The sequence below is a fragment of the Rhodopseudomonas sp. WA056 genome, from assembly GCF_010906995.1.
Taxonomy (GTDB): Bacteria; Pseudomonadota; Alphaproteobacteria; order Rhizobiales; family Xanthobacteraceae; genus Rhodopseudomonas; species Rhodopseudomonas palustris_G.
On the sequence record NZ_QPFS01000005.1, the window covers coordinates 1 to 84,178 of the forward strand.

Below are 84,178 nucleotides of genomic sequence, written 5' to 3' on the forward strand. Positions count from 1 at the left end.
TGACGGTGACGAGATCGCGGATCTTCTGCCCGGCGACGAGATCGCCGTTCGCCTGTGCGGCTTCGAAATGCTTCACGACCTCGTCGATCACCCGATACTTCACCTCGTCGGCGCAATGCGGCGACATAGTCGGCGACGACCAGGTCTTCGGCAGCGCGTCCTTGAGCTGCGACATCGATTTGCCCGGCGCGCGGTCCAGCATCTCGCAGATCGCGATCGCCGAGACGAGGCCGTCGTCATAGCCGCGGCCGAGCGGCGCGTTGAAGAAGAAGTGGCCGGACTTCTCGAAGCCGGCGAGCGCGTTGCTCTCGTTGGTGCGGCGCTTCATGTAGGAGTGGCCGGTCTTCCAATATTCGGTCCTGGCGCCCTGCCGTTGCAGCACCGGATCGGTCGCGAACAGGCCGGTGGATTTGACGTCGACCACGAAGCGCGCGTTGGGGTGGATCGCCGACATGTCGCGCGCCAGCATCACCCCGACCTTGTCGGCGAAGATCTCCTCGCCGGTGTCGTCGACCACGCCGCAGCGGTCGCCGTCGCCGTCGAAGCCGAGGCCGAGATCGGCGTTGTGCTGCAGCACCGCGTCGCGGATCGCGTGCAGCATCTCCATGTCTTCGGGGTTCGGATTGTATTTCGGGAAGGTGTGGTCGAGCTCGGTGTCGAGCGGGATCACCTCGCAGCCGATCGCTTCCATCACCTGCGGGGCGAACGCGCCGGCGGTGCCGTTGCCGCAGGCGACCACCACCTTCAGCTTGCGCTTCAGCCTGGCGTGTTTGGTCAGGTCGGCGATGTAGCGCGCCGGATAGTTCGGGTGAAAGACGTAGGAGCCGCTGCCGGCCTTGAACTCGGCGCCGAGTACGATCTGCTTCAGCCGGTTCATCTCGTCGGGGCCGAAGGTCAGCGGCCGGTTGGCGCCCATCTTGACGCCGGTCCAGCCGTTGTCGTTGTGCGAGGCGGTGACCATCGCGACGCACGGCACGTCGAGATCGAACTGCGCGTAATACGCCATCGGCGTCACCGCCAGCCCGATGTCGTGCACCTTGCAGCCCGACGCCATCAGACCGGCGATCAGCGCGTATTTGATCGACGCCGAATAGCTGCGGAAATCGTGCCCGGTGACGATCTCCTGCGGCCGGCCGAGCTCGGCGATCAGCGTGCCGAGCCCCATGCCGAGCGCCTGAACGCCCATCAGGTTGATCTCCTGGCCGAACAGCCAGCGCGCGTCGTATTCGCGGAAGCCGGTGGGCTTGACCATCGGCTCGGATTCGTAGGCGTAGGTATTGGCCGTCAGAAGCGGCTGCGGCGTCGGAAACATCGGCGGACAACTCACACAACGATAGAACAGGGATGCGGGTTTGCGGAAAGCCCGCGCGACGCCGGCCGTCAGGCCCTCCGGTAGTCGTCCTCGATGCGAATGATGTCGTCTTCTCCGAGATAGCTGCCGGTCTGGACCTCGATCAGCTCCAGCGGGATCTTGCCCGGGTTCTCGAGCCGATGGGTCGCCCCGATCGGGATGTAGATCGACTCGTTCTCGTGAACGTGCTTGACCAGATCGTTGACCGTGACCAGCGCCGTGCCGCGCACCACGATCCAGTGCTCGGAACGGTGGTGATGCTTCTGCAGCGACAGCCGGCCGCCGGCCTTCACCACGATGCGCTTGACCTGATGCCGGTCGCCGGTGTCGAGCGACTGGTAGCTGCCCCAGGGACGATGCACCCGCAGATGCTGCTGGGTCACTTCCGGCGCCACCGTCTTGAGTTTGGCGACCAGGCGCTTCAGGCCGTTGGCATCCTTCTGGCGCGACACCAGGATCGCGTCCGTGGTCGCCACCACCACCAGATCGTCGACGCCCTCCAGCGCCACCAGCGCCTTGTCCGAGGTCACGTTGCAATTGCGGCTGTCCTCGAACACCGCCATGCCCTGCGCGGCATTGCCGTGGTCGTCCTTGTCGGACAGCTCCCACACCGCGTGCCACGAGCCGACATCGGACCAGCCGCAATCGACCGGCACCACCGCGGCGCGCGCGGTCTTTTCCATCACCGCGTAGTCGATCGAAATCGCCCTGGCCCGGCCGAACGCCTCCGGCGCGAGCGTCACAAAGCCGAGATCGCGGCCGGCGCCCGTCACCGCCTCGGTGATGCTGGCGATGCTGTCGGGATCATGCTGCCGGTACTCGTCCAGCAGCGAGGCCGCGCGGAACATGAAGTTGCCGCTGTTCCACAGATAGCCTTGCTCGACATAGGTCGCGGCCGTCGCCGCGTCGGGCTTCTCGACGAATGTCCCGACCTTGAACACGCCGTCGGTGATCCGGTCACCCGGGCGAATATAGCCGTAGTCGCTCGCGGGCCGTTCCGGCTTCACCCCGAAGGTGACGATGAAGCCCTCGTCGGCGGCGACCTTGCCGGCGCGGCAGGCCTCGACAAAGCTGCGCGTATCGCGGACCACATGATCCGCCGCCAGCGCCAGAACCACGGCATTCGCATCGCGCTGATCGGCCAGGACCGCACCGGCGGCGATCGCCGGGCCCGAATCCCGGCGCGCCGGCTCCAGCAGGATATCGGCCTCGATGCCCAGCTCGCTGAGCTGCTCCAGCACGATGAAGCGATAGCCCGTATTGGTCATCACGATCGGCCGACCGAACAGCGCAGGATCGGATACCCGCAGCAGCGTCTCCTGAAACGTCGAGCGCTTCCCGAACAGCGGAAGGAACTGCTTCGGACGCACCTCCCGCGACGCAGGCCAAAGCCGCGTCCCCGCGCCGCCGCACATGATCAGGGGCACGCACCTACGATCGTTCGCAGACTTCCAGACACCGTTCATCGAAAACACCCAACTGTGATAACGATCTGCTCGTGGTTGACGTCCACGATCTGGTCGAAAAGCCCACTGCGGTCATCCATCCGCCATCGTCGCTCGTCCGACATATCGTCTCAACGCCACAGCAGTCAGGAACGCCACAGACCTCATCCCGCACCCGTCCGACAGGTCGCACGACGCTCGACTCTGAGATGCGGCCTCTCGACCATCAAGATGAGGTCCGTGGCGTAACGATGAATATCTCTGTCAGGCACGGCGCGGCGTCGCGATCTCGTTCTCTGTGGCGGCAAGCGAGCTGGGACCGACGTCCCGCACGCCTCCTCCGTTGTAGACGACCACCAGACGTTCCCCGTCCTCGGACTGGCTGACGGGGACGGCTTGCTCGACCTGCGGCTCCTCGTCCGCCGGCGCCGCAGGCGCAATCGCAACTTCATCGACGAGTCGAGCCTCGGCTTTGTCGCCGATCTCGGCAGGCACCGGAATCGCCGCGATCATCGTCTGGTCATTGGTGGGCGCCGGATACTCCTCCTTCGCCCTCCGCAGCGGCAGTCCCCATCGTCGTCTTGCCACGGGATTCGACGGAACTCGGGCCGTTTCAGGCGGCGCTGACCTCTCGGGCGTTTCTGACCTCGGGAATATCGGGGTCACCCGATGGTCCGCCTGACTGGGCTCGATCGGCGGCGCCACAGGCTCCGGGCTGTGCCGGTCGCGTTCCGGCTCCGCATCCGCCAGCTTCCACGTCATCGATCTCGCAGCGACCCGCGCGGATTTGAGCTGGGACTGGACGTTGATCGCGTACATGCTCGGCGGAGAAAAGAAGATCTTGGTGACGACCGGGACGATTTCGAGGAACACGACGAAAAGCCGTATCATCCACGAGAACAAAGTGATCGCCGGCCCTTCCTGCGGATCACTCTTCAAGGCCTGATAGGCCGTCAGTCTCACCAAGGGATCATTGCTGTCCTTCCTTTGCTGGACGAAGGAGCCTTCCAGCGTGCGTTCGCGATAGCGCTGCACCTTGGCCTCGCGCTGGCTTTCCAGCATCTGGAAGTTCGCGCGTGCCGTGTCCACCTGGTTCTGGATGGCCGCCCGCTTGGCCGCGAACTCCTGCCTCTGTTCTTCCCGTTGCGCCAGGTCCGCCGCCACGCGCGCCGCCGCGTCATTCTTGATGCGTTCGCGCCTCGCGACGATGTCCGACAATTCCGCCTGGCGCGACTGCAGAAGGATTTCCGCCGCCTCCTTCTGCTTCTTGGCGAGTTCGTAGCGTCGCCCGGCCCCGGCTCGCCCGCTATTGGTCGGCCGCAGCTTTTCACCGAACTGCTCCGCGCTCATATCGAGGGACTGCTCCCTGATCGTCTCCTCGAGCTCTCTGACCTCGCCACGAACGCCGACTTCGCGCTCGGCGAGCGCCTTCAACTCGCGCTCGACATCCGGATCCGCCGCGGCAGGATTCTCGGAGGGGACCGGCGCCTGCGCCAGCAGCTCACGCTGGTGCTGTTCGATCGCGGTCAGTTGGGAGCGGCTTTCCGCGATCTCCCGGTCGAGCCCCGATGCGTATTTGTCGATCTGCTCGAAGATCGGGCGATTGCCGGCGACCCGATCACGATCGATCTTCTGCGAGATCGCATCGGAAAACAGCGCGAGCTCGAGAAACAGAGCAATTACCCAGGCGAGCCCCAGCGAGATCGCCAGACGCGCAGCGATCCTCACGAACTGCCAAACCGAGCGCCTCAGCCCCTCCCCGGCCGTCCCGGATTGATCGTCGTCCAACCAGAACGCGCCCTGCACGAACCAGTCGGACTGAAACAACGCACGATCGAACATCATCACGGTGAGCGCGATCACCACCGCAATGGATGATCGCAGCGCCGTCGAACCGACGATATAGCCGAGGGCGTAGTACGAGACCCCGAACACCACCAGGAACGAAAGGCAGAGCGAGAAACCGATCTGCATGGCCCAGATTCGGTCGGTCGGCGGGCAGCGGGCGATCAGCTCCCGGTCGACCCCGGCAATGAAATAAAGCAATCGTTGGAGCATGTTTCACCCCTCTATGAACCGGATTCAGGCCGTTCACGGCCGACGCCCGCAATGAAGATCGAACACCTTTTGGAGGCGCCGGGCAATGAACTGATTAGTCAAAGGTTAACTGAACTGGGAAAAAGCCGGTGAAAGAGCGCTTCGCTCTCCGACTGCGCGGCACAACCAGTTATCTCGACGCGGCCGGTTGACATATATGTCAACGCGTCTGCTTGCCGATCAACTAATCGGAGCAGGTCACACCGCCGACCGGACTCGTTCGAGGCCTGTCGAGCCTTTATACCAATAGCGATCGACCAGCTTGAAATCACCGACGCTCCGGACGGCCCGGCCGCGGATGCAAAGGTCGTCGTTCACAGCGAAGCGTCCCGCCGTCGGCGATCGGCCTCGAGCACGAAGAAAAGTCCCCAGTATGTGTCGTTCAGGTCCGGACGAAGCGGCACCCGGCTTGCCCGCTCGTGGACAGGCCATCGCGCAACCAGCCGGTACCCAACGGCTTCCATGCCCGCAATCGTCGCCGCCAGACTGTGGAGTTTGCAGGCGTGCACATAGCCGTCGCCGACCTGCGTCGTCACGATCGGATCCGCCCGCGAGAACGGCGTTCGGTTGACGACCACCAGGCGCGGCAGTTCGGCGAGCCTGGCGAGGATCACCGCCAGTTCGTCTTCAAAATAGTGCAGCGCCCCGGAGACGATGAACAGATCGACCCCGGAGGCGTCTTCCATCCGCCGGGAAAACCCGATCCGGTTTTCGTGTCGCGATTGTGCGAACTGCAGCACGATCTCTTCCTTGTCCGGCAGATCATGCACCATCCAGCGCAGCGTCGCAGGCAGTCGCAGTTCGCGGTCGTAGGGGTAGAACAAGTTGCCGATCCCGCCGCCGAGATCGAAGATGCGCGACAGGCCCGGCGCGTAACCAGACAAATAGAACAGCACCGGGTAGTCGCTCTCGCGCGTCACATCGGCAAACTGCTTGAGCTGGCTCACGACGTCGGAGTGCTCGTGACCGGCCGGTATGAACCTGCGGATATACTTGGTCGCCGTCTCGATGTCCGGGAAGGGCTGATAGACACACAGAAGCGCCCTCAACCAACGCTCGATCACCGGGTAGCTCGCCGCCAGACCGATCAGCCGCGCGCCATGGGGCAATCGCGCGAGCGCCCGGAGACCGATTGCGGTGGTGGAGCCGATCATGACGCGCAATTTCTGAAATCCCATCACCACCCTGCCCTTCCAATCTGCCGCCGTCCGCATCGGTCATTTGAATGATGCGCGATTTCCGGCGTGATCGCGACCTCTACTGTTGCTCACCATGCCGAGGTGCCGCGGCCGATCGCCCTCACCCGCTCGACATCTGCAACCACAATTGGCGTTGATACGCAGACCTCCATTTCGGACGCTTGCCGCCCTGTCGGGCAGAACCGTTTGCAGGCCGCCCGACCAGCGAAAACTGCTGCGCCAAACGGAAACAAGATCCCGAGACTCTTAGTCAATCCTGAAGGTGTTTGTTAACCCAATGCCCCTTCCAATGTGGATCGCAGCGGGCGTGCCCTGCCCTCGCCCGAGTTAACCTCGCACAATGATCCCGACGCACAGCGAGCGTTCCCGGCGTTGGAAATGGAAGGGCAACGACCGGCGAACGTCCGTTGTGAATGACGCGCAGAAAGCGTTCACACAACCACCGGCTGCATTCTATCTTGAACGAACGCGGGTGCTGGTGGACGATACGCGTCGAGCGACGGGGCGCTGAACGAAAGCGGGAAATGCAACATTCGGCCACGACGCGACCGAATTTGCACGGGAATCTGGTCGGGCTGCCGGTGGGGATTCCGGCAGCTTTGTAGAAGCCTGCGGCAATCGAGCGGGCCCTGCAGAGCTAAGTCTGATCGTAAGGGGAGCGCGCGGGGACACGTGACGATCGAGGATCTGCTGCGGCAAGGGGTGATACGACGGATCGAGGTGGATCTCGGAGCGGGCGAGCAGCCCGCCCGGCTGCTGTACGGCACCCCCAGTTTCATCGGATGGCTGGAGAACCTGCTGGGGGGCGCGGAGCCCGAGCAACGGCTCGGCGAGGCGACACCTGCCGAACAGGTCGACGCGCTGTTCTACGCCTATATGGCCGGACGACCATTGGTTTATGTCCGACAATTCAGAATGATACGCGTCGAGCAAAGTGCCGTATGGGAGCTGAAGACCCCCGACGTGCGCATCTTCGGCTGGTTCTTGCGCAAGGATTGTTTCGTGGCGGTTTTCGGCGATTGGACCGACCACGTGAAAGATCACAATTTATATAAAGGTTACCGCACATCAGTCCGCCGAATTCGACGAGAATTGGGTATAGATTCTACCCTGTGTGTCACAGGGAGTTCGCCCGATGACGTCATTTCGATGTGAACTTGGCGGCCATTCAACAACTACGACGCGTACTTCGACCTCGTTTCAAGCTGCCGGCTCCGGCGCTTCAGCGGCACGCGAACAGACGGTGGCGATGCCGGCCGGTCAATTAGCTGGCCGGCTCGGCGACTCGGGCCGCTCGCTTGCCGATGACGAAAGCTGCGCCGCACGGATACTGAATTTGATTAGGTCGGCTCCGTCCCGAGCCGAGGTGCAGGATTGTCGCCGGGCGCTTTCCGGCGCTGCACCCATGCGATCTGTCGATCGGAACGTTCAGACGACACGCGTTGAAATGCCCGGTCAGGCCCTGCGCGCTCACTGAGACATCCGGCTCAGTCGGCCTTTTGGCCCGAATGCTTTTCCGACACCCTATTATTCAAGCGAGTTAAAATGGAACGGTATGGATATTGTATCTTCTGCGACGACATTCGCACCGAAGCCGGCGGAAAACTCAGCTTTATCGGCTGCTACAACTCGGCGATGTTCGTGAAGAACGAGTTTCCTCTGTCGCTGCCCAAACTGTGTGTGCACTTCAACGTCTTCTCGCCCGCCGACCAGCCTTACAGATCGCTGCGGGTCCGATGCTATCTGCCGGGCGAAGACAAACCGATCGCCGAGGAGACGATCGAAGTCCCTGCGCTGCAGGACCAGATCAATCTTCTCACCAGCCTGCCGAAAGATCAGCCGATGATGCCATTCATCGTGGTTGCGGCGAGCCTGATCTTTTCGCCTTGCGAAATCAAATCGGCCGGCATGATCCACGTGCGCGCCGTCATCAACGACAGCCCGACCGAACTGCATCTCGGATCACTCGCGGTCTCGTCGCAGGCAACGATTCCGGTCGCCCTGGAGCAAGGACAAGCCGCCATCAACTGAGGGCCGCCGATCGCCGGACGCCCTTCCACGACATTACTCGTCGCCGGCGCGCCGGCATCGAACACGCCGGCCCCGCCCTTGATCGCAGCCGGCTATCCCGCCCGCCATCCTGTGCGGGGCAGTGACCGACCTTCGGTGATCGAGATCCGGACGAGGACCGCAAGCGTCTCGGGCCCGGACGGCAACCCGGGCTACCAAACTTGCCCCGACCTTCAGATTGTCTGAGCTGTCCGACGTGAACGAGCCCGCACGGCGCCGGCTGCCGGCGATATGTCATTTCCGTGACGGGCGATGCACTGATCGAGCGACTGCAGCACTGAAACTGATCGGCTGAACTGTCGCGCGGGGCCACAGATCCGGGCCGTCGACGCCGCGCGCCCGCGGGACGAGAGCCCTACTCCGCGGCTCCCGAGAAGCTCTGAAAATTGGAATTGCGAGCGCGCTGGTCGGGAAGATGGTCATTCTTCACCGAGCAGATGTTCACGACCTTGATCTGTCCGTAACTCAGCGTGGAAGTCGTCACCGGCTCATTCTGCCCGGCATGGCGTTCTGGCTGTCGGAGCTCGAACGACAGCTCCATGTCCATCGCCCAGGCCAGATCGGCCAGACTCCGTAAGGTGAGATTGCTTTCGCCGGAGAGCTGGCGATTGATGACGGAACGATTGACGCCGAGACGCTTGGCGAGTGCCTGTTGGGTCAGGCCGTCCCTCTTCTTTTCTGAAAGCACCTTGAGCAATTCGTCTCGTACGCGGGCAATAAACCGTCCTGCCTTCTGCGCACGACCGCCGATATCGAAATGATAAGACGTCACTGCGGAACCTCCTACCCAGCCGCGATCCTCAATACAAAGTGGCGCCGTCCAATCAGTTGCAAGTAGTGTTCATTGTGCACCAAAGCAGCCGGGTTGACAGCCCTTTTGTCGGATTGCCGATTGAATACACGCGGAGTGTTGCTGAATATCCATCCCCGGACGACGCCCGGCCCCAAGTCTTGAGATTTAGTAGGTTCTTGCCGGGCTACGGTTCAACCGAACTGGATATCGGACCAATTCTTCCGAGGACTTTCGCGCCCCCCAGGACGCTTCCTGAGCGAACGCTTCAGAATCTTGCCTAAGGCAAGGGCCGCAGCGGCGTCAGCCGTTAGAAGGAAGCGGCGTCAGCCGTCAAAAGGAGATGGCGGGACTGACGTCCCGCCATCCGAAGGCACCTTAGTGCTGAGAGGTGAACGCGACGTTGTGCGAGCCGAACTGCGCCGTCACGGAGGTGTTGGTGACGGTGGCGGAGTTCTGGGCGGTCACGGCGTAGTTGCCGGTACCGACCTGGACGGTCGCCTGGGTGTTCAGCGCGCCGATCATCGGCTGCAGGCCGGTGCTCTGGGCGGCGACCGCGGTATTGCTGTTGCCGAACTGGGCGATCAGCGATCCGTTGGCGCCGACATTGAGCGGATTGGCGATCTGGTTGGTAAAGGCGCGGTTCTTCGAGCCGGCCTGGATGGTCGCCGCGGCGTTGGTGGTGAGCGACGCCGGCGCGTTCTTCTGCAGGGTGACGGCGCTGTTGCGGTCACCGAGCTGGATGGTGGCCTGACCGTTCAGGCCGTTCTGCTGGCTGACCAGCGCGGCGTTCTTCTCGCCGAACTGCGCGACCAGCGAGTCGTTCGACACCGGCAGAGCGCTGACGCCGTTCTGCATGGTGATCGCGGCGTTCTTCTTGCCGACCTGGATGGTCGCGGCGTTGTTGTTGACGCCGTTCAGCGCGATCGCCTGGGGAAGGTTAGCGGTCGCGGACACCGTGCCGTAAGCCGGCTTTGTCGTCGGGCTATTCCACGGGCCGAACTGCTTGTTCTCAACACCGACCAACACCGTATCCGAGACGGAAACCGACAGCGGTGCACGAGCGCCTTCCGAGTTCTGCACCGTCAGAGCAGAGTTGCCCTTACCCACCTGCAGGGTCGTCGCTGCGTTGGTGCCGCCCGAGACCGCCGGCGCAGTGTACGGCCAAGAGTACGGGCCGTAGCTGGTGGTGCCCGGCTGATGCAGACCGCCGAAATCCCAATACGCCTTGGTGGTCGTGATCGAGCCCGAGAGCGAGCCATCGTTCGCCGCGAAGCTCGGCGAGCCCTTGGTGCTCTGCAGGGTCATCGCCTTGTTGCCGACGCCGATCTGGGTGGTGAGCGCCGAGTTGGTGGCGCCCTGGGCGTTGGCCAACTGGCCGGTCGCCGACAGGTTGCCGTAGCCGAACTGCATCGTGCCCTGATCGTTGCCGCCGCCGGCCTGACCGGCGAACGACCGGTTGAAGCTGCCGAACTGCAGGGTCGCCGACTCGTTGTTGCCACCGGCGGCACCGATCTGGCTGGTGGCGGCGAAGTTGCCGACGCCGACGCTCAGAGTGGTCTGGTTGTTGTTGCCGCCGGTCTGGCCGACCAGCGCGCTGTTGAAGGCGCCGAGCTGGGTGGTCGAGGAGGTGTTCTTGTTAGCGCCGGCGTTGTCCTGCGAGGTCGCCGCGAAGTTGTTACCGCCGACCTGCAGCGTGGTCTGCTTGTTGTTGCCGTCCTTCTGATTGACGATCGAGCCGTTGAACGCGCCGAACTGGGCGGTCGTCGAGTCGTTCGGCGTGGCGGCGCTCTGCCGGCCCTTCTGCGAGGTGACGGCGAAGTTGCGCACACCGCCCTGCACGGTGCCCTGCTTGTTGTTGCCGCCGGTTTGCAGCGCGACGGCGCCGTTCTGCACGCCCATCTGCAGGACGCCCGACTCGTTGGTCTTCGACGAAGCGGCGCTCTGCGCGGTCAGCGCCGAGTTACCGCGACCGAGCTGAACGGTGCCCTGCTTGTTGTTACCACCGGTCTGGCCGGCGATCGCCTGGTTGGTCGACCCGGCCTGCACGATGAACGACTCGTTGCTGGCGGCGGAAGCCAGCGACGTCGTGGCCAACAGAACGGCCAGCGTTGTCAGCATTCTCATGACTTATTCCCTGTTATCCGAAGCGGGGTCGACGACCATCGCCGCCCTCGAAATCGATTTAACTCCAACTTAACTATTCGGACAACCGTAAACCGGTTATTTACTTTAACCGTCAACCTAACCGGGCAGCGCAGCCCAACTAACAGTCAGCTAACAGGTCGGTTTTTGAGGAATCGGGGCGCTGACGACCGGCCGCCGTCCGGCGCGTTGACATGCAAGTCAACGCGCCGCGCCTCCGCAGCTCGCCGGTGTTGACTCATATGTCAACACCGCCGGAACTCCGCGAAAAGCAGTGCACTTCAAGGCGAAAAATCGTGACTTTTGCGATTCTTTGGCCGACACAGCGAGCCGGCCGATGACAAATTAATTCAACTCGCAGTCCACTCTTGTAGAGGTTGTTAAACCGCGTTTAACTACCCGCGCCTTGGGAGGCGAGCGAAGCCGATCAAACGGTTTTGTCCGCCTTAGCCAACGAAGACGACGTCACTTTCGAATTCCGAACTACGCAAGTCGATTAGTTCATACCAGTTCACGCGTTTCCAGAGCCGCTGTTTCGATGTTTGCCGCGTCACGACATATCAGCCGCCTCACCCGATGCAGTACGGGCCTGCTGCTGATTCTGATCTGGTCGTCCGACGCCGGAGCGAGCAACACGATGGGACTCGACTGCGAGATCAGAAATACGCCGGACGGCGATCTGCTGCGGCTCGACGCGATCGTCCACGCGCGAAACGCTGCGGCCGGCGAATATCGACTGACCGTCTTCAAACAATCGCCAGGCGGCGTGAGCCAGAACGCCCAGAGCGGGACTTTCGAATTCGCCGGCCCGGCGGACGAGGTGGTGACAAGCGTCATCGTCGATCGGTCGCCAGACGCACAGCTTCGGGCTGAACTAACGATAAGATCCAATCAAGGGAGCGCATCATGTGTTTCGCCATGACATCGCGATTCTACTCGATGGCCGCCGTGCTGGCCGTCGCAGCCGCGGGCCTTGGACACGCGACGATCGCACGCGGAGAAACCGCTTATATTTCGCAGGCCACCGGCAATGGCGGCAGCCCTGTGATCGGATTAGCGCCCTCGTTGCTCGGTAACAGTACCGCGGCGAGCTTTGCAGGCGGTAATAAGCAGAAGCAGTCTCTTCCGGAGATGGCTGCGCCCAGAGTGAGCGGTGGAAATTACGCAAGCACGCTGCAAATCGGCTCCTACAACTCCGTTTTCCAGGCTCAGCACGGCTTCGGAAACGTCTCCAACGTGGGCATTATCGGCGGTCATCACAATGCGGTGGGCGTGTTGCAGAGTGGCAACAACCTTCGCTCCAATCTTGTGCTACTTGGTACGTCTGGAACGTCGGTCGGCGTCCTACAGGGAAATGGTGCAGCGCCGCTGAACCTACTTGTCGGACGATTACCGAACGGCGCACTGCTGATCGGAGGCTTGCCGATCAGGCGCTGAAGACGAATTGTTTGTAGCTTTTAGGAGGATGGGATGAAGTCGAAATTTCTGCTAGCCGCTGCTGCGTTGGTGATTCTCACGGCGCCCAGCCTTGCGACCGAACAGATTTATCGCCCGGTCAGCCCGACCTTCAATGGTAATCCGCTCAACGGCAACTTCCTTCTGAGCACCGCCCAGGCCCAGGGGATGGGGGCCAAATCCGGCAGCAACAACACGCCCGACCTGTCCGGATTGAGCTCGGCGCTGAGCAATATCGGAAGCGGTTCGTCCGTGATCGTGATCGGCGGTACGCCGACAACTGCTTCGACCAGCCCGTAACCGAGCGTCAACATTGCTCGGTCAGTATTAAGTTAGTTGAACGGGGGGCGGCGGCGATGGATAGCAGAGCCGGATCATTGGCGTGTGTCTTGCTGGCTGTTTCCTTGGGTGGATGCGCTATCACCGGAACTGACAAGGATCCGGTGACGCCGCCCGCAACCATGGTTGCGTCGACCAAGACCGGCGTCGTGCTCGAACAGCTTCCGCCTCCGACCAAGAAGCTCGATGTCGCCGTTTACAATTTTCCCGACCTCACCGGTCAGAACAAGTCGAACGACAACTTCGCGGAATTCTCGCGCGCCGTCACTCAGGGCGGCAGCTCGATTCTCACCGACGTGCTGCTGACGGCCGGCGGCGGCCACTGGTTCGACGTCGCAGAACGCGCCGACCTGCAGCCGCTTCTTCAGGAACGCCAGATCATTCAGAATACGCGGTCGGCCCTGCAGGGCGACAAGGCACAGAGCCTGCCACCGCTGCGATTCGCCGGCGTGCTGCTCGAAGGCGGCATCATCGGATACGACACCAACGAAACCACGGGCGGAATCGGGGCGAACTACCTCGGCCTGGGCGGCAGCGCGCAATATCGGCAGGACATCGTCACCGTGTCGTTGCGGGCGGTGAGCGTTCAAACCGGCCGCGTGCTCGCCGCCGTGACGACGACAAAGATCATCTACTCCGTGAACATCAGCGGCACCGGCTTCAAATATGTGGCGATCGACAGCCTGCTGCAGGCCGATGCGGGCTTTACCAAGAACTCGCCGACCACCCTTGCGGTGCGCGAAGGCATCCAGCTCGCCGTGTACTCGCTGATCTTCGAGGGCGTGAAGAAGGATCTCTGGAACTTCAAGGATCCGGCCGCCGGCTCAGCCTTCATGCGTGAACTCGAGCTGCAAAGGAAGGCGGCTCTTCCCACCGCCCCGGCCGGTATGTGATCCGGGACTGACCTTTCGCAGATTCCGGCGCAGGTCGAAGCTCGAACGAACCGCCCAGGCGCGACGAAGGCAGCTATCCGCAGGGCGAAAATGTCGACCGGTCGGATGCGACGCGCGCTTGGTCCCGTCGCGCAAATTGGTCGGGCGAGCGCCCCTCACGTCAACGGTTGCTTCTGCCGTTACGATAGCGCCCCCGACGTCAGCCGAGACTACCGTCGCAACGATCTCAGCGTGTCGGCGGCCTGGCTTGTTGGGTGGCGCTGTAGCAGGCTTGCGACGACGAGTTGCTCGGATCGCAAGACACCTGGCCGCTGCTTCCGGCCGGAGCCGGGGATCCGCCCAATTCGGGCGAGCCCTTCTTCGCCGCGGCCGGCTTCAGGCCGCCGGGCGCTGTCTTCGGAGCAACCAATCCGCTCTCCGGTGACAGCTTGGGGATTTCACCCGCACGGGTCGCAAGCGGCGGAAGCATGCCGTGCGGCTGCTGAACATAGACCTCGTTGGCGAGCCTGAAGGCTCCCGTCTGATCGGCCGAGGGCGGCTTTGCGACGTCGCTATCCGAAACGAGACCACCGACGCTCATCACCGCCAACAGCATTGCCGGATACGACATCTGCTTCTCCCTCGCGATGGGAGATCGTCCGCCTTCGGACGACTCTCTCGATCATCGTCCTTAGCACCGCTGATCGCAAAGGCGAAGCCTTCGGCCGGAGAGCGCACGCCTCGCCGGAAACCGCTCGGCCTGCGGGCTGCTACCGGCGCTGACTGACGATGGCGCTGTTCTGAGATCCTTGCTGGATGATGTAGGACGAATTCGCGCCGCCAATCTGCGCCAATACGGCGGAGTTCAGACTACCGGACTGAGCGACCATCGATACGTTCGCCTTACCGGGATCAGGCATCGCCGCGGCAGCCCGCATCAACCGCGCCGCACTTTCGATCGTCACCGGGACAGCGGTGGTTCGAGCCGATCCAGTGGGCGCCTGCTGCGCTTTGCCGCCGGCGGGCTGACTCACATAGGCTTCGCTGGCCCACACCGGGTGATGTGCTGCAAACAGGACAGTGGCAACTGACAGTATCCGGATGGTCCGCATCGGTGCTCCCCCTCGAATCCGCTCAGTATCGGACGCGGTTCCTTTCGAAATCGTAAGAGCACTGACCGTCCCCCCCTGAACTGGCAGGGGCGACTCATCGTTCCAATGTCGAATGACGGCACGCAGCTACGCGCACCTCAAGGCTCGCAAAACTCGATGGCGTCGGCAATCTAAAGGGCGAAAATCAACCAGCCGATACCGGCCCACAGTCCGGAGCTGATGAAGACCGCGGCCGCCCACGGCCAAGGAGACGAGTACCGGAGCCCTGCTGGCTGGCCCAACGGTCGGCCCGCCTCGTCTTCCGCTTTTCCGAAGGCCGATTCGGGAACTTCGGAGAATGAAATTCCAGAGCTCTTCATGACCCCCTCCGCCCAACAACGTGACATTGAGCATCAAAGGTTAAAGCGAGCTTGCGAACTGATCACGAATGCCGGCCGCTCGGCGGCAGAAACGGAAAGGTAAGCTGCGATCAGCGGCATTCGGTGCTGACAGACGTCGCATAGGCATCCGGCGGTTACGAGCGGTCCCGACCTGTCTGTCCCCGGTGAAGCCACCCGAGACTCAGCGCAGGGAGCCTGCGCGCGCGGAGGTCCGCCCGAAGCGGAATTTGCGAACCCGGGGGCGGTTCTGCAGTCCGGCGCCCGCGACAGCGGCCGCCCTTGCATCAGAACTCAGGTCGATCAAAGCGAGCTGGCGGGTCACCGGGCTGTGCACCGACACGCTCCAACTGCCGCGGTCATCGAGCGGCACACGGAACAGCTTTGGATCGAGCAGGAAGCCGGTTCCGACAGCCTTCGCCACGGCCTCCTTCCGGGTCCATCCGCGCAGGAACAGATCATTGCGGACCGATTTTTCCAGGCGATGCAGGCAGGCGGCCTCGTGCTGCTCGAAGATGGTGTCGACCATTTCGGAGTAGTCCGCCGCGGCGTCGCGATCCTCGACGTCGACTCCGACGGTCCCAGCCCTCGAGATGGCGATCAGTCCGGTCCGCCGGCTATGCGAGATGTTGAAATCGATTTCTGCCGCACGCCCCGCGACGAACGGCCGGCCGTGGGCTCCGACGAGGATGGGGACCGCCTCGGCAGCCGTGTCCAGTAGTTCGGACAGACGCAGCCGCAAGGCCGTGTGCATCACGCCGTAGCGATAGCGATCGTCAGCATGGATGAATGCGTCTGCCGCGACCGTCTCGCGCGGATCCAGGATTTGCCAATCCACCGCCCCGGCCTCTTCGAAGCAGATCTCCCAGATCTCAACCGGTTCGCTCATTGAGCAATGCCTGGTCTAGTTGGCCGAACCGACGCCCAACCGCGGGCCGGTCGGAATCAGGCTCTCGATTTCCGTCACCGATCTGACCTCGGCGAAATCTGCGCTGGGCTCTGTCCCGGGCTGGATCAGATGCTCGACGAGGAACTGGAGCACAAGCGTATCAACGATCAGGTGCATGCGCTCCGGCGCGATGCGCTTGGGAGCCAGCGGCCGCCAATGGCGCCATCGATCTTCGGTGTAGAGCTGATCGGAGAAGTCCGAGTGCCTCGCACCGTCGACCATGAACACTCTCGAGCCGGACGAGCGGGCAAGCGCCAGCAGGCAGCCGAAATCTTCCCATCCGATCTTGGTCTCGTAGTTCGGACGATGCGACCATTGACGTTCGGATGGCTGCAGCGACGCGTACATCGCCAGGAGCGGCCGCCGAAGCCCTGCCGCAGCGGGCGTGTGGATCACCCAGCCATCGAGATTGACGCCGGCCGCCAAGCGCGCGTCGAGCGCAATGGCTCTCGCCGCGACCGCGCCGCCGAACGAATAGCCGACCACCGCAATCCGGGAGACGTCGGCGCCTTCAAGCATCGCCGACGCTGGTCGGGCGCTGAGCCGATCCAGAACCCGCTGGAGCTTGTCGAATCCCAGCCGGGTTCGGCGCTCACTCGTGGACGGGAAGCTCGCGTAGTCCTGCGCGGTCTGCATGCTGAACGGCGCCAACCGGACCGCCTCGTCCGCAGCGTCCGTCGCAGGATCCGGCCGGTCATGGCTGATGTCGTCCATGGCGACGACGATGAAACCCGCGCCGGCGATGGCGGAGAGCAACACATCATTTTCGGAGCGGCGACCTCCCCACGAGGGAATGTAGATCACCAGAGGGAGCCCCCGATCGGGACGGTCTGCCTTCATCGCCGGGTGCGGCATCGGCAGGCTCGGCCGCCAGATCCGAACCTCGATTCCGGTCTGCCGTCCGGAGTCCGCCAAGACGACCTCCCCGACACGCGCCTGATCGGTCGGGCCGACGAGCTTCGAGGCGCGGCGTTCGGCCCAGATCGAGCCTCCTACCACAGCAGCCACCGCAAGCCCTGCAACGACGAGGAGAAGCAAGACGGCACCTCGGCGCATCGTTCAGCCGAGCCCCTGCCGGAGACTTCCAGCGGGCACGTCGAAATCCCTGCTCGACGACAACATCGCGCCTGTCCTCAGCCGGCGGAGCGCTCCGCCGACCAGCGGCCCTCCCGCCGATCGATCATCCAGCTCATGTATTCGGCGATGGTGGCGACGGCGGGTTCGCGGGTCATGTCGTCGTGCACACCGGGCACGTCGAAGATCCGGAGCTGTCCGTTGACGACCTTGTCCCATCCCAGGCCGCGCTCGAACAACCGTCCGACGCGCGATTTCGAACTCCGGAACAGAACGACTTCGCCGTCATACGGCTGCCAGGGATACAACGCCCTGGCGTCCAGCAGATAGTCCATCAGGCCGTGATTGAGGAAATCCTCGTTGGTTGCTCTCGGACGCGGCGCATCACCGCCCCGGCCGATCAATCGCGCCAGGGGATTGTTCCTGACGATCGAGTACTGCGACATCGCTGCCGCCATGCTCATGTCCCCGGACCTGACCTTTCGAACCCGCGCGATCAGATCGGGGATGATCCTGTCCGTCAGTTGGATTCGCCTCAGGAAACGATCGAACCGGCTCATCGACTCCACGTAGCCGGGCGCGACCGTATCGAGCAGAAAGATCACCGACACTTCGCCGTCGAGACTCTTCAATTGTTGCGCGACCTCGAGCGCGACGTTGCCCATCAGGCAGAGGCTGATCAGATAGTACGGGCCGATCGGATCGTGCGCCCGGATCTGCCGAACCGCATCGGCCGCGATCCTGCGAATGCTGTCCTGATCGAGCGGCGGCAACTCGGCGGCGTCGGCCCACTGCAAGTCGATGAACGGACGTCCCGCCGCCACCCGCTGAACCAGCGGATAGTACAGGGATCTGTTGCTCAACGCGAAGATCGGCGGCAGCTTGCCTTCGGATTGCAGCACGCAAGGCTGGAAATAGGGCCGCGTGGGACGTCGGCTCGGCAGTCTGCGCTCGAGCGAGAGCGCAACAGGGGTAGCGACGTCGCCGCTCGGCTGATCGCCCTTCGAGGCCGGAGCCCAGCCCTCCCGGTCGCTCTCGACCAGATCGGCCTGGGCCTCCATCTCCTCGGACCACGCCTTCAGCAGCGTATCGGCGGCGGCGGCGACGTGATGATCGGTGTTGTACTCGCAGGAGATCCGCCACCCCTCCTGTCGCTCCACCAGGAAGAAACTGAATTCGTAGAGGCAACCCGTCGTCACCGACGGCAGCGACACCAGTTCGAGAGCGCCGCGCCGGATCACGCCGACCTGGCTGGTCTCGACATTGGCGGCCTGCGCCGCAAAATTGATGGCGTAGCCGAGCGGCAGGTCTTTCCGATCAGACAGTTCGATGCCGGCGACGATCTCGGCGAATGGCAGCGCCTTGTTGGCCAGCGCTTGCGAGACCTCGTCCCTGATGCGGCGCGCGTGCGTGAGCGGATCGCTGCCCGCCTCGATCCCGAGCCTCAGGACCACGGTGTTGACCACGGGGCCGACCAGATCGAACAGCAACGGATCGTCGCGGTTGGCGACCTGCGTTCCGATGACGATCTCGTCCGTCTCCAGCTTGCGGCCCAGGGCACGCGTCAAGGCCGCACACGCCAGCCCGTACATCGTGAAGCCTTCACGCCGCGCCAGCGCCTGCAGCGCATCCGTCAGCGGCCTCGGAAGAACACGGCTCCTGATCTCGCCGTCGCGGCCGGCATCGAGCACGCGCTGCCTGGTGGGTTTGATGTCGAGGGGACACAGCCCCGACAATTTGCCTCGCCAGTACTGTCGCTCCTCGGTCAGGCCGTCGCTCGCCAGCAACGCCGACTGCCACTGCGCATAGTCCACATATTGCAGGTCCAGTTCGCGCAAATCCGGCCGTTGACCGCGCTCCAGCGCTTCGACCGCGGCGGCGAATTCGCGCGCGATCAGTCCGACCGACCAGCCATCCGCGATGGCGTGATGGAACGTGAGCAGCAGGATCGCCTCGTTCGGCGAGCGCCGAAGCACGGTCGTTCGCCAGGGCGGTGCGACCACCGGATCGAACGCCGCCCTCGCCTCGAGCGACGCCAGCCGCTCCGCCTCCGCCTGGTAGCGGTCGCTCGATAGCTGCGACAGATCAATCAGGGACAGCCTCGGCGAGGCTTCGACGACAATCTGTGAGTAGCCGTCGGCCGAGCGTTCAAACCTCGTCCGGAGCGCCTCGTGCCGGCCGGCGAGAAAGTCCAACGCCTTCTGGATCGTCTGGTCGCGCACCGCTCCCTTCATCAGCCAGCGCATCGCGACATTGGCCAGCGACGAGCCTGGACTGTGACTCTGAAGGTCGAGATAGCGCTCCTGAACGCTGGTGCAGCGGACCGGTTCGATCCCCGGCACTTGCTCGACGACGGAGGGGAGCTGCGTCTTCATGTCGTCCTCACACGGCTCGAGGGACGCCGGAACTCGGCGAGCGATGGAGTCTTCCTGTCCGACGTCTGCGTTCTTGCCGCGACGGAGCCACGTCTCGCCAGATCGCTCATGCTCGGATTGGTCATCAGATCCTGTGCCCTGATCGGCAGTTTGGCTTCCGAAAACCGCGCGGCCATCCGGAAGACATGCAGGCTGGTCGCGCCGAGAGCGAACACCCGGTCATCCGGCTTGATCCCGGTGCGATTTAGCGCCGCTTCGACGATCGCAATGACCTTGGCCAGCACGTCTCGCGCCGGCTCGTCGCGCTCTTCCAGCTTCTCGCTGAAACTGACGACAGTCGACGGAGTGACGATCGCCGCGGACAGAGCTTTCCGGTCCAGTTTGCCATTCGCGGTCTTCGGCAATTCGGCGACTTCAACGAACCGATTGGGAACCATGTAGTGAGGCAGGCTGAGCTGCGCCGTCTGCTGCAGACTGTCGACACTCACCGTCATCCCGGGCTTCGCCACGAAGGCAGCCACCAGCGCGGCGTCGGCAGTGTCGGCATTCTCGACCATGAGGGCGGCGTCCACGATCTCTGGACAGGTTCGCAGGACGGCTTCGATCTCTTCCAACTCGATGCGGAAGCCGCGAATCTTCACCTGCTGGTCGCGCCTGCCCAGCAGTTGAATACTGCCGTCGGCGAGGCGCATCGCCAGATCGCCGGTTCGATACAGCCGCACCGTTTCGCCATCCTGCAGCGTCATCACCGGAAACGCTGCAGCCGTCAGATCGGGCCGATTGACGTAGCCTTTGGCGAGCCCCGTTCCGCCGATGCACAGCTCTCCCGGCGTGCCCGCTGGCGCCGGCGTCCCGTCGTCGGTCAGAATGTGGAGATCCGTATTGGCGACCGGTTCGCCGATGACGATCGGCCGAGATGCATCGACGATCCGTCCGCAGGCCGACCAGATCGTAGTCTCGGTCGGCCCGTACATGTTCCACAGCTCGAAGCCTGCGGCGATCAGCTTGTCGGCAACGTCGCGCGGCAGCGCCTCGCCGCCGCTCAGCGCACGAAGCGGCCGCGACGGCTGCAAGCCGGCTTCGAGAAGCACGCGCCAGAGCGTCGGAGTGGCCTGAACGATCGTTGCAGCGCTGGTTTCGATCAGCCGCACGACGCTCTCGGGCTCGAGCAGCCTGTCCTTGCCGCAGATCACCGTCCGTCCGCCGCAATACAGCGGCAGCAGCAGCTCGAGAACCGCGATGTCGAACGACACCGTGGTGACCGCGACGATCCGATCATCCGCGCTGAAGCCCGGCCGGATCGCCATCGAGCCGAGGAAATTGGCGAGCGCGCGGTGACCGATCTCCACGCCCTTCGGCGTTCCGGTCGACCCCGATGTGAAGATCACATAGGCGGTCGAGTCGAGCACCTCCTGTGACGGTGCGGGTTCAGGACGAGCGGCCGATGCGGCATCGATCTGTGCGGCATCCCGCACGAGATCGATGATCGGCATCCCCATCTCGGCCGCAGCCGGGCAGTCCGCTCCGGCAGTGATGAAGATCGCAACCTCGGCAGATCGAGCCATCTGCCGTATCCGAGCCACCGGAAGCGAGGGATCGACCGGAACGTAGGCGAGCCCCGCCTTCGCAACGGCGACCAATGCGACCGGCAGATCAAGGCCGCGCGGAACCACCACCGCGACCCGGGCTCCCTTGGCGGGAGCCAACGCTCGCAACCGATCCGCAATCCGGTTGCTTCTCGATTCCAGCTCGCGGTAGCGCAGAACGTCCGTCTCGGACTCCACCGCGATCGCATCGGGCGTGCGGTCGCAGTTCCGCTCGATCATCTCCACCAGGGGGACGTCGAAACGCGACGGCTGAACAGTGGCGGTTTGACCGCTTTCACGCCCGCTGACGGTCAGCTCCTGCAGCTTCAGTTCGTGCAGATTGATCTGAGGCTGCTCGATCGCTTGCGCCAGGATCCAGCGCAATTGCTCGAGCCATCGCGACACCGTCGCACGATCGAGCAGATCCGTCGCGTAGTCGACCTCGATCGTGATGTCGTCGTCCGTTTCGATCATGTTGATGAAGATGTCGAAATTGACGAACGCTTTTGGATTCGTGTCGACACGCGTTTCGACGTCACGGAACGTCAGCCGAGAACCGACCCGCTCGAGATTGAACTGGACGTCCGACAGCGGAGTCCGGTTGATGCCGCGGGGAATGTCCAGGTCACGAACCAGAGACCCCAACGTGTAGTCCTGGTGATCGAAGATGTCGTTCAGCTTCTCGTCCACGTGCTTCAGATGTTCGTAGAACGAGACATCCGGCTGGGCAGACATCGGAACCGGCAGGAAGTTGACGCAATGCCCGACCAGGTCCTGCCGATCCAGCAACGCCTGCCCCCCCATCGGCACCGTCAAGACAACGCGCTCGTTGTCGCAAAGCCGGGCGAACAGAGTCTGCACCGAGGCAAACAGCACCGTGAACAGGGTCACGCCACGGCGTTTCGCCAGCTCCCTGGCCTTGCCGCAGAGTTCCTGTCCCAGCCGCTCGCGCAAGGATGCACCCAGGAAGCTCTTGATCTCCGGGCGCGGACGGTCGAGCGGAAGCTCCGAGGACGCCGGCACCTGTGCGAACAGTTTCCGCCAGAATTCGACCGTGGAAGCAGACGGCGGAGATCGCTGCGCGGCGTGTTCGGCAAAGCTCGCGGCCGGCACCAGCGACGGCACTCTTCCGTCGCGATAAGCGTTGTAAATCTCGGCCAAGTCGCCGAGCAGGACGTTCATCGACCAGCCGTCGCAGATGATGTGATGCGCGGTGAAGACCAGCACATGGACGTCAGAGTCCAGACGCAGAAGGCTCGCGCGAACCAACGGTCCATTGAAGAGGTCGAACGGCGTTCTTGCATCCTTGGCCAGCCACCGCGTCAGTTCCGCATCGCGGTCCTCCCCGTCCAGAACGATGATCGGGATCTTCGGCACGAAATCGGGGATGATCTCGAGCATCCCGGTGAAATCGACGACACGGCCGCGAAGCGCCTCGTGACGCCGGATGACGTCTTCGACCGCCTTGATCAAAGCACTCTCGACGAGCGGGCCCTTGAAACCAACGCTGACCGACTCGTTGAACGCCATCGAGGCTGCTTCACCCATCTGCGCCGCAAGCAGCACCTCCATCTGAGGTTCGGTCAGCGGCACGGTCTTGCGTGTTTGCGGCTGCGGCCCGGCCTGGTCGTCGCCGTCACGGGCTAGCGGCTTGGCGATGCCCTTCGCCTCGCCCGCGACCAGCCCGGCGTCTGCAAAGGCGCCGATCGCCCTTTCGAACGCGGTGTCGATCGCCTGGCACTGGGCGGCCTCATGTGCGGTGGTGAGGAAACACGGGAAGCCCTCGTGAACATGAATCCCTTGCAAGCGAAGCTCGGCGAACAGCAGGCCGGCGAACCGCCCCAAGGCTGAACCATCGACAAAGAACCAGCTCGCACAGGTCTCGGCCCGCGTCGGCAATCCGTGGCCGTCGAGGTGCGAATTGATCCGATCGACGAGCTGCCGCGTGCGCTGCGCCAATGGCGCGTAGATTTCCGTCTGGTTCTGCTCGATGTGCTCGAGCACTGCGCGTGCGGCGGCGAGCACCATCGGATGCCGGACGAACGTTCCGGCAAAGAATGTCGGTGCGACTTCGGGCTCACTATCGTCGCCATACTGCCAGAAGCCGCCATCCAGCGCGTCCATGAAATCAGCGCGGCCTGCGACCACGCCGATCGGCATTCCTCCGCCGAGAACCTTGCCGTAGGTCGCCAGATCGGCCTTGATGCCGAAGACTTTCTGCATTCCACCGGGATCGACCCTGAAGCCGGTCACCACCTCGTCGAACACCAGCGCGGTCCCGCTGTTCGCTGTCAGCTCACGCAGGGAGGCGACGAAGTCTCGCGGCTGCAGAGCAGGATGCCGGCTTTGAATCGGCTCGACGATCACGGCCGCAAGATCGTCGGCCATTCGGCTGACGATCTCGAGGCTGGCTGGATGGCCGTACGGCAGGACGATCATCTGTCCGACGTTTTCGACCGGGATGCCCGACGCGATCGGAAGTGCACCGGGCACGCTGCCCGCACGGCACGACTTGATCAGAACCTCATCGAACTGACCATGATAGGCGCCGCTGAACACCACGACCTTCTGTCGTCCTGTCACTGCCCGCGCGATCCGAATGGCGGCCATGACGGCTTCCGAGCCGGTATTGCAGAAAGCGACCCGCTCATTGCCGGTCATGGCGCTGATGCGCGCAGCGACCTCGCCGGCCAGTTCGGTCTGCGGTCCGATCGCGAATCCGTCTTCCAATTGCGCCTGCAATGCAGCGACGACGAATGGCGGCACATGACCGAACATCGTCTGGCCGTAGCCGTTCACCAGATCGATGTACTCGTTGCCATCGACGTCCCAGATCGAAGCTCCCTTCGACCGCTTGCACACGATCGGGTAGACCATCTCCTTCCACTGGGCATTGAAGCCGCTCGCGGTCCGGGGATCGGCGAGAACTCTGCGGGATGCCTGGGCGCGTGACTTCGATCCTGGAGTGCGGTCGTTGTAGCGCCGGACGAGGTTCGCGATGTAGGCTCGCTGCTCTGGCGCGAGTTCGAGCTCGTCAGCCCCGGCGCCGGGGCGATACATTTTGAACCGACCGCCGCCCTCCTCGCCCGTTTCCGGCATCACAAGGTCACTCTCAGGGGGGCTTCCTGCGCGGCTATTGGCCGGCACCGCCGCAACGGGCAACTCGGCCGCGACGCGCTCGTCCTTGCCGACCGCCGCGAGCTGAGCGGCAAAGATCCGTTCCATCGATTGCAGTTGCTCGCGTAGCAACGCCTCGACGCCTCCGGTTGGCGTCGTCGTCGGAGCCGGGGGATGTTTCGACAGCGAGGTCTCTGCCGGTCGCTCGACGATCGACCGCTCGACCATCGTCACCTGAGCTCTCTCGGGCACTCGCTCGACCTGGGGCAATCTGTCGGCCGGTGCCGACGTCTTCACCATCGCAGCCAGGGCATCGAGCGAGTTGAGATCTCGCATCAACTGCCTGAACGTGATCTTCACACCGAACGACTTGTTGACACGCTGCGCCACCTGACCGAGCAGCAAAGAGTCGAATCCGAGCGAGATGAAGGACGTCGCCGCGTCCTGATCCGAAAGAGGTCGCCCCGAGACATCTGACAGGATAGCCGCAAGCGTCTTGATCAACGCCTTCGAGACTTCGTCACCGGACATCTTGCTCTCCATCGAAACGCTACACAGACCATCCCGATCGCGACGAAGCTCTTGCAGGGGAGCCGGCCGAGCGAACGCGTCTCCTCGGTCCGCTGGGACAGGCATGGTGACAACAGGACGGGCCGGAGCTGGGGGCGCGATCCAGTGGCGCGTGCGCTCGAACGGATAGCTTGGTAATCTCAGCCGTGGGGCCCCGGCCGCCGGGCGACCATCGGATTTCAGCCTCGCGCCGCGTACCCACAGATCGCCGAGCGCTTGCGCGAAAGTCAGCTCTTCGTCGTTTCGTTCCGCGTAGTCCGGAGCGGTCGTGATAATCGCCCGGACCTTGGAAGCGGACGATGACGCCCCCGCGAATGTCGACAGCGTTCTGCCCGGCCCGACCTCGACCAGAAGACAATCAGCCCGTTCGGATATCGTATCGATCAGCGCGGTGAGCGCGGCGCGGAAGCTGACAGGCTCGCGGCATTGACGTGCCCAATAGGCGGGCGACGTCGCTTCTGCCGCGGTCATCCATGTTCCCGTCACGGTCGAGATCAACCGGCGCTTCGGCGGTCGGAGCTGAATCCCAGCGGCGATTTTCTCGAGCTCGACAGCCACCGGATCCATCATGGCTGAATGGAAGGCGTGCGAGGTGTGGAGACGCCGATGAGGGATCTCCTCCCTTTGCAGCCGCCGCTCGAGTTCTTCCACGGCTTCGAAAGGACCGCTGGCGACGCTGAGGCGAGGCGAATTGTCGGACGCTATCTCGACGCCGACCGGCAGATGCGCCGAAAGCTCGGCGGCCGACAACCGGACGCTGAGCATGGCACCCGGAGCCTGGGCCTGCATGATGCGTCCGCGATGCACCACCAGCTCGAGCGCATCCTGATACGACATCACGCCCGCCAGCGTCGCCGCCACCAACTCGCCGAGGCTGTGGCCGATCATCGCCCTCGGCTCGATCCCGGACCGGAGCAGCCGCTGCGCCAGCGCATGTTCGACGAGAAAGAGCGCCGGCTGCGCCAAGGTCGTCGATCGGATCGCATGATCGTCGACGTCGCGATCGTCGAACAGCACGGCGGGGATGTCGACGCCGAGGTGATCCTTGACGATCGCTGCACCGAGCTCGATCTCGGCGCGGCATTCCCGATCGGACTCGAAGAGCCAGCGCCCCATTCCCGGGTACTGAGCTCCCTGGCCGGGGAACATGAACACCGCACCGGGGCGGAGTGATACCGGGCGGGCGTCGGAACGAACCTCGCGCAACGACCGGACCGCTCCTTCCACAGAGTTGACGGCAACAGCCCAACGCCGATCGAACGTCCGCCGTCCCGCGGCAAGGGTGTGGGCCAATTCGTTCAAGCCGATGTGCTCGCCACGCCGAACGGCGTCGTCAAGGTGATCGGCGAGCCGCAGCCGCATCGTCTCCAGCGCAGCGGACGACTTGGCGGACAGCCGGAGAACCACCACGTTCTCGACCTGCGACGAACTCTCCGCAGCAGTCGGCGGCGACTCCTCCAGGCACAAATGAACATTGGTGCCTCCGACCCCGAAGGCACTGACGCCGGCGCGACGCGGGCGATCTCCGCGCGGCCATTCCTGCAACTCCGTCGCCACCCGGAATCCCCGCTTCGCAAGGTCGAGGCGTGGGTTGGGCTCCGCAAAATTCGCCTGAGGCGGCAGAATGCCGTGGTGAAGCATCAAGGCGGTTTTGATCAGCCCTGTCACGCCCGCCGCGGCATCCAGGTGACCGACATTCGCCTTTACCGATCCCAAAGCACAGTTGCGATCGCTGATCGAACCAGTGGAGGCTTCAGCGAACGCTTGCGACAGTCCCTCGATCTCGATCGGATCGCCGAGCGGCGTGCCGGTGCCGTGGCACTCGACGTAGCCGATGGTCTCGGCCTCAAATCCGGCCATCGCCAGCGCCGCCGCGATACACTCCGCCTGCCCGCCGACGCTGGGGGCTGCGAATCCCACCTTGCCGGCGCCATCGTTGTTGATGCCGTAGCCCCTGATCACCGCGTAGATCTCGTCGCGATCCGCGATCGCGTCCGCGAGCCGTTTGATCGCAACCACGCCCGCACCGGAACCGAACACGGTCCCCGCCGCATCGACATCAAACGGCCGGCACGTGCCGTCGGGCGAGGCTATTCCGCCCTCCTGATAGATGTAGCCGCGCTTCTGGGGAAACGTAATCGAGACCCCTCCGGCCAATGCCATGTCGCATTGCAGAGCGGCGAGGCTTTCGCATGCCTGCGCGACGGCCAGAAGCGACGTCGAACAGGCACTCTGGACCGAAACCGCCGGCCCCTTGAGATTCAGCTTGTAGGCGACCCGCGTCGCAGTGAAATCATTGAGTGTGCCCAACAGCTCGGAATAGCACCCCACCTGAAAGTTCGACGTGAACCGCTCGACGGCCTCACGATCGGGGCAGACGTGTCGAAGAAAATAGGTATTCAGCGAGCTGCCGGCGAATACGCCAACCGCCCCCTGATAGCGCTCCGGGTCGTATCCCGCATCATCCAACGCTTCGGCGCAGATCTCGAGGAATATCCGCTGCTGCGGATCGGTCAAATCCGCTTCGCGCGGCGACATTCCGAAGTAGTCGCAGTCGAACAGATCGACGTCGTCCAGAATCGGCTTCGCTGCAACAAAGTCGGAATCGGCACGCTCCTGATCGCCGAAAGAATCTTCCAGTTCGTCAGGAGAGAAACGCGAGACGCTCGTACGCGCCGCGACGATGTTCTGCCAGAGCTTCTGGACATCCGGTGCGCCAGGAAAGCGACCGGACAGCCCCACGATCGCGAAGCCGATCTCATTGTTGTCCGACATCTAGCCTCAGCTCCATCTAGCTCTATGCGTGATGGCTCCGAACGTCGATCGCTCCATAGGCGGCGTTCATCGCGCGTCTCTGCCGTCGGCCACGCGCCGCTCCGGCAATAGCGAGCGACCGATGCGAGGCTCCGTCCAGACAAGCCTGGAACTCGGCAATGCTGGGATGTGCAAACAGATCCGTTACCGGAAATCGCAGGCCGGTCGCAGCCTGAATCCGCTCGTGCGCTGCAATCATCTGAAGCGAGGTGGCGCCTAGATCAAAGAGGTTCGACCTGGCGTCGACCGCCCGGCCGAGCAACGCGGCCCAGATTTCCCCGACAATCGATCCGACACCGACGTCCGAGAATTCCTCGTAGCCGGCATCTCCGTGCAGTTGCTCGGCCTCGATCAGGTCTTTCAGCAGCTTCGTTCTGTCGATCTTTCCGTTCTTGTTCAGCGGCAACTCATCCACGATCCTGATCGTCGACGGAATCGCCTGGACGGGCAACTGGTCCTTGAGCCTGCGGATGACGCCGGCCTCCAGATCACCGCCGGCGTCGCCCGACCGCGGCTTCAGGAAAGCGACAATTCGCTTCACGTCGCCTCGATCGGAGGAGAGCACGACAGCCGCGTCAGCCAGCACCGGATCCTGCCGTAACGCCTGCTCCACGCCGTCGAGTTCGATGCGAACGCCGTTGACCTTCACCTGCCGATCCCGCCGCCCGCGGAATTCGATGGCACCGTCGCTCCGACGACGCACGTAGTCACCGGTCAGATAGAGCCGCGCCGCGGGATCGTCCGACCACGGATCGACGACAAACTTCTCCGCCGTCAGCTCCGGGCGATTGAGGTAGCCCAGCGCCAGCCCGCTGCCACCGGCGCAAAGCTGGCCATCCTCACCGTCCGGAACGGGCTCCAACGTGTCGGACAGGATGCGCACATCCGTCCCGGAAATTGGGAAGCCGATCGGGACCGGTCCGTCACCCCAACCGGCACGCGGGACCGAATAGCAGCACGTAAACGTGGTGTTCTCGGTGGGGCCATAGCCGTTGACGATCGCGCAATCCGGCAGCAATGCCATCGCACGACGAACATGCGCCGGCGAAAGAACGTCGCCACCAGCCAGCAGGGTCGTCAGGCCCGACAACGCATCGGGCCGCTCGTCGACCATCACATGAAACAGACCGGCCGTGAACCAGGCCGCATTCACCGAGAAGCGCTTCAGCGTCTCAGCAATCCGATCGACCGACAGCACCGCATCTTCGACAATGACGACCTGTCCGCCGTTCAGGAGCGGCCCCCAAATCTCCAACGTCGATGCATCGAACGCCAATGGCGCCGCGTGCAGCATCACGGTCGCCGGCGACAGCGTCATGAAATCCGCATCGACGACCAGCCTGACAATGGCGCGATGTGGCACCACAACGCCTTTAGGCCGTCCGGTGGACCCCGAGGTGAACATCACATAGGCCGGCAACGACGGCATCAGTCCAAGGGACAACGGCTCGACGGACTCCTGTCGGGCGGCATTCAATTCGTCACCAAGGCGGCGCTGTTCGATCCCGTCGATCGGAAGCGCTTGCTGCTCCGTCAATATCAGCGCCGGCCGAGCGTCCAGAATGGCGCTGTTGATCGCTTCCAGTCCCTGCCCGAGGTCGAGGGGCATATAGACTCCGCCCGCCTTCAAGATCGCAGTCATGCCAATCAGCGTATCGATCGAACGGCCGGTCAGCAGCACCACGATCGCGCCGACCTCCACGCCTCTTTTGACAAGCAATCGTGCCAATTGGTTCGACCGGAAATCGAGTTCGGCGAACGTGATTTGTCCACGCTCGGAATTTGCCGCAACGGCCTCTGGAAAACGCCTGGCAATTCGCTGAAGGATCTCGGGAACGGTGCCGTGCGGCGCCGCGCCGCTGCCAGACCCCTCTTTGATAACTACGGTCCTCGCCATGACTACCCCTACCCTTGCCAGCGACTAACCGCAATCTACGTTGCAGATTAAGCTTACTCTTAACCCGTGAGTAAGTGAAAGCACTAACGTACACGGATTGCGCAAGTCCGCTCGTTATCGGCATCATCCTCCGCTGACGGGCCGCGGCGTTGACCTATATGTCAACGCGCCGCCGCCTTTCGTCATGCCGCACCATGATGAGGCCGCAGCCGTCACCCCAAACATCACTTCTTGAAACACTGCCATTGTGGATAGAAGTCATTGCGGGATCTGAGCTTCACACGCGCCGCCATTCAACCATCGACGAGATCGCCCGACCCGAACTTTTGAAAGCGAGTAACTCTTACTTGAAAGGTTCTGAAAAACCTACAATGATGATCCGCAGTGCGACGGCTCGCCGTCGCGGATTTCGATGGACTTCACTGCGCCGCGATCACGACACTTTAAGAAACACGTTGAACGCCGAAACTTTCAACCTCGAACGCATCATCGTCAACGATCACTGGGTATCGAGCAATGTCATTGCAATCGCTCGGAGACCGCCTTGATGCAAGTGCCGGACGCCCTTCCGGCTTCGACTATATGAAGGTCTCGCTCGCCGTGATGGTGATCGCGACGCACAGCGTTCTGACGAGCTATGGACAGGCCGCGGACGCGGCGATGTGGGATACGCCGGCGCGTCCATTTCTCCGCTCGGTACTTCCGATGTTCTTCGGAGTCAGCGGGTTCCTGGTCGCCGCCAGCCTCGACCGCTGCAAGACCCTCATCAAATTCTTCGGCCTTCGGGCAATCAGGATATTTCCGGCCCTCGCCGTCGAAGTCCTGCTATCCGCCTTCCTCATCGGACCGATGCTGACGACGCTGGCATTGAGCGACTATTTCACGGACAAATTGTTCTTTCTCTACCTCCTCAACGCAATTGGCGAGATCCACTACCTCCTTCCGGGCGTCTTTCACGACAACCCCAAGCCGGATATCGTGAATGCTCAGCTTTGGACTGTCCCTTACGAATTGTACACCTACGGGGCGATCGGGCTCTTGGCGCTGGCCGGCGTACAGCGATATCGCATCTTGGCGCCGGTCGCGGTCGTTGGCCTGATCCTGTTTCACTTCGTGGCCCGGCTGTGGTGGCACGACTGGCAATACCTGCCGTTCAACGGCAACCTGCCCGGCTTCACCTTGATGATCTCTGGGATCGTCGGGCTATCGCTCTACTACTACCGCTACGAGATCCCGTGGCGATGGTCCGTGTTTTGGTGCGCCACGGTCGTCGCTCTCCTCGGGATGTATTCCCGTTACGGCGGTGAGTATTTCGGCGCGCTGGTCGTTCCCTACGTCGCGATCTTCCTCGGCCTTACGACGCCGCGGCGCCTCGCGATCGTTCGCGATCGCGATTACTCGTACGGGATGTACCTATATGGATTTGTGATCCAACAGACCTTTGCGGCCACGATTCCGGCCGGCCGTATCTGGTGGGTCAATATCCTGGTGTGCGTTCCGGCCGCGGCGATCCTCGCTGCAATGTCATGGCACTTTGTCGAACGCCCTGCTCAAAACTTGAAATCCTTGGTCAGTTCTCTCGAGGCACAGTATCTCAGGATCATGCGCCGCCCGGCGGTGGCTTCCGGCAGTGTTTCCGTACGAGCGGATGCCTGACAAATCGGCCCGGCGGGCCCTTGGCGTCCACTGCCGGCGCGTCCATGAACCGGCGCGCCATCGAGCTGATGGGGTGAGACAAGACAGAATGGCGTCCGACGACCCCCGTCCTGGTCTGACCTTATCGATTTTTCACCGGGTCCGCCGCCAGGCCCGCCGGTCGGCTCCCATCGTGCTGACGGCAGTCGTGCTCGCCGGGAGCGCTGCCCTCCATCATCCAAGAGCCGTCGCCGCGGATGCCCTCGGTGATCGCACGACGCGAACGACCAGTCCTTGGGGCGTCGCCACCGGCGCCGAATGGCTTGATGACCACCCGCGTTTCAATCCGATCCTTGCAAAGGCCGGCGTGACATGGCTCCGCGCTTTTCACGAATGGCAGTCGATTCAGCCGAACCGAGGTACATGGAACTGGGCTCCGTCGGATCGGCTGGTCAACGATGCCACCGCCAACGGCCTCGGCCTTCTGTATCCGCTCGCCTACCTGGCGCCCTGGGCTTCGGCCGATGGAGGCACGCGCGCTTTTCCGATCAAGGATATCCAGTACTGGCGAGACTACGTCGGCGCTGTGGTCGAGCGCTATCATCGATCGGTGAAACATTGGGAGGTCTGGAACGAGTTCAATGGCAGTTTTGCCATTAACGGAAATCCGTCCTCATACGCGGATTTGGTCAGGGAGGCATCGATTGCAGCAAAGCGGATCGATCCCTCGGCACGGGTCGGCCTCAGCGTCGCGAATTTCGACGTCAGCTTCCTGGAACGTACCATCGAAGCTGGTGCAGCCGGTCATTTCGACTTCATCTGTATCCATCCCTATGAGAAGCTCGATCTGCTCGAGAGCGGAAGCGAAGTCGAGTTCATGGCGATGGCGTCGACGCTGCGTCGGATGCTCGCCTCTCACAATCTCGACAGCTCACTCCCGCTGTGGATATCGGAAATCGGCGCAGTCGCGAACACCGAGGCCAAGTCCGAAGCGAGCCAAGCGCGGCTGCTGACCAAAGCCTACATTCTGGGACTCGCATCGGGTTTCGAGAAGATATTCTGGTTCGAGGCGCGCGGCCCAGCCTATCGCGATCAGGCCGATCATGGATTGCTCAGGTCGGACTATTCTCCCCGCCCGGCATTGGACGCCCTTGCGACGCTGATCGGTCTATTGGGCGACCACCCCACCTACGTCGGATGGGTGCGAGCGGGGCAACAAGGTCTCGGCTTCGTCTTCGAAGGCCGATCAGGTTTCGTGATGGTAGCCTGGAATAGCTCGGAGAAGACTGCCGAAATGACCTTCCAGTCGCCGGTTCTGGTCACGCGTACCGACGGCTCGGAGGCCTCCCTGGATGCCGGCCAGCCCCTTCGCTTGTCGCCCACCCCCGTGCTGGTTTCGAAGCTTCCCGACGCCATCGTACAGCAGGCAAAGCGAAGCCGCGATCTGCCGATGCTGCAAGATCGCGACTATTCGATTGTCGACGCCGTCACGATCTCTCTTCGGGAAACCAATCGCGGTGACGGAATCCAGCAGATCAATCCGCAAACCACCAAGGTCTTTCAGGACGAGAGTTCGACGTCGCGGCGGCTGGATTTTACAGTCGCGAACAACGAAGGTCGCTACGCCTATTTCTCGGTTTCTCCGCAATTTGTTCCGTGGGGTACCCGGCGGCTGCAAATCACCGCAACCGTCAAACGGCTGCCGGGAAGCCCGAAGGCTGGATTCAGTTTGGACTACGAATCCCAGGGCGGCTACGTCAACGCCCAGTATCGCGAGATACCCAACCAGGCGGATTGGCAGGAAATGACATGGACCATCGACGACGCGAACTTTGTCGGTCAGTGGGGGTGGCACTTTCGACTGAACGCAATTGCCTCTCCCAGCGAATTCTTGATCAAGGACATTCGCGTTGCCAGACGGCCATGACATGAGCCTCCGATCGGACCATTGTCGCGCACCGATCGGCCCAGGACTGAACTGAGCTGCGCATGTTTGGTCACGCGGAGCTCGTCGATTGCAGCTTCATGCGACCACTCGGCAGTCCTATCGGTATTTTCTCCATCTGCGGCGATCCCGTTGCCGGCGCCGAGGATCTCATCCGCGAAATCTACTATTGGTGGGTTGGATTTGACACGCTGGGGCTCTATGGCGACGACCTTGCTATTTTGGACGTCGTCGCCCCGCCGAACGGATTCGCTTCGGAGTCCGCAGACCCGCAACAGATGCCCGGCATCGGCCCGGACCGATAGGCTGATGATATGCACGTCGAGAACCTTGCGCATTTCGGCTCCGAAACTCGTTTTGAGGCCGACCTGGTCATTATCGGAGGCGGACCGGCCGGTCTCACGGTCGCGCGCGAATTGCGGGGCGCACCGCTACGCATCCTGATCGTCGAGAGCGGCCTGCTCGAGGAGGCCCCTGAGGCAAGCGAACTTTCGACGCTGGAAAGCGTCGGCGAGCCGAGCGGCCCGCACCAGATCCGAAAGAGGATTGCGTTTCACGGCGCCAATTGCCGATCCTGGAGCCAGGAGCAGCAACCCTATGGCGTCCGCTGTCGCGCGCTCGGTGGCTCGACACATGCATGGGCCGGGAAATCGGCTGCTTTCGATGGCATCGATTTTCGGGAGCGGGCGTGGGTCCCGCATTCCGGCTGGCCGATCGATAGAGCGAGCCTCGATCCGTTTCTCGAACGCGCAGCCGACATTCTGAACCTCGGACCGAACCGCTACGACGATACTCTTTGGACTCTTCTCGGCATTTCTCCTCCCGAGCCCCAGTTCGTCGCCCACGGACTTCGGTCGTTCTTTTGGCAGTTCTCGCGATCCCGGATCGACCCGCTCGATATCATGCGGTTCGGCGCCGACTTTCTAAAGCTCGACGCAGACAACATTCGCGTTCTCCTCAACGCGACCGTGACGCGCCTGGATCTGAGCCAGGAGGGAGACGCGTTTCGCGGACTGGAGATCGCCACGACCGATGGGCAGCGTCATACGGTGCACGCAAGGGCAGCCGTGGTGGCCGGCGGTGGTATCGAAAATGCGCGCCTTCTGCTCGCATCCAATACGATCCACCCCAACGGGGTTGGAAATCGGCACGATCTGGTCGGACGCTTCTTGATGGATCATGCCGGGGCGCGGATAGCCAGGTTCGGGGAATCGAACGCGACCCAGGTGATGCGGCGTTTTGGATTTTACGGCCTCCGCAATCGCGGCCGGACCTCCATGTACATGCATGGCCTCGCGATCACCCCCGAGATTCAGGAGCGCGAGCAGCTTCTGAACTCCGCTATCTATTTCATGCCGGAACATGCCGCGGACGACCCTTGGGATGCGGTCAAGCGCCTGCTCACCGGCAGGAGCAAGAGACGGGTCACGGATGCGATCCGGGCCATCGCCGGTGCCGGCCTCCTCGGCAAGGGCGCCGCCATGAAGCTGCTGTCGAGCGACCGGCTGCCGGTCGCCGCCAAGGACTTCATCGTCCAGACCGCCATTCGCTACATGCCAAACGTGGCGGCAGACGATTTCCTCAGTCGTGGCGTGCCCCACAAGGTGACGGACGTATGGATCGACGCCATATCCGAGCAGCGGCCTGATCCGGACAGTCGTATCACCCTGTCAGAGACGACGGACAGGTTGGGCGTCCCGCTTCCGAGGGTCGACTGGAGGATCAACGCCGACGAGCGCCGCACGATCATGCGGCTCGGCCACATCGTGGAGTCGGCCTTCGCGCAAGTGCAGTTCCCGAAGCCCATTCTCGAACCATGGGTCGCGGAAGGCGCGTTCAACGATGCCGTTATCATCGACATGGCTCACAGCATGGGCACGACCCGAATGTCGGCGTCGGCGCGATCGGGCGTGGTCGACGAACACTGCCAGGTGCACGGCGTCCGCGACCTCTACGTTGCCGGCAGTTCGATCTTTCCGACGAGTGGTCATGCCAATCCGACTCTTATGATCGTCGCCTTTGCGGTTCGTCTCGCCGACCGGATCCGACAAACCCTAGTATGATGTGCGTCCCGCGGATCGTCTCGCCGCCGCGACCACGCCGAAGCCGGGTTCAAGCGCCAAACCGGTGTTCGCCCTCACTCGCGATAGCGCATCGCGCTTTGCACAGGCCAGGGCAGCAAAGATGAAGAACGGCAGCCCGAGGTCCGTCAGCGCACCCGCCAGAACCTGCGTCACCAGCATTGCCGCACACGTAACCTTGGCCGCCTTTCTGTATCCGTCATCTCGCGTGTCCACGCCGTTGTCGTCTCGCGCCAAGAAGACCGACAGGAAAAACCCGATAAACAGGACGCTTCCGATTACCCCAAGACTGGCAAGCACCGCAATCGGGAAGCTCGACGCTCGCATGCTCCCGTTGCCGACGCCAAATCCGAACGTGTCGACGAAGTTCTCGAGCCCTTGTCTATTCCACAGCGATCTCTCCACGCCCGACGAACTCGAGAGCTTGTTGAACACCAGCTCGTTGAGAATGTTCGCCACATAGCTCGACGCACGATCGTCGGCGAGAATTCCCAGAATGATGAAGGCCACCACGAACGGCGCTCCGGCCAACAAGACCATCGATTCAGTTCGCAAGGCGCCGGAGACCGATGCGGAGACGATCTGGAAATAGAAGATGCCCAACACCGCGGCTAGCCCGATATAGGCCGTCGACGATTTCGACATCAGCACCGCGCCGAGCGACAGCACAGCCAGCACGAGCGACAGTCGTCGGTAGACACCGCAAAGCCATAGCTGGAACGTGAAGGCAAAGAACGCGACCGTCATCGATCCAAACGAGGACGCCTCGGTGAAGGAGCCGACCAGTCGCTTCGACCCCGCAAGCTCCACTTCGGTCAAAAGCCCGTAGGAGGCGTTCCGGATGAACGACAGGATTTCAGTCGTGTTGGAATAATACGTGGCGAGGTCGAGGACTGCGAAGACAAGGTTGGCGGCGACGCACAGCATCGCGGCGCTCCCCAACTGAATTCTTCCCCGATAGGAGGTCGCGACCGCCAGAATCAAAGCAAAGCAGACGAGATCTCCGACGAGATAGACCGACTGCGTGAAATTCGACGTCGCGGGCTGAAGGACCACCATGTAGCCGGTCGTTCGCACCGGATAGACGAACGTCTCCCCGGCAAACAACCTCGGCATGAAATAGGCCGAGACCAAGCAGTCCACCACGATCAGGGCCAGCCAGAACCCGGGTGTTCCTATCGCCACGGACTCGGCCACCCGCCCCCGGCAAGCCGGCTCAGACAGAAGCCGGATCGTCAGAAACCCCAACAGCAGATGCGACGGCGTTACGTTGGTGCCTCCCAGGCTCGGAAGCGTGAAGGCCGCTGCCGCGCCGAGAAGGATCGAGCATACGAATGCGTGAATGATGAACGATACCGGCCTGAAGAGGCTGATCACGCCGAGAGCCAGCGTGATCATTCCGATGACTTCGATCGTCATGCTGCTGCCCCGGAGCCTTTCTCTTGCCGCCCGCGGCCGGAGCTCCTCGACGCCTCAGGCCGAACCGAAGTTTCTCGCTTTGCTCAAATCTGTCAACGTCTCCTTCAAACTAGCGATGTCCTTCGCGGCCTCGCGCCGCGTCCCCCCTCGCCGCTGATCGGACCGCCGTCCCGACGCGGCACTTGACCACGTACGCCAATGGCGCCGTCCCGGCTAGGCTATCCGGAAGCGACAAGTAGCGCAGACCACCGTCGTTTTCGAATATTAGGACCAACGTACCGCCTACTCATCCGCGTCCGCGTGGCCGGGCTGGTAGACGCCGTTGTACCCACTTCATTGGGAAGCCCGTGAATTTACCATTGTGCCAAACAAGCAAAGCCCGGCATTCTGATTGCCCCTACAGTTGTCTTGACACTATCTGCCGCCATCGGCAGATCGCTAGTGGGGCCAGGACACGAGAGGCCTGGAGATCGTATTAGGTGAGCCCATTGTCCTTTCGTCGGCTGACGATCAACGGGAAATTCCTGACAGCGCGACCTACCGGTGTCCACAGGGTCGCCGATCAGCTCATTCGCCAGATCGTGTCGAACCGGGACGCCCTGGACGGTGTATTTCGGTCTCCCCCCACGATCCTCGCCCCCAAATCCGCACCAGACGGGACACAAGGCGTTCACGTCGAGCGCTGTGGCCGCTTGAGCGGGCAGCTATGGGAGCAGATGGACCTGCCGCGGGCCGCACAGCCAGATCTGCTGCTCAACCTGTGCAATCTGGGACCTGTCGCGCTCGGCAACGCGATCACCATGATCCATGATGCACAGGTCTTCATCACGCCGCAGTCCTATTCGTTCGCCTTTCGAACATGGTACAAGGCCGTCCTGCCTTTGATCGGACGAAGACATCGTCGTATTCTGACGGTGTCCCGTTTCTCGGCCGAACAATTGGTGCGCGCCGGCGTTGCGGCCGCTGACCGCATCTCCGTCGTTCACAACGGGGTCGATCACGTCCTGCACTATCCGCGGACGCCGGAGATCGTCGATCGGCTTTTCCTCGAACGGCAACGCTTCGTCGTCGCGCTGTCCTCCATTCAAGCGCACAAGAACATCAAGATCCTGCTCGATGCTTTTTCCGGCCCGGAGCTCGGCGACATCAAGCTCGTCTTGTTCGGCGGACACGATCGACGCGACTTCGAGAGGTTGTCCCTGAACGTTCCTGCCAATGTGGTCTTCGCAGGCCCCGTGACCGACGGTGAACTGCGGTCGCTTCTCGAAGCTGCGCTGTGTGTGGCTTTTCCGTCCACCACGGAAGGATTTGGCCTTCCTCCGCTGGAGGGAATGGCTCTGGGATGTCCGGCAATCGTAGCTCCCTGCGGTGCGCTTCCCGAGGTCGCCGGGCGAGGCGCGATCTACGCTGCGGCCGACAGCCCCGGAGAATGGGTCGAAGCGATCAGATCGCTCGCGGCTTCACAGCAATTCTGGGGCGAGCGCTCGGCCGAGGGCGTGGCGCAGGCGGCGAATTTCACATGGCGGAAAGCAGGTACGGATCTCTGCGATGTCATTCGACTCGTCGCCGAAGGCAGATAGCGAAAGCCGAGTTGGAGGGCGAATGGGGGCAAGCAGAATTGCGGTGGTCGTCGCCAGCACCGGCCGGCCCGAGGAACTCGGGCGCTGGAGGGACCACATTCTCCGGCAGACTCTCCAGCCCAGCCGGTTCGTCTTCGCGGTCGTGAAGCCGTCCGATCTTCCGCCCGCGGAATCGCTTCTTCCCTTCGCCGAGATTCTCTATTGCAGTCCAGGACTGCCCGTGCAGCGCAATGCTGCGCTGGAGCTGCTTCTCGGTTCGGCGGACATCATCGCGTTCTTCGACGACGATTACGTACCGTCGGCCTACTGCATCGAGGGAATCGAGCACTTCTTCCGGCAGCATCCTGCGGTGGTGGCCGTGAATGGACTTCTTCTGGCGGACGGGATCAACAGCGCCGGAATTCCTTATGAAGAGGCCATCTCACTTGTCGACGCCAACGATCGCAACGGCATGCCCGAGGCGAAGGTGGTCTGTTCGCTCGATGGGCTGTACGGCTGCAATATGGTGTATCGCAGCGCTGCAATCGGCGCCGAGCGTTTCGACGAGAACCTGCCGCTCTACGCCTGGCAGGAGGATATCGACTTTGCCGCGCGTGTCGGCCGCCGAGGGAGCCTCGCCTTGACGACGGCATTCGCCGGGGTTCACCAAGGTGTCAAAGCCGCACGTCTGGCGGGCGTGCGCCTCGGTTACTCGCAGATCGTCAACCCCGTGTACCTGATGAAGAAGGGAACGCTGTCGATCAGAGCCGGCATCCGGCTGATCGCGCGCAATCTGCTGATGAACCATGCCCGCGCCTTCAAGCCCGAGCCGTGGATCGATCGTAGAGGACGCTGCAAGGGAAACTGGATCGGGATCCTCGACTTGGTGATCGGACGAGATCACCCGAAGAACATCCTGTCCATTCGCCAGTGACCACCGACAGTTCATTCTATGCCTCCGGCGCGACCGAGCCGGCAACGGTGATCGTCCGAGGCGATCCTGTCGGTCGCAGCTTTCGAACATGCTACTTGATCGCACGCCTCGCCAACGATCGAAGGAGATCCAAGATCTTCGCTTCGGCGCCTGCTGGGCGCCCGGCGACAAGCCACAGCGCCAGGACGGCACCGGCATAGATTGCCCCGGCCAACACGACGACTCCCATCAGCTTCGCAGCCATCAGGACGATCTGCGGCTCGTGTTCCAGGTCACGAATGAGCGGATAAACCGCCGCCGCCATCAATCCCCCCGCAACCATCGAGCGCCAATGCTCCGCGAGCTGCCGCCACACGGCCCAGCCGATCTTTTGCTGAACCGCCCGCATGGAAACCGCTGTCACGAATATCGCGATCACCATCCTCATCGCAACGGCCCCTTCCATCCCGAACAGCCAGATCGCGACCAGCAGTATCGGGATCTTGAAGAGCAATTCCGACAGCGCGATCGGAAACAGCTCCTGTGTGCGATTCAGCGACATCAACAGCGGCGACAGCGGCGCAACGAAGAGTGAGGGAATAATCGACAATGCCATGAACGCGACGATCGGCGAGATCACGATCCACTGCTCGCCCAACACCAGGCGGATCAACGGATCCGCCGTCAATGCAAGTCCAATCAAAACCGGAAGGCCGACGCAGACGATCATTGCTGCGCTCGCTCGATATGCATCCTTCACTCGATCCATGTTGTCGCGGATCAGCGAAAACGCCACGGTGAGCGGATTGAGAAGCTGGATGATGATCACCTGGGTCGGCAACGACGCCAGGTTCGACGCCATGGAGAACCGGCCGAGATCTTGACGGCTCACCATCCGCCCCAGCATCAACTGATCGATCTGCCAGTTCATGGCGCCGACCAGTTGATTGATCGTGGACCACCGCACGAAAGCCGAAAACTCGCTCCATTCCGCCAGCGACAACCGCGGTTTGTACGGAAACGCGATGTGGCTGGCGACAGCCATTGTGAGCGGCGTCGCGATCGTCCCCACGGCGATCGCCCAATACGAGCCTGTGCACCAGGCGATCGCCACCGACAAAACGAGCGACGTCAGCTTGCCCGTCGCCTCGAGAACGACGATCGGCCGATAGTCCATGCGACGGGTGAACTCGGTGATCCGGGGGCTTCCCAGACTCCGGACCGCCGGCGCCACGCCGAGCGCAGAGATGAGCCAGACGAGCCTTTCATCCCGATACAGCTCGGCGATCGGCCACGACAGCGCGATCACGACCGCCATCAACACGCAAGACCTGAGCAGTCCCACGGTGAAGGCGGTGTCGTAGTGTCGCTTGGTCGGGCTCATCACCCTGACGAGAGCCACGCTGATCGGGATTTCCATGACCGCTTCGACGATGAAGATCACGGACATCGCAATCGCGATGATGCCGAAGTCGGTCGGCGTCAGAAGTCGCCCCAGAAGACTTAAAGTGATCAGATCAATGCACTTGGTGATCAAGCGCGAGGCCACCAGCAGACCGGCACTCGCAGCGGTTCGCGCACCGACCGGCGCGTCAGAGTTAATCTCGGACCCCATCACCCACCAGACATCAAGCCCGCGACGCGCCGCCGGCAAACGGGGGGCGCATCCATCATCGCGCTGCGCACGCGCCGCGTCACGATCACATAGCCTCGCCACGAGGCAAACCGGACGGAACGGCGCCCTCTCCCGGCCATCGGCGTCACGACCGCAATTCCCCCACCGGACGCTCCCTGTGAGCCGGCCCAGCCACAAACGGCTTGACGGCCCGGCTCAGAGGTCGCTCGACAGCCGCCCAGCCGACAACCCCGGACGCGACGACCAGGACGGTCAGGATCACGACATTGAGGTCGAACGGCAAGGTTCCGAAGCCGAGGCGGGACATCATGAAGCCCCAGATCGGCAGGGCGAACACCTGAAACAGGTAGATTGAATACGACGCGTCGCCCAACACCGCAGCCAGTCGCCGCGCTCGCCCCTGGCCCAAATCGAGGTTGGTCGCGGCGACGACGATCCCCGCTGCCGGGATTCCCCAAAGAGCGAACCGGCCAGCGCCCTGCTCGTCAGGCGTCCAATGGACAGTCGCCAACAGAACAGCCAACGACACCGCCGCCACCATCCAGGCGGCCTGAGCCGACAGCCGGCCTCCGCTGAGCCTCCAATAGGCGATCCCGATCCCCAGGAGAAATTCCAGCAGCAGCCAACTCGTGACGAACTTCGCCCAAGGCAGCGCCGGAGACAAGACCACACCGAGACCGACCAGAACAGTGAACGCCGTGATCAGCGATCGTAGCGCCAGCGCGCGCGGAAACATCAGCAGCAGACCGAACACGAGATAGAAGAACATCTCGTAATTGAGCGTCCACCCCACGCCGATGACAGGAGACAGCTCCCGTCCGGGAGCTGGAATTGGCAGGAACAGGTACGAGCCGACGATCCACGCCGGGTCCGCCGCCGCATAGTGCGTCGTGAACACTCCCGGCGAGAGGACCGTGACCGCCACCGCTACGGTGGTCAGCAACCAATACAGCGGCACTATTCTGGCGATACGCTTTCTGAAGAACCCGGACACCGCCCCCGGCCGGGCGAAATCGTTCCGATGCACGTACAGCATCACGAAGCCGGAGATCACGAAGAACAGATCGACTCCCGCATCGCCTACCCTGACTTGACCAGAACTTTCGCCAAACAGGTGCGAGCCAGCTATCCCCTCCGGGAAAATGTAGCCGATCCTCGTCGTCGCGTGGGTGAACACCACGGCGGTCGCCGCGAATGCGCGAAGCAGTTGAATCGCGTCGATCCGCCCTCTGTTGACATTTACATCAACAGACGCCGTCACCCCTGCCTCCTCTCGGGACAGACACCCATGATCACACCGCATCCTTCCGGCTGCTCACAAGACGACGCTGGCTTCTCTCCATGACTCCATGCTGATCTTGTTCAGCCCCTTCCGCAACAAGCATCTCGGCGAATGACCGCGAGATTTCGCCAGATATGACGGCGTGTTGCGCGCTACGCCCGCACCTTTGAGGCGAACGCGCACAAGGGCGATCGGTGGTGCGGGCCGACCGCTACGGCGCGGCAATGTCCCCGGCACTGACGACCGGAGCTCCATCGTTTGTCGCCCCGAACAGAGACGCCGTCCTCCAAGCAGCGGAGGGGTGTTGACCAGATTGGGTAAAGACGGTTTGCTTGCTGATCACGCGCTTCCGTTACAGCACCGCGCGCCGACGAACCGGATCACCGATTCAGTATGTTTGGTTCGATCACTTGCTGATCGCCCATTGCTTCGGTACTTACAACGGATAAACTTCGGACTAAATGCAACGAATTGGGGTCCTCGAATGCCGCGCGTTGGATTCTCGGAGTGGCTCGCGTTAACAAAGGTGGTCGCTCGCGGTCAGCTCTTGCGTTACCGCGGGGGCGAGCAAGGCTACACGACCCAATTCGAGCAGAACCTCGAGAAGCAAATCGGCGTCAAGCACGCGCTCACGGTGAACAGCGGAACGAGCGCTCTGATCTCCGCGTTGGCCGCAGCGGGCATCGGCCCCGGTGACGAAGTGCTCGTGCCCGCCTACACCTGGGTGGCGACGGCCATCGCGCCGCTGATGGTCGGCGCGGTTCCGATCGTTGTCGACGTCAACGAGAGCCTGACGATCGACCCGGAGGACATCAAGCGCAAGATCACCCCCTACACCAAGGCGATCATGCCGGTTCACATGCTCAATCTCGTGTGTGACATGGACGCCATCGTCGCGATCGCTCGCGAGCATCGACTGAAGATCATCGAAGATGCGTGCCAGGCGGTCGGGCTCGTATACAAGGGGCGCCGCGTCGGCACGATCGGCGACGCCGGCGCATACAGCTTCAATCAGTTCAAGAACCTCAATTCCGGCGAGGGAGGAGCGGTCCTCACCAATGACGACCGTCTTTTCACCCGTGCGCGAATGTACCACGATGCCGGCAGCTATACGCGCGAGTACTCTTACGAATCCAACGAAGCGCCGTTCACCGGCATGAATTTCAAGGTCTCGGAGCTTACCGGCGCGGTCCTCTATGCCCAGTTGCCCAAGCTCGACCCTCTGATTTCGCGCCTGCGTGCGCGCTACCCCATCATGGTGAAGCACCTGTCTCAGACCGACAAACTCCGGATCTCACCGCACAATGACCCCGAGAACGCCGCCGGGCTGACCGTCATTCTCGATACTGCCGATGACGCAAAGAAATTCGCACAGAACCGCGGCGTCGACCGGCTGATCGACACCGGCCGGCACGTCTACACCAATTGGCGTCCGATCATGACTCAGCGTACTTTCGACGACCGGATGAATCCATGGAAATGGGCAAAGCGAGACATCCAATACTCGGAAGACATGTGCAGCCGCACGCTCGATATCCTGTCTCGGACCTGCCGCGTCTCTCTTGGCCCGCAATTTCCGATACCGTTCATGGAATGGCGGGGCCGATCCCTCCTGAAGACCCTGTCGTAGGAAGGCGTGCGGGCGGCTCCGCCCGGTTCGCCATTCTTCGAGGTCACGCCGATTGCTCTGAAATCAAAGCCACAGGCAATGAACCCATCGGTCAAAGTCGTCGTCTTGAGCTTACAGACTGCCGCCGAACGCAGAAGCCAGATGACCGCCATGCTCGGCAACACGTCGCTGGACTGGCAATATTTCGATGCCCACACATCGTTGATGTGCCCCGGCCTGCATTGCGACAACGCCGAGCTGCCACGACACTTCGGGCGCAAGCTCTCCCCTCCCGAGATTGCCGTCTGTTCGAGCCACGCCGCAATCCTCAGCGACTTTGTCGACAGCAACCAGGCCGATTACATCCTGGTTCTCGAAGACGACGTCATCTTCGATACCGATTTTCCGCTCGACCGGTTCTGTGCTTTCTGTGCCAGTAACGGCCTCGAATACGTCCGGCTGTTCGGCAAGCATTACGCCAAGGCCGTGCATCTCGGTTTCTTCTACGAGAGGTCGATCGTCCGCTTCACCACCAGCCCCGCCGGCACCCAAGCGTATCTGATGTCGCGCATGGCGGCCCGGCGCTTCCTCGAGAGTTACCGATCGATCCGAGCCACCATTGATCTGGCCATGGATTCGTTCTGGATCACGCGGCTACCGATCTATTCGATCTTCCCCTACCCGATCATCGAACGGTTTTCGCCGACTTCGATCCCGATGCCTGCGCACACGGTGGAAGTTCGGGGATTGGACCGTCTGGTCTGGCAGGGCGCTCGGGTCATCAACAAGGCTCGGAAGATTCGGACGAATGTCAGGCTTCGCAAGAGCGACGAGAGTTTGCGGCAGCGCCATTGGCAGTTTCGGCAGATCGGACGGACGGATTTGGAGAATTGCCGCGATCGATGATCCAGCCGCCCTAATTGGAGTGGACCCCGTTGAAGGTCGCAATCGTACACTACTGGTTCGTCGGAATGCGCGGCGGCGAAAAGGTGATCGAGGCTCTCTGCGAATTGTACCCGCAGGCCGATATCTTCACGCACGTCTTCGTCCCCGACGCGGTGAGCGACAGAATCCGTCGCCATCGCGTGACGACGTCGTTCATCAATTCACTTCCCCGCGCCAGCTCGATGTACAAATCGTACCTGCCGCTGATGCCATTGGCTCTCGAGCATCTCGATTTGAACGGTTACGACCTGATCATCAGCAGCGAATCCGGTCCCGCCAAGGGGATCGTCGCGCCGCCGAACGCACTGCACGTGTGTTATTGCCATACGCCGATGCGATACATCTGGAACATGTATCACGAGTATCGCAACGGCGCCGGCCGGATCACCAAGTTGCTGATGCCGCCCCTGGCTCACTATCTCCGGATGTGGGACGTTTCGACCGCAACTCGCGTCGACAGCTTTATCGCGAACTCGGCCACTGTCGCAGAGCGGATCCGGCGATATTATCGTCGAGAGTCCGTGGTCATTCACCCGCCCGTCGACACCGCGGCATTCGCACCGGTCCAGCCGTCGCAACTGGGTGACTATTACCTGATGGCCGGCGAACTCGTCGCCTATAAGCGACCGGACCTGGCGGTCCACGCATTCAACCAGATCGGCCGCAAACTGGTCGTGATCGGCGGCGGAGAGATGCTCAACGAGTTGAAGCGGATCGCCGGACCGAACGTGACCATCATGGGATCACAGCCTTTCGACGTCTTGAGAGATCACTACACGCACTGCCGCGCGCTGATTTTCCCCGGCGAGGAAGATTTCGGCATGGTGCCGGTGGAAGCGATGGCCGCCGGGCGCCCGGTCATTGCGTTCGGAAAAGGGGGAGCAACCGAGACTGTCGTGCCGGGACTCTCCGGGGTGTTCTTTCAGTCACAGGAGGTCGACCAGATCCGATCGGCGATCCTTCAGCTCGATGGCATGGAGATCGACCCGGTCAGGATTTCCAATCATGCCGCTGGATTCGGCAGGGAGGCGTTCTTTGCCGGAATCCGCTCGCACATCGACCAGTTGTTCGCCGCAAAGGCCGAGGCAGCCAGCCGCACCGGAGGCTAGCCCGTCGCCAACATCGAGAGCGTCTGGCGATCGACCACCAGGCACGTCAGGCGCCCCGTGACGAAGGCGCCGGTATCGATATTGATTCTGTTCGACCGAACGTCGATCCGCTGGACGGGCGTATGGCCGTGAACGATCAGCTTCTCGAAATTCACCGCGGTGGACAGGAATTCATCGCGTATCCAGAGGAGATCACGTTCGTTTTGATCGGACAACGCGACCCCCGGCTTCACACCGGCATGGGCGAAGAAGACGTTGCCGCAAGAGAACGTGCTCTGCAGTCCGTTGAAAAATCGACGATGCGCCTCTGGAAGACTTTCCCGAAAGGCCGACTGCAACTCCGTGACACCCGACTCGGACAGAACCTTCTTCGGCTCTATGCCGTAGGACACCAAGGTCTCGAGACCGCCCAGGCGCCGCATCCAGTTCTCGAAGATGGCCTGATCGGTCAGGCATTTGATCGCGACGGCCTCATGGTTGCCGCGGAGAAACACCAGCTCTCGTTCGCGCGACCTGCGGATGAGGCTATCGACGACATCCCGGGATTTCGGACCGCGATCGATGTAGTCGCCCAGAAACACGCAGACGGAACGAACGACAGGCCGCTTGGCCAAGTCGTCGTCGATCAGCCGGAACAGCCGCTCCATCAGATCGGCCCGGCCGTGCACGTCACCGATCGCATAGATCCGCAATCCATCGGGCAGAAACGGCAGCCAGCGCTCAAAGTTCGCTGAACCAATATCCTGTTCGGTTTTACCACCCCATCTGCTCACGGCGCTTTAGCCTTCTTCCCACAGGTACCGCTACTCGGATTCAACATGTCCTCCTGTTCGCCTCGTGTGACATACATGTCAACACGAAGGAAATTCCTTATCTTTCATAACCATACTGGGATCGATCGCGAACCGCCTTGTTGATGACAATCAACTATAACGCCCGACCGTTGTTGAACCTACGCGTCGTTTAATGTATCTAAAAACTACAAAATTTATATTCATAAACAGTACCTTGGAGTCGTCAGATGGCGAGCGGGCTGGGTCGCATAGCGCTTTTAGCGGCTGTTACGTCCATTCCTTTCTATAGCTGGTCGGCAAACGCCGCCTGTATCAATCCGCCCCTCTCAGATCAGGCGATCGCACAGTTCAGAGCAAATCCGAAAGCGTTACTCAATCCCACGACCGATGGTCGCGCGGTGGAAACGGCCGTTCGAGATCTGGTCGGGACAAACGCGACACTGGCCTCGGACATCGTGAAGTTAGCAGCGGGTGCACCGTCGCGGCTCAAGACGGCGATCGCGGCCGGTCTGGCACAGGCGGCCACCGCTTGCACGACGATGGACGCTCAAGCCGCGATGCTGATCCAGCAAGCCGTCGCCGCGCTCCCGGATGGTGAATTCCAGGCGACGTTCGCGGCGATCGCTGGTGATCTTTCGACCGCGGCCACAGCCGCTGCGGCCACCTCCGCGAGCAGCTCGACGGGAAGCGTCATCGTCAACAACCCGAACCGTTCCGGGCGCGCGACGCTGAACCCCGGCGGCGGCGGCGGGGTTACTCTCCTCACGCAGATTACATCCGGCGGCCGCGCCATCGTCGCCGTCGAAGAAACCGCGAGCGACCCAAAATCAGTTACTGCCGGCGGGTCCGTCAGCGCCACGCGCTGAGCCCCGCCTGTCAGGTGCATTCTCCGTGTCAACGCCGATGACGGTTTAGGACTGCCGTATGAACTTCGCCGGTCAGCCTCTGCAAGACGGTAGCCTGCCTCGTATCGGCACCGGCAAGGACGCGCTCTCCCTGCTGGATGTCAGCGATTTCGTCGCCCGACACTGGCGTTTCATCGGTCTGGTGACGGTGTTCGTGATCGCGCTTGCGCTCGCCTATTTGGCGGTCGCGCCGTCCAGATACACCGCCCAGACCGACATGATCATCGACACCAAACGGGTCACCTGGACTCAGTCGGAGTTCGCGACCGAGAACCGGATGGTCGAGGACGCGTCGGTCGAGAGCGAGATCGAAACGACGAAATCGGAGAAGGTCGCCCTGCAGGTCATTCGGAAGCTCCGCTTGACCGAGGATCCGGAATTCATCGGATCCGGGACCGGACTTCGCAACCGGCTTTACGAGCTTCTGAACCTCGATCCGCCGATTTCGCCCCAGGTCACGCCCAGTCAACTCGAAGCACGCGCGCTGAGCCGGGTGAAGGACAACCTCAAGGTGATCCGGCTCGGGCGATCCTACATCGAGCAGATCTCGTTCACGTCGCTGGTCCCGGAGAAAGCGGCGACGATCGCCAACGCCTTTGCGGACGCCTACATCGAGGATCAGATCCAGGCGAAATTCGAGGCGACCCGACGCGCGAGCGAGTGGCTGCAGCAGAGGATCGGAGAACTGCGCCAGCAGGCCAGCGACGCCTATCGGGCGGTGCAGGACTTCAAGTCGACCAACTCCATCATCGTGAACGGCGACGGCAAGCTCGCAAGCGACCTGGAGCTCGATCAGCTCGGAATCTCGCTTGCAAAGGCCCGCGCCGAAACCAGCCAAGCCAGAGCCAAGCTCGAACGGATCACCCGGGTTCTCGAACTGCGCCAACAGAAGGGAAGCACCGAGATTCCCGATCCGGTCGTCACCGACGCGCTCAGCAACCCGGTCATCACGCGGCTGCGTCAGCAATATCTCGACAACCAGAGCAAGGAAGCCGAATGGAGCTCGCGCTACGGGCCTGATCATCAGGCCGCACGCAATCTCCGATCGGAGATGGCCAACGTTCGGCAGGCGATCTGGGACGAAGTCAGCCGAATCGCCGAGAGTTACCAAAGCGAAGTCCAGATCGCGAAGACGCAGGAAGAGTCGATCGACAAACGGATGATCGAGGTCTTTCAATCGTCGACCGGGACACGCCAGGCACAGGTGCATCTCAAGGAGCTCGAAACCGCGGCCACCACCTACCGCGGCATCTACGAGACCTTCCTGACCCGCTTCACCCAATCGGTTCAGCAGCAATCGTTCCCGTCGACCGAGGCACGCGTCGTCACGCTGGCTTCGCCGCCGCTCGTCCGCAGTTCGCCGAAGACCAACTTGACCCTCGCCCTCGCCACCGTGTCGGGCTTGGCGTTGGGCATCCTCGCCGCCTTCGCGCGAGATCGGATGAGCCGCCGGATCCACACCCGCGCTCAACTCGAGACGATCCTGGGCACCAGTTGCCTTGCGATCATCCCGTCCTTCGAAGATCCGGCGCTCGCCTCCCAGACCGCCACCGGCTCGTCCCGGCTCTCCCGTATGGCGAGACATCTCGTGCGCAAGCGAGATCCCGCATCCGGTCAGCCTCGTGCGAAGAGTTCGGCAAACTCCGCCGCCTTCGAGAAAATCAACGACGTCGCGCCGTTCTCGGCCACCGCCGAAGCCCTCCGCCATATCAAGGTTGCGATCGACCTGAGCCCCGGCGGCGGACGCGTGATCGGCATCGTGTCCGCCCGCCCCGGCGAGGGCAAGACGACCATCTGCGCGAGCTTCGCGGCATTTTTGTCCAAGAGCGGCGCGCGAACCCTGCTGATCGACGGAGATCTACGGAATCCGTCGCTGAGCAGGACGCTCGGGTACAAGAACAAGCGCGGACTTCTCGAGCTCGTCGCAGATCAGCTTCAATTGAGCGACCTGGTCGTTACCGACCCGGTTTACAAATTCGACTTTCTACCGTCGGCCACCGAAATGAAGCCGATCAACAGCGCGGACGTGCTCACCTCCCCCTCCGTGAAGCGGATGTTGAAGTCGGCAGCAGGCAATTACGAATACATCATTGTCGATCTCCCCCCCATTCTTCCGGTGGTGGACGTGAAGGCCGCCGCACACCTGTTCGACGCGTTCATCCTGGTTGTCGAATGGGGGGCGACCATGAGCGACGAAGTCCGCAGCGCGGTCGGCGTCTCCCGTTCCCTGTCGGAGCGACTGCTGGGAGCGGTCCTCAACAAGACCGACGAAGACGTCATGCGCCGCCTCGAGGGCTACTCGTATCGCAGTCACAATTATTACTACTACGGTGCCCCCAAACACGAAAACGATCAGACAGCAAGCTGATGCCTCTGGACGCTCGTCGGCTGACGACGATCAAGTTCGTATCCTCTGCGATTGGCGTGATCGGTCTCGTCTGGGCGATGGCGACGTTTCACCGCGCGATGGCGATCGATCGCTTCGAGGAATTCACCGACCATCTTCTGCGCTTCGAGACGTTCGACGGCACCGTCAGCTCGACGGCTCTGAAGAGCCGATCGGCCCATGCACTCGATGCCTGCGACACCCGCGCGCAGCGAGCGCTGATCATGCTCGAGATCCCACTCGCCGACGCGGCGCTCAGGACCGGGGCGACGCGCGAATTCGACACGAGGAGCGCAGACCTCAGAACCCGCGCCTACCAGATACTCTCTTGCGCTCCGACCGAGTCTTTTGCCTGGCTGGTTCTGTTTGGGCTTGCGGTACAGGATGGGCGGCTCGACCCCGGCGCTTTCGACTTGCTCGATCGCTCGTACGACACGTCTCCGCGAGAAGCCTGGCTCGCCGTTCGAAGGATCGCGATTGCAGCCCCCGTCGCCTCACTCGCACCGGAAGCAACACGCGGCAAGATCGCTTCCGAATTCCGCCGACTTCTGCTGGACGGATACGTCGAGTTGCCGGCGCAATCCTATGCGAGATCTCACCAGGGCGTGAGAGAGCTTCTGGACGCCGAGATCCAGCAGCTCGACGTCCGCACTCAATCGCGCTTCAAGGCCGCGGTCGCCAAGCTCCTGCGTTGAGCACCGCTACGACGCGGCAGCAGAAGCATCGAGAGCAGACCTCGTGCAGGCGACGCGAGATCGTCCCCGATCGGGGCGACGGCTTTCCAGCGTCGCATGGCGCGTACACCGGACGGCTGCTCGTCGCCTCTCCCAGGACAGCACGACTGCGATCACGTTGACGAAACGACGGCCGATTCCCCGCAGCGAGCTACACAAGGACGGCGCGCGGCTGTTACTTAGCTCCCTCCCCGACGCCGCGCCGCGAGGCTCGAATCGACAATCGTTCGGAGCGCGGCCGCAAAGCCCGCGACGACTCGGAAACCGTCAGAACACTGACTTGCGTCGCGCACCTCTTTCGTGTCGCACGACCGCGTCACGAATTCACGCGACATCCGCGTAATGCCTGCGCCAGAGCCACTTCTGTGACGAGCAGAAAATCCGACGACGCCCGAAACGTCTTTGCGGGAGCAACCCAAGAAATCACCGGCGCGATTTGTTGCTCTATATGTCAACGGCGCGATTTATCTTAACGCGAACTTGCACGCGCAATGGTGCGATCAACAGTTTATTCACCAACCGCAATTTGATAGACATTCAATTCAATAACGCTTTGAGCGACAGTTCATCTGGACATCTACGGGCAGCCTGAGAGTGCGACGATGGATGGATTGCTGAGAACCGATACCGAGATCGATCTGGCCGACAGGAGTCGGCCGACTCCCGTCGGATGCACGTCGAAGAGAGTCCTCGACCTTCTGTTGGCGCTTTCAGGCTTGGTGATTTTGGCTCCGCTGTTACTTCTGTGCTACCTCGCGACGATGATCGCATCTCCCGGGCCGGCGATGTTTCGCCACAGGCGGGTCGGCTTCAACGGACAGACATTTGATTGCCTCAAATTTCGGACGATGGCCGTCGACGCCAACGAGCGGCTTCAACGATTGCTGGAGAGCGACCCGGAGGCCGCCGAGGAATGGAGGCAGACTCAGAAGCTGCGTCGCGACCCGCGCGTGACACTGGTCGGAGCGGCGCTCCGGAAGTCCAGCCTGGATGAACTCCCTCAGCTCATCAACGTGCTGAAAGGCGAAATGAGCATCGTCGGGCCCCGTCCCGTCACTGCCGAAGAGCTCAGCCGTTACGGACACTGCGCGGCTGAATATCTGGCATGTCGTCCGGGCCTGACGGGACTCTGGCAAGTCAGCGGCCGCAACACCACGACGTATGACCGTCGCGTGGCGCTCGACTCGTACTATGCGAACAACTGGTCCCACCGCCTCGACTTGCGGATCATCCTGGTGACCATACCGACACTCCTCACCGCATACGGCGCGTATTGAGCCGACGGCGGCGAGGCGTCCTGCGTCATGAACCCGGTGCGCAACTTGAACGACAAAGGGTCAACCCAACAGTCAACTCGCCGAGAACCACGACGTGAGCACAGATCTGATCACCCATGCAAAGCGGAAGAGCGTGTTCAGGGCTCTGGTCGCGCTCAACGCAGCCACCTTGTTGGCGTGGATGGGACTGCTGGTCATCGGCCTGGGATTCTGGCTGCAAAACATCGCCACGGCCGTTTGGGTTTTCATGTTCGACTAGGCGACGCTCTCTGAATTCCGATCGTCGGTGCTTGCAGCACGCATCGCCGGACCGGCGCGGCCGAGATCGAGCGGGTCCGGTAGCGGCCCGATTGTTCGCGGATATCAGCGGCGCCTGGGCTGGCTCGGCTTCGCCGCCCAACTTCCGGGGGCATCTCAGCTCCGGCCGGATAACGCCCCGGCGCACGCGGCACAGCAGACGTCTCACGCAGAACGGGAGCCGGTCTGGCCACGACGGGTTTCATGAACGAGATCGGCGAACCGTCCCATTGACCTCCAGACCGGTTGCCAGCAGGCTGGTGTCTAACCGGCCTGTTCTGGCAGCAGCACAAGCCCCGTCCGGGCCGCACTGATCGTTAACCTCAATCGGTAGCCGTTCGTTTACTCCACCGATGCATGCTCTGGAGCAGTCGTTCACGTAGAACATTCCACAATCAGTAGCTGTCGATGCTGGATAGACTGCTCAGTCCGACCCTTGCGCTGGCGGCGGCTTGCGTCGTTGTCAGCCCTTCGGTTGCGCGGCCTGCCGTGACGCGGGCCGGCGCGATCCAGGTTCTGGCTGAAGCTGCCCCGGCACTGGCTCCCTTTCAGCATGTTCGATTCTGCATGCGTTATCCTTCGGAGTGCGCTTCGGATCGCGATCAAACCGACCGCATCGATCTCTCCCCATCGGCGCTCGAACTGCTGGAAACGATCAATCGGCGCGTGAATTCGGAGATTGCGCCGGTCCGGAAGGTCTACGGCTCGGATTTGCGCATCGGGTGGACGATCGGACCGAAGGCTGGAGACTGCAACGACTACGCCGTCACCAAGAGGCATCGCCTGATCGAGAGCGGTGTGCCTGCACGGGCGCTGCGCCTGTCGGTGGTGCGGACGCCCGATCAGGTCGGGCACCTCGTGCTCCTGGTCTCGACGACGGACGGCGACCTGGTGCTCGACAATCTGGCACCATCGATCCGCTCTTGGCAGAGCACCGACTACGAATGGCTCAAGATCCAGTCGAGCGCTGATGCTCGTCTTTGGTTCGACGTCGGCAGAAGGGTCGCCGAGCCGTCGGACCGCCAAGGCCCGGTGGGACTTCAGCTCGCCGCGCAAAGAACCGCCGAGTAGCCGAGGCCGGTCTGCCGGCTGGGATTGTCGAGCACCGCCGCAAACGGACAGCCTACCGATCAGGCCGCAAAGCGGCGTCAGACACGCACCCCGGAATTGCCGTGATCAGGTCGGCGATCGCCGGCAACCTCGTCTCGCTCCGTTCCGCGCTCCCGCGTGGCGAGGGCGAGTCCGCAGCCGAGCAGGATGCCGAAGGGAATCGAGTAGCCCGGGACCTGCAGCGGAAAATCGATCAGCGAATGCAGATAAGTCATCACCATGATGCCGCTGATGGCACACAGAAACGTCCGGCTTGCCCCGACCGAACGGGTGGCAGCCCGTGCCACAATGACCAGCGAGCCGGCGGCCGACATGCAGACGAGCAAGGCGATCGGAAGCCCCATTTCGACGGCGATTTCGATCAGTGTCGAGTGGGCGTAGTCCCAAACGCCCCACATCGACATGTCACTTCCTCGGAAAGCAGGAAAGACATCCGGAAACGCTCCGGCCCCGATGCCGAAGATCGGACTCTCCAAAATCACTCGGAAAGCGTACTTGTAAGCCATCCAGCGGCCTTCATCGAACATGCCGCGCGTCATGACGCTCTGGCTTTGGGCCAGCCACCACGCGATCGCGATCAAGCCGATGGCCGAGATCAACAGACCATAGACAAGGCGAAGCCGTAGCTGACCGGCGACCATCTGGAGGATCGCGGCGAACAGCCCGAGTACGGCACAAGCCAGGCCCGCACGAGAGCCGGTGGAGAGCAGCGCGAGGAAGCACAGCAGGCCCGCAGCGGCCCGAGCGGCGACCTGGATTCCTGCTGCCTCATTGGAAGGGCTGAGCATCACGAGCCGCAGCGAAAGCGAACCGAACGACTTCAGCTCTTGCTGGATCGAACATGCCCACAGGATCACCCCGGCCCCCAGCAAGGCGGCGGCCGTATTGTGATTGATGAAAGTGGCGGTCAAATCCGCCTGATATGCCGTCTTCGGCTGCCAAAGCACGAACCCAGGTGTGAAAGCCCGAGCCAGCAAACCGTAGAGCGCGTAGAGCAGGATCGAATAGCGAGCGACCTTGAACAGGGTCTCGGCATTGCTTCGCGAGGTCCCGATCCAGAAGCCCGCCAGCACCGAAGTGACGAGAAGCAGATAGTGCCCGGCAGATACGACCGGAATCTCCGCGCGAGCCGATAGTCTCGACGAGATCGGGAGATGGATGAGCTCGCTCGCCCGGTCCCAGGCGTCCGAGTTCGCTCCGGCCGATAGTCCGGGAATGATCTGGATGGCCGCGACAACGAGGTACGCGGCGCAGACCGTCAAGAACGCGATCAGGACGCGGAATTGAGCGCCGGAAACAGAGCGCAGCGGTCTCCCGATCAGGCTGATCGACAGCACCACCACCCACGCCAGCACCCAGATATTGTCTACGGAGCCGAATGGCAGAGGCGCCAATGCGAACGCCGCAAGGGTGAGCCCTAGCTGGACCTTTCCGAGCGCTTCGGCGTGGGAGGACTTTGCGTCCACATCCACCGCCGAAGCAATCGGAGCGGTCCTATCGGTCACCAACGGGTCTTCGTGGCCGCGTTCACGTTGATGGCCGCGTTCGACACGTTCGACGTCGTGTTGGCCGTGTTGTTGATCAGGGTCAGCAGCTTGTAGTAGTCGACCACCCGCGCATTCGCGACATACATGACGTCCTTGCTTCTGATCTGGAAGCCGGAGGCCAGCAGCATACCGGACGGATCGCGCAGATTGACGTGATAGATGGTCGGAATGCGATCGTAGGTGAAGCGGTTCGTGTCGACTCCGAGCTTGTCGAGCAGCGGCCGATCTTCGTAGCGGAACACGAAGACCTCGGCCGGATCCGACTGCTGATCGTTCAGACCGCCAGCCTTGCCGATCGCCTGGGCCAGCGTCAGGGATTCGACGTCGAAGGTCAGCTCGGAATTATAACCGAACACGTTCTGATTGAGAGCGCCAAGGGCGGTGAAGGTCGGCGATTCTCTGGTGAGGAAGATCACGTCGTTGGGACGCACAAAAATGTTCTCGGACGGATCATGGACGATGCGGCTGAGAAGAACCTTCACCTTCTTGCCATCGCGCTGAAGCGTGACGTAGCTCTCGATCGCCTCGTACTTCGGTCCACCTGCGCGGGCGATCAGAGCGAGAAGCCGCTCGCCGACGCTGTTGAGCGCGAACACTCCCGGGGCGTTGACGTCACCCAGAACGCTCACGACGCTCGAATGCTGCTGGTTCAGGCTGACGACGACCTGCGGCTCGATCGCCCGATTCCGCAGCCGAGCGACCACGGCCTGCTGCACTTCCGGAAGCGTTCGTCCGGCCGCGGGCACTTCGCCGGCATAAGGAACAGAAATATTGCCGCGCTGGTCGACGGCCTGCGGCGGCAGATCGACGAAGTTACCGGGGCGAGCACCCGCGGATTGCCCCGGAGTGAACAGACCCCCTGGCGCCGCTTCGAAGATCGAGATGTTCAGAACGTCTCCGACGCCGACCACCTGCTGCGGCTTCGGACGCCTGTCTCGGAACGATCCCTTGAACGACACGACGTTGGGCTGCGACAGGAAGCCAATGGTGTCTGCGGAGACATCGACCAGCGCATAGGGCAATGCGTTCGTCGACCTTATCCCGGCGGTCGCATAGTTCTCGACTGACTCACTCGAAGGCCCGGTGCCTGGCAGAACCGCACATGCCGACATCGAAATCAGCAACAGCAGACCAGCAAGCACCTGAAACGTCTTGCGCACCACGGGCAACCTCATTGCATCGCTCCACAAGGCCCGCGGTCAACCAGCTTCGGTGGGCGAGTCCAGGCGACGAACATAATCTGTGGCCTTGTCGGGACGCGAACGACCGCCCCTCCGAATCGAGCCTCGAATACTTCCCAGAACCCTACTTACAGGGCACAGTGTTTTGAAGACGCTCCCCCCTCCCAACCCTCATTCTCCGGGAACACGTTGCAGTTGAGCCACACTGGACGCTGCTAACCAGTAGTCCTGTGACCCAAAAGTCCCGTTTGCGCCCTCGGCGGCCCTCTATTCCGGCCCCGCTACTCGACCGTCCAAGCCGAGCAGGCTGTCCGCGGGGCGTCATCGTGCCTCTCCCCGGAGGCCCATGCTTCGACATCGGGCGGCTGCGCCCAGTGCGCCCCACGGGCGGCTGCCCCCCAAGTTCTCACCGAACTCCCCTCAAGGCAGCCCCAAAGGCGCCGGATCACACCTGCCCCTCCGCGCCGTTTCGCGACGTCCAGCAGGAACTAAGTGATTGGATGATTTTCAGAATACTATCTGGCATCGGCTCGCCGACCTGGCGACCGACCTCCCCTCCTCAAATTCAACAAAGTTCCACTCAGTATCGCTCGGCAGTCATATGTTCATGCAATCTGGAGTGAGCGATCCTAGATTGCTGGGGGCTGAATCGGGGCTCGCGCCGAAAGGCGCTTGGGGGGAGAACTGCAAATGATCTATCAATCGAGCCTACCGAGCTGGGGTCACGCCGACGGAGGAAGCCGCGGGAGGCCGTAATGGCGTATTTGGCTATTGCCTTGGCTCTGGCGGGGTTCTTGATTGGACTGAGATTTCGGCTCGTCGGACTGCTTCAAGCCCTCGCCGTGGTTCTGCTCCTGACGATCGGCATCTGTATTGGGTCTGGATACGGTTTTACAAAGACGATCGTGGTCGTGATCGCTGCTCAGGCAGTCATCCAGGCCGGGTATTTCTTCGGCCTGCTGGCACAGACGCTGTATCAGTCCCGTCGCACCCGAATGGTTCTCTGAAAGCGCCACTCTGTCCCCACCGACGTTGTCGGATGGCCAGGGTAGCACCGGTCGACCGAGGCCTGCTCGCGCCTTCCGAAGCGGGTCTTCAGGTGAGATCCGCGCCCCTGAAGCCGCCGCCTCGCCTTTTCGGCGCAAGATTGGCCTCTTGGATTGCGATCCTTGTGCTACAAGCGGACTGATGCCGCCCGCTTTTCCGGGTCGATATTTGGTGGGACGTTTGGATTCTGGTTTCGGAGACTTGCTATGAACTTGAGGAAGGTTGCGATCATTTCGCTGGTTTTCAGCAGTGCGGCCGTCGCGGCGTCCGAGCCGGCTTCTGCGCGAAATCGGCTCTATCCGGTCACGACCTGCGGTCCTGACCAAGCCTACCTCTGCAAACTACACGGATCGTTCGATGATCCGCCCTTCCACTACAATCTCGCCATTCATCCGGGCTGCATCAAGACCGTCAGCAAAGGCCGTCGCTACGGACGTGAATTTGTCATCGTTTGCGGTAGCCCGGAACGTCCGATGGTTTGGTGGTGACCCCACGGTCGCTCAAAGAATCCTGGCTGCGACGCCACGGCGGTTCGGAATAGGCGACTACCTTTCCGGCCGCAGTCCGACATTGTTCGGCGAACTCTGACGACGTGAAAAGTCGTTTGCATTGCCTCTGCCGGCTTGAGATCGATCCGCCGGGACGATGTTGTTCGACCCGCGATCACGGACCAGGTTTCCGTACATATCTCGTTGTGGCGCCACGCTCTGTGCCGACGCACTCGCAACCATCGACAGGATGGCGGGAACAACCAAGATCAACGCCCTCATGAAATCCTCCCCGATCAAGACAGCCGAAGCGTAACTAATAATGAAGCAGTTGCAAATCGGCGAGCCGAAACATCGCTGTCGCGTTTGCAGCGCCGCCTGAACAACCAGCTCGGCGTTGAGGACACCGTGAACGGCTGCGCCGAATCAGCGGGCGGCGACCGCCTCGTCAGCCGCGGCGATGACGATCAAAGCCGTCGGCAGAACCGAGCGCACGCGGGCAAGATTGGGAAGCATTGCCGACCGAACCGAATGTGAATGCGTCTGCCCGAATCGAAGATCCGGATCGGGACCGTAGCGTCTTTGAAATCCGCTCCACGGAGGCCGTCTCGGCGGGCACGCCATCGACGGCGACGAACCGATCGGCTGGTTGGTTGGTTGGTGGGGGAGGCAGGACTCGAACCTGCGAAGCCATGAGGCGGCTGATTTACAGTCAGCTCCCTTTGCCACTCGGGACACTCCCCCGCCCGTGCCGCCGGCCCAACGCCTGTGGCAGGCAAAACCGGGACCGGAAGCCGCAGCGAGCCCGCGGGCGGGCCTGCAACGCGGCGCGGTTATGGGCGATGCGGCCCCCTAAAGTCAACCAACCCCATGACGATTTCGACACTCCTTCGTCATATCGGACGATCGAGCCGAAATTGCCTTGCGTCGTGTTGCGTGAGACAAGCGCCGCCATGAGCGACAGACCGCCGAATTCCCGCTTTTCCCGCCGCGACGGCCCGCCCCGCGGCAAGCCGCCCCCCGCCGGGTTCCGCCGCGACGCCCGCGAGCGCGACGGCGACGGGCCCGTGATCCTGTACGGCTGGCACACCGTGACGGCGGCGCTGGCCAATCCGCGGCGCAAGTTTCGCAAGCTGTGGCTGACCGAAAACGCCGCCCGCAAGCTCGCGGACGAGAACATCGACACCCGAATCGCGCCGGAGATCGTCCGGCCGTCGGAGATCGACCGCCGGCTCGGGCCGGATGCGGTGCATCAGGGGATGCTGGCCGAGGCCGACGCGCTGGAGACGCCGCGAATCGACACCCTGCCCGAGCACGGCATCGTGCTGGTGCTCGACCAGATCACCGATCCGCACAATGTCGGCGCGATCCTGCGCTCGGCGGCGGCGTTCGCCGTGCAGGCGATCGTCACCACCGCCCGGCACAGCCCGGAAGCCACCGGCGTGCTCGCCAAATCCGCCTCCGGCGCACTGGAGCTGGTCCCCTTGGTGCTGGTGCAGAATCTCTCCCGGGCGCTGACCGAGCTGAACGAGCGCGGCTTTCTCACCGTCGGGCTCGACAGCGAGGGCGAGGACGACCTCGCCGCGGTCGCGCTGCGCCAGCCGCTGGCGCTGGTGCTCGGCGCCGAGGGCAAGGGCCTGCGGCAGCTCACGCGGCAGACCTGCACCACCGTCGCCCGGCTCGACATGCCGGGCGAAATCAAGAGCCTGAACGTCTCCAACGCGGCGGCGCTGGCGCTGTATATCGGAGCCAGCCGGCTCGGCCTGATGGGCCGCCGCTAAGGTTCTGAACGCAGAACGCCCGCCCGCATCGGCTGCGGACGGGCGGCCTGAGCCGGCGCGATGCCGATCAATAACGATGGTGATGCATCGGCCCGTGGGGGCGATGGCCGCGGTGCCAGCCGGCATGGTGGTGGCGGTGCGCCCCCGGCCGGACGTGATGGCGGCCGCGATAACGCACCACCGCCGGCCCCCACGACGGCTCTCCGATCACCTGATGGGTCATGGCGTGCGCATAGGCGCCGCCGGTGTAGGCGGTGCCGGTGCGATACACCGAGACGGCACGCTCGTCGTAATAGGGACGCGGCGCGAACCGGCCGGGGCCGGTATAGGCCGGCCCCTGGTTGACGTAGTAATAGCGGGTCGGGTCCGGCAGACGCTCGAACGCCGCGGTACCGTAGCCATAACCGTAGCCGGTCTCGAACGTGGCGTAGCCGTTGCCGCACGGGCTGACCACCGGGCCGCACGGCCCGCAGCCGCCGCCGAACACACCTCCGCCGCAGGCCAGCGCCGGCGCGGCGCTCGCGGTCACCACGGCCAAGGCCGCGACCAGTCCGGAAACCAATGTACGCATGCTACGCTCCTGTTCGATGTCGTGGTCGAGATCGTGGTGTCGGCGGCACGGGGGCCATCACCGGTACGGCCGCGGGCCGGGCCGCGGCGGCTCGTCGAACGGCGGCGCAATCAGCACCTGGGGTTCGATCATCGGGGACGGCGGCGCCGGCTGCGGCGGGCGCGACTCCACTTCCCAGGATTGATGGAAGCTCTCCGCCGGCTTCGGCAGCTTGCGGTCCGGCGGCGGCTCGATCTCCAGCCGGCCGTAGCCCGGCAGCCGGTTCGAACCCGGGTAATAATGGCCGACCTCCGGATACACCACCCGCCGGCTGCCGTAGATCGTCGGCTGCACATGGGTGCCGCGCTCCAGCCCCCAATCGCCCTCGATCATCGCATAGGACGCGTCGCGGCCGTTGATGATGATCGGCACGCCCGGCCGCCCCGGAATGACGATCGCCCGCCCGCCGCTCTCGGCGAGCGCCGGGCCCGCGGTGAAGGTCGCGGTCAGCAGCGCCAGCGCGGGCGCCAGACATCGAAGGGTGTAGGGATCGGACATGCGGCAAACGCTAAGGGAAAAGCCTGGCAGATGGGTTAAGGCACGGCCGGCAGCGGCCGGTAAGCCTAACGCGCAACCCGGGTTCGGGGTCCGTCCGCCGCGATAGATCGCAACGTCGTTAATGCCGGCTTTCGATCGGCGGTGCGCCCGGCGCCACGGAAACCGCTGCAGCGGCCTTGTCGAGCCGCGGCGGCGCTGCTAGCTGTCTGCCCGATGCCGGCGTAGCACAGCGGTAGTGCAGCGGTTTTGTAAACCGAAGGTCGGGAGTTCGATCCTCTCCGCCGGCACCATTGGGCTCGACGCAAAGCAGCTTCGCAGCGCTATGCGACGTCGTCCGTCTCCTGGGCGTGGGCCATTTCCATCACGATGGTGTAGAGCCGTTCGCCGACCAGATGCCCGGCGTGGAATCCGGTCTCGGTCTGCAGCCAGGCCAGCGCGTGCTGGTGGCGGGGCGACTGGCCGACATGCGCCATCGCCCAGTTGGGGAACGCTCGGACCGCGATCGGGCTCGCCAGCAACACCTGAACGTCGCTGTGACGGCCGTCCTGCTGGATCGCCTCGAACACGGCTTCGACGGCGCTGCGGGGGCCTTCGAGCACCTGAGCGAAGAAGCCGCTGTTGAAGATCAGCGCGCCGGTGATCCCTTCCCGCTCGTTGTGGGCGCGGGAGGTGGCGAGGATATCGGCGATTTCCGACGAGAGGCTGTCGAGCCCCCCTGCGATCCGGTTTCGGCTGACATAGAGAACGCGAAAAAGCTCCGCCTGCATCGAATCCCTCGCCCGCTCGGGCGCTTCCCTCCTGTGTGAGCATCGGCCCCGAAACGCCCTCGGCCGACGCGCGACCGGGCCGGCCGAAGCTGTCCGCGATCCAGCACCACGGCCCGGCAACGACCGCAACGCGAGCCTGCCTCGCCCCGCCACGCCTGTTGCCGCACCGATCAGACGGCGACGCTGCTCGGAACGAGGTTCTGGCGGGCCACGTTGATCGTATACACCACCGCCGATCTCGGTGCCGGGAAGTCGCCATTGGCAAAAATGCCGTCGCGCTCGAAACGGCCTTCGGTACTGATCAGCAAAGACGTGGTGAAGATGCAATGAACCTCGCCGCCGGCGTTGGTGAACGGCAGCAGCAGTTTCTCGTAGTCCACCGGCACGTCGTGCGCATCGGAAACCGAGGAGATCGAGTACACCGGCTTGCGGCTGCGCCGACACAGCTCGTATTGCGCGAGCATGTGGTCGCGCGCCGCCGGCGACAGAAACTCGTCGAGATGCAGCCCGCGAGGCTCCAGGCCGGTGGCGGCCGACAGCAACGATCCATAATGCAGGATCTGGTAACGCCGTGGCTCCGCCAGGCCCACCACCCGCGTGACGATCGATCGCGACATATCGAGGCTCGCGGGCTCGAACGCAAACGGCACCATCGCCGGATCGGGGATCCTGCCGCCTCGCGCCCATTGGCTGATCAGCCAGCGATGAGGCACGTGTCTGACGACCTCAACACTGCTTGGATTGGCGAACATGATCGGGGAATTCCTCATCTGGCAGCCGCCACCCGCCACCGGGTGATCGGGCAGCGCCGCCGTCACTGCAGCACGGCGCACAGCAGCTATCCGAGAGCTCATAGCCGGTCAACGCTTGGCGACAGACTGCATGTGGCTGCCGAAGGTATGCGCATCTTGGCACGGCTCCCGGCTCGCCGCAGCCTGGGGGCGCTACGAGTTCAGACCGAACTCCTCGCGAAGGCGGAATCCGACTCGACCGCCGACGTGCATGCCGGTCGGCTCCGGCTGTCGACGACTCACAATCAACTCAAAGGCGACGCAACTAACTCTCATAACTATCAGTTCCACCAAAGGAACTCGGCGCCATTTGAGCTGGATCAATTTCACTGCCAGTATAGGTTGCAAGACTGCAGCAGATACTCTTCGGAGGAATCTCCCATGCGGTTGATGCAGGAGCGGGATTATTTGTTTCATCGCTGTGGTGGGTGTGGGGCGGCTGCGCATCTGACGCGCAGCACGCCCGCGGCCGCCGGCGGCGAGCGGCGCACCTACGAGTGCCGCCGATGCGGCCGGGTCGACGTCTATGACGTCGGTCCGGATGTCGGCGCGCCGTGGATCCTGATCGATCAGTGCCGGGATGCCAGCGCGGCGGCGATCCGGCCCTGAATCACCACGCCGAGCCAGATCACCAGTGTCGACAGGCCGGCTGCGGCCACCACCAGAACGTCGCTCTCGCTCATCGGATCGGTCCTCCGCCACAACGGGCGGCGCACCGTCCGGGCGCCGCCGCGGCAGCGTCGCAGCCGCGACGCCTGCCGGAGACGATTATTTGCACGGCCGCGACCGGCGGCGTTGACGCCGGTCAACAGCGGCGCAGCCGCTGCGGTCACGGCCTGCCGGGCGGGCGTCACAGCCACCGCACCAGCACGGTGAGATTGATCGCGCAGGCCCCCAGCAGCGCCAGGGTGAGGCCGGCCGGAGCACTGTCGATGCGGGTTTTCAGGATCTTCGTCATGTCGGAACCCGTGGTCATGACCGGACCATCGGGTGATTCTAGCCGTGGAGTCCCAGGCGATATTTTTCGCCGGATTTAACCCTCGTTAACCTTCGATTCCCGGCTCGCTAAGCCCTTCGTTGCGCACGCAAAAAAGGCCGGCGCGACGGCCGGCCCTGACGCTGCGTTGTGGCGAGGCGGGATCGCGGCCCGGTCAGTACTTGGCGACCGACGGCCCGCCCCAGCCGAAGCGGTAATTGATGCCCGCCTTGACGGTGTGCTCGTCGTTACGGAACGAGGTGCCGACCACGTCGGCCGGACCGCCGGTGAAGGTGGTGTCGCCGAACTTGTAGTACTGGTACTCGACCTTGGCCGACCAGCTCGGCGCGAACAGATATTCCAGGCCGGCGCCGACGGTGTAGCCGTCGTTGCGGCTGCCGCTGGTGGTATAGGCCGCCGGGAATCCGGCCGCGGTGGCGACGCCGAGATCGCTGTCGCGCCAGGCGTAGCCGCCCTTGGCGTAGAGCAGCGTCGGTCCCCAGGTGTAGCCGAGCCGGCCGGTGACCGAGCCGAGGCCGCGGGTGTCTTCCGCCGCGGTGCTGCCGCCGGAGAACAGCACGCCGGTGTTGCTCGACGACAGCCAGCTATATTGCGCCTCGAGACCGATCACCCAATTGGTGGCGAACTGATAGTCCGCACCGCCCTGGACGCCGCCGAAGAACCGGCCGGAATTGCCCGGGATGCTGTTGTCGCCGGCCCAGGCACCGCCGACATGGCCGCCGACATAGAAGCCGGTCCAGTTGTAGACCACTTCGGGCGCCGTATAGGCCGGCGCCGCCTTGGTGTAGGGCCGCGGCGGCAGATCGGCCGCGAAAGCGGGAGCGGAGAGCGCGATCACCGCCGCTGCGCCGAGCAGAGTGTTCTTCATCGTGGTCATCGCCGTCCCTCCTTCGATGCGTTCCGATGTGCTCAAAACAGCATGGCAATGGTTTGGTTGCCCGGTGGCGACGGCGCAGCATTCATTCAGCAGGACTGTGACGACGCCGCAACACTCGGGAACCCCTCCCTGTCAGGCCGGCATCAGATTAGTCGCGGCGGATTGCGATCCGGTCGGGATCAGCGCGACAATTTTTCCAGAGCGGGAAACGGCGCATACACCACCCCGGTGCACAGCTCGCCGGGCTGCTGTGCGACCCGGTCGAGCCGGCCGTCGACATGGACGATCGCCATGTCCTGCAGCGTACCGCCGCGCGGGGTGAAGCGCAGGCACGACACCCAGCGCGTCCGGCCGTCGACCGGGCGCTGCGCCGGCTCGGCCATCGCGGCCTCGCGCAGGCCCGAAGGGTCGTTCAGATAGGTGCGCAGGAACGCCGGGATCTCGCTGCGATAATTCGCCGGAAACGGCTGCGGCGGATCGCTGTCGAACGACGCCGAGCCGCCGATCGCGCAAGCACCGAGCAGCGCCGCGAGCGGCAGCGCCAGGGCGGCGCGCAGCGGCGGCCGGGACTGTGGGGACGCGGCGAAACGGCGAAGCATGGCCCATTGCCATAGCGCGGCGGGCGGCGAAATCAAAGACCGGACGGCCGCGCGCCGCCGCGGCGCAGCGCACGGCGCCCGGCCCGGCTCGACAACGCCCGGACACCTCGTATAGACCGGCGGCGGTGACAGGCGGCCGGCACCGCGCCGGCAGTCATGTCCGCCGCCGTCAGAGGCCGCCTTCGATGAGCACGTCCGCGCGGCAAGACCGCACCCCGTCGTCCCGCCCCGCTTCGCCGCGCATCGCGACCGACCACATCGCCTTCGTCGCCTCGACCAGCGCCGAGGCGCAGGCCGCGCTGGCGCAGCTCGTGCAGCTTTACGGCAACGCCGAGCCGCACGAGGCCGACGTCGTGGTCGCGCTCGGCGGCGACGGCCTGATGCTGCAGACGCTGCATCAGCAGATGCGCAGCGGCAAGCCGATCTACGGCATGCACCGCGGCACCGTCGGCTTCCTGATGAACGAATATTCCACGGTCGATCTGCGCACCCGCCTCGCCGCCGCGCGCGAGACCGTGATCCATCCGCTGTTGATGCGCGCCACCGACATCTACGGCGAGGTGCACATCCATCACGCCATCAACGAGGTGTCGCTGTTTCGCCAGAGCCACCAGGCGGCGCGGCTGCGGATCTCGATCGACGAGCGCGAGCGGATGAGCGAACTGGTCGCCGACGGCATCATGGTGGCGACCCCGGCCGGCTCGACCGCCTACAATCTGTCGGCGCAGGGCCCGATCCTGCCGATCAACGCCCAGCTCCTGGCGCTGACCCCGATCTCGCCGTTCCGCCCGCGGCGCTGGCGCGGCGCGCTGTTACCCGACAGCGCCTTCGTGGTGATCGACGTGCTCGAAGTCGACAAGCGCCCGGTCGCCGCCGTCGCCGACCACGACGAAGCCCGCGACGTCCGCCGCGTCGAAGTGATCTCCGACAAGACCATCGCGATGCGGATGCTGTTCGATCCGGGGCACTCGCTCGAGGAGCGGATTCTCAGCGAGCAGTTTGGCGGGTATTGAGGGATTTTGTGGAGAGCGGCTGCCCGCCTCCCCTCGCCTCGCCATCGACCACCGATTTGACCTTGATACCAGCCGCCTCAGCATTCACCCCGTCATGTCCGGCATGACGTGGGGAGAGGCCGGAGCGCTCAGGCCTTCTTGCTGCGCACCGGCACCGGCTGCGGCACCAGATCGTTGACGGCGCTCATCCGGGTGACGAGGCTGCGGAGGCGGGCGATGCGGCGGGTGTAGGTGAGCATCAGCCCGGCGAGGAAGGCGCTGCAGATCAGCGTGAACACTGCGAACGCGACGACGTCGTCACCCATGGTCGTTCCTCTCCTCGATTGGCGCGCAGCCGGCGCCGGGAAGGCGAGCCGGTCGCGTCGCTGCGCGAACGATACACGATGCTAGGCGCCCGAGTGATAATCTTGAATGACCGGCGACAACCGATCGCCGCCGCGCCGCCCAAGTCGTGCGCGATGGCTAATCTTTGATGAAGCGGGGCGTTGTGCAACGCAGCACAACTACTCGTGATAGAAATGCCCGTGCGGCTCGGTCATCGAATGGTCCCACGGCGTGGCGCGGTGGGTCTCGGTGCCGCAGGACGCACATTTGTATTCGCGCACCTGATAGCCCTGCACCAACGGCCGGTTGCCGATCAGCTCCAAGGCGACGTTGCAGGCCGGGCAATGCGGGGTCGTGTTGGTCATGCGCGCCATCCGAATCAGCAGAGTTCCTAGTCGGCACGATTTCGGGTTCCATCGCCACTGCGTTGTGGCGGCGACCGATTCCGGAAGGCTGCGCCATGCAGTCGCAGCCGAAAGTCGCACACCTTGCGGCGCCGCCCGCGCGGCGCGCCCCCTCAACTCTTCCTTAACGACGCGCCGCTATCGTTAACGCAACGTTTATCGGCGCGACGCGCGCCCGGGCCGTGCCATGTACCGGATCGACTTCAACAAGCTGCGCTTCCTGATCGTCGACGACAATCCGCACATGCGGCGCATCCTGCGCACGCTGCTGCATTCGTTCGGCACCCGCGAAGTCTACGAGGCCGAGGACGGCGCCACCGCGCTCGAAATGTACAGCCACTATTCGCCCGACATCCTGATCACCGATTGGGAGATGCCGATCTTCGACGGGCTGGAGCTGGCGCAGATGATCCGGCAGCCGGAGGCCAAGGGCAATCCGTATGCGCCGATCATCATGCTGACGGCGCATTCGGAAAAGCGCCGCGTCACCCTGGCGCGCGATGCCGGCGTCACCGAATTCCTCGCCAAGCCGATCTCGTCGAAGGGGCTGTATCAGCGCATCCTCAACGTGGTGGCGAGTCCACGCCCGTTCATCCGCACCCGCAACTACTTCGGCCCCGACCGCCGCCGCAACACCACCGCCGGCTATATCGGCCCGGAGCGGCGCCACGGCGGCGAGGCGGAGATCATCCAGCAGCCGTCGCTGCTCGATAAGGCCCGGGTCAACACCTAACAGGCGTCTCGAGAGCCATGAGCAAGCCCCGTCCCGGCGACCTTCAGGTCGCGACCTTCCCGACCCATCAGGTCATCACCCAGGCCAATCCGCTGCGCCGCGCGATGCGGCGGCTGGCCGAGGACGCCTCCACCGAGCCCGCCGACGATCCGGTGGCGCGCGCCGAAGCCGCGCTGGCGTCGCTGTCCGGCGAGTTCGGCGAGTGGATGGCCGAGGAATGCCAGCGGCTCGCCGCCGCCCACGCCGATCTGCTGCGCGACGGCGTCACCAAGGACAATCGCGCCGCGCTGTTCCGCGCCGCCCACGACATCAAGGGCGATGCCGCCACTTTCGGCTTTCCGGCCGCGGCCGCGACCGCCGCCAGCCTGTGCCGGATCGTCGAGCACGCGCCCGATCTGTCCAAAGTGCCGGGCGAACTGATCGCCAACCACGTCGCCGCGATCCAGGCGATCGTCCGCGAAGGCGCCGGCGGCCAGAAATCCGAAGTGCAGCGGGCACTGAACCGCAAGCTGCGCGGCGTCGCCGACGATTACCTCGCCGCCGTCAACCGCGATCGCCCCGAACACCTCGAAGCCATCCTCGCCCCGAGCATCGCACCGGACGAGTAATGGTTTGTCATTCCGGGGCACCGCGCAGCGGCGAACCCGGAATCCAGAGGTTGTGACGACGCCGAGCTCTCAACAGCGCGAGATTCCGGGTTCGCTTGCTACGCAAGCGCCCCGGAATGACTCATCGTTGGCTTGCAGGGGCTAAGCTACGCCGCAACCGGCGCGTAGGTCCAGGCTTGCTGTTCGGCGATCACTTCGTCGCGCAATGCCGCGGCTTCGTCGCGGGCGAATTCGGTGGCGAAGCGGCGCAGCAGGATCAGCAGCGGGCCGGCCGCATCGGCGTCGGTCTCACACTGCGTCAGCACCCGCTCGACCATGCGGCGGCGCAGCCGGGCGGCGCCGGATTCGTTGGCGACGAAACCGATCTCGCGTTCGGCGGCGAGCGCGGCGCGGAACGCCGGAAATACGGTTTCGGGCAGCCCGGCGCGGCCGAGCAGCGCGTTGAGCGAGGCGCGGCCGCCGTCGGCGAGCAGCGCCGCGACCCGCGCCGGCGCGGTGCCGGAGAGTTCGGCGAGCGCGTGTTCGACCAGCGGCAGGTTGCCGGAGAGCAGCGCGCGCAGGATCAGCCCGGCGGTCAGTGTGCCGGTCTGGCGCAGATGCCGCATCAAGGCCGCGATGTCGGCGCCGCGGGCGCGCGCGGCGATCGCGATCGTCGAGCGGTCCATCGCCTCGCCGGTCGCGCGCGCGGCGCGATCGGCGCTGAGCCAGCCGCGCGCCACCACGAATTGCTGCAAGGTGTCGGACAGCTTCGCCACCAGGGCCAGCCGCGTCGCCGCCGGCAGATCCGGCAGCGCCAGCATCGACTCGCGGATCGCGGCGAGATGGCCGTGACGCTCGACGATGCGGTCCCACGAGAACGGAGCCAGCTCGGCGTGCGGATTTTCGATCAGCTCCAGCGCCGCAGCCGGCGAGCCGACCTCGGCGATCGCCGCACACACCGCGGCGGGTAGCTGGAAGCGCCGCGCCACCGCGCATTGCACCGCGTTGTCGCCGGTGGCGACGATGTCGACCAGATCGGCGTCAAGTAACAGCGGCGAGAATTCCAGCACCGGCAGCGCCACCGAGGCCTGATCGGAGGCGAGCGCGCGCACGATCGTCGGCGGCGCATCGGGCGTCGAAGCGAACACCTCGGCGATCGCCTGCCGCACTTGCGCGGCCGGATCGTCGAGCATCAGCAGCAGCGCGCCTTCGGCGGCGATGCGGTCGTCGATCGACAGATCGGAAATCAGCCAGGCGCGGGCCAGAGCGCGGGTGGCTTCGGCGCGTTCGCCGGCCGGTGCGTGACGGATCCAACTGATGAACTGCCGAACAATCATGACACTTCCGGCCGACGCAACTTCACCCCGCACCATCGCAAGGCGCCTTACGTCAACCATCGATAAACCATGCCCCTTAACAAAGGGTTCACCATAACCGGCTGAGTTCGTTGACGTTTCGTTAAGGATACGGCGCCCGCCAGGCGCCGATGGCGGCGCCGGCTTGCGGCCGGCGGACGGCGGCCCGGCGGCCGGCGGCGGCCGCCTGCCTACAAACGCGACAATGTATGATTACAGATTGATCGCTCACGGGCGGCATTTGAATATGCAAATTCGCACATTGCCTTGCACAATTCGTTATTTTCATACGGCTGCGGCCGGCGATGATGGGCGTACTAACCGCTGACATCCGCCTGATCATCCGGGAGAGCGCCGTGCAGACAGCCATCTCGAAAGCCACGACAGCCAGACTGCGGCGCGCCACCGAACTGGCGATCGGGCCGGTGCTGCTGTTCGGCGTGTGGTGGCTCGCCGCACGCGGCGGCTGGGTCAACAAGGATCTGCTGCCCTCTCCGGTCGACACGCTGCGCGACACCACGGTCGCGATCTGGTCCGGCAGCATGACCAAGGACATCTGGCACACCATGGTTCGCGTCGGCTACTCGATCGCGATCGCGATCGTCGCCGGCGTGCCGGTCGGGATCGTGCTCGGCGCCAAGGCGGCGGTGTACCGCTCGGTCGAGTTCATCGTCGACTTCTTCCGCTCGACGCCGGCGACCGCGATGTTTCCGCTGTTCCTCTTGCTGTTCGGGCTCGGCGATCTCGCCAAGATCGCGGTGGCGGCGTTCGCCGCCTGGCTGGTGATCGTGTTCAACGTCGCCTACGGCGTGATGAATGCGCGGCAGACCCGGATCCTCGCCGCCCGCTCGATGGGCGCCTCGTCGCTGCGGATCTTCCGCGACGTGATCTTCTTCGAGACCCTGCCGCAGACCTTCATCGGGCTGCGCACCGCGGTGTCGCTGGCGCTGGTGGTGATCATCGTCGCCGAGATGTTCATCGGCGCCACCGACGGCATGGGCCACCGCATCATCGACGCGCAGATCTCCTACTCGCTCACCGACATGTACGGCTCGATCCTGATCGCCGGCGCGCTCGGCTACGGCCTCAACCTGATCCTGCTGTTTCTCGAGCGCTCGATCGTCCACTGGTCGGGCAAATGACCCTCCCCGCTGCCCTCGTTCACAAGGAGACGACGATGTCCAAATCCCTTCTGCTGGCCGCCGCGGTGACGGCCGCGCTCTCCACCACCAGCGGCGCTCAGGCGGCCTGCGACAAGATGGACAAGGTCACCGCGGCCTGGCTGCCGATCATGCAGACCACCGCGTACTACGTGGCGCTCGATCAGAAGCTGTTCGAGAAGGCCTGCATCGAGATCGACTCCGCCAAGATGGAATCGCCGAACCAGATCATCGACGCGCTGATCGCCGGCCGCGCCGATTTCGGCCCGCCCGGCGCCGCGGCCGGCATCGCGATGATCGCGGAATCGAAATTCCCCGGCAAGCTGAAGGTGTTCGGGCTGCAGGGCGGCGGCATCAAGGTCGACCGCATCAACGACGGGCTGATCGTCAAGCCGGACAGCGAGATCAAGAGCTTCGCCGACCTCAAGGGCAAGACCCTCGGCCACGTCCCCGGCATCCAGTGGCGCACGATCTCGCGCCAGATGGTGAAGGCCGCCGGGCTCGATCCGGACAAGGACGTCAAGCTGGTCGATCTCGCCGTCGCCATGCAGGTGCCGGCGGTGGTCGGCGGCACGGTCGACGCCACGCTGTCGCTGGAGCCGGTCGGCTCGATCGCGGTCGCGTCTGGCAAGGCCAAGCGTGCGATGACCAACCCGGTCGCCGGCGTGATCGCCGATCCGTTCTATTCCGGCGCCTCGGTGATGACGACCAAGTTCATGACCGAGCGCCCGGACGTGGCGCGCCGCGTCGTCGCGGTGATCGACCAGGCCACCGACCTCGTCAACGCCGACTTCGCCAAGTACAAGACGGTGCTGCCGGCCTACACGCCGATCAAGGCCGATCAGCTCGATCTCGTCGCGCAGCCCTATTTGCGCGGCTTCAAGGATCTCGACGACACCGACGTCAAATCCTATCAGGCGCTGGTCGACGTGTTCATCGCCCAGGGCGTGGTGCAGGGGCCGATCAACGTCCGCGACAAGCTGCTGACCAAGGCGGATCTCGGCGAATGAACGCGCGCAGCGTCCTCCAATTGCGGCCGGAGCCCATGACCGACACCGCACCGATCCCGGCCGCGCCGAAGCCCGGCCGGCAGGCGAAGATGACGATCCGCGGCCTGCGCAAGACCTTCAACGACGCCGTCGTCTACGACGGCTTCGACCTCGACCTGCCGCTCGGCCAGTTCATCTCGGTGTTCGGCCCGAACGGCTGCGGCAAGAGCACGCTGATCAACATGATCTCCGGGCTGATGCCGATGGACGCCGGCGAGGTGCTGTACGATGGCCAGCGCATCAGCGAGACGCGGATTTCCTACGTGTTCCAGAACTACCGCGAGGCGCTGTTTCCCTGGCTCAAGGCGATCGACAACATCCACTACCCGCTCAAGGTGATGGGCGTGCCGCGCGCCGAGCGCGCACGGCGGATCGAGAAGCTGCTGGCGGAATTCGAGATCCGGATCGATCTCAACGCCTATCCCTACACGCTGTCGGGCGGGCAGCAGCAGACGGTGTCGATCCTGCGCGCGCTGGTGACCGAGCCGGAGGTGCTGTTTCTCGACGAGCCGTTCTCGGCGCTCGACTACGAGATGACGATGTCGATGCGCGAGCAGTTGCAGAAGATCTTCATGAAGACGAAGACCACGATGCTTCTGGTGTCGCACGATCTCGACGAGGCGATCGAGCAGGCCGACAAGCTGGTGCTGCTGACGCGGCGGCCCACCCAGGTCGCCGAGATCGTCGAGATCGGCCTGCCCTGGCCGCGCGACCGCGCCGTCACCACCGGCGACGACTTCATGGCGATCAAGCGCCACTGCCTCGATCGCTTCTGGCAGGAAGTCAAGAAATGACGGGCGCCGGCTGAGCCGGGCCCGACCGATCCGAACCACCATCAGAATCTGGAGACTGACATGACGAAGCGCCGGTTTCGCGCCGCTGCGGTGCAGACACTCGCCAAGTTGGGCGATTTCGATTTCAACATCGCGCTCGCGACGGCGTACGTCGAGGACGCGGTTCGGCAGGGCGCCGAACTGATCGTGTTCCCGGAATGCATGGACACCGGCTATCTGTTCGACTCCGCCGAGCACTGCCGCGAACTGGCCGAGACGCTGACCGATGGCCCGTTCGTCAAGGCGCTGGCGGCGCTCAGCCGCAAGCACGGCGTCTATATCGCCAGCGGCATCACCGAATGGGATCCGGCCAAACAGAAGATCTTCAACACCGGGATCATGTTCGACCGCAACGGCGAGGTCGCGTGCCACTATCACAAACAGTTCCTCGCCACCCACGACCAGAACTGGTTCGCATTCGGCGAGCGCGGCTGCCCGGTGGTCGACACCGATCTCGGCAAAATCGGCCTGTTGATCTGCTTCGACGGGCGCATTCCGGAAATCTTCCGGTCGATGGCGATGCAGGGCGCCGAAGTGATCGTCGACATGGCGAACTTCTTCGCCATGGACCAGGCCGACATGTGGGGCCCGGCGCGCTCCTACGAAAACGGCGTCTGGCTGGTGGCGGCGACCAAGGCCGGCTACGAGCGCTCGATCTACTATCCGGGCGGCAGCATGATCGTCGATCCGAAGGGCCGCGTGCTGTCGAAGGTGCCGTACGACACCCACGGCCTGTCGATCGCCACCATCGATCTCGACGCCGCCGCCGACAAGTCGATCTACACCGCCAACGACAAGATCGCCGACCGCCGCCCCGAGACCTACGGCATCATGGCGCTGCCCTATGAGAAAACCCCGGTCTATGGCGTCGCCGATCGTCCGCTGATCCCGTCGAAATCAGTCACCAAGGTCGCCGCGGTGCAGATGCACGTCACGCCGGAGTGCAGCGTCGCCGAGGTGCTCGACATGGTCGACCACACCGCCAAGCTCGGCGCCAAGGTGATCACCCTGCCCGAATACGCCTTCAGCGCGCACTACATCCTGATGCCCGACGAAGCGGCTGCGGCCGCCGATCAGGCCGCGGCGAACCTCGCGGCGGTGGCCAAGATCAGCGCCCGCTACGGCTGCCTGATCGCGGCGCCGATCGTCGAGCGCGCCGCGGCGGGGCTTTATGTCACGACGGTCCTGATCGGACCGGACGGCAAGGAGATCGGCCGCTATCGCAAGACCCATCTCACCGCCGAGGAGCGCAAATGGGCCGTCGCCGGCTTCGACTATCCGGTGTTCGACACCCCGTTCGGCCGCATCGGTGTGATGTCGGGCTATGACGCGGTGTTTCCCGAAACCTCGCGCTGCCTCGGCATCGGCGCGGCCGACATCATCCTGTGGCCGGCGGCGCTGCGCGAGCCGTTCGAGCGCGAACTGCTCGCCGTGCCGCGCGCCGAGGACAACCGCGTGGCGGTCGTGCTCGCCAACCGGGTCGACAGCCCCTACCCCGGCGGCAGCGTGGTGATCCCGCCGACCGGCTTCCCGCAATGGGACATCAACATCGCGGCGCCGCGCGTGATGAAGCTGGGCGCGGTGATGCCCAAGCACATCGACCTCGCGGTGTGCCGGCAGAAGCTGATGATCCCGAAGGTGGACATGTTTGCAAACCGGCTGGTGGAGACGTACGCTCCGATCGTCGCGGCGTAGTCCCGTTCGGTGGCTGTCCGGACACAAACGGAAGGCCGGCGCATCGGCGCCGGCCGCGCCGCGGGGACGGCAGCGGGCGTGGCGAAGACACAGCGCACCATCAGGTACGACTGGAACGATGTCGTCTATTTTCTCGAGGTGGCGCGGCAGCGCAGCCTGGTCCGCGCCGCCGCCAAGCTGAAGGTCGACCACACCACCGTCAGTCGCCGCGTCCGCGAGCTGGAACGCAGCCTGAATTCGACGCTGTTCAAGCGCAGCAAGTCCGGCTTCACGCTGACCGAGATCGGGATGCGGCTGCTGCAATATGCCGAGGGCATGGAGAGCCAGGCGAACTCGATCGTCGAGGCGATCGGCACCGACACCGCCGATGCCGGCGGCGCGGTGCGGATCGCCGCGATGGAAGGGATCGGCAGCTTCTATCTCACCCGCTGCATCGTCGACTTCAACAAGATCTATCCGTCGATTCAGGTCGAACTGATCACCGATACCCGCCTGCTCGATCTCAGCCGGCGCGAGGCCGACATCTTCGTCAGCTTCTTCCGGCCGCACGGCAAGCGGCTGTCGATCAAGAAGGTCGGCGAGTTCAGGATCTCGCTGTACGCGACAGACGCGTATTTCGCCGGGCGGAGCCCGCCGACGACGGTGAAGGAGCTGGAGACCCACGCCTTCATCGATTTCATCGAGGATCACATCTACAGCCAGGAAAACCGCTGGCTGTCCGACGTGCTGCGGCCGCCGCACACGATCTTCCGCAGCACCAGCCTGGTGGCGCAGTCGATCGCCGTCTCGGCCGGGCAAGGCATCGCGATGCTGCCGTCCTACGTGGCGTCCGGCCATCCCGAGCTCCTGCCGGTGATGCCCGAGCTGTTCACCACGCGCGACATCTGGCTGTCGGTCCACGAAGACCTGCTGCACGTCGCCCGGATCAAAGCCGTCATCAGCTTCCTCGAAAAGCGCATCGAGGCCGACAAGGCGTTTCTCAACTCGGTCAAGAACCAGCGCAGCCGCCGCAAGCGGAGCGGCTGAAACCGCGCTCAGCTCGCGAACGTGCCGCTACGGTCGCTGAACAGGTCGAGCGGGCTCGGGGGGCGGACTTCTGGGATGCGCGACAGCTCCGGCATCGCGGTCTGCGACGGCATCGCGGCTTGCGACGGCAACGTGGTTGGCGACGGCGAGCTCCACAGCGACTGCACCGCCGGCGACACCGGCTCGGCCCGATCGCCGCCGAGGAACAGCGAGCGGAACATCGGCTCGCTGCCGCGCTGCGCGGTGGCGGTGCGCGCGGCGTCGCCGGCCTGGGCGGGGGCGACGTTGCGGACGTCCGGGAAGCTCGCCAGATACGCAGCGTTGTCGACCGGTGCGGGCGGCGGTGCGGCCGAGGCCAGCGTCACCGGCAGACCGGCGACCGAAGCGATCGCGCTCTGCGTCGCGGGCGAGCTGGCGGCCGCCTCGTAGCGCGAGGCGAGATTGGAATACACCTCGGAGACGCTGCGGGCATTGCCGGAGCGGTCGTAGAAGATCGACTGGTTGGCGGCGGCGGCCGACGGGAACAACGCGGCGCCGGCGACATTCGGCGTGTCGCTCGCCGTGTTGATCAGCTTGGCGGCGCCGGCCACGCCCATGAAATGCGCCATGTAGAGTTCGGCATCCGACGGGCGGCGGCCGATCTCGCCGGTCAGCTTGAAGCTGTTCGACTGGGTCAGCACGCCAGCCATTGCCGACGACACCACCGGATCGTTGCGCAGATTCATGATCGCGGTGCGCGCCGACGGATCGCTGACCGAATAGCTGCCCGACGCCGAGCGGGTGATGGCATCGGCATACTGGCCGTAGCCGAACTGCGCGCCGGCCTCCTTCACGGTGCCGAGCCAGGTCTGCTCGATGAACTGGAACAGGCCCTGTGCCGACGAGGTGGTGGCCTGGGCGGTCGGGTTGAAGTCCGACTCCATCTTGGCGGTGGCGAGCAGATACTGGAAGCTGGTGCCGGTCTGGCCGGCCGCCTGCTTGATCGCGCCGGCGACCTTGGCCCGCGCCGGATCGACGATCATCACCGCCGGATTTGAGACCTCAGCCGCCATCGCCCTGCTCCGCTCCAATGCGCCATCGCGCGCGGAAGCGCCCATTCCACCAGGGGCAACCTTGGGCGAGTATGGTTAACGAGACGTTAAAGCAGCGCGCGGCGGGCCGACGCGCACGCTGTTAACTTTGGCTTAACCGGACAATTGGCTCTATTCCTGGTGGTCGCCTGGAGATTCTTCCCGGGACAGATGCGCGAGGCTGCCATGACCGCGATCGCCAATTCATCCGCCGCGGCATCGAACCGGGCTCAGCCGACGAGTCTGCCTCAGATCGGGCCGGCCGGTTCGAACGCCGATCGCTCCGCAGCGCCGACGCCCCAGTCTTCAGCCGCGACCGCCGATACGGTGCAATTGTCCGAGCGCGCCAAGGCGATCCTCGACAAGGCCAATGCCGACAAGGCGGCCACCGCCAACCTCGCTTTGTCGTTCGACGAGGTGCTGCAACAGCGCACCGACGCCTTGACCGCCAAGCTCACCGACGCGTTCAAGAAAATGAACGTCAACCTCGACGACGCCGTCCGGCTGCAGGTCGACAAATTCGGCAAGGTCACCGCCGAAGGGCCGTGGAAGGAGAAGATCGAGAAGTTCTTCGAGGACAATCCCGATCTGGCCAAGGAACTGAAAGCGATCGCCGGGCTCAATTCGCTGAAGGCGGCCAACGCCGCGCTCGAGCTCTACAACAAGGAAAAGGGCTCCGGCGGCCCGGGCAGCAAGCAGCAGCAGAGCGCCTGGACCACCTACAACATCCGCTCGATGAATATTCAGACGCTGTCGGGCGTGATCAGCCTGAAGGACGGCGATTTGCGCTCCGCCGCGCTGGACTACATCGACAGCATCGCCGATCCGACCGGCGCAAAGGCCGGTCCGGACCTGGTGCAGCAGCAGCGCGAGATCGCCAACCGGCTCGCCTGATCCGCTCGGCTACTTGCCGTAGACCTTGTCCGGGTCGAATTTGCGGTCGGCGTCGATTTCGATCAGCACCGGCGCGCCGTCGCCGCCGCGGTCGATGCGGCGATAGAAGCAGGAGTGCCGGCCGGTGTGGCAGGCGGCGCCGCCGGCCTGGTCGACCTTGATCCACACCGCGTCCTGATCGCAGTCGACCCGCATCTCCAGCACCTTCTGGACATGGCCGGAGGTCTCGCCCTTCTTCCACAGCCGCTTGCGCGAGCGGCTGTAGTACCAGGCCTCGCCGGTCTGGATGGTGCGGTCGAGCGCTTCGTCGTTCATGAACGCGACCATCAGCACGTCGCCGGTCCGGGCGTCGGTGGCGACGACCGTGACGAGCCCGTGGGCGTCGAATTTCGGACGCAGCACAACGCCTTCCTCGATGTCGTCGGGCGCAACGGGTGAAGAAGCTGAACGCGATTCGCTGGACACGATTGAAATGCCTTACGGGACGCGGGAGTTAGCCGCGATCCCTGACCATCGACATGAACCGCGCCTGCTCCGCCGGATTGTCGCGGAACACGCCGGTGTAGCGGCTGGTGAAGGTGGTGGCGCCCTTCTTGGCGATGCCGCGCACCGACATGCAGGTGTGCTCGGCCTCGATCAGCACCGCGACGCCGCGCGGCTTCATCACCTCGTCGATCGCGGCGGCGATCTGCGCGGTGAGATGCTCCTGGGTCTGCAGCCGCCGGGCGAAGATGTCGACCAGCCGCGCCAGCTTCGACAGCCCGACCACGCGCTCGACCGGCGTATAGGCGATGTGCGCCTTGCCGTAGAACGGCATCACGTGGTGCTCGCAATGCGAGGTGAAGCTGATGTTGCGGACCAGCACGAAGTCGTCGTAGCCGGCGGTCTCGCCGAAGGTGCGTTCCAGCACTTCCTTCGGGCACTGGTGATAGCCCTGGAACAGTTCGTCATAGGCTTCGACCACCCGGCGCGGGGTGTCGAGCAGACCCTCGCGCTCGGTGTTCTCGCCGATATAGGACAGCAGCGTCTTCACCGCGGCCTCGGCCTCGGCGCGCGACGGGCGCGGTTGATCGGGCTGCACCGCCACTTCCAGGAAATCCGACGGGTCGAGTTCGGCGGGCTGGAATTCGCTGCGGGCGTCGGCCGGCTTGGTGCCGCGGATCGGCTTGATTTTGGCGTCCATCTTCACTCCGTTCGACCGGCCTTGTTGGGCCGGATGTGTCACCGGGCAGACGGGGCGGACTACAGCCGGTCGTCTTGATCCCTTCGGCGAGCCCGACCGGCCAAGTGCTTGACCGGCTTCGGCTCGCGACCTCGGCGCGGCCCAATCGGCCGCACCGCGAGGCTTCATTTCGAAACCCATCCTTCCTATATAAGACGACAAGCCGGAACCGCCAAGGTCGCCGCCCCGGGCGACCAGTGACCACAGCGCCCGCACGGAATTCGCCGCATGCTCAACGACATCTACAACAACCGCATCATCGAACTGGCCGGCAATATTCCGCGGATCGGGCGGCTGGAGCATCCCGACGCCAGCGCCACCGCGCATTCCAAACTGTGCGGCTCGACCGTGACGATCGACCTCAAGATGGACGGCGACACCGTCACCGACTTCGCCCACATCGTCAAAGCCTGCGCGCTCGGCCAAGCCTCGTCGTCGATCATGGCGACCCACGTGGTCGGCTCGACCGCCAGCGAACTCAAAGCGTTGCGCGAGACCGTGCGCAAGATGCTGAAAGAGAACGGCGCCCCGCCCGACGGCAAATGGGCCGACATCGCGATGCTCGAGCCGGTGCGCGACTACAAGGCCCGCCACGCATCGACGCTGCTGACCTTCGACGCGGTGGTCGACGCGATCGGGCAGATCGAAGCGCAGCGCGAAACCGCGAAGGCAACGGCGTAAGCCCTCCCACTCACCGAGTCATTCCGGGGCGCGGGCGAAGCTCGCGAACCCGGAATCTCGCCGTTGTGAAAAACAGCGCACAACAATCTGGCGATTCCGGGTTCGCTCGCTCTCGCGAGCGCCCCGGAATGACGTTTCCTGACTCAGTGCCCCAGCTGCGCCGCGGCGGTGCCGCCGGTCGGGAGTGCCTCGGCGGTCTTGGTGGCGGCCGCCGGCTGCGGGGTAAAGCGGTCCTGCGCCGGCTTCGGCGCGGCCGAGGCGACCGCCTTCGCCGGTGCGCTCCCGAGCCCGGGCAACAGATCGGCGAGCAACTGGGTGGTGATCAGGTTGCTGTCGCGCAGTTCCTGCCGCGTCAGCTCGTGCAGATCCTCCCACGGCGGCACGCTGAGCGCGATCGACAACAGATCGCCGGTGCCGCCCATGTCGAAGGTGAACTTCGCCAGCCGGCCGATGTCGCGCTCGACGATCGACATATCCTGGGCCGTATAGCTGGCGGCGCGAGCATCCTCGGCGCGGTCGCCCATCCAGATCTGATGCACCCGGACGCGGGCGCCTTCCGGCACGTAGCGGGTCTGGCCGGACAACAGCAGAAACGCGCACATCGATTCGCAATACGCAGCGGGCTCGATCCGCGGCCGGTTGCCAAGCTGCGAGGCTGCCGACACGCTGATCCCGACCGTGGTAGCCAGACCGAGCGCGCGCCAGCGCCGGCCGAGCGCGATCGCATCGTTGACCGAACCGCCGCTGGAATCCAGCACCACGGTGGCGCCACGAAGCTGGCGGTCCCGGGCGAAGTCGTCGAACGCCTTCGGCGTGTCGACGGTGACGATACCGACCGCGCTGATCCAGCCGCCGCAATCCGGATCGCAGGCGACCCAGCCGAACTTCATCGGCTGCCGCCGCGCCTCCAGACTGCCGGCCCCGGCGGTGACGGGAATGCTGCTGTCCGCCGCGAACCCGAGTAGAACGATGCCGAGCGCCGCGACCCGCCACAGCGCCGAACCGGTCAAACAGGAGAGAACCGCGCGTTCCAACCTTACGTCCTTCGTCTCGGGCAGCAACAGCGTGACAAGTTCCAATCCGAATCTGTCACGTCTCTGTTACCTAATCGTTGTGAAAAAGCTAACTTTGATCAACCGCAAACACCACCGCGTTTTGCTGCGTCGCGCTCAACACGCCGCGAGTTTTGGTGAAGTGTTGCGCAAATGTCGGCGAGCTGCCGTTCCCCGCAAAGGAACCGGGCACAACGCCGCTCATCGAAACGGCACCTGCTGATGCAATTACCAACCGACCGAACTAACTGGATCGATCCCGTGCTGCGCCTGCCGCGCAATGTCGGCCGCGGGCTGATCTGGCTGTATCGCCACACGCTGTCGCCGCTGGTCGGCTACAATTGCCGGCACTTCCCGAGCTGTTCGATGTATGGGGACGAGGCGATCGGCCGGTTTGGGCTGTGGGCCGGCGGATGGATGACGCTGGCGCGGCTACTGCGCTGCCAGCCGTTCGGCACCTCGGGGATCGACCTGGTTCCGCAAGTCGCGCCGCCCCGCGCCCGCTGGTATCTACCGTGGCGCTACGCGCGGTGGCGCGGCGTCAACGCCCCGCCACCGGATGTCGCAGCCACCGCCGCCGAGACCTGCGGATGCGGCGCGCATTCCGACGTCACAAAGGACTGAACCCGATCCGCCCCAGCCCCGGCAGCTTGATCGCCGGCCGGCGCAGATCGAGGCCGAGCACTGCGCCGAGCAGATTGATTTCGACGCCTTCGATCCAGCCCAGCGTCAGCCCGAGGTAACCGCCGAGCGTGGCGCGCACGCCGGTACCGGACGGGGTCCAGGCGATCCAGCCGCCGTCCCATGGATAGTCTTTGCCAATCGCGGTCGGCGGCAGCGTGGTGCGCAGCTCAGGGACCGCGGCCATCACCGCAGCCACGAAGGTGTTGGAGTTCGGTCCGGGCCAGGCGCGATAGTCGCCATAGGCGGCGAGCCTATAGCCTTTCACCGCAGCCTCGATCTTCGGGATCATCGCCGCCGCCGCCGCGCCGTCGACCGCCGCGATCAGTTGCGGCTCGTCGCCGAACCAACGGCCGTCGGCGACGAAGCCGTTGACGCGGATCGGCGCACCCCAGGCGGTGTAGTCGTAACGGGTGTAGCGCGAGGCGCCCTCCGGCTTGACGACGATCCAACTATGCACCGCGAAGATGCCGCGCCAGCGCACGGTGCGCGCAGCGAAAACCCGCACCAGCGCGTCCGGATGCTGCGCCGCTGGCGGCAACAGCCCAGCGCTGGAACGATCCGCGCTCTGCCAGTCGACGCTACGATCGCCCAGCCAATAGCGGCCGGCCGACACGGCGACCGGCACGACGAGGAGTAGCAGCAGTATCAGCACCAAACGTCTCACGTGGATGGGAATCTGTTGAGGAAGGTTGCCGGGAATATAGACGGCACCACCGCGCTCGCCAGTCGCGATCACGCCGTCGTGCTGGAACAGGCGCGCGCGACATTGTCGCGACCTCCGGTGACGTACGATGGCGAGACGTACCTCACCACACCGCCGCGGCGAGCGCAGCGATCAGCGGCAACGGCGTCACCACCAGGCCGAGCTTGAGGAACCGCCAGGCGGTGACTTCGATCTGGTTCCGCCGCAGCACCACCAGCCACAGGATGGTGGCGAGCGAGCCGGTGACCGAGAAATTCGGTCCCAGATCGACGCCGATCAGCAGCGCCGCGATGGTTTCGCGCGGCAGGTGATTGTCGGCTGCGACCGAGCCGGCCACCAGCCCGACCGGCAGATTGTTGCCGATGTTGCAGGCGATCGCGGTGACAAGGCCGGCGGTCCACGACGCCAGTCGCGGTGCGTCGGCCACGGCGCCACGCAGCAGCGCGCCGAGTGCACCGATCACGCCGGTGCGGCTCAGCGCCTCGACCATCACGAACAGCCCGGCGACCAGCGGCACCACGCTCCACGACACGCCTTTCAACACCGGAACCGGCGACTGCCGCGCCAGCACCAGCACCACCGCGGTGGTGACGAGACCGCACACGAAGGTCGGCAGGCCGAGCGGCACGTTCAGCGCCGAAGCAGTCAGCAGCACGATCGCGATCGCCCCGATCCCGACCGCGGCGAGCTTGCCGCCCCACGACAGATGCGGTGTCGCCACGCGGGTCTGCAGCGTCTGCTCGGCGAGGGCCCGGCCGAGCGCCAGCCGCAGCATCAGATAGGTGACGACGATCGCCGCCAAAGACGGCAGCGCAAATTGCTGCAGCCAGCCGCCGAGATGCGGCATGTGTTCGCCGAACACCACGAGATTGGCCGGATTGGAGATCGGCAGCACGAAGCTCGCCGCATTGGCGATGAAGGCGCAAACAAACAGATACGGCAGCGGGGCGGCGCCGGCGGCGCGGGTGGCGACGTACACCGCCGGCGTCAGCACGATCGCGGTGGCATCGTTGGACAGCAGCACGGTGACCAGCACGCCGACCACATAGACCAGCAGGAACAAGCGCTGCGGCGAGCCGCGGGCATGTTCGACTGCGTAGGCGGCGAGGTAATCGAACAGCCCCTCGCGGTGCGCCAGCTCGGCGATCAGCATCATGCCGATCAGGAACAGATACACGTCGATGCCGTTGCGCACCCCGGCGAGCGCATCCTGCCACGACAGCAGGCCGAGAACGACCAGCGCGCCTGCACCGGCCACCGCCCACACCGCCTCGGGCCAGCGCAGCGGACGAATGATCACGCCGGCCGTGGCGAGGGCGACGATACTCCAGGTCAATATCAGATCGTGGGACAGCATCGAGCTTGGCATAGCGAGGTGGCGTGCGGAGTGCGGGATGGAACTAACCGATAAGCGAAGACGCTGCGGTTGTCTCTATCGGTACGGTTGCAGCCCCTGCGCGCGGCGCGCGACAATATAGTCCTTGTATGATCGAAGCGGATGCTATACGGTGTGGTTATTCGATTAGCCGCTGTGCCTTTCTGAATGCGCCCGCGGGCTCCTTCCCAAAGTTCATCGATTAGTTGAAACGTCACGCGCCGTGTTGGCGCGGACGATGTTCTTTGGAGAATGAAGATGACGACAGGTACCGTAAAGTGGTTCAATGGCCAAAAGGGTTTTGGCTTCATCGCGCCGAGCGACGGCGGCAACGACGTGTTCGTGCACATCAGCGCTGTTGAACGCGCCGGCCTGTCCGGCCTCGCCGAGGGCCAGCAGGTGTCGTTCGAGGTCAAGGTCGACAAGATGCGCGGCAAGAGCAGCGCCGAAAATCTCGCGCTGGCTTGATCCAGCGTCTCCGTTTCACGGATGTACTGAAACGGCAGATGGGCCCGTTCGATCCTCGAGGTCGAGCGGGTTTTGCCGCGCGTACCGAAACGAGGCGGATATGACTGACAAGAAGACCAATACCCCCTCCCCGACCAGCGTCGAACGCGCGCGCCGCAAGCTGATGGAACAGCAGGAAGGCGCGCAGCGGATGGCCGAGGTCGAACGCGAGGGCATCGCACTCCGCAAGAACATGGAACGGCTGCGCGCGCTGCGGCTCGCTCACGAGGCCGAACAGGCCGCGACCGGCCAGGCTCCGGCCGCGCCGAAGAAGCGGACCCGAAAGACGCTCTGATCCGAGCGGCAAGAGAATCCGAACGGCAACAGCCCCTGAGCCACAACACACTCTGAGCGAGCGGCATCGCGGGCGTCGCGCCGCCCGGTCGGGAGACGACGATGGCCACCGCCGACGACTTCAAACTGATCCGTGAGATCCGCAGTGCGGGCGGCCGCCGCCAGGTGTTCGGCGCCCGTGAGCGGAAGCCTTACGACGATCTCGTCGAACTCGGCTGGCTGAAGCGAGCGTCGAGCGATTCCAAGTCGACGCATTATCAGATCACCGAGCGCGGCACCTCCGCGGCGATCAGAAGCTGACGCAACTCGGCCGCACCGCTACCATCACCACGTGCTGCCTGAAGCGACGCTTGTAGAGTTCGACGATCTCGCCCAGCGCCGCGCGCTGCGCCGGATTCTCGGCGAACACGATACTCACCAGCTTGCCCCTCTCGCGCACCAGCCGGCCGCGCGCGATGTCGTGCCACTGCCCGACGCTGTCGACCACGGTGAGCCCGTCCGGAAACCGCGGCGTGATCTCCTCGGCCACGAACCGCGCGAACTCCACGTCGCTGACGCCGAGCCGGTCGCCGATGTTGCGGCCGAACGCCAGCTCCGCGCTCAGCATCGGCTGCGACGGCGGCAGACACGCAGGCGTCGGCAACGTCGCACAGCCACCGAGCGACGCCGCGACTGCGCCGGCGACCAATATGCGCACCATCATCTGCCTCGACCTCATCTCAACCTCGCCGCAGGGTTTTCAGATAGGCGCACAGCATATCGCCGACCGCGTCCGCATAGGCGGTGATCTCGGCCGCCGTGCGCGGGCGGCTGGAGAAGTCCTTGCCGAGCGCAGCGATGGTGCGGCTGATCAGCTCCGCCGCCCGCGCCCGCGCCGCGTCCGAACTCCGCGGCGCCGCCTCGCGCAGAAACGCCGCCATGGTGCCGTCCATCGCCTTGCGCGCGGCGCGGGCTTCGGGCGCGTCGCGATACAGCGGCGCGGCATCGTCGAGCGCGCCGCGCACTTCGGCTTCGTCGCATTCGGATTGGATGAAGGCATGCACCCGCCGGCGCAGCCGCTGCGG

75 protein-coding genes, 2 tRNA genes and 1 pseudogene are annotated in these 84,178 nt (G+C 63.9%); 40 read left to right on the plus strand and 38 right to left on the minus strand.

Annotated elements, in window-relative coordinates; translation table 11 throughout:
- The 4 genes from DU475_RS02075 to DU475_RS02090 all read right to left on the minus strand — a co-directional run.
- Positions 1 to 1,312, minus strand: a 1,312-nt coding sequence (locus DU475_RS02075) for a phosphomannomutase/phosphoglucomutase (protein WP_164630394.1), incomplete at its 3' end; no start/stop codon positions are given.
- A 68-nt stretch (positions 1,313 to 1,380) separates the two neighbouring features.
- Complete coding sequence (locus DU475_RS02080) at positions 1,381 to 2,817, minus strand: mannose-1-phosphate guanylyltransferase/mannose-6-phosphate isomerase (protein ID WP_164630396.1); 1,437 nt, start codon at positions 2,815 to 2,817, stop codon at positions 1,381 to 1,383.
- Between the two features lie 243 nt (positions 2,818 to 3,060).
- Positions 3,061 to 4,854 (minus strand): DUF4407 domain-containing protein, encoded by a 1,794-nt coding sequence (locus DU475_RS02085; RefSeq protein ID WP_164630399.1) that lies wholly within the window; start codon positions 4,852 to 4,854, stop codon positions 3,061 to 3,063.
- A gap of 353 nt (positions 4,855 to 5,207) precedes the next feature.
- A complete protein-coding gene (locus tag DU475_RS02090) occupies positions 5,208 to 6,047 on the minus strand; it encodes a TIGR04325 family methyltransferase (protein WP_246700215.1) in 840 nt (279 codons plus the stop codon).
- A gap of 717 nt (positions 6,048 to 6,764) precedes the next feature.
- Here DU475_RS02090 and DU475_RS02095 point away from each other — a divergent pair.
- Both DU475_RS02095 and DU475_RS02100 read left to right on the plus strand, forming a co-directional pair.
- A complete protein-coding gene (locus DU475_RS02095) occupies positions 6,765 to 7,247 on the plus strand; it encodes a hypothetical protein (protein ID WP_013501812.1) in 483 nt (160 codons plus the stop codon).
- A gap of 390 nt (positions 7,248 to 7,637) precedes the next feature.
- Positions 7,638 to 8,123, plus strand: coding sequence for a hypothetical protein (locus DU475_RS02100; protein WP_047307586.1), 486 nt, complete (start codon positions 7,638 to 7,640; stop codon positions 8,121 to 8,123).
- Positions 8,124 to 8,517: 394 nt separating this feature from the next.
- On the opposite strand, the gene DU475_RS02105 is transcribed toward DU475_RS02100, so the two are convergent.
- Complete coding sequence (locus DU475_RS02105) at positions 8,518 to 8,934, minus strand: helix-turn-helix domain-containing protein (protein ID WP_013501810.1); 417 nt, start codon at positions 8,932 to 8,934, stop codon at positions 8,518 to 8,520.
- Between the two features lie 396 nt (positions 8,935 to 9,330).
- Positions 9,331 to 11,079, minus strand: coding sequence for a beta strand repeat-containing protein (locus DU475_RS02110; RefSeq protein WP_164630401.1), 1,749 nt, complete (start codon positions 11,077 to 11,079; stop codon positions 9,331 to 9,333).
- A 556-nt stretch (positions 11,080 to 11,635) separates the two neighbouring features.
- Here DU475_RS02110 and csgH point away from each other — a divergent pair.
- Genes csgH through DU475_RS02130 form a run of 4 tightly spaced genes read left to right on the plus strand, consistent with a single transcriptional unit; the run spans position 11,636 to position 13,784 of the window.
- Positions 11,636 to 12,019 carry a curli-like amyloid fiber formation chaperone CsgH gene (gene csgH, locus DU475_RS02115; protein ID WP_164630403.1) on the plus strand — a complete coding sequence of 128 codons (384 nt, stop codon included), beginning with the start codon at positions 11,636 to 11,638 and terminating at the stop codon, positions 12,017 to 12,019.
- Positions 12,004 to 12,534 (plus strand): hypothetical protein, encoded by a 531-nt coding sequence (locus DU475_RS02120; RefSeq protein WP_080964136.1) that lies wholly within the window; start codon positions 12,004 to 12,006, stop codon positions 12,532 to 12,534. Before csgH ends, DU475_RS02120 begins: the two co-directional genes overlap by 16 nt.
- Before the next feature lie 33 nt (positions 12,535 to 12,567).
- The gene (locus tag DU475_RS02125; protein WP_013501806.1) at positions 12,568 to 12,852 is read left to right on the plus strand and encodes a curli assembly protein CsgF; all 285 of its coding nucleotides are present in this window, start codon (positions 12,568 to 12,570) and stop codon (positions 12,850 to 12,852) included.
- A 56-nt stretch (positions 12,853 to 12,908) separates the two neighbouring features.
- Positions 12,909 to 13,784: a CsgG/HfaB family protein gene (locus DU475_RS02130; RefSeq protein ID WP_013501805.1), complete on the plus strand. Its 876-nt coding sequence runs from the start codon at positions 12,909 to 12,911 to the stop codon at positions 13,782 to 13,784.
- A 226-nt stretch (positions 13,785 to 14,010) separates the two neighbouring features.
- Here DU475_RS02130 and DU475_RS02135 read toward each other — a convergent pair whose 3' ends face one another.
- The 7 genes from DU475_RS02135 to DU475_RS02165 form a co-directional block, all read right to left on the minus strand.
- Positions 14,011 to 14,394: a hypothetical protein gene (locus DU475_RS02135; RefSeq protein ID WP_047307590.1), complete on the minus strand. Its 384-nt coding sequence runs from the start codon at positions 14,392 to 14,394 to the stop codon at positions 14,011 to 14,013.
- A gap of 139 nt (positions 14,395 to 14,533) precedes the next feature.
- Positions 14,534 to 14,875: a curlin repeat-containing protein gene (locus tag DU475_RS02140; protein ID WP_013501803.1), complete on the minus strand. Its 342-nt coding sequence runs from the start codon at positions 14,873 to 14,875 to the stop codon at positions 14,534 to 14,536.
- Positions 14,876 to 15,436: 561 nt separating this feature from the next.
- Positions 15,437 to 16,141, minus strand: coding sequence for a 4'-phosphopantetheinyl transferase family protein (locus tag DU475_RS02145; protein WP_164630405.1), 705 nt, complete (start codon positions 16,139 to 16,141; stop codon positions 15,437 to 15,439).
- Between the two features lie 15 nt (positions 16,142 to 16,156).
- Positions 16,157 to 17,056 (minus strand): dienelactone hydrolase family protein, encoded by a 900-nt coding sequence (locus tag DU475_RS02150; RefSeq protein ID WP_246700216.1) that lies wholly within the window; start codon positions 17,054 to 17,056, stop codon positions 16,157 to 16,159.
- Between the two features lie 278 nt (positions 17,057 to 17,334).
- Entirely contained in the window at positions 17,335 to 19,650 is a 2,316-nt protein-coding gene (locus DU475_RS02155; protein WP_164630409.1) for a condensation domain-containing protein, read from the minus strand.
- Positions 19,647 to 27,698 (minus strand): hybrid non-ribosomal peptide synthetase/type I polyketide synthase, encoded by an 8,052-nt coding sequence (locus tag DU475_RS02160; RefSeq protein WP_164630411.1) that lies wholly within the window; start codon positions 27,696 to 27,698, stop codon positions 19,647 to 19,649. The genes DU475_RS02155 and DU475_RS02160 overlap by 4 nt, the downstream gene beginning before the upstream one ends.
- 22 nt (positions 27,699 to 27,720) lie before the next feature.
- The gene (locus DU475_RS02165) at positions 27,721 to 29,634 is read right to left on the minus strand and encodes a non-ribosomal peptide synthetase (protein ID WP_142883004.1); all 1,914 of its coding nucleotides are present in this window, start codon (positions 29,632 to 29,634) and stop codon (positions 27,721 to 27,723) included.
- A gap of 149 nt (positions 29,635 to 29,783) precedes the next feature.
- Here DU475_RS02165 and DU475_RS02170 point away from each other — a divergent pair, with 149 nt between their 5' ends.
- The 5 genes from DU475_RS02170 (at position 29,784) to DU475_RS02190 (ending at position 35,277) form a co-directional block, all read left to right on the plus strand.
- The gene (locus DU475_RS02170) at positions 29,784 to 30,182 is read left to right on the plus strand and encodes a hypothetical protein (protein WP_150105185.1); all 399 of its coding nucleotides are present in this window, start codon (positions 29,784 to 29,786) and stop codon (positions 30,180 to 30,182) included.
- Entirely contained in the window at positions 30,151 to 31,290 is a 1,140-nt protein-coding gene (locus DU475_RS02175) for an acyltransferase family protein (protein ID WP_013501796.1), read from the plus strand. The genes DU475_RS02170 and DU475_RS02175 overlap by 32 nt, the downstream gene beginning before the upstream one ends.
- A gap of 88 nt (positions 31,291 to 31,378) precedes the next feature.
- Positions 31,379 to 33,196, plus strand: a complete 1,818-nt coding sequence (locus DU475_RS02180) for a glycoside hydrolase 5 family protein (RefSeq protein WP_164630413.1) — start codon at positions 31,379 to 31,381, stop codon at positions 33,194 to 33,196.
- 62 nt (positions 33,197 to 33,258) lie between these two features.
- On the plus strand, positions 33,259 to 33,519 hold the full coding sequence (locus DU475_RS02185) for a hypothetical protein (protein ID WP_164630415.1): 261 nt from the start codon (positions 33,259 to 33,261) through the stop codon (positions 33,517 to 33,519).
- Between the two features lie 9 nt (positions 33,520 to 33,528).
- Complete coding sequence (locus tag DU475_RS02190; protein ID WP_164630417.1) at positions 33,529 to 35,277, plus strand: GMC oxidoreductase; 1,749 nt, start codon at positions 33,529 to 33,531, stop codon at positions 35,275 to 35,277.
- Here the strand turns inward: DU475_RS02190 and DU475_RS02195 are convergent.
- Complete coding sequence (locus DU475_RS02195) at positions 35,269 to 36,714, minus strand: hypothetical protein (RefSeq protein WP_164630419.1); 1,446 nt, start codon at positions 36,712 to 36,714, stop codon at positions 35,269 to 35,271. The two genes, DU475_RS02190 and DU475_RS02195, sit on opposite strands and share 9 nt — an antisense overlap.
- A gap of 479 nt (positions 36,715 to 37,193) precedes the next feature.
- Between DU475_RS02195 and DU475_RS02200 the strand changes: the two genes are divergently transcribed.
- Positions 37,194 to 38,294: a glycosyltransferase family 4 protein gene (locus DU475_RS02200; RefSeq protein ID WP_164630421.1), complete on the plus strand. Its 1,101-nt coding sequence runs from the start codon at positions 37,194 to 37,196 to the stop codon at positions 38,292 to 38,294.
- 43 nt (positions 38,295 to 38,337) lie between these two features.
- Entirely contained in the window at positions 38,338 to 39,207 is an 870-nt protein-coding gene (locus DU475_RS02205; protein ID WP_349644149.1) for a glycosyltransferase family 2 protein, read from the plus strand.
- Between the two features lie 91 nt (positions 39,208 to 39,298).
- Here DU475_RS02205 and DU475_RS02210 read toward each other — a convergent pair whose 3' ends face one another.
- On the minus strand, positions 39,299 to 40,840 hold the full coding sequence (locus tag DU475_RS02210) for a lipopolysaccharide biosynthesis protein (RefSeq protein ID WP_246700217.1): 1,542 nt from the start codon (positions 40,838 to 40,840) through the stop codon (positions 39,299 to 39,301).
- Between the two features lie 106 nt (positions 40,841 to 40,946).
- Positions 40,947 to 42,083 carry an acyltransferase family protein gene (locus tag DU475_RS02215; RefSeq protein WP_164630423.1) on the minus strand — a complete coding sequence of 379 codons (1,137 nt, stop codon included), beginning with the start codon at positions 42,081 to 42,083 and terminating at the stop codon, positions 40,947 to 40,949.
- Between the two features lie 505 nt (positions 42,084 to 42,588).
- Between DU475_RS02215 and DU475_RS02220 the strand changes: the two genes are divergently transcribed.
- The 3 genes from DU475_RS02220 to DU475_RS02230 all read left to right on the plus strand — a co-directional run bounded on the left by DU475_RS02220 (position 42,589) and on the right by DU475_RS02230 (position 45,767).
- On the plus strand, positions 42,589 to 43,734 hold the full coding sequence (locus DU475_RS02220; protein ID WP_047307606.1) for a DegT/DnrJ/EryC1/StrS family aminotransferase: 1,146 nt from the start codon (positions 42,589 to 42,591) through the stop codon (positions 43,732 to 43,734).
- Between the two features lie 78 nt (positions 43,735 to 43,812).
- Entirely contained in the window at positions 43,813 to 44,619 is an 807-nt protein-coding gene (locus DU475_RS02225; protein WP_164630472.1) for a glycosyltransferase family 25 protein, read from the plus strand.
- Positions 44,620 to 44,648: 29 nt separating this feature from the next.
- Entirely contained in the window at positions 44,649 to 45,767 is a 1,119-nt protein-coding gene (locus DU475_RS02230; RefSeq protein ID WP_164630425.1) for a glycosyltransferase, read from the plus strand.
- On the opposite strand, the gene DU475_RS02235 is transcribed toward DU475_RS02230, so the two are convergent.
- Entirely contained in the window at positions 45,764 to 46,540 is a 777-nt protein-coding gene (locus DU475_RS02235) for a metallophosphoesterase family protein (RefSeq protein ID WP_164630427.1), read from the minus strand. The genes DU475_RS02230 and DU475_RS02235 overlap by 4 nt on opposite strands.
- A 248-nt stretch (positions 46,541 to 46,788) precedes the next feature.
- Between DU475_RS02235 and DU475_RS02240 the strand changes: the two genes are divergently transcribed.
- From DU475_RS02240 to DU475_RS02265, 6 genes are all read left to right on the plus strand, one after another.
- Positions 46,789 to 47,427, plus strand: coding sequence for a hypothetical protein (locus tag DU475_RS02240; protein WP_164630429.1), 639 nt, complete (start codon positions 46,789 to 46,791; stop codon positions 47,425 to 47,427).
- Positions 47,428 to 47,485: 58 nt separating this feature from the next.
- Positions 47,486 to 49,834: a polysaccharide biosynthesis tyrosine autokinase gene (locus DU475_RS02245; RefSeq protein ID WP_013501782.1), complete on the plus strand. Its 2,349-nt coding sequence runs from the start codon at positions 47,486 to 47,488 to the stop codon at positions 49,832 to 49,834.
- Complete coding sequence (locus tag DU475_RS02250; RefSeq protein ID WP_205524181.1) at positions 49,834 to 50,547, plus strand: hypothetical protein; 714 nt, start codon at positions 49,834 to 49,836, stop codon at positions 50,545 to 50,547. The genes DU475_RS02245 and DU475_RS02250 overlap by 1 nt, the downstream gene beginning before the upstream one ends.
- Before the next feature lie 641 nt (positions 50,548 to 51,188).
- On the plus strand, positions 51,189 to 51,863 hold the full coding sequence (locus DU475_RS02255; RefSeq protein ID WP_164630431.1) for a sugar transferase: 675 nt from the start codon (positions 51,189 to 51,191) through the stop codon (positions 51,861 to 51,863).
- Between the two features lie 94 nt (positions 51,864 to 51,957).
- Positions 51,958 to 52,122, plus strand: a complete 165-nt coding sequence (locus DU475_RS02260; protein ID WP_155413266.1) for a hypothetical protein — start codon at positions 51,958 to 51,960, stop codon at positions 52,120 to 52,122.
- Positions 52,123 to 52,568: 446 nt separating this feature from the next.
- Positions 52,569 to 53,231 carry a transglutaminase-like cysteine peptidase gene (locus tag DU475_RS02265; protein WP_164630433.1) on the plus strand — a complete coding sequence of 221 codons (663 nt, stop codon included), beginning with the start codon at positions 52,569 to 52,571 and terminating at the stop codon, positions 53,229 to 53,231.
- A 77-nt stretch (positions 53,232 to 53,308) separates the two neighbouring features.
- Here the strand turns inward: DU475_RS02265 and DU475_RS24495 are convergent, their stop codons facing one another.
- Together DU475_RS24495 and DU475_RS02275 are read right to left on the minus strand one after the other, a co-directional pair.
- Positions 53,309 to 54,775, minus strand: coding sequence for an O-antigen ligase family protein (locus DU475_RS24495; RefSeq protein WP_164630435.1), 1,467 nt, complete (start codon positions 54,773 to 54,775; stop codon positions 53,309 to 53,311).
- Positions 54,772 to 55,980 (minus strand): polysaccharide biosynthesis/export family protein, encoded by a 1,209-nt coding sequence (locus DU475_RS02275; protein ID WP_349644150.1) that lies wholly within the window; start codon positions 55,978 to 55,980, stop codon positions 54,772 to 54,774. The genes DU475_RS24495 and DU475_RS02275 overlap by 4 nt, the downstream gene beginning before the upstream one ends.
- 773 nt (positions 55,981 to 56,753) lie before the next feature.
- On the opposite strand from DU475_RS02275, the gene DU475_RS02280 reads away from it, so the two are divergent.
- Together DU475_RS02280 and DU475_RS02285 are read left to right on the plus strand one after the other, a co-directional pair.
- Positions 56,754 to 57,005, plus strand: a complete 252-nt coding sequence (locus DU475_RS02280) for a hypothetical protein (RefSeq protein WP_013501775.1) — start codon at positions 56,754 to 56,756, stop codon at positions 57,003 to 57,005.
- A 246-nt stretch (positions 57,006 to 57,251) separates the two neighbouring features.
- The gene (locus DU475_RS02285; protein ID WP_164630436.1) at positions 57,252 to 57,533 is read left to right on the plus strand and encodes a hypothetical protein; all 282 of its coding nucleotides are present in this window, start codon (positions 57,252 to 57,254) and stop codon (positions 57,531 to 57,533) included.
- Positions 57,534 to 58,191: 658 nt separating this feature from the next.
- Here the strand turns inward: DU475_RS02285 and DU475_RS02290 are convergent.
- Positions 58,192 to 58,277 (minus strand) — tRNA-Tyr (locus DU475_RS02290).
- A 209-nt stretch (positions 58,278 to 58,486) separates the two neighbouring features.
- On the opposite strand from DU475_RS02290, the gene rlmB reads away from it, so the two are divergent.
- Positions 58,487 to 59,314, plus strand: coding sequence for a 23S rRNA (guanosine(2251)-2'-O)-methyltransferase RlmB (rlmB, locus tag DU475_RS02295; RefSeq protein ID WP_164630438.1), 828 nt, complete (start codon positions 58,487 to 58,489; stop codon positions 59,312 to 59,314).
- Positions 59,315 to 59,381: 67 nt separating this feature from the next.
- Here the strand turns inward: rlmB and DU475_RS02300 are convergent, their stop codons facing one another.
- Together DU475_RS02300 and DU475_RS02305 are read right to left on the minus strand one after the other, a co-directional pair.
- Entirely contained in the window at positions 59,382 to 59,885 is a 504-nt protein-coding gene (locus DU475_RS02300; RefSeq protein ID WP_164630439.1) for a hypothetical protein, read from the minus strand.
- Positions 59,886 to 59,942: 57 nt separating this feature from the next.
- Positions 59,943 to 60,422 carry a hypothetical protein gene (locus tag DU475_RS02305; protein WP_164630441.1) on the minus strand — a complete coding sequence of 160 codons (480 nt, stop codon included), beginning with the start codon at positions 60,420 to 60,422 and terminating at the stop codon, positions 59,943 to 59,945.
- Between the two features lie 215 nt (positions 60,423 to 60,637).
- Here DU475_RS02305 and DU475_RS02310 point away from each other — a divergent pair.
- A tRNA-Thr gene (locus tag DU475_RS02310) sits at positions 60,638 to 60,712 on the plus strand.
- 30 nt (positions 60,713 to 60,742) lie between these two features.
- Here DU475_RS02310 and DU475_RS02315 read toward each other — a convergent pair.
- The 5 genes from DU475_RS02315 to DU475_RS02340 all read right to left on the minus strand — a co-directional run bounded on the left by DU475_RS02315 (position 60,743) and on the right by DU475_RS02340 (position 64,453).
- Positions 60,743 to 61,189: a BLUF domain-containing protein gene (locus DU475_RS02315; protein ID WP_164630443.1), complete on the minus strand. Its 447-nt coding sequence runs from the start codon at positions 61,187 to 61,189 to the stop codon at positions 60,743 to 60,745.
- Positions 61,190 to 61,359: 170 nt separating this feature from the next.
- The gene (locus tag DU475_RS02320; protein WP_349644151.1) at positions 61,360 to 62,022 is read right to left on the minus strand and encodes a hypothetical protein; all 663 of its coding nucleotides are present in this window, start codon (positions 62,020 to 62,022) and stop codon (positions 61,360 to 61,362) included.
- Between the two features lie 527 nt (positions 62,023 to 62,549).
- Entirely contained in the window at positions 62,550 to 62,663 is a 114-nt protein-coding gene (locus DU475_RS02330) for a hypothetical protein (RefSeq protein WP_013501763.1), read from the minus strand.
- 468 nt (positions 62,664 to 63,131) lie between these two features.
- Positions 63,132 to 63,845: an outer membrane protein gene (locus tag DU475_RS02335; RefSeq protein WP_205524190.1), complete on the minus strand. Its 714-nt coding sequence runs from the start codon at positions 63,843 to 63,845 to the stop codon at positions 63,132 to 63,134.
- 188 nt (positions 63,846 to 64,033) lie between these two features.
- Positions 64,034 to 64,453, minus strand: a complete 420-nt coding sequence (locus DU475_RS02340) for a hypothetical protein (RefSeq protein WP_164630448.1) — start codon at positions 64,451 to 64,453, stop codon at positions 64,034 to 64,036.
- A 185-nt stretch (positions 64,454 to 64,638) separates the two neighbouring features.
- Between DU475_RS02340 and DU475_RS02345 the strand changes: the two genes are divergently transcribed.
- The gene (locus DU475_RS02345) at positions 64,639 to 65,466 is read left to right on the plus strand and encodes an NAD kinase (protein WP_205524183.1); all 828 of its coding nucleotides are present in this window, start codon (positions 64,639 to 64,641) and stop codon (positions 65,464 to 65,466) included.
- Between the two features lie 128 nt (positions 65,467 to 65,594).
- Here the strand turns inward: DU475_RS02345 and DU475_RS24005 are convergent, their stop codons facing one another.
- Complete coding sequence (locus DU475_RS24005; protein WP_013501758.1) at positions 65,595 to 65,771, minus strand: hypothetical protein; 177 nt, start codon at positions 65,769 to 65,771, stop codon at positions 65,595 to 65,597.
- Positions 65,772 to 65,969: 198 nt separating this feature from the next.
- On the minus strand, positions 65,970 to 66,155 hold the full coding sequence (locus DU475_RS02350; protein WP_246700218.1) for a hypothetical protein: 186 nt from the start codon (positions 66,153 to 66,155) through the stop codon (positions 65,970 to 65,972).
- A gap of 226 nt (positions 66,156 to 66,381) precedes the next feature.
- On the opposite strand from DU475_RS02350, the gene DU475_RS02355 reads away from it, so the two are divergent.
- Together DU475_RS02355 and DU475_RS02360 are read left to right on the plus strand one after the other, a co-directional pair.
- Entirely contained in the window at positions 66,382 to 66,927 is a 546-nt protein-coding gene (locus DU475_RS02355; protein ID WP_047307619.1) for a response regulator, read from the plus strand.
- 17 nt (positions 66,928 to 66,944) lie between these two features.
- The gene (locus tag DU475_RS02360; RefSeq protein WP_164630452.1) at positions 66,945 to 67,535 is read left to right on the plus strand and encodes an Hpt domain-containing protein; all 591 of its coding nucleotides are present in this window, start codon (positions 66,945 to 66,947) and stop codon (positions 67,533 to 67,535) included.
- A 146-nt stretch (positions 67,536 to 67,681) separates the two neighbouring features.
- Here the strand turns inward: DU475_RS02360 and DU475_RS02365 are convergent, their stop codons facing one another.
- Positions 67,682 to 68,851 carry a DUF2336 domain-containing protein gene (locus DU475_RS02365; protein WP_164630454.1) on the minus strand — a complete coding sequence of 390 codons (1,170 nt, stop codon included), beginning with the start codon at positions 68,849 to 68,851 and terminating at the stop codon, positions 67,682 to 67,684.
- Between the two features lie 374 nt (positions 68,852 to 69,225).
- Between DU475_RS02365 and DU475_RS02370 the strand changes: the two genes are divergently transcribed.
- From DU475_RS02370 to DU475_RS02390, 5 genes are all read left to right on the plus strand, one after another.
- Positions 69,226 to 70,011, plus strand: a complete 786-nt coding sequence (locus tag DU475_RS02370; RefSeq protein ID WP_041807767.1) for an ABC transporter permease — start codon at positions 69,226 to 69,228, stop codon at positions 70,009 to 70,011.
- A 35-nt stretch (positions 70,012 to 70,046) separates the two neighbouring features.
- Entirely contained in the window at positions 70,047 to 71,039 is a 993-nt protein-coding gene (locus DU475_RS02375; RefSeq protein ID WP_142883025.1) for an ABC transporter substrate-binding protein, read from the plus strand.
- Between the two features lie 35 nt (positions 71,040 to 71,074).
- Entirely contained in the window at positions 71,075 to 71,872 is a 798-nt protein-coding gene (locus DU475_RS02380) for an ABC transporter ATP-binding protein (protein WP_047308601.1), read from the plus strand.
- Positions 71,873 to 71,932: 60 nt separating this feature from the next.
- A complete protein-coding gene (locus DU475_RS02385) occupies positions 71,933 to 73,606 on the plus strand; it encodes a carbon-nitrogen hydrolase family protein (RefSeq protein WP_164630456.1) in 1,674 nt (557 codons plus the stop codon).
- 78 nt (positions 73,607 to 73,684) lie between these two features.
- On the plus strand, positions 73,685 to 74,632 hold the full coding sequence (locus DU475_RS02390) for a LysR family transcriptional regulator (RefSeq protein ID WP_047308599.1): 948 nt from the start codon (positions 73,685 to 73,687) through the stop codon (positions 74,630 to 74,632).
- An 8-nt stretch (positions 74,633 to 74,640) separates the two neighbouring features.
- Here DU475_RS02390 and DU475_RS02395 read toward each other — a convergent pair whose 3' ends face one another.
- Positions 74,641 to 75,684 carry a transglycosylase SLT domain-containing protein gene (locus DU475_RS02395; protein ID WP_164630458.1) on the minus strand — a complete coding sequence of 348 codons (1,044 nt, stop codon included), beginning with the start codon at positions 75,682 to 75,684 and terminating at the stop codon, positions 74,641 to 74,643.
- 204 nt (positions 75,685 to 75,888) lie between these two features.
- On the opposite strand from DU475_RS02395, the gene DU475_RS02400 reads away from it, so the two are divergent.
- Positions 75,889 to 76,596 carry a hypothetical protein gene (locus DU475_RS02400; RefSeq protein ID WP_164630461.1) on the plus strand — a complete coding sequence of 236 codons (708 nt, stop codon included), beginning with the start codon at positions 75,889 to 75,891 and terminating at the stop codon, positions 76,594 to 76,596.
- A gap of 9 nt (positions 76,597 to 76,605) precedes the next feature.
- Here the strand turns inward: DU475_RS02400 and hisI are convergent, their stop codons facing one another.
- Together hisI and folE are read right to left on the minus strand one after the other, a co-directional pair.
- Positions 76,606 to 77,061: a phosphoribosyl-AMP cyclohydrolase gene (hisI, locus tag DU475_RS02405; RefSeq protein ID WP_013501746.1), complete on the minus strand. Its 456-nt coding sequence runs from the start codon at positions 77,059 to 77,061 to the stop codon at positions 76,606 to 76,608.
- Between the two features lie 28 nt (positions 77,062 to 77,089).
- On the minus strand, positions 77,090 to 77,779 hold the full coding sequence (gene folE, locus DU475_RS02410) for a GTP cyclohydrolase I FolE (protein ID WP_013501745.1): 690 nt from the start codon (positions 77,777 to 77,779) through the stop codon (positions 77,090 to 77,092).
- Positions 77,780 to 78,046: 267 nt separating this feature from the next.
- On the opposite strand from folE, the gene DU475_RS02415 reads away from it, so the two are divergent.
- Complete coding sequence (locus tag DU475_RS02415) at positions 78,047 to 78,499, plus strand: iron-sulfur cluster assembly scaffold protein (RefSeq protein WP_013501744.1); 453 nt, start codon at positions 78,047 to 78,049, stop codon at positions 78,497 to 78,499.
- 143 nt (positions 78,500 to 78,642) lie between these two features.
- On the opposite strand, the gene DU475_RS02420 is transcribed toward DU475_RS02415, so the two are convergent.
- On the minus strand, positions 78,643 to 79,533 hold the full coding sequence (locus DU475_RS02420) for a COG3904 family protein (RefSeq protein ID WP_164630463.1): 891 nt from the start codon (positions 79,531 to 79,533) through the stop codon (positions 78,643 to 78,645).
- A gap of 240 nt (positions 79,534 to 79,773) precedes the next feature.
- Between DU475_RS02420 and yidD the strand changes: the two genes are divergently transcribed.
- Positions 79,774 to 80,175, plus strand: a complete 402-nt coding sequence (gene yidD / locus DU475_RS02425) for a membrane protein insertion efficiency factor YidD (RefSeq protein WP_164630464.1) — start codon at positions 79,774 to 79,776, stop codon at positions 80,173 to 80,175.
- Here yidD and DU475_RS02430 read toward each other — a convergent pair.
- Together DU475_RS02430 and DU475_RS02435 are read right to left on the minus strand one after the other, a co-directional pair.
- Entirely contained in the window at positions 80,162 to 80,887 is a 726-nt protein-coding gene (locus DU475_RS02430; protein WP_349644152.1) for a DUF3750 domain-containing protein, read from the minus strand. The two genes, yidD and DU475_RS02430, sit on opposite strands and share 14 nt — an antisense overlap.
- Before the next feature lie 154 nt (positions 80,888 to 81,041).
- On the minus strand, positions 81,042 to 82,295 hold the full coding sequence (locus tag DU475_RS02435; RefSeq protein ID WP_013501740.1) for an arsenic transporter: 1,254 nt from the start codon (positions 82,293 to 82,295) through the stop codon (positions 81,042 to 81,044).
- 276 nt (positions 82,296 to 82,571) lie between these two features.
- Here DU475_RS02435 and DU475_RS02440 point away from each other — a divergent pair, with 276 nt between their 5' ends.
- The 3 genes from DU475_RS02440 to DU475_RS02450 all read left to right on the plus strand — a co-directional run bounded on the left by DU475_RS02440 (position 82,572) and on the right by DU475_RS02450 (position 83,414).
- On the plus strand, positions 82,572 to 82,781 hold the full coding sequence (locus DU475_RS02440; RefSeq protein WP_013501739.1) for a cold-shock protein: 210 nt from the start codon (positions 82,572 to 82,574) through the stop codon (positions 82,779 to 82,781).
- A gap of 100 nt (positions 82,782 to 82,881) precedes the next feature.
- Positions 82,882 to 83,115, plus strand: coding sequence for a transcriptional regulator (locus tag DU475_RS02445; RefSeq protein WP_164630466.1), 234 nt, complete (start codon positions 82,882 to 82,884; stop codon positions 83,113 to 83,115).
- Positions 83,116 to 83,216: 101 nt separating this feature from the next.
- Positions 83,217 to 83,414, plus strand: coding sequence for a hypothetical protein (locus DU475_RS02450; RefSeq protein WP_013501737.1), 198 nt, complete (start codon positions 83,217 to 83,219; stop codon positions 83,412 to 83,414).
- Here the strand turns inward: DU475_RS02450 and DU475_RS02455 are convergent.
- Positions 83,404 to 83,814, minus strand: coding sequence for a DUF3574 domain-containing protein (locus tag DU475_RS02455; RefSeq protein WP_150105183.1), 411 nt, complete (start codon positions 83,812 to 83,814; stop codon positions 83,404 to 83,406). The two genes, DU475_RS02450 and DU475_RS02455, sit on opposite strands and share 11 nt — an antisense overlap.
- A 19-nt stretch (positions 83,815 to 83,833) precedes the next feature.
- Positions 83,834 to 84,178 (minus strand): annotated as a pseudogene (locus tag DU475_RS02460) (TetR/AcrR family transcriptional regulator); the annotation flags it as partial.

What these genes read in the sequence shown, in the direction of transcription:
- csgH (WP_164630403.1), top strand. Translation starts at nt 11,636, where the DNA reads ATGTTTGCCGCGTCACGACATATCAGCCGCCTCACCCGATGCAGTACG.
- DU475_RS02145 (WP_164630405.1), bottom strand. Translation starts at nt 16,141, where the DNA reads ATGAGCGAACCGGTTGAGATCTGGGAGATCTGCTTCGAAGAGGCCGGG.
- DU475_RS02250 (WP_205524181.1), top strand. Translation starts at nt 49,834, where the DNA reads ATGCCTCTGGACGCTCGTCGGCTGACGACGATCAAGTTCGTATCCTCT.
- DU475_RS02305 (WP_164630441.1), bottom strand. Translation starts at nt 60,422, where the DNA reads ATGTCCGATCCCTACACCCTTCGATGTCTGGCGCCCGCGCTGGCGCTG.
- DU475_RS02355 (WP_047307619.1), top strand. Translation starts at nt 66,382, where the DNA reads ATGTACCGGATCGACTTCAACAAGCTGCGCTTCCTGATCGTCGACGAC.
- DU475_RS02140 (WP_013501803.1), bottom strand. Translation starts at nt 14,875, where the DNA reads ATGCGGACCATCCGGATACTGTCAGTTGCCACTGTCCTGTTTGCAGCA.
- rlmB (WP_164630438.1), top strand. Translation starts at nt 58,487, where the DNA reads ATGAGCGACAGACCGCCGAATTCCCGCTTTTCCCGCCGCGACGGCCCG.
- DU475_RS24005 (WP_013501758.1), bottom strand. Translation starts at nt 65,771, where the DNA reads ATGGGTGACGACGTCGTCGCGTTCGCAGTGTTCACGCTGATCTGCAGC.
- DU475_RS02175 (WP_013501796.1), top strand. Translation starts at nt 30,151, where the DNA reads ATGTCATTGCAATCGCTCGGAGACCGCCTTGATGCAAGTGCCGGACGC.
- DU475_RS02240 (WP_164630429.1), top strand. Translation starts at nt 46,789, where the DNA reads ATGGCGAGCGGGCTGGGTCGCATAGCGCTTTTAGCGGCTGTTACGTCC.
- DU475_RS02125 (WP_013501806.1), top strand. Translation starts at nt 12,568, where the DNA reads ATGAAGTCGAAATTTCTGCTAGCCGCTGCTGCGTTGGTGATTCTCACG.
- DU475_RS02350 (WP_246700218.1), bottom strand. Translation starts at nt 66,155, where the DNA reads ATGACCAACACGACCCCGCATTGCCCGGCCTGCAACGTCGCCTTGGAG.
- DU475_RS02185 (WP_164630415.1), top strand. Translation starts at nt 33,259, where the DNA reads ATGTTTGGTCACGCGGAGCTCGTCGATTGCAGCTTCATGCGACCACTC.
- DU475_RS02400 (WP_164630461.1), top strand. Translation starts at nt 75,889, where the DNA reads ATGACCGCGATCGCCAATTCATCCGCCGCGGCATCGAACCGGGCTCAG.
- DU475_RS02120 (WP_080964136.1), top strand. Translation starts at nt 12,004, where the DNA reads ATGTGTTTCGCCATGACATCGCGATTCTACTCGATGGCCGCCGTGCTG.
- DU475_RS02375 (WP_142883025.1), top strand. Translation starts at nt 70,047, where the DNA reads ATGTCCAAATCCCTTCTGCTGGCCGCCGCGGTGACGGCCGCGCTCTCC.
- DU475_RS02255 (WP_164630431.1), top strand. Translation starts at nt 51,189, where the DNA reads ATGGATGGATTGCTGAGAACCGATACCGAGATCGATCTGGCCGACAGG.
- DU475_RS02180 (WP_164630413.1), top strand. Translation starts at nt 31,379, where the DNA reads ATGGCGTCCGACGACCCCCGTCCTGGTCTGACCTTATCGATTTTTCAC.
- DU475_RS02195 (WP_164630419.1), bottom strand. Translation starts at nt 36,714, where the DNA reads ATGACGATCGAAGTCATCGGAATGATCACGCTGGCTCTCGGCGTGATC.
- DU475_RS02365 (WP_164630454.1), bottom strand. Translation starts at nt 68,851, where the DNA reads ATGATTGTTCGGCAGTTCATCAGTTGGATCCGTCACGCACCGGCCGGC.
- DU475_RS02345 (WP_205524183.1), top strand. Translation starts at nt 64,639, where the DNA reads ATGAGCACGTCCGCGCGGCAAGACCGCACCCCGTCGTCCCGCCCCGCT.
- DU475_RS02165 (WP_142883004.1), bottom strand. Translation starts at nt 29,634, where the DNA reads ATGGCGAGGACCGTAGTTATCAAAGAGGGGTCTGGCAGCGGCGCGGCG.
- DU475_RS02315 (WP_164630443.1), bottom strand. Translation starts at nt 61,189, where the DNA reads ATGCAGGCGGAGCTTTTTCGCGTTCTCTATGTCAGCCGAAACCGGATC.
- DU475_RS02135 (WP_047307590.1), bottom strand. Translation starts at nt 14,394, where the DNA reads ATGTCGTATCCGGCAATGCTGTTGGCGGTGATGAGCGTCGGTGGTCTC.
- DU475_RS02225 (WP_164630472.1), top strand. Translation starts at nt 43,813, where the DNA reads ATGAACCCATCGGTCAAAGTCGTCGTCTTGAGCTTACAGACTGCCGCC.
- DU475_RS02090 (WP_246700215.1), bottom strand. Translation starts at nt 6,047, where the DNA reads ATGATCGGCTCCACCACCGCAATCGGTCTCCGGGCGCTCGCGCGATTG.
- DU475_RS02360 (WP_164630452.1), top strand. Translation starts at nt 66,945, where the DNA reads ATGAGCAAGCCCCGTCCCGGCGACCTTCAGGTCGCGACCTTCCCGACC.
- DU475_RS02220 (WP_047307606.1), top strand. Translation starts at nt 42,589, where the DNA reads ATGCCGCGCGTTGGATTCTCGGAGTGGCTCGCGTTAACAAAGGTGGTC.
- DU475_RS02440 (WP_013501739.1), top strand. Translation starts at nt 82,572, where the DNA reads ATGACGACAGGTACCGTAAAGTGGTTCAATGGCCAAAAGGGTTTTGGC.
- folE (WP_013501745.1), bottom strand. Translation starts at nt 77,779, where the DNA reads ATGGACGCCAAAATCAAGCCGATCCGCGGCACCAAGCCGGCCGACGCC.
- DU475_RS02340 (WP_164630448.1), bottom strand. Translation starts at nt 64,453, where the DNA reads ATGCTTCGCCGTTTCGCCGCGTCCCCACAGTCCCGGCCGCCGCTGCGC.
- DU475_RS02080 (WP_164630396.1), bottom strand. Translation starts at nt 2,817, where the DNA reads ATGAACGGTGTCTGGAAGTCTGCGAACGATCGTAGGTGCGTGCCCCTG.
- DU475_RS02155 (WP_164630409.1), bottom strand. Translation starts at nt 19,650, where the DNA reads ATGAAGACGCAGCTCCCCTCCGTCGTCGAGCAAGTGCCGGGGATCGAA.
- DU475_RS02150 (WP_246700216.1), bottom strand. Translation starts at nt 17,056, where the DNA reads ATGCCGCACCCGGCGATGAAGGCAGACCGTCCCGATCGGGGGCTCCCT.
- DU475_RS02190 (WP_164630417.1), top strand. Translation starts at nt 33,529, where the DNA reads ATGCACGTCGAGAACCTTGCGCATTTCGGCTCCGAAACTCGTTTTGAG.
- DU475_RS02380 (WP_047308601.1), top strand. Translation starts at nt 71,075, where the DNA reads ATGACCGACACCGCACCGATCCCGGCCGCGCCGAAGCCCGGCCGGCAG.
- DU475_RS02385 (WP_164630456.1), top strand. Translation starts at nt 71,933, where the DNA reads ATGACGAAGCGCCGGTTTCGCGCCGCTGCGGTGCAGACACTCGCCAAG.
- DU475_RS02285 (WP_164630436.1), top strand. Translation starts at nt 57,252, where the DNA reads ATGAACTTGAGGAAGGTTGCGATCATTTCGCTGGTTTTCAGCAGTGCG.
- DU475_RS02415 (WP_013501744.1), top strand. Translation starts at nt 78,047, where the DNA reads ATGCTCAACGACATCTACAACAACCGCATCATCGAACTGGCCGGCAAT.
- DU475_RS02130 (WP_013501805.1), top strand. Translation starts at nt 12,909, where the DNA reads ATGGATAGCAGAGCCGGATCATTGGCGTGTGTCTTGCTGGCTGTTTCC.
- DU475_RS02435 (WP_013501740.1), bottom strand. Translation starts at nt 82,295, where the DNA reads ATGCTGTCCCACGATCTGATATTGACCTGGAGTATCGTCGCCCTCGCC.
- DU475_RS02085 (WP_164630399.1), bottom strand. Translation starts at nt 4,854, where the DNA reads ATGCTCCAACGATTGCTTTATTTCATTGCCGGGGTCGACCGGGAGCTG.
- DU475_RS02245 (WP_013501782.1), top strand. Translation starts at nt 47,486, where the DNA reads ATGAACTTCGCCGGTCAGCCTCTGCAAGACGGTAGCCTGCCTCGTATC.
- DU475_RS02110 (WP_164630401.1), bottom strand. Translation starts at nt 11,079, where the DNA reads ATGAGAATGCTGACAACGCTGGCCGTTCTGTTGGCCACGACGTCGCTG.
- DU475_RS02335 (WP_205524190.1), bottom strand. Translation starts at nt 63,845, where the DNA reads ATGAAGAACACTCTGCTCGGCGCAGCGGCGGTGATCGCGCTCTCCGCT.
- yidD (WP_164630464.1), top strand. Translation starts at nt 79,774, where the DNA reads ATGCAATTACCAACCGACCGAACTAACTGGATCGATCCCGTGCTGCGC.
- DU475_RS02265 (WP_164630433.1), top strand. Translation starts at nt 52,569, where the DNA reads ATGCTGGATAGACTGCTCAGTCCGACCCTTGCGCTGGCGGCGGCTTGC.
- DU475_RS02100 (WP_047307586.1), top strand. Translation starts at nt 7,638, where the DNA reads ATGGAACGGTATGGATATTGTATCTTCTGCGACGACATTCGCACCGAA.
- DU475_RS02160 (WP_164630411.1), bottom strand. Translation starts at nt 27,698, where the DNA reads ATGTCGGACAACAATGAGATCGGCTTCGCGATCGTGGGGCTGTCCGGT.
- DU475_RS02445 (WP_164630466.1), top strand. Translation starts at nt 82,882, where the DNA reads ATGACTGACAAGAAGACCAATACCCCCTCCCCGACCAGCGTCGAACGC.
- DU475_RS02455 (WP_150105183.1), bottom strand. Translation starts at nt 83,814, where the DNA reads ATGGTGCGCATATTGGTCGCCGGCGCAGTCGCGGCGTCGCTCGGTGGC.
- DU475_RS02300 (WP_164630439.1), bottom strand. Translation starts at nt 59,885, where the DNA reads ATGCGTACATTGGTTTCCGGACTGGTCGCGGCCTTGGCCGTGGTGACC.
- DU475_RS02450 (WP_013501737.1), top strand. Translation starts at nt 83,217, where the DNA reads ATGGCCACCGCCGACGACTTCAAACTGATCCGTGAGATCCGCAGTGCG.
- DU475_RS02330 (WP_013501763.1), bottom strand. Translation starts at nt 62,663, where the DNA reads ATGAGCGAGAGCGACGTTCTGGTGGTGGCCGCAGCCGGCCTGTCGACA.
- DU475_RS02395 (WP_164630458.1), bottom strand. Translation starts at nt 75,684, where the DNA reads ATGGCGGCTGAGGTCTCAAATCCGGCGGTGATGATCGTCGATCCGGCG.
- DU475_RS02280 (WP_013501775.1), top strand. Translation starts at nt 56,754, where the DNA reads ATGGCGTATTTGGCTATTGCCTTGGCTCTGGCGGGGTTCTTGATTGGA.